The sequence below is a fragment of the Brucella sp. NBRC 12950 genome, from assembly GCF_030268145.1.
Taxonomy (GTDB): Bacteria; Pseudomonadota; Alphaproteobacteria; order Rhizobiales; family Rhizobiaceae; genus Brucella.
Window position 1 is genome coordinate 1 of record NZ_BSQC01000008.1, and the last position, 115,343, is coordinate 115,343.

The following is a 115,343-nucleotide window of genomic DNA, read 5'->3' on the forward strand; positions in this document are numbered from 1 at the left end:
CGTCGATACCGAGAACAACACTGTTGCCCAGATCGAAGTTGTAGCCAGCATACAGGCCGCCGAGGAAACCATCTGGCTTGACGTTGCCGAGGTCGAAGCCATCAGTGTCGAAGCGCGACTTGCCCCAGCCATAACCAATCTGGCCACCAATATATGCACCGTTCCAGGTAAAGGTCGGAGCGACGATAACCGGAGCTGGTTCTTCGGCGATGATAGCGTCAGCTGCCTTTGCGCCAGTTGCAGCAAGCAGAGCAACAGTTGATGCGAGAAGAAGAGACTTGAGCTTCATAATAAACCTCCAATGGAGAACGGGGAGTTCTAAAATCTGTTGAATTTAATATAAGCCATTGCTCACAAGAGTCTGTAGCAAGAAGGCCACAGTCGCTTAATTGTCGCAAAAGTTGCGCACATAAACGTGATTGCTATGAAAAGCTGCGTATTAAGGTTATCAAAATCTTACGGCTTCGCAACTGTGTTTAAAGTCGTGATATCTGATTATCGGCTGCAGCATTCCAGGGTGCAGAGAATAGAATGGGTGGGGCTATGGGTGCAGGGCAGCGGATCCATTGGGTCGATATAGCCAAGGGCATATGCATCATCTTCGTTGTCATGATGCATTCAACGCTGGGCGTTGAAAAGGCTGCAGCGGAGCAGGGCTGGATGCATTACGTCGTTGCATTCGCTAAGCCGTTCAGAATGCCCGACTTTTTCATGATATCCGGTTTGTTTCTGAGCCTCGTCATCGACAGACCATGGATGCGCTATCTTGACCGCAAGGTCGTGCATTTCCTTTATTTCTATGTTCTTTGGCTCTCGATCCAGTTTGCATTCAAGGCACCAGCTATTGCGAGTGAGGCGGGGGCTTCCGGCGTCATCGAAGCCTATCTGATGGCTTTCATCGAGCCGTTCGGAACGCTTTGGTTCATTTATATTCTGCCAGTGTTCTTCATCGCAACGCGTCTGTTAAAGCGGGTCCCTATCGGCGTGACATTTGCAATTCTGGCGGTCTTGGAGATTTTACCAATTCACACTGGCTGGGTGATGATTGACGAGTTTTGCTCTCGATTTGTCTATTTTTTTGCGGGCTATGCTTTCGCACCTTGGATTTTTCGCATTGCCGACTGGCTGCGTCAGCGCCCCCTCGTGGGCGTAGTTGGGCTGCTGATCTGGGCGCTCATAGAATATAAGCTGGTCTTCATGCCTGTGCCGCAAAGTCTCGCATCGCTTATCACACCTGCTGGTGATCTTTTGAACGGGCGAGGAGCGGTCAGTGATCTTCCCATTGTTTCGCTCCTGCTTGGCTTGATAGGAGCGCTGGCGATTATTTCGATTTCATCGCTTCTAAGCCTGCTTTCCGATCAAAACTGGCTGCATCGTGGATTGAGCTGGCTCGGAGCGCATTCAATTGTCGTTTATCTGGCCTTCTTCTTGCCCATGGCGATTGCGCGCACTGTTCTTCTGAAGATCGGCTTTCTTGATGTGGGAACCGTTTCGCTGCTGACAACGGCAAGCGGTGTGATTGGCCCGGTTATTCTTTATGGGCTCATTCAATGGACTGGCTACGGTCAGTTCCTGTTCCGGCGTCCGGCGTGGGCTTATATTGATCACGCCCGGCAGAAGAAAACAGCGGCTCAAGCGCATCCCGAAAAGTGTGAAACGGCTTTCGGGCAGGATGCGCGTTAAAGAAAGTGGCATGAGAAAGCTATCTCTCATGCCACTATCTGATGCTTTATGAGTGAGCGAAGATATCCTGCTCTGGCCAGCCCATCAGATCGAGTTCGGCCCGCGTTGGCAGGAATTTGAAACAGGCTTCAGCCTGCTTTGCACGCCCATCGCGTTCCAGACGCTTTTCAAAGACGGCTTTTAATCGATGCAGATAAAGCACGTCAGAGGCTGCATAATCCAGTTGAGCCTGCGAAAGCACTTCCGCCGCCCAGTCGGATGATTGTTGCTGCTTGGAAATCGAAACATCGAGAAGCTCGTTGCAGATTTCTTTCAGACCATGGCGATCCGTATAGGTGCGTGTCAGTTTCGACGCGATCTTTGTGCAGAAAACCGGCTGCGGCATGGTGCCGAACGTATGTGCCAATACCGCCAGATCGAAGCGTCCATAGTGAAAGATCTTGGTGATCGAGCGATCTTTCAGAAGCTTGACCAGATTAGGTGCCTTCTTCTGACCAGCTTCAATCTGGATCACGTCTGCCGTGCCGTCACCGGGTGAAATCTGAACCACGCAAAGTCTGTCGCGATGCGGATTAAGACCGAGCGTTTCAGTGTCGATAGCAACAGCATCAACCTGATAATTATCTAGATTGGGCAGGTCGTGCTTGTGAAAACGGATGGTCATTTGGTCTTCCTTATTTGGCGGCTTTCGCCGCCATAAGCATCTGTCTTACTTGGCAGCGATAGCCGCCATAATTCTTGCCCAAGAGCGCTGGCCCTTATGGAAAGAATTCAGCTCATATTTTTCGTTCGGCGAATGAATACGGTCATCTTCAAGACCAAAGCCAACGAGCAGGGATTCCATGCCGAGGAACTTGTCGAAGTCACCGACAATCGGGATCGATCCGCCCATGGCGATCAGCACTGCTGGCTTCGGCCATTCATCGGAAAGCGCATCCTTGGCTTTGGAAACCAGTGGCGAGTCATAAGGCAGCTGAATGGCTGGCGAACCACCATGCGGGTGGAACTCGACCGAGCAATCGGCTGGCAGACGTTCTTGCACGAAAGCGCGGAACGCTTCGCGGATTTTCACCGGATCCTGCTTGTGGACGAGACGGAACGAAACCTTGGCCGAAGCTTCTGCCGCGATGACCGTCTTGAAACCTTCGCCGGTATAGCCGCCGGTGATGCCGTTGACTTCCGCAGTTGGGCGCGCCCAGGTCAGTTCGAGAACGCTGCGGCCTTTTTCGCCCGAAGGGACAGAAAGACCAATTGGGCCAAGGAAGTTTTCAGCCGTGCGGCCAAGGCTTTCCCATGACTGCAAAATCTGCGATGGCGTTTCTTCTACGCCTTCATAGAAACCAGGCACCGTGACACGGCCGTTTTCATCATGCAGATCAGCAAGGATTTTTGCGAGAATATGGATCGGGTTGGCAGCAGCGCCGCCAAAGAAGCCCGAATGCAGATCGCGGTCAGCGGCTTTGATGACGATTTCCTCGCCAACCAGACCGCGAAGGCCGACGCTGATTGCTGGCGTTTCTTCGTTCCACATGGCGGTGTCGCAGACCAGTGCCACGTCGGCCTTTAACTCTTCTTTGTGAGCGTCAAGGAACGGCTTGAGCGAAGGCGAACCGGATTCTTCTTCGCCTTCAAACAGCAAGGTCACTTTGACAGGCAGGTTGCCGTTGACGGCCTTATAGGCGCGGCAGGCTTCAACAAAGGTCATCAACTGACCTTTGTCGTCGGATGTGCCACGACCGGTCAGGATTTTGCGACCATTGCCGACATCTTTGATGGCTGGCTCAAACGGATCGTTTTCCCAAAGGTTGAGCGGATCAACCGGCTGCACATCATAATGGCCGTAAAAGAGCACATGCGGCGCATCAGCCGTAGCGCCTTCGTGATGAGCAACGACCATCGGGTGGCCCGGCGTGTCGCGTACACTCGCATCAAAACCAATGGACTTGAGGTCCTCGACCAGCCATTCGGCAGCCTTACGGCAATCGGCCTTGTAAGCCGGATCGGTCGAAATCGACTTGATACGCAGAAGATCGAACAGATGATCGATGCTTTTGTCGAGATTTGTGTCGAGATAATTGAGGACTTTATCGAGTGATTGCGCGGACATGGATACTTCCTGACGAGTCGTAAAACTGATCGCACACTACAACCAGCAACCCGAAGAAGAAACCCAATTTGAACGCAAAACTGAGAGCTGAAAATGAATTGGCCGTTGTGGTGAGGGGGTTACCACAACGGCCATATCACTACACTCAAAAGCTACAGCCCGGAGAGGGGAATGAGGCTGTAGCCAACAACCGGTATCCAACGGGGGACGGGTCAGAAAACCGGCGACCGACGTACTGTCGATGAGTGAGATTTGGCCCTTCAACTGTGGCTATTCAAGGGCATTAAAGATTACAAATTCGTAACATAAACGTTACCTTGTCGTGTGTAATCCGTTATCCGTATTAATCGGAAATTGCGTGAGGATGGAGGCACTTATGACCAAGATTACGATGCTCAGCAAGAAGGACTGGGAGAAGACGCCGGGCAAGTGGCACGGCGAGTTTGAAGGCAATGTGTTCGGTGCAGGCGCTTCGGTCATGTTCTATGCGACAGAAGAGGCAGGACGAGGACCAAGACTGCATCGCCATCCCTATGATGAGATTTTTATCGTCCGCAAAGGCCGGGCTCTATTTACGGTTGGCGAAGAGCAATTCGAGGCCGATGAAGGCAGTGTCATGTTTGGCGGAGCCAATATTCCGCACAAATATGTGAATGTCGGTCCCGGTCTGCTGGAGATGATAGACATTCATGTGTCAGGCACCTTCATTCAGGAAGATTTGGAATAGCGTCGTGCAAGAAAACCGGCTTGTCAGCAATCCAACGGTGGACACTTGTTTCTCCTGACACAAGGCCGGTTTTCATTACGCTTGGTTTCCTTTAATTCTAAGCCATGAAAAAAGGCGATCATCTCTTCCTCGTTGACGGCTCGGGCTATATTTTCCGCGCCTATCATGCCCTGCCACCGCTGACCCGTAAGACGGACGGCTTGCCGGTCGGGGCCGTGTCTGGTTTCTGCAACATGCTGTGGAAGCTGTTGAAGGATGCGCGCAGCACCGATGTCGGTGTGGTGCCAACGCATTTTGCGGTCATTTTCGATTATTCGTCGCAGACCTTCCGCAAGGAAATCTACCCCGAATATAAGGCCAACCGCACCGCGCCGCCGGAAGACCTGATCCCGCAATTCGGCCTGATCCGTCAGGCAACGCGTGCCTTCAATCTGCCTTGCATCGAAAAGGAAGGTTTTGAGGCCGACGATCTGATCGCGACCTATGCCCGTATTGCTGAGAAAGCAGGCGGCGATGTTACAATCATTTCGTCCGACAAAGACCTCATGCAGCTCGTCACACCGAGCGTGTCCATGTATGACAGCATGAAGGACAAGCAGATTTCGATCCCGGAAGTGATCGAAAAATGGGGTGTCCCGCCTGAAAAAATGATCGACCTGCAATCGCTGACTGGCGACAGCACCGATAATGTTCCGGGCATTCCGGGCATCGGCCCAAAGACCGCTGCGCAATTGCTGGAAGAGTTTGGCGATCTTGATACGCTGCTCGCACGCGCTTCTGAGATCAAGCAGAACAAACGCCGCGAAAACATCATCGCCTTTGCCGATCAAACCAAGATTGCGCGTGAGCTTGTCACGCTCAAGACTGATGTGCCGCTCGATGTCGATCTCAGTGGTCTCGTGCTTGAACCACAGAACGGACCGAAGCTCATTGGCTTCCTGAAAGCCATGGAGTTTACAACACTCACCCGTCGCGTGGCTGAAGCAACGGATACGGATGCGTCGGCTGTCGAGCCGTGCCATATCGAAACCGAGTGGGGTTCTGAGGCACATGGTCCGGATGTCGATGTACCGGCAAAATCAGAAGCCAAGCCGTCTGAAAACTCTTCCGCCCCCGCTGCGGTTGAGACGCAAGATGCAAGTGGCTACACGCCGAAAGCACTGGCTGAAAGCCGAGCAGCGACGGCGCTTGCACAGAAGATCGACACCACGGCCTATACCTGCATTGGCGATCTTCCGACGCTGAATAAGTGGCTCGCAGAGGCTGTCGAGACTGGCCTTGTCGCTTTCGATACAGAAACCAATTCGCTTGATCCTATGCAGGCCGAACTCATTGGTTTCTCATTGGCTTTGGCTCCGGGCAGGGCTGCCTATATCCCGCTCCAGCACAAATCCGGGGCAGGTGATCTGCTTGGTGGCGGCATGGTCGAGGGGCAAATTCCTTTAGACGCAGCGCTTAATGCTTTGAAGGCCGTTCTTGAGGACAAATCCGTTCTCAAAATCGCACAGAACATGAAATATGATTGGCTGGTCATGCGCCGTCACGGCATCAACACCGTGTCTTTTGATGATACGATGCTGATTTCCTATGTGTTGGATGCGGGCACCGGCGGTCATGGCATGGACCCGTTGTCCGAGCGTTGGCTGGGTCATACGCCAATCGCTTATAAGGATGTGGCGGGCAGCGGCAAAAGCGCTGTTACCTTTGATATGGTCGATATTGATCGTGCGACAGCCTATGCTGCAGAAGACGCTGATGTCACGCTGCGTCTATGGCAGGTGTTGAAGCCGCGTCTTGCCGCAGAAGGATTGGCCTCGGTTTATGAGCGCCTTGAACGTCCGTTGGTCGATGTGCTTGCCCGCATGGAAGAGCGCGGCATCTCGGTTGACCGTCAGGTTCTCTCGCGCTTGTCGGGTGATCTCGCGCAGTCCGCCGCACGTTTTGAAGATGAAATCTACGAGCTGGCCGGTGAGAAATTCAACATCGGATCGCCCAAGCAGCTTGGAGATATTCTTTTTGGCAAGATGGGTTTGCCGGGTGCATCCAAGACGAAAACCGGTCAATGGTCGACCTCTGCGCAAGTTCTGGAAGATCTGGCTGCTGAAGGTCTGCCTTTGCCGCGCAAGATTGTTGACTGGCGCCAGCTGACGAAGCTTAAATCCACCTACACGGATGCGCTGCCGGGTTATATTCACCCGCAGACAAAGCGCGTGCATACGTCTTATGCAATGGCGTCCACCTCGACTGGACGCCTGTCTTCGTCTGAGCCGAACCTGCAGAATATTCCGGTTCGTACAGCCGAAGGCCGCAAGATCAGAACGGCTTTTATTGCAGAACCTGGCAACAAGCTTATCTCTGCCGATTACAGCCAGATCGAATTGCGAGTGCTGGCACATGTCGCTGATATTCCGCAGCTGAAACAAGCTTTTGCCGATGGCATTGATATTCATGCCATGACCGCTTCTGAAATGTTCGGTGTGCCGGTTGAAGGTATGCCGTCCGAAGTGCGCCGCCGTGCCAAGGCGATCAATTTCGGTATCATCTACGGCATTTCGGCTTTTGGTCTTGCCAACCAGCTTTCCATTCCGCGTGAAGAAGCAGGGCAATATATCCGTACCTATTTCGAACGCTTCCCCGGCATCAAAGACTATATGGAAGCGACCAAGGCTTTCGCGCGCGAACATGGCTATGTCGAAACGATTTTCGGCCGTCGGGCGCACTATCCTGATATTAGGGCTTCCAATCCGCAGGTGCGCGCCTTCAATGAACGTGCGGCAATCAATGCACCTATTCAGGGTTCGGCTGCCGATGTCATTCGCCGCGCCATGATCCGTATGGAAAATGCACTGGCAGATGAGAAGCTTGCAGCCCGTATGCTGTTGCAAGTCCACGATGAATTGATCTTTGAAGTACCGGAAGATGAGGTCGAAAAGACAATTCCTGTCGTGCGCCATGTTATGGAAAATGCGGCCATGCCTGCAGTGGCGCTTTCTGTGCCATTACAGGTGGATGCAAGGGCTGCACATAACTGGGATGAGGCGCATTAAACGCGCATTCCAAAAGTGTGAAACGATTTTTGGGTCAAATGCGCATCAAAAAAGACTAGAGCGCCGTTCCGGTTTGATCGGATCGAATTGCGCTCTAGAGTCTCACCCTGTTGACCTGAGAGGCGCAAGCCTATAGGTAAGCGCTAATTATGGTGCTTCGTTAGTCGTCAGGAGAGTTGTGGACAGATAGGTTCACGACCGTTGGGTATGCGGCTTGAGAAGCTTTTTTCGTGAAAGTTATTCATGTCCCTGCCTGATACAATCGCTCCGGCTCTTTCCGGAGCATTAGCCGCTCGTGGTTACACTACACTCACTGCTGTTCAGGAAGCCGTTCTGGCTCCAGAAACGCTGGATGCCGATCTTCTCGTTTCCGCACAGACCGGATCGGGCAAGACGGTAGCGTTTGGCCTTGCTATGGCCAACACGCTTCTCGAAGGTGAACTGCGCTTTAGCCGTCCAGAAGCACCTCTTGCCATGATTATTGCACCTACGCGTGAACTGGCATTGCAGGTTCGTCGCGAACTGGAATGGCTTTATGCAGACACCGGCGCAACCATCGCATCCTGCGTTGGTGGCATGGATATCCGTTCTGAGCGCCGTGTGCTTGAACGCGGATCGCACATCGTTGTCGGCACCCCAGGTCGCCTTCGCGACCATATCACACGCAATGCGCTTGATATGTCGCAACTGCGCGTCGTCGTGCTCGATGAAGCGGACGAAATGCTCGACATGGGCTTCCGTGAAGACCTTGAATTTATTCTCGGTGAAGCACCGGAAGATCGTCGTACATTGATGTTCTCGGCAACGGTGCCTAAGCCAATTGCCCAGCTTGCCAAGCGCTTCCAGAATGACGCTCTGCGTCTGACTGTTCAGAGCGAAACCAGCCAGCACGCTGACATCGACTATGTCGCTATGCCGGTGCCGCCACATGAGCGCGACCACGCGATCATCAACGCGCTGCTCTATTACGATTCACAGAATTCGATCATCTTCTGCTCGACCCGCGAAGCGGTAAAGCACATGGCAAGCCGCCTTTCCAATCGCGGTTTTGCGGTTGTGGCGCTGTCGGGTGAACTGAGCCAGGCAGAACGCAACAATGCATTGCAGGCAATGCGTGATGGCCGTGCCCGTGTTTGCGTTGCTACCGACGTTGCTGCACGCGGTATCGATCTGCCGAACCTTGATCTGGTTATCCATGCCGATCTTCCGAATAACCCGGAAACCATGCTGCATCGTTCGGGCCGTACCGGTCGTGCAGGCCGTAAGGGCACCTGTGTTTTGGTTGTTCCGTTCTCGCGTCGCCGCACTGCAGAACGTCTTCTGCATATGGCCAAGCTTGATGCGCAGACCATTTCTGCACCAAGCATCGCTGCTGTTCAGGCGAAGACCAATGAACGCATTTTGAATGCAGACGTTTTCAGCCAGCCGGTTGAAGAAGAATATCAGGATCTGCTGAAAGCTCTCACCGAGCGTTACACGCCGGAACAGATCGCAGCTGCGTTTTTGAACCGCGAAGTCGCTTCCTATCCGGCAGCAGAAGAAGTTTCCGATGCACCTGTGCATCCGGTTGGCGGCAAGAAGCCACGCGAACGTTCTGACCGTGGTGATCGCGGCGACCGCTTTGAACGCAGTGATCGCCGTGAACGTGGCGAACCAGGTGAACGCTTTGATCGTAATTCGTCGTTTGATGGCGTGTGGTTCTCCGTTTCCGCCGGTCGCAAGCATCGCGCCGATCCAAAATGGCTTCTGCCGCTCATCTGCAAGGCAGGTGACGTATCGAAGCGTGATGTCGGTTCGATCAAGATTTTCGACAACGAAACCCGTTTCGAAATCACAGCAGCCAAGGCTGATGAGTTCCGCCGCTCGGTCGAAGAACGCGGCACTGGCGAAAAGGGTCTTGTGATCCGTAACGCTGTTGCAGGCGCTGGTGGCGATGCTTCTCCACGCGAAGGCAAGGGCAACTTCAAGCCACGCGGCGACAAGTTCAAGAGCGATTTCCGTGATGGTCCGCGCGATGGCAACCGTGATAATGCCCGTGACGGCGCAAAGGGCAGCTGGTCGAAGCCGAAGGGCGACTTCAAGAAAGATGGTTTCAAGAAGGACGGCAAGAAGTTTGGTGACGGCGGCTTCAGCAAGAAACGTCGCGGCGAATAAACGCGCCAACTAGTCAGAAATTCTTTGGAAGGGCCGGGTTGCAAGCAACTACGGCCCTTTCTCTTATGTGATCGGTGGTATGTGATAAACGACCGAGCGATACTTTGGATTTTCCCGCCGCTCAGCGATATGTCCACCAAGCGCCTCGGCAATCCGCCTGCTGGGAAGGTTCTCTTCCGCAACCGGATATTCGAAATACTCGACCGGGACGTTTTTGCTTGCCCATGTGGCTACTGCTCCAACAAATTCCCGGCCAAATCCGTTTCCATGAACTTCGCTTCGGAGCCATATTCCAAGCTCCGGCTTGCCTGATTTCATCGCGTGCAGGCCGACGATTCCAAGAAACCTGCCATTAGCTCGGTCTCGCGCCACCAGATGAAGCTCTGAGCGCTCCTCAATAGCGGGCAGCCAAGCCCGCCATATTTCTGCAAAGTCAGCTGCAGTTGATGGCGGCTCCCACGACATAAACGGCGTAATCTCGGGAGAGATACAGGAAAACACTTCGCTCGCATCACTTGGCTGAAACGGCACGATGATCGCACGAGCGGACAAGATACGAATGTCTGACACTGGGTTGTCTGTCCTGCAGTGGTGGTTTGTCAGAGTTGAACGTCATAACCAGACTGGGGGGATGGCGGTCAGCCACTTTTATATACTTTAAGAAAAAGCCCCGGAAATCCGGGGCTTTTCTGTTAGATCGTATCCCGAAAAGTGCGAAGCGGTTTTCGGAACAAGACGCGCGTAAAAACAAATGGATAGAGCATTTCGATTGACTCAATCAAAACGGGAAATGCTCTAAACGTCCAGATTGGCGACGCTCAGTGCGTTTTCCTGAATGAACTCGCGGCGCGGTTCCACTTCATCACCCATCAGACGTGAGAACAGCGAATCCGCGTCGGTCGCGTCATTGACCTTAACTTGCAGCAGCGAACGCACATTCGGATCGAGCGTGGTTTCCCAAAGCTGTTCGGCGTTCATTTCGCCCAAGCCTTTGTAACGCTGCAGCGTCAGACCCTTGCGGCCTGTTGCGAAAATCGCATCAAGCAGCGCCATCGGTCCGGAAAGCGTTTCGACCTTGTCCTTGCGGCGCAGAACCGGCGGTTCAGCGAAAACTTCCGTCAGGCGCGATGCCACACGGTCGATCTGGCGCGCATCGGCCGAGCCGAGCAGGGCCATGTCGAGTATGGCAACGTCCTTCACGCCACGCACCATGCGCTCGAAGCGATAGCCGCCGTCTTCCGTCACATGGGAGGTCCAGCCACGCTCGGTTTCTTCCGAGATCATGTCGAGACGCTTGGCAACGATATCGGCGGAAGCCTGCGACGCAGCGTCGTTGGCGGTCGCATTCGGGTTGAGCAGGCCTGCAATCGCAGCCTGTTCAACAACGCGACGATCGTAGCGCGTATGAAGGCCGGAAAGAAGCTGACGCAGCGTGCGTGCATCGTCGACGACCGACCGAAGGTCAGGACCGGCGCGCACTTCACCGCTGCCCATTTCAAGGGCAGCTTCTTCAAGACCGGTTTCGATAAGGAAGTCTTCGAAAGCAGCTTCGTTCTTGATGTATTGCGAGGACTTGCCGCGCGATACCTTATAGAGCGGCGGCTGCGCGATATAGATATGGCCGCGTTCAATCAGTTCCGGCATCTGACGGAAGAAGAAGGTCAACAGCAGCGTACGAATATGCGCGCCATCGACGTCAGCATCCGTCATGATGATGATCTTATGGTAGCGCAGCTTGTCAGGATTGAAGCCGTGTGACTCATCCTTGCCGATCGACGTGCCAAGAGCCGTGATCAGTGTTCCGACCTGATCGGATGAGATCATGCGGTCAAAGCGGACGCGTTCCACGTTGAGGATCTTACCGCGCAGCGGCAGAATAGCCTGGTTCTGGCGCGAACGACCGCTTTTGGCCGAGCCACCTGCAGAGTCACCCTCGACGATGAAGATTTCTGATTTCGCCGGATCGCGTTCCTGACAGTCAGCCAACTTGCCGGGAAGCGACGTCACGCTCAGATTGCTCTTGCGGGTGATATCGCGTGCCTTGCGGGCTGCTTCGCGGGCTGCGGCTGCCTGAATGACCTTTTCGACAATGGTCTTGCCGCCAGCAGGATGTTCTTCCAGCCAGGTCGAAAGCGCTTCATTGACGAGGCTTTCAACGACAGGGCGGACTTCCGAGGAAACCAGCTTGTCCTTGGTCTGCGACGAGAACTTTGGATCAGGAACCTTGACCGAGAGAACAGCAGTCAGACCTTCGCGGCAATCATCGCCGGTCAGGCTGACCTTTTCCTTCTTGGTCATGCCGGATGCATCGGCATAGCCCGTCACCTGACGCGTTAGCGCGCCACGGAAACCGGCCAGATGCGTGCCACCATCGCGCTGTGGAATGTTGTTGGTGAAGCAAAGCACTTTTTCGTGGTAGGAATCGTTCCACCACATCGCGACTTCAACGGTCATACCGTCTTTTTCGCTCTTGATATAAATCGGTGTTTCCAGAAGCGACTTCTTGCTCTGGTCGATATATTTTACGAACTCAACGACACCACCATCATAGTGGAGTTCCTGTTCGCGAATATCGGCATGGCGACGGTCTGTAAGCTTGATGCGGACGCCTGAATTCAGGAACGCCAGTTCGCGCAGGCGACGTTCCAGCGTGTCGTAATCAAATTCGACCATAGAGAAAGTTTCAGGCGAAGGCAGGAAGCTGACTTCTGTGCCCGTATCGCTGCCTGCATCGCCGGTTATAACCAGCGGAGCGTCGGCCACGCCGTGCGTGAAGGCCATTTCATGGATTTTGCCAGCGCGACGGATCTTCAGCTTCAGCCAGATCGACAACGCGTTCACAACCGACACGCCCACGCCGTGCAGACCACCGGAAACCTTATAGGAGTTCTGGTCGAACTTACCGCCGGCATGGAGCTGGGTCATGATGACCTCAGCCGCCGAGACGCCTTCTTCCTTGTGGATGTCGGTCGGGATGCCACGACCATTATCGGTCACGGTGCAGGAGCCGTCGGCGTTAAGCGTAACGGTGACAAGCGTTGCATGTCCGGCCAGCGCTTCGTCGATGGCATTGTCCACGACTTCGTAGACCATATGATGCAGGCCCGAGCCGTCATCCGTGTCACCGATATACATGCCCGGACGCTTGCGAACTGCGTCGAGGCCTTTCAGAACACGAATGGAATCCGCGCCATATTCGGCGGCGGCTGCGGAATTCATCTCTGGTGTCTCGCTCATGAAAATCTTTCGAAAATGCGCCGCGAAGGCAACCTTAAAGTCTGCCGCAATTGCAGCAATAAAAACCCTGTCGAATCACACGACAAACATGGCTTTAATATAGGCGTTAACGGCGATTTTTCCAAATTTTGGCGCCAAATTTACCGGGGATTCAGCTCTTTTGGCACCAGTTGAAGAATTGGGGTGGCGTGCAATCTCTGGAACCGCCACAATTGAAGCCTATATCTTGTTTGACGGGGGTGTTCTCGATCAAAAGGAGCACTTGATGGAAACCACAATTGCCATGAAAGATGCAGCTCAACCCTTTGTGCCTCCTGCGCCGCGCCCGCGCGAAAAGCCGGTTGGACGCTTCGAGATGATGCGTGTGGTTTACAAGAACCCGCTCGAATTGTGGGGCGAGCCTTCCTATAACGAGCGCTGGGTTTCTGTAAGCTGGCTTGGCATTAAAACCATCATTGCCAATGATCCGGGCCTTATCCGTCATGTGTTGGTCGATAATGCCGCCAATTATCCCATGTCTGCCATTCGTCAGCGCGTGCTGCGCCCCATTTTGCGTGATGGATTGCTGACCGCTGAAGGCCAAGTCTGGAAGCGTTCACGCAAGGCGATGGCGCCGGTTTTCACTCCTCGTCATATCGGCGGCTTTGCGAGCGCCATGCGAAACCGGTCGCTGCAGTTTGTCGAGCGATACAAGACCAATGGCATCATCACCGATGTCGCCCACGACATGACGCTGCTCACCTATGACATTCTGGCTGAAACGCTGTTCTCTGGCGAAATTGCCGGTGATCCCAATGATTTTGCGCATCAGATCGACAAGCTTTTTGAAACCATGGGTCGCGTCGATCCATTTGATCTTCTTGGCTTGCCCGAATGGCTTCCGCGCTTCACGCGCCTTCGCGGCAACCAGTCTCTCGGCTTCTTCCGCGAACTGGTGTCAAACACGATTGCTCTGCGCAAGAAACGGATGGAGAAGGGCGAAGACGTCCCCAACGATTTCCTGACCCTGCTTTTGCGCGCCGAAGGGCCGGATGGTTTGAGCCGTGCCGAGATTGAAGATAACATCATCACCTTCATCGGTGCGGGGCATGAAACAACGGCCCGTGCGCTCGGCTGGACGCTCTATCTGCTTGCCAAGGCACCGCAGGAACGCGAGCGTGTTGAAGCTGAGATCGATGCGTTCTTTGCTGATGGCGGCAATGACCTGCCGCCGCAGGAATGGCTGGCAAAACTGCCGTTCACGCGTGCAGCTTTTGAGGAGGCGATGCGGCTTTATCCGCCAGCACCGTCAATCAATCGCGAGGCCGCGACGGATGATACCTATGGCGATCTGAAAATTGCCAAGGGAACGGCTGTTCTGGTCATGCCTTGGGTGATTCATCGTCACAGGCTTTATTGGGATCAGCCGGATGCCTTCATGCCAGAACGCTTCTGGCCCGAAAATCGCGACAAGCTCGACCGCTTCCAGTATCTGCCATTTGGTGCCGGTCCGCGTGTCTGCATCGGTGCGAGCTTCGCGTTACAGGAAGCGGTGATTGCACTTGCAACCTTGCTTGATGGCCGTCGCTTCGACGTGTTGGAAACCACAAAGCCATGGCCTGTGCAGAAACTCACCACCCAGCCGCAGGGCGGTCTGCCGATGAAGGTTGTCAGGCGCTAATTAGTTGGTGCACCAATGGCGATCCGGGCAAGATGCGGATATTCGGGGTCGGCCAGATTGCTGATGCTTTCAAGGTCTTCGGGGCTGTACCATGCAAGCTCAGAATGTTCATCGCAGACATTGCGCGGCTCGCCACCGTCCCACGCTGTGACCTGAAAAATATGGCAGATGGAATCGCCATAGAGATCAGGCTTTTTCTCATCGATTGCGCCGATCTCACGAAACTTGATCGGGCGAATGCCGAGTTCTTCACCCATTTCCCGCACCAGCGCATCTTCAAGTGTTTCACCACGCTCGACATGCCCACCGGGCGTGTCCCAATGATTGGGCCACGCCTTTTTCCATGGTGAGCGCAGTCCCATCAGAACTTTTTTGTCACCGCTCACCAGCAAAGCGCCGACGGTGACAACTTTCTTTTTCTTGGCCATGGCGTTCCTGTTATAGCGCTATCTGTGAACTCAGACTACTGGCTAAATCACAAACGCACATCACCATTTTTTAGTGAGTAGGGCTTTTACTGAGCAAGGCGTTCTGAATGCCATTTGAGATGGTCATCCATGAAGGTCGAGATGAAGAAATAGGAATGGTCATAGCCTTCACGCATATTGAGCGTGAGCGGGATGCCAGCTTTATGGCACGCCTCATCCAGCAACCAAGGACATAATCCTTCTTCAAGGAACACATCGGCTTCTCCCTGATCGACCAGAAATTCTGGAAAGCGGTAGCCGTCTTCAATGAGCTGCGTCGCATCATAGGCACGCCATGCGCGTTCTTCTGTGCCCAGATATTTTTCCAGTGCAGGCTTCGACCAGTCGGCTGTTGAAGGCTGCACAATCGGTGCGAAAGCCGATGCCGATTTGAAGCGGTCGGGATTTTTGAGCGCAATCGTAAGTGCGCCATGTCCGCCCATCGAATGGCCGGTGATGCCCTGACGCGACATATCAAGCGGAAACTCAGCTGTCACCAGATCAGTCAGTTCCTTAGTGATGTAGTTATACATCTGATAGTTTTTGGCAAATGGTTCCTGTGTAGCATCGACATAGAAGCCAGCACCTTTGCCGAATTTCCAGTTATCCGGTTCATCCGGCACGTCATCACCGCGTGGGCTTGTATCCGGGCAAATAACGGCAATTCCTAATTCTGATGCCATTTGCCGATATTCGCCTTTATCCATCACATTCTGATGAGTGCAGGTGAGGCCGGAAAGATACCAGAGTACCGGTACACGACCATCTTTTGCCTGTGGTGGCAGGAAAACGGCAAAGGTCATATCGCACTGGTTGGTCTCGCTCTTATGGCGATAGACGCCCTGCGTTCCACCAAAGCATTTTGCAGTCGAAATCGTTTCCATGAGAGTTCCTGATTTTTATCCGCTTCCGAGTGCGACCACGACATTCACTGTCGCTGCAACAAGGACCGTATTGAAAAAGAATGACACGACGCTGTGCAGAAGCGTTACTTTTCGCATCGCGGTGGTCGTGACATTGGTATCGGACGTCTGTGCCGTCATGCCGATGATGAAGGCGTAATAGGCGAAATCCCAGCCGGAGGGCTGTGGTGTTTCTGGAAAATTGAAGCCGCCTCTATATCTGCTGGCATGGGCTGAATCGTCGCCTGCGGGTTCGCGTGGCTGCCAATACATGTGTGCGTAATGGATCGCCGTCATCATGTGGATTGTAAACCAGCCGAGGGGCACAGCCGCAAGCGTCATGACGAGCGAAAACAGGTCGGCTTTGGGTTGCTGGTTTATCAGGATGAACAGCGACACCACAGCCACAACAACGGTGGCAAATGTCACCAGAAAGATGATCCAGATCGGCTCATCCGCCGTTGCCGCATGTTTTCTGAGATAGGGCGCGGTGAGTTTGGGTAAAGCCGCAAGCGCCAGAACGAGATACAGCACAAAGAAGCAGTTTGCCCCGATGACCGGGGCAAGCGAGCTTTTAAGAAGCCATGCGATAATGAAGGTTGCAGCGCCACCAATGGCTGCCAGATAAAAGGACATATGGCGGCGCAGCAGAAACATCAGGCCGCACTTTCCTGTGGTGCCAGCCGCATATCGACATGCGGAATGCCATCTTCGAGATATTCTTCCGAAATCGCGACAAAGCCGAACGAGCCATAGAATTTCTGCAAATGGCTCTGTCCGCCAAGCTCAATGGCAGTGCCTTGAAAGCGTGTCTGAGCAAAGGCGACAGCCTCTTTCATGAGACGCTGACCAAGCTTGTAACCACGATAATCCGCTGCCACGACAACGCGACCGATCTTCACCGGCTTACCATCCTTCTCTGGTGGTAGAACCCGCAGACTTGCTGCAAGTTCTTCACCATCGAGAATGCGTAGGTGAAATGCGTCATAATCCTTGCCGTCGATTTCGGGGTAAGGGCAATTCTGCTCCACCACGAAAACATCCACGCGCAGCTTCAGCATCGCATAAAGCGCGCGGGGGGTCAGGTTGTCGATTTCATCCCAATGGGAGGTAAAAAGCTTCTCACTCATCAGTAGACAATCACCGAGCGGATCGACTTGCCTTCATGCATCAGATCGAAAGCCGTGTTGATTTCATCAAGCGGCATGGTGTGGGTGATGAGGCTGTCGATGTCGATCTTGCCTTCCATGTACCAATCGACGATTTTTGGCACATCGGTACGACCGCGCGCACCGCCAAAGGCTGTCCCCTTCCAGACGCGTCCGGTGACGAGCTGGAATGGACGTGTGGCGATTTCCTTGCCGGCTTCAGCGACGCCAATGATGATCGATTCACCCCAGCCGCGATGGCAGCATTCCAGCGCCTGACGCATGACATCGGTGTTGCCGGTGGCATCGAATGAATAATCAGCGCCGCCATCAGTCAGATCCTGAATGGCCTGCACAACCTTGTCATTGCCGATTTCGCGCGGGTTGACGAAGTCGGTCATGCCGAATTTCTTCGCCATTTCCACCTTGGATGGATTGATGTCGACGCCGATGATCTTGTCGGCACCAACCATGCGTGCGCCCTGAATGACATTGAGGCCAATGCCGCCAAGACCAAACACAACAACATTGGAGCCCGGACGAACCTTAGCCGTGTAAATAACTGCGCCAATGCCGGTGGTTACGCCGCAGCCGACATAGCAGATCTTGTCGAAAGGTGCGTCTTCGCGGACCTTGGCGACTGCGATTTCCGGCAGAACGGTGAAGTTCGAGAAGGTCGAGCAACCCATATAATGGAACACTTCGCCGCCATCGCACGAAAAGCGAGAGGTTTTGTCAGGCATCAGGCCCTGACCCTGTGTTGAGCGGATCGAAGTGCAGAGGTTTGAACGCTGCGACAGGCAGGTTTTGCACTGGCGGCATTCCGGCGTGTAAAGCGGGATCACATGATCACCGGGCTTGACCGACGTAACACCTGCGCCCACTTCGCGCACAATGCCCGCACCTTCATGGCCGAGAATGGCCGGGAATTTGCCTTCTGAATCAAGGCCGGAAAGCGTGTAGGCATCGGTGTGGCAAACGCCGGTCGCCATGATTTCGACCAGCACTTCGCCAGCGCGTGGACCGCCAATTTCAACGGTTTCGATGGTGAGCGGCTTTTTTGCCTCCCAGGCAACGGCTGCGCGTGACTTCATGACGATATTCCCTTCAATTTCAGTGTTCGGGTATGCGCCTATTTCAGATAGGTGCGCAAAATCCGCATGATTTCGTCGATCTCTGCATCGGGATCTGCCACAGCATCGCGCGCTATCGTCTCACGAGCCTGGCCGAATGTCTCGCGAAAATGGCTTTCCAGCACTTCCGCCATTAATCCATTGGCAGCCCCGCGCAACGCCGCAATCTGCTGCAAGAGTGCAGCACATTCCGTGCCTGCTTCCACCGCGCGCTCCAAGCCTTCGGCCTGGCCTTTGATACGGCGCAGGCGCGTCAAAGCGCGCTTTTTGTCTTCCGGTGAATGCGGCATGGAATCTCCCGATTTTCACGAAGCCTATATACTATAGGGGAGTATGTCAATTGCTCCGGAAATGCCTTTTGCGAGAATGGTTTTCTCCGCAATTGGCATGGCCCGGATTTTAAGCCTCAAGCTTGAGATGCAACAGCGGATAGGGGCGTCCCTGATCATCGGTTTCCGAGCGACCTGTCTCAACAAAACCGACATGGCGATAAAAGCCCACGCCTTGCGTGTTCTGCTCATTCACATCGACGGTCAGAGTGCCCCGCTTTTTGGCGTGCGCAATCATATGCTTGCCAATACCCTTGCCGCGCTGGTCGGGGGAAATAAACAGGCTGTCGATATTGTTATCGGTCATGCCCATGAAGCCGACCGGCTTGCCGTCATCCTCAATGACATCGACTTCCACATTCGGCAGATATTGCTCACCGACCAGTTTTTCGATTTCAGCGAAATCTTCGTGGCTTAGAAAGTCATGTGTTGCCAGCACGCTTGCGCGCCAGATAGCGGTGAGGGCGGGGGCATCCGCCGGTTTAGATTTTCGGATATGGATCATCATCGTTCCTTGTGTGATAAGCACCAAAGCAACGCCTTTATAATACGGAATTTCATTTGACGAGTCTGCCCGATCTTCCCGTCACCCGCATTCTGCCGCAGCTTGACGTCGCATTTGCCACCCATGCAAGCGCGGTTTTGGTTGCTCCTCCCGGCGCGGGTAAGACGACGCTGGTGCCACTGCATTTTTTAAATGCAAGCTGGCGCGGTGACGGCATGATTGTGCTGCTCGAACCGCGTCGCTTAGCAACGCGTGCAGCGGCGCGCCGCATGGCGCAGTTGCTCGGTGAAGAGCCGGGCGAAACAGTCGGCTATCGTATGCGCCTTGAAAGCAAGGTCTCGGCGAAGACCAAAATCCTTGTCGTCACTGAGGGCGTTTTTGCACGCATGATCCTTGATGACCCGGACCTAAAAGGCATAGCGGCGGTTCTGTTCGATGAGTTTCACGAACGCAGCCTTGATGCCGATTTTGGTCTGGCGCTGGCGCTCGATGTGCAGGCCGCTTTGCGCGAGGATCTCAGAATCCTTGTCATGTCGGCAACGCTTGACGGTGCGCGGGTGGCGTCACTTTTGGGCGATGCACCCATCATTGAGAGCGAAGGCCGGGCTTTTCCCGTCGATATTCGCCACCGCGACCGAAAGCCTGACGAACGCATTGAAGATGCGATGGTGAAAGCCATTCGCGAAGCGCTGGCCGACGAAACGGGCAGCATTCTTGCCTTTCTTCCCGGTCAGGGCGAGATCGAACGCACGGCAGGAACTCTGGAAAAGTTTCTGCCTGCCAATATCATTCTGGCCCCGCTTTATGGCGCGATGGAAGGCCGTGATCAGGATGCGGCAATCAAGCCAGCTCCCGCAGGACATCGCAAGGTAGTGCTGGCGACATCGATTGCCGAAACCTCCATCACAATCGACGGCGTTCGGGTGGTGATTGATTCTGGCCTTGCCCGCCTGCCAAAATACGAACCCGCCACCGGCCTGACCCGCCTTGAAACCGTGCGTACTTCGCGTGCGAGTGCTGATCAGCGCGCTGGTCGTGCTGGTCGTACCGAACCGGGCATCGCCATCCGCCTTTGGCATCAAGGGCAAACGGCGTCACTCCCTGCTTTCTCTCCGCCAGAAATTCTGGAGGCAGATCTTTCCGGCCTCGTGCTTGATGCGGCTGCTTGGGGCGTGACCGATCCGGCAACGCTTTCGCTGCTCGACAAGCCGCCGCTACCGGCGCTCAAAGAAGCCAAAGCATTGCTTAGCCGGCTTGGTGCGCTTGATGAGGCTGGACGTCTGACCGCAGACGGCGAGGCCATGCGCTCGCTGGCACTCCCTGCACGCCTTGCACATATGGTGGCGGAAGCGGGCAAACGCGGCGAGGCTTTGCGGGCGGCGGAACTCGCCATGCTTTTGACCGAGCGTGGCCTTGGCGGCAATGAAACCGACCTCGACACGCGCATGTCGCGGTTCCGCAATGACCGTTCTGATCGCGCCCAGCGCGCCAAAGGACTGGCGAAACGTCTGGCTGCTAATGTGCCTAACAAAGGCGAGGCGGCAGGTTCAAGTGTTGGCCGGATGTTGATCGACGCCTATCCAGACCGTATCGCCAAAGCACGCGGCCAGACCGGACAGTTCCTGCTGGCCAATGGCCGTGGCGGTGAGGTCGATCCCGCTATCAGCCTCAGCCGTGCGCAATGGCTGGTGGTGGCCGATATGTTGGGCAAGGCAGGTCGCGCACGCGTTCTTTCTGCGGCTGAAGTTTCAGAAATTGAAATCCGTGCTGCACTCGGCACGAAGATCGAAAGCGGACGACAGGTCGTCTATGATGCAGAAAAGAACGCACTACGTGCGCGTGAAGCCGTTCGCATTGGCGCTATTGCCTTGTCGGAAAAGCCGCTTGCCGCCCCTTCCGGCGTGAGTGCCGATGAAGGCGTGATCGCTGCCGTGCGTGAGCACGGACTGCAAGTCCTGCCGTGGGGCAAAGAGGCCGAAATTCTACGTCGTCGTTTAGGTTGGCTTTATCGCGGTCTCGGCGATCCGTGGCCTTCGATGGATGACGACAATCTCATTGAGCGTCTTGATGACTGGTTGCTGCCTTTCCTCACAGGCGAAGCACAGCTCGATCGCATCCCGGCACATGTGTTGAAAAACGGCCTTATGAGCCTTGTGCCGTTCGATCTGCAACGCCTCGTCGATCAACTGGCGCCGACGCATTTTGAAGTTCCGACCGGCTCGAATATCCCGATCCGCTATGACACGGAGGAGCCGGTTCTCGCCGTGCGCGTGCAGGAGCTGTTCGGCCTTGGCATTCATCCGGCCATTGCCAATGGCAAAGTACCGCTTTTGCTTGAATTGCTTTCCCCCGCCCACCGCCCGATCCAGATCACGCGTGATCTGCCGGGCTTCTGGCAGGGTTCATGGGCCGATGTGCGTTCCGATATGCGTGGCCGCTATCCGCGCCATGTCTGGCCGGAAGACCCAGCCAATGCAGAAGCCACCCGCAGGGCCAAGCCACGCGGCACCTGATGCCGATCAGGAATGCAGAACGACGTGGACCTCATCCTGATCGCGGATGTTGAGATTTTCACGGATGCGCTTGTCCGAGATCAGCTCAATGCAGTCGTGCATATGCGATCCGATACGCCGGAAAATCCATACATTCATGGAACGGGAATGCGCATAAAGCGTCGCCCGCCATGCCTGGCCAATGCCGCGGCGTGGCTTGAAGAATTTGCGGCGCAGACTGTTGTTCAAAATTTCGTGCTGCGGGATAGTGATGCTCGGTGGAACGAGGCCGCGATCCAGCGCCTTTAGCTGCTTGCGACGGCTTTGCAGAATGGATGGGTATTCCATGATCTGCACATTCAGCGAGCCGGATGCAAAGTGATCCGGCCAGTCCTTTGGTGAATTATCCAGATGTTGTTTTCCAGGAATGACGAGCTCGGAATGTTTTCCAAGCCCGGACGATATCTTCCCCCTGAAGACAATCACGCGGCGCCCTCCATCGCTTTGCAGACAGTCCTGTTATAATTCCTTCACAAAATCGACACAATTGCTGATTGGCAGGTTTTTGCCCATGAGGGAAAACTTGGAAATCCCCCACATAATAGGGCGTCGCGTGTAGTGCACGCCAAAGCCTGCGACTGGATGACACAGTTCTGCTTGCGTGAATATGCGCCTTGCCGCATAAGGGGCGGATAGGGGTGATCATGCACGCAGAATTCGACAATCGGGCTTCAAATCTTTCGCGAAAGCCGCGCCTGACCACGTTGGTGCGTCTGCGCTGGCTGGCAATTGCTGGGCAAACCGCGACGGTCATGTTCGTGGCGCTCTATCTGCAGTTCAATTTTGCAGTCGGTATCTGTTTTGCGCTGATTGCATGTTCCGCATGGCTCAATCTCTATCTGGCATTTCGCTTCCCCACCAATCACCGCTTAAGCCCGACTGCGGCAAGTATCGTGCTGGCGTTTGATATTCTGCAACTGGCAGGATTGCTTTATCTGACGGGTGGCGTTCAGAACCCCTTCGTTATCCTGATGATTGCTCCAGTCATCATTTCAGCAACGTCGCTTTCCGTGCGCCATACGCTGGCGCTCGCATTGCTGGTTGTGCTCAGCACCTCCGTGTTGATGCTCTATTACAGGCCTCTGCCTTGGTATCCGGGCGAACATCTCGATTTGCCGATTTTGTTTGTCTCAGGCATCTGGTGCGCGATCATCGCTGCACTGGGCTTTACCGGTGTCTATGCCTATCGCATTGCGGAAGAAACACGCCAGCTGGGCGATGCCCTTGCTGCCACCGAACTCATCCTGCAACGCGAGCAGCACCTGACCGCGCTTGATGGGCTGGCCGCCGCCGCCGCGCACGAACTCGGTACGCCCCTTGCCACCATCACTTTGGTCGTCAAGGAAATGCAGCGTACCTACGCCAAAAAGCCGGACAGCGATCCGGGTCTTGCTGAAGATATTGCCCTGCTGCAATCGCAGGCTGCGCGCTGCCGTGAAATCCTCCAGCGGCTCACCAGCCTCTCTTCCGAAAACGAAGAGCATATGTCGAGGCTGCCTTTCTCATCGCTGATTGAGGAAGTGATCGAGCCGCATCGTGATTTCGGCATTTTGCTTGAAGTGGAAAAGCAGGAAGGTCCGAAGCCTGAGCCAGTGGTGCGTCGCAATCCGGGTCTTCTTTATGGTCTCGGCAATCTGGTGGAGAATGCTGTCGACTTTGCGCGCGATAAGGTCAGCGTCACTTGGGGCTGGACTGAAAACACCGTCAGCGTGACCATTCAGGATGACGGTGAAGGGTTCAAACCAGAAATTCTGGACCGAATCGGTGAGCCCTATATGACCAGTCGTGACAGCGCACATAACGGTGGCGGTGGTCTCGGGTTGGGATTTTTTATCGCAAAAACACTGCTGGAACGCTCTGGAGCGCAGATTAGCTTTAAAAATCGCAAGAATCCGGGGCAGGGTGCAGAAGTAAAAGTCACATGGCCTCGTTCCGCTTTCATTGTAAGCTGATGAATATATTGCACAATTAATCTTGGGTTGAAGTGCTGTCGCTTTACGCACGGCGCTTCAATTTCATCAAATTTTCGTGCGTGCGATTAGAAATTGCATTTAATCACAATGCTTTACGCTCTGTTGCAATTTAAATTTTGCTGAGATTGCTTCAATAATTCAATGGCTATTTGACTTTTTGCCGCAGGGATATCAATAAGGAAACAAAAATACAGGCAGGAAGAATCCCGATGGACGACTTGAAGCAGGAAGACACCGAAGCCATAGGCAACGATCCGACCCTCCTTCTGGTTGATGACGATAAGCCGTTCTTGCAGCGCCTTGCACGCGCAATGGAAGGAAGGGGCTTTCAAGTGACCACGGCTGAATCAGTCGAGGAAGGCATCGCTGCCGCAAAAGCTTCCGCACCCGCTTATGCCGTTGTCGATATGCGCCTTGGCGATGGAAATGGCCTCGACGTCATTGAAGCCATCCGCACCCGCCGCACCGATACGCGTGCGATTGTGCTCACCGGCTATGGCAACATCGCTACCGCGGTGAATGCTGTGAAGCTTGGCGCGATTGATTATCTTTCCAAGCCAGCTGATGCTGATGAGGTTTTTGCGGCTCTGACCCGTCGTCCGGGCGAAAAGGTTGCACCGCCGGAAAATCCGATGTCCGCTGATCGTGTTCGCTGGGAGCATATTCAGCGCGTTTACGAGATGTGCGAGCGCAATGTTTCCGAAACGGCGCGTCGTCTCAACATGCATCGCCGTACTTTGCAGCGCATTCTGGCCAAGCGCGCGCCGCGCTAAAACCAAGCCTCACAAGCATTTTAGGCTTTAATCTATATCGGTCTCGGGTACATCGAGACCTGCAAGCTCCGCAATCGTCAGACGAGCAGCACCTGCTCTTGCAAAACGCAGCATCAGCGCTTTGCGTGTAGCGCCTGAGAGCTTGTGTTCTGGTGCATCGCGCAGAATTTCCGCGCCATAACCATCCGATAAAATGAAGCCGCAATCTTCCGGAAAGATTTCGCGTGGCACGGATGGATGCGTTGCAAAAAACAGCCGATCGCAAAACGCGCGATAGTCTGGCCATTTCCGATCAGCCTTCCAGTCTTCGATTGAAGATTTGATCTCCACGATCCAGATTTCGCTCTTGCGGCTGACGGCGATCAGATCGGCGCGCCGACCAGATGCCAATGGCAGCTCCGGCAAAGTCGCCAGCCCCATTTCCAGGAATAGACGCTGAACACCACGACGCACGAGCATCGCGTTTTCGGATTGTCGTCCGTCAGAAAGTGGGTGTGTTTTGTTGGGAATCACGATCGGCATTTACGCATTTTGCGCCCTCAAATCGCGTTGAGCAATCGAAGAACGCTGATTTCCGGCGGCATTCGAGTGGCGAAAATTTGGAAAAGATGGCAAGAAAATGGCTAAAACAGGATTTTTCAATTTACGGTTAACGGCTGGTTAACAATACTGACGCAACTTTGCACATGAATGAGCGATTCGCTCCTGATGATGGAAAATCTCAATCTGGGGGAAATTCATGAAGTCTCGTGTTTTGAAGCTGGCCGCAGCACTTCTTCTTGGTGGTGCACTTGCGGGCTGCTCCACGGTGGGTGGCACTTTTTATACTGCGTCCTATTCGTCGATCAGTGATGCTGGCTATACTATTCCAGCCATCCCGAACGAAAAGATCCCACAGCAATATCGCCGCCAGATCGTGAAGTATCAGACCGATGAAGCTCCGGGCACGATCATTGTCGAGACGCGCGAGAAGTTCCTTTATCTGGTGCAGCCAGACGGCAAGGCCATGCGTTATGGCATTGGTGTGGGCCGTGAAGGCTTCGGCTGGTCGGGAACGGCGCGTGTTGCCATGAAACGCGAATGGCCAACCTGGACCCCTCCATCGGCTATGATCAAGCGCCAGCCTGAACTGGCAAAATACCGCAATGGTATGGAACCGGGCCTTAGAAACCCGCTTGGTGCGCGCGCGCTTTATCTCTTCAACAAGGGCGGCGATACCGGCTACCGCATCCATGGCACGCCAGAATGGTGGTCGATCGGTAAAGCCATGTCTTCAGGCTGCGTTCGCATGATGAATCAGGACATCATCGATCTTTATGAGCGCGCAGAGCAGGGCGCAAAGGTTATCGTGAGGCAGTAATACCAAGGCGCGAAGATGCTGACGCATCACGCCTTGAAAAAGTTCAATCGCCACTCGGGCTTAACCAAAACTCCACAAACAAAAAGGCCGCTGAAAAGCGGCCTTTTTGTTAGGAATTATAACAGCTTAGATTTGCTCGACCTGCTGAACTTCCGGCACGAAATGGCGCAGAAGATTCTGGATGCCGTGCTTGAGTGTCGCTGTCGACGAAGGGCAGCCCGAGCAGGCGCCTTTCATGTGCAGGAACACGGTGCCGTTTTCAAAACCGCGGAAGGTGATGTCGCCACCGTCCTGAGCAACTGCAGGGCGCACGCGGGTTTCGATCAGTTCCTTGATGGTTTCAACGATCTCGACATCGGCTTCATCGAAGAATTCTTCTTCGCCATGATCGTCACCGGCATTGACGGCAGCGTTGCCAGTCATTGCTGGCGCACCGGACATGAAATGTTCCATGATCGTGCCGAGGATTGCCGGCTTCAAGTGCTGCCACTCGCCATCTTCCTTGGTAACGGTGATGAAATCATAGCCGAAGAAAACGCCGGTCACGCCAGGAACTGCAAAGAGCTTGGCAGCAAGCTGCGATGTATTGCCAGCACTTGCCGCATCGCGGAAATCCGCTGTGCCTTCAGGCATCACGACCTTGCCGGGCAGAAACTTCAGGGTCGCCGGGTTTGGCGTCGTCTCGGTCTGGATGAACATATCAGTTCTCCGCTTTCAATATCAGAAGCTTTTCGTAAGCATGGATGCGCATTAAGGCAAGCCTCATCTCAAAGGGCGCATGCGCGTTACGATCAATATAGGGTGATTATGTCACCGCATCAATGTCTTCATCCGAAAGACCAGCTGGAATGACGGTGACGGGAATCTGGAATTGGGCGCGATTGGCCAGAGACTGCACGAGAGGGCCGGGGCCTTCGTTACCTGATCCTGCGGCCAGCACCAGAATTGCAATGTCCTGATCTTCTTCGATGAGGTTCGGCAGCTCGTCGGAGATGCGACCTTCACGGATGATCAGCTCAGGCTCGATGCCCTGTTCTTCGCGCACTTTGGCGGCAAATTTTTCCAGCGTCGAACGCGCGCGCTCTTCAGCTTCGGCGCGCATGATTTCACCCACGCCCAGGATTTGCTGAAAATCTGAATTGTCGATGACGAAAAGCATGACAAGCGCGCCGTTTGAGTTTTTCGCGCGGCGCGCAGCATAGGCAACGGCACGCCCGCATTCGGGCGTCTCGTCAATCACGGCAAGAAACTTGCGGCGGTGGCCGGCTTCCCGGCTAAGTCGTTTTGATACCATGGCGATAATGTGGCATTGCAAGGCGCCGCCCGCAAGCAGGCAGCGCCAGAATATTACAAGCGGTTATTATCAGTTCTGCAGCCAGCCGATGATGTCCCGAACATTGCGCATGTTTGCTTCAGCAATCACGCTCGCACGTTCTCCGCCATCTTTCAGAACGCTGTCGATATAGGCTGGATCAGCCACCAGACGACGCATTTCATGGGTGATTGGCGATAGTTTCGCAACGGCCAGATCGGCAAGTGCTGCCTTGAATTCGGAGAACTGACGCCCACCAAATTCGCCCAGAATATCCTGCTTCGATTTCGATGAAAGCGCTGCATAGATGCCGACGAGGTTATCTGCTTCCGGGCGACCGCTCAGACCATCCAGTTCCGAAGGCAGACCGTCGGAATCGGTCTTGGCCTTACGGATCTTCTTGTTGATGGTTTCTTCATCATCAATCAGGTTGATGCGCGACAGATCCGACGGGTCGGATTTTGACATTTTCTTGGTGCCGTCACGCAGCGACATGATGCGCATGGCCGGACCCGAAATCATCGGTTCGGTCAGCGGGAAGAAGCCTGAAACCTGTTCGTCACCAACCTGCATGTCCACACCGATGCCGAGTGAAGCAATGCGGTCGGAATAGTCGTTGTTGAACTTCTGCGCGATGTCGCGGGTGAGTTCCAGATGCTGCTTCTGGTCTTCGCCAACAGGCACATGGGTTGCGCGATAAAGCAGAATGTCGGCAGCCATCAGGCTTGGATAAGCGAAGAGACCAAGCGACGCATTTTCACGGTCCTTGCCAGCCTTGTCCTTGAACTGCGTCATGCGGCTCATCCAACCGATGCGCGCCACACAGTTGAACACCCATGCCAGTTCGGCGTGCTGCATCACGCGGCTCTGGTTGAAGACGATGCTTCGCTTAGGGTCGATACCGGAGGAGAGGAAGGCGGCCGTCACTTCACGGGTTGACTGGATCAACTCGGCTGGATCGGGCGAGACGGTCAAGGCATGCATGTCTACCACACAGTAGATGCATTCCTGCGTCTCCTGAACCTCTACCCACCGCTTGATGGCACCAAGATAATTACCAAGGTGAAGGTTTCCGGTCGGTTGAACGCCGGAGAAGACAAGCGGTTTGAACGTGCTCATGATGTAATCCTGATGTTGGCCTTCGCCGGTGGAGAGCGAAGGTGTTTTTAATGGACGTCTTTTCGCAGAGGCATAGCGGCCTTTCAAGAGTGAATTATACTTCGCTCTCAGGCTCTTTCTTCACAGCGCCACGCTTGATGTTGCGGCGGATCATGCCGGTATTTGCACCACCCAGACCAAAAGCCAGCCCGAAATAGACGACCATTGCTGCCACAACCATGGCCGTGACGGTTCCAGCACGCACGCCAAAGGACGATGCCGATGAAAGCTCGTGAGCAAAATAGCCGATAGCAAAATGAATGCCGATGGCCATGACACCGGCTGCAATCAGCAGACGCGGAATACGGGTGAGCAAAGGAATATCGTTGCCCCAATGACCGCGCTTCACAAGAGTTGCAAAAAGCAACGCTGCATTGACCCAGCCAGCGGTGATTTCTGCAATTGCAATACCGCTTGGTCCCATGCGCTGAAACAGTGTTATGGCCAATGAGACATTCACAACCACGGAAATTGCAGCGAAAATCATCGGTGTGCGGGTGTCTTCGCGCGCGAAGAAACCCGGAATGAAGGCTTTGATCAGCACGAAAGCTGGCAGGCCGATGCCATATATCGCCAGAATGTTTGAAACCACGAGTGTTGACTCGGCACTGAACTGACCGCGTTCAAAAAGAAGCCGCACAATCGGTTCCGACATCACCAGAAGGGCCGCTGCTGCAGGAAGCGTGAGGAACAGCGTGAACTCGACCGAGCGGTTTTGCAGGTTTGAGGCTTCCTTCATATGCCCACCGCGCAGTGCGCGCGACAATTCCGGCAGAAGCACGGTTGCAACAGCAATACCCACGACGCCAAGTGGCAGCTGGTAGATGCGGTCGGCATAAACGAGCGAGGAAACCGCGCCCTCCATGCCCGATGCGATGTTGGTGTTGATCAGCAGGTTGATCTGCGTGATGCCGCCGGTGATCGCCGCAGGCAGCGCCAGTATCAGCAAGCGCTTGACATTGGTGGTAAGACGCGGACGGCGAAAGCCGATTTTGATGCCTGCATTGCGCACGGCGATCCAGACGATTGCCAGTTGCACAAGACCCGCAGCCATCACACCCCAGGATAGCCCATAACCAACAGCCAGCGCGTCATAACCCTTCCACCATGCAAAGGCCAGAACGCCGATCAGGATGATGTTGAGAAAGATCGGTGCGATGGCTGCCGCAAAATAGCGATGCAGCGAATTCAGCATCCCGCCCATCATGGCCGCAAGCGACATACAGGCCAGATAGGGGAACATGATGATCGCGAGCCGCACCGTATTGTCGAACTTCACCGGATCGTCGGTAAAGCCCGGCGCAATGACCGTACGCACGATAAACGGCATGGAGAGTTCCATCGCGATGGTGATGAAAAGCAGCACAGTGAAAAGAACGCCAAACACCTCTTCAGAAAAGCGACGAGCGCCTTCCATACCGTTCTTTTCAATTTCCTTGGCGAAAAGTGGAACGAAGGCTGCGTTGAACGCGCCTTCGGCAAACAATCTGCGGAACGTGTTCGGGAAACGGAAAGCGGCATTGAACGCATCGGCAACCGGGCCGGTGCCAAGTGCCGCCGCCATGAACATTTCGCGCGTGAAGCCGAAAATGCGGCTCATCAGCGTTCCAGACGCAACGGTTGCGAACTTTTTGACCAAACTCATTTACTGAAAAACCTATGCTGCTGCGCGACCGTTGGTTTTGGCGCCGTTTTCACCACCCAGCACAGCAAGAAGCTTACGCCTGATATTGCCCTGTCGGGTTGCATTTGAAATCTTGTGTCCTACCAGATCGGTAACATAAAAACTGTCGATCACCTTCTCGCCGAAGGTGGTGATATGCGCCGAAGCAATATCCAGCGAAAGGTCAGAAATAAGGCCCGTCAGTTCAGACAAAAGGCCAGGCCGGTCAAGACCTTCCACTTCGATCACCGTAAACTTGTCGGAAAGAGCGTTGTTGATCTCGACACGCGGCTCGACTTTGAAAGCCTTTGCACCGCGCTTGGGCTTTGTCCGCTTGGCAAGTACATCCGGCAGATGCGCTTTGCCCGACAGCACGTCTTCGATCACCTTGCCCACGCGTTCTGCACGGCGGCGTTCGTCTTCATCTGTGTCGAATTCGCGGCTGATCAGGATCGTATCGAGCGCACGCCCGTCGCCGGTGGTGAAAATCTGCGCATCGACAATATTGCCGCCAGCCGCAGCACAAGCGCCTGTAATGATCGACAACAGGCGCGGATGATCGGGCGCAAGCACGGTGATTTCCGTCACTGCTTCAAATGTATGCGGCTTTGCAAGCGTCGCCAGCGCGCGGCCATTCTGGTCGGCATCGCGGATGAAATGTGCATGACGCACCTGATCGTCAAGGCTGACGGTGAGGAAGTAATTGGTGTAGTGCAGGCCGAGATAGGCTTCGCGTTCTGCTTCCGGCCAATCGGCAAGCTTTTCGGCAAGGGCTGCGCGTGCCTGCCGGTCGCGATCGGCGCGTGGCAGTTTGGAGAAGCCGCCTGTGAGAACCAGCTCGGTTTCATAGAAAAGCGTGCGCAGCAGCTGGCCTTTCCAGCCGTTCCACACGCCGGGACCGACGCCCTTGATATCGCAGACCGTCAGGATCAGCAGAAGCTTCAGCCGCTCCATCGTCTGCACGGTATCGGCGAAATCGACGATGGTTTTGCGGTCGTTGAGATCGCGTGACTGTGCAACCATGCTCATGGTCAGGTGTTCGCGCACCAGCCATTCGACGGTTTCGGTTTCCGACGGCGAAAGGCCGAAACGCGGGCAAAGTTTTTTGGCAATGCGTGCACCGGCAACCGAATGATCTTCGGGCCGCCCCTTGGCGATATCGTGCAAAAGCATCGCCACATAAAGCAAATTGCGATCACGTTTGATGGTGGTGATCAGATGGTTTGAAAGCGGGTGCTCGTTTTCCAGTTCACCATGCTCAATCTCGGAAAGCACGGCAATGCAACGCAGCAGATGCTCATCCACCGTGTAGTGATGATACATGTTGAACTGCATCATGGCGACGATTTTGCCGAAATCCGGGATGAATTTACCGAGCACGCCGGATTCATTCATGCGGCGTAAAATGAGTTCCGGATTGCGGGGCGAGGTCAGCACTTCCAGAAACAGCCTGTTGGCTTCCGGGTTCTCGCGCAGTTCCGAATTGATGAGCTTCAGCGAGCGGGTGAGCTGCTGCATGGCATCGGGATGAAATTCCAGCCCGAGCTTGTCGGCAAGGTGGAAGATGCGGATGATATTGACCGGATCGCGTTTGAACACATCTGCATCGGCAATGTTGATGCGATGGTTTTCGGAAACGAAATCATTACTTCCGGCAAGCTTGCGCTTGCGGCGCGAGAAGGTGAGGAAGATGCGGTTGAAACCCGGCACATGCTTTGCCTGTTCCTCTTCCAGCGCCGCACAGAGAATGCGCGTCAGATCGCCGACGTCCTTGGCGACGAGGAAGTAGTGCTTCATGAAGCGTTCGACATAGTTCTGGCCGGGATGCGCCGTATAACCCAGACGCTGTGCAATTTCCGGCTGAATGTCGAAGGAAAGGCGCTCTTCTGCCTTCAGCGTTGCAAAATGCATATGGCAGCGCACGGCCCAGAGAAAATCTTCGGCCTTGTTGAAAAGCTTGAGTTCTGCACGAGACAGAACGCCGAGCTTGATCAGCTCTTCCTTGCTTTTGACGCGATAAAAATATTTGGCAATCCAGAACAGCGTATGCAGATCGCGCTGGCCGCCTTTGCCTTCCTTGACGTTTGGCTCAACCAGATAGCGAGTTTCGCCCGCCTTCTTGTGGCGATTGTCACGCTCGGCAAGTTTGGCCTGAATGAATTCAGGCCCTGTATCCTTGACCACTTCTTCGTCAAAACGTGTGACGAGAGAGCTGAACAGATCGCGATTGCCGATGATAAAACGCGCATCCAGAATGGCGGTGCGGATTGTCATATCTTCACGCGAAAGACGAATGCATTCGTCGATATTGCGGGTGGAATGGCCCACTTTCAGCCCCATATCCCAGAGCATGTAGAGCATATATTCGGCGACCTGCTCACCCCATGGCGTCTGCTTATAGGGCAGCAGAAACAGCAGATCGATATCTGAACCCGGGGCCAGTCCGCCGCGACCATAGCCACCGACAGCGACGATTGCCATGTTCTCGGCTTTGGATGGATTGAGCGCTGGATAGGCTTTGGTGCTGGCGAATTCGAACAATGCGCTGATCAGCGTATCCATCAGATAAGACAGGCGCCGCGCACAAAGCGAGCCGCCGCCATCTTTCATAAGCATGTTTTCCGCAACGCCGCGACCGCGCACGAGCGCATCTTTCAACGCATGCAAAACCACCTTGCGAACAGGCAGGCTTGTGTAGCTTTCATCGGCTGAATCCGCGAGCTCGTTGATCTTGCGACGGAGTGTTTCTGGATTGACGATTTCTTCGAGCTTCAGGTCGTGTGCGCTCATGCGGCTTGTATGTCCGGAGTGTTGGGAGAGAACTGACGGAACTATCCTATAGCCGGTTTTAGATATGGTGAACATTGAAAAGAAAAGGCCGGGCAATGCCCGGCCTTTATCACGTTGTCATGCGTCTTTTCAGTTGCCAGCGTTGTAAGCCGCAATAGCAGCCATATTGACGATGTCGGTATCTTTTGCGCCAATGCTGACAATCTGTGCTGGCTTGTCGAGGCCAACCAGCAGCGGACCGATGATCGTTGCACCGCCCAGCTCCTGAAGCATATTGGCTGCGATCGATGCCGAGTGATTGTCGGGCGTAACGATGACATTGGCCGGGCCCGACAGACGGATGAACGGATAACGCTCCATCAGCTTCGGGTTCAGCGCTACGTCAGCACTCATTTCGCCGTCAAACTCGAAATCGACGTGACGCGTGTTGAGAATGCGCACGGCTTCCTGAATACGCGTTGCGCTTTCGCCGCCCATATGGCCGAAGGTCGAAAATGCGGTGAGTGCAACACGCGGCACATAGCCCATGCGGCGTGCCATGCCAGCGGCTTCAACAGCGATATCGGCAAGTTCTTCGGCGGTTGGCTTTTCATGGACTGCTGTATCGGCGATGAACACGGTGCGGCCACGGCAAAGCGCAATGGAAACACCAACCAGACGATGGCCCGGCTTCGAATCGATCACGCGGCGCACATCTTCTAGGCCGGTCGCATAGTTACGGGTGATCCCCGTTACCATGCCGTCAGCGTCGCCAAGGGCAACCATGCAGGCCGCAAAATGATTGCGGTCATTGTTGATCAGGCGATGGCAATCGCGCGTCAGATAGCCTTTGCGCTGAAGCTTCTCATAGAGGTAGTCGGCATAGGCCGAGTTGCGGCTCGACAGACGCGCATTGATAACTTCAATGCCCGGACGGTTAAGATCGAGGCCGGCTTCCTTGGCGGTTTCTGCAACACGCTCTTCGCGGCCAACCAGAATGGCAGTGCCAAGACCCTGATTGACGTAGGAGACAGCGGCGCGCATGACCTGTTCTTCTTCGCCTTCGGCAAAGACGATGCGCTTTGGCTGACGACGCACGCGCTCATAGATGCCGCGCAGTGTGGAGGCAATCGGATCGCGACGGGCGAGCAGTTCCTGCTTGTAGCCCTCAATGTCTTCAATCACACGTCCGGCAACACCGGTTTCAATTGCAGCTTTTGCAACAGCTGCCGAAACGGTTGCCAGGAGGCGCGGATCGAACGGCACCGGAATGATATATTGCGGACCAAAACGCGGGCGGCTGCCCTGATAGGCGGCAACCACATCATCCGGCACGTCTTCGCGTGCCAGTTCCGCGATTGCATAGACGGCTGCAATCTTCATCTCGTCATTGATCGTCGTGGCACGAACATCGAGTGCGCCACGGAAAATATACGGGAAGCCGAGAACGTTGTTGACCTGGTTCGGATAGTCCGAACGGCCGGTTGCAACGATTGCATCGCTGCGTACTTCGGCGACATCTTCCGGCGTGACTTCCGGGTCCGGATTGGCCATTGCAAAGATGATCGGATTTGGCGCCATCGAACGCACCATTTCCTTGGTCAGCGCGCCCTTTGCCGAAACGCCGAAGAAGATGTCGGCATCTTTCATCGCGTCTTCGAGCGTGCGCTTGGAAGTCTTGATGGCATGAGCCAACTTCCACTGGTTCATGCCTTCTTCACGGCCATGATAGACGACGCCCTTGGTATCGCAGAGCGTGACATTTTCAGATGGGAAGCCGATAGCCTTGATCAGTTCGATACAGGCAATGCCCGCCGAGCCTGCGCCATTACAGACGAGCTTGGTATTCTTGATGTCGCGGCCGGTCAGTTGCAGCGCGTTGATCATGCCGGCTGCGGCGATAATTGCCGTGCCATGCTGGTCATCGTGGAAAACCGGAATATCCATCACTTCGCGCAAGCGCTGTTCGATGATGAAGCAATCCGGTGCCTTGATGTCTTCGAGATTGATGCCGCCGAAGGATGGGCCGAGATAGCGCACAGCATTGATGAATTCATCAATGTTTGTGGTATCGACTTCCAAATCGATGGAATCCACGTCCGCAAACCGCTTGAAGAGGACTGCCTTGCCTTCCATGACAGGCTTGGAGGCCAGCGCGCCGAGATTGCCGAGACCCAGAATGGCGGTGCCGTTGGAAATGACCGCAACCAGATTGCCCTTGGCCGTATAATCATAGGCGGTGGCAGGGTTTTCTGCGATTGCCTTAACCGGCACGGCGACGCCTGGCGAATAGGCCAGCGACAGGTCGCGCTGTGTGGTCATTGGCTTGGTGGGATTGATTTCCAGCTTGCCTGGGCGGCCCTGAGCGTGAAAGTCGAGCGCTTCCTTCTCACTGGCTGTGGGTGTGCGTTCTGGCGTGTTGCCCTTCGGCGTCGAGACTGGCATGTTCCCTCCGGTTTCTTCTGCGGGACGAATTCGATAGCGTCAGTCTGTGGGAGTGTAAACAGCGCATTTTGGAATAGATATTCATCCGAAAAAGCATGATATCGATATTATTATGTCTTTAAATGGATTTAAATCGCAATAAATGAAGGTTTAGCATGGAAGCGAAGGTCGAAGAGAAACAGTTGGAAGCGGGGGAAAATACCACGCAGGAAACCGCTGTTCGCCTCACGCCCATGATGGAACAGTATATTGAGATCAAAGCCGCGAATGTTGATTCGCTGCTTTTCTATCGTATGGGCGACTTTTACGAGCTGTTCTTCGACGATGCGGTAGAAGCTTCCAGAGCGCTGGGCATCACGCTCACCAAGCGTGGCAAGCATCTGGGCGAAGATATTCCGATGTGCGGTGTGCCGGTTCATGCCTCCGATGATTATCTGCAGAGGCTGATCGCCAAAGGTTATCGCGTTGCAGTTTGCGAGCAGATCGAAGACCCCGCGGAAGCCAAGAAGCGTGGCTCCAAATCGGTGGTCCGCCGTGATGTGATCCGGCTTGTAACCCCCGGCACAATCACCGAAGAAAAGCTGCTCGATCCGTCGGAAGCCAATTATCTGATGGCGCTTGGCCGCACCAAAGGCGACGGCGCGCTGGCGCTCGCATGGATTGATATTTCGACAGGCACGTTCCGCGTGTCAGAAACAACTGAAGACCGGCTCTTTGCCGATGTTGCACGCATTGATCCGCGCGAATTGGTCGTCGCTGACACGGCGTTTCACGATGCCGATCTGCGTCCGACTTTTGATCTGATCGGCAAGTCTGTCATTCCGCAGCCAGCAACCCTGTTTGACAGTGCGGCGGCTGAGAACCGTATCCAGCGCTATTTCAATGTGGCGACACTGGATGGTTTCGGACAGTTCAGCCGTTCCGAGCTTTCCGCTATTTCCGGTGCGATTGCCTATATCGAAAAGACGCAGATTGCCGAGCGTCCGCCGTTGATGCGGCCTGAACGGGAGCAGGAAGGCGGTACGATTTTCATCGATCCCGCCACCCGCGCAAGCCTCGAACTCGCTCGCACTATGTCGGGCAATCGTGAAGGCAGTCTGCTCAAGGCCATCGACCGCACGGTAACGGGTGGCGGTGCACGGCTTCTGGCAGAACGTTTGACGGCACCCTTGACCGATCCCAAGGCGATTGCGCTGCGCCTTGATGCCGTTTCGTGGTTTCTGAGCGAGCAAGCGCTTTGCGAAGGGCTTCGACTGGAGCTTAAAGGCGTGCCGGATATGCCGCGTGCCTTGTCGCGTCTGGCTGTGGGCCGTGGTGGTCCGCGTGATCTTGGTGCCTTGCAGCGGGGTTTTGAGGCCGCAAACGGAATTGGCTCGCTTCTCGAAGGCGCACTTCTGCCTGATGAGCTGGCTCAGGCACGCGAAGCGATTGAGACCTTGCCTGTCAGCTTTGCTGCCCATATCGACCGCGCACTTGCCGAGGAAATGCCGCTTTTGAAGCGCGACGGCGGCTTCGTGCGTCAGGGCTATAATACCGAGCTTGATGAAATGCGCGCGCTGCGTGATCAGTCGCGCCGTGTCATTGCCGGGCTTCAGGCCGATTACATCGAGGAAACCGGCATTAAAACGCTGAAAATCAAGCACAACAATGTGCTTGGTTATTTCATTGAAGTCACAGCCAATAATTCCGGCACCATGACCGATACGGTTGAAGCGAAGGGCCGCTTCATCCATCGTCAGACCATGGCCAATGCCATGCGTTTCACCACCACGGAACTGGCAGAGCTGGAAAGCAAGATCGCCAATGCAGCCGACCGTGCGCTCTCCATTGAGCTGGCAATCTTTGAAGAACTGACTGCGGAAGCGGTCAGCCATGCCGATAGTATTCGTGCGGCGGCCGTAGCCCTTTCGGTATTCGACGTTTCGGCTTCGCTGGCAGTTCTTGCCGAAGAGCAGGGCTACTGCCGTCCGCTGGTTGATGACAGCCTGTCTTTCAACATCGTCGCTGGTCGTCATCCGGTGGTTGAGCAGGCATTGCGTCGGCAGGCGGCCAATCCGTTTGTGGCCAATGATTGTGATCTTTCACCGCAAAAGGACGGTGGAAATGGTGCGATCTGGTTGCTGACTGGCCCGAATATGGGCGGTAAATCGACCTTCTTGCGCCAAAATGCGCTGATCGCGATCATGGCGCAGATAGGTTCGTTTGTGCCTGCAGGTTCCGCACAAATCGGCGTTGTGGACAGGCTGTTCAGCCGCGTTGGTGCGTCGGACGATCTGGCTCGGGGCCGTTCGACCTTCATGGTGGAAATGGTTGAAACTGCCGCCATTCTTAATCAGGCGGGTGAGCGTTCGCTGGTCATTCTCGATGAAATTGGTCGTGGCACGGCAACCTTTGACGGGCTTTCGATTGCCTGGGCGGCAGTGGAATATCTGCATGAGAAGAACCGCTGTCGCGCACTCTTTGCGACCCACTTCCATGAAATGACGGCACTCTCTGAAAAGCTCGATCGGCTGTTCAACGTCACCATGCGGGTCAAGGAATGGGACAATGATGTCGTCTTCCTGCATGAAGTGGCAAAGGGTGCGGCTGATCGCTCATATGGCGTGCAGGTTGCGCGCCTTGCAGGTCTACCGGAAGCTGTCGTTAATCGCGCGCGCGATGTGCTGCATCAGCTGGAAGCCGGTGAAACATCTGGTAAGGCCGACAAGTTGATTGATGATTTGCCGTTGTTCTCCGTTGTGTTGCAACAGGAAAAGCCCAAGCCACAGGCTGCCGCAAAGGATAGCGAATTGGCAAAGGCTGTGGCAGCGATCAGCCCCGATGAGCTGACGCCGCGTGAAGCGCTTGAACTGGTTTATAAGCTGAAGGAATTGGCTGGCAGGGCGTGAAATTAGAAAAGGCGAAGCTGAGCTTCGCCTTTTCTTTTATACAAACCTGTTAGCGTCCGCGCCGTAATACGTAATGTAGCGGCTGGAAATGCGCTCAATCGGCAGGATGATGAAAACATCGGTCGTGCCGAAAGCTTCATCGATCACTGCGCCATCACCAATCATGGCACCAAGACGCAAGTAACCCTTCACCAGTGGCGGCATTGAGAACAACGCAACCTTGGTGTTGATCGCTTCCTTCGGCATCAAATCCATAGGCTGATAGCGATGTGGCAGCGCGCGCACATCCCAGTCAGGCGTTGCACGGCAGTTCTGATGCAGGAACGACAGTCCCAGCGCATGTGCGGCTGGCACAGCACCATGGAACGATGCACAGCCAAACATCACGTCAATCGAATGACGACGGCAATAAGCCCATGCACCCTGCCACAACAGCTCGACCGTGCGCTTGGAGCGATATTCAGCCTTCACACAGGAACGGCCAAGCTCAAGAAGTCTGAGGTTTGGGCGTGAAAGTGCGAGACGCTGCACATCATATTCGTCTGCTGAATAGAAACCGAGTGCCTTTTCGGCCTGATCACTACGCATCAAGCGATAGGTGCCGACGATCTGCTGATGTTCAGGCACGGGCAATGCGGTATCATAAACAAGAAGATGGTCGCAGATGGCGTCGAAACGGTCGGCGTCTCTTAATTCAACTTCTTCGATGGTTTCCTTGCGGGCGCCCATTTCTTCGAAGAAGACGCGAAAGCGCAATTCCTGCGCCGCTTCGATTGCGTCGCGGGAGTTTGCTAGTCTTACTTCCAGCGATCCGATGCGTCCCAGAATGATAGGGTCGCTTCCAGATGCGAAAAGCGATGGTTGTGCTTCTATGCCCGACATGATCGTATCATCAATGATTTGCTGGTCCATTCCAAGCAGTACTGACATGATGATTCGCTCCTGATCCTGTTGTTCACGCAATCCTGAACGGTGTGCTTGCTGGTATTTCAGCAAATGCTAACCGTTTCCGCTTTTTCCACGGCCTGGTTGCGTGGACATGACGTCCATTCTAACCGAAGCAGTACAGATTCAGTGCTACGCGACGATGACAGAACCGTGTCACCAATGTGTCAATTCAGGCTGTCGAACCTTATCCCCTTAAAATCGCTTTTAAATTCTCGGCTACAAATTATGCGAAAGGCCGAAACTGTTCAAGCCGCCTATCGGCGAGCAGGAAATAGGGACGGCTTCGACGCGCATCCCAATAATGATTGGCGATTTAGCGCGCCGCCTTCTTCTCGCGCCGCCAGCCAAGAAACTCTTCCAGAATGATTAGCGCCGCTCCGATGGTGATGAACGTGTCGGCGAGATTGAAGACCGCAAACGACCATGTCGGCAGGTGGAAAAGGATATAATCGACCACATAGCCATGCATCACGCGATCAATCAGATTGCCGATAGCGCCACCCACGACAAGTGCAAAACCATAGCGGGCGAAAACGCGATTGGCCGGATTGGTCCACCAGAGGTACAGCACGAAAAGAATGACGGCAGCGGTGATTGCGACCAGTCCCCAATCGTGCAGCCATGCCAACATCGAAAAAGCGATGCCTTCATTATGCGTGCGGAAGAGTGCCAGGAAGGGCAACAGATCAATCTGCTGCCCGTAGCCCATGCGGGTTTCGACCAGATATTTAACGCCCTGATCGATCAGGACTGCGATAATGACAACGAGAAACGACGACAAAACCGCATGACGCTTCATCCGCTGGACCTTTCATCGAGAGTGAGTGCCTCGCGGCGGATTTCATAAAGCATGACACCGGTGGCAATCGCCAGATTAAGCGAATCTGCACGGCCTGCCTGCGGGATGCGTGCGAGCTTGTCGCAGCTTTCAGCAAGCGTTTCCGGCAGACCCTGCTGCTCATTGCCCATCATCAGAATAACCGGCTTTTTGGCGTAAGGGATCGTGCGATAATCGACAGCGCCTTTGAGATGCGTGCCAACGAGAAGACCCGAAAAGCCTTTGCGCCAGTTCAGAAACTCGGTTTCCGTTGTCTTATAGAGCGGCATCGAGAAGACCGAGCCCATGGTGGCGCGCACAGTTTCCAGCGAATAAGGATCGGTGGTGTCGCCAATCAGGATGATACCCTTCGCACCAACTGCATCGGCGGTGCGGATAACAGTGCCGAGATTGCCGGGATCACGCACACGATCAAGCGCTATGTAAACATCGTTGCCTTTTGGCTTGAGGTTTGCAAGCTGCTGATATTGCTGCTCGAAAACGCCGACCACCATCTGCGGATTATCGCGGCGGGTGATCGCAGCCATGATCTTTTCGGTCACTTCCAGCACCAGTCCGCCCTTGGCGAAAGTGCGTGCTGCAACCTGCTCGACCATCTTGTTGCCTTTGCCGGATTTGGCAAATACCAGTGTCTTGATGCGCCAATCCTGTTCAAAGGCATCGATGACAAGCTTCAGGCCTTCTGCAAGAAATACACCTTGCTGATCGCGGAATTTTTTCAGCGCCAGCGAGCGCAGGTCTTTGACAATCGGATTTGTGAGGCTGGTGACTTCCTTCACCTGGCCCACGCGTGATCCGGTCTGATTATTGCCGCTTCTGGAGAAATCGTCGTTTCGGCTCATTTTGCTACCCAGCGGCTGAACATGGATGTGGAAAGTGCGCGTTGGCTCGCACGTTCGCGAAGAATAAGTTCGCCCGATTCGACTGTGCCGCCAAGACCTGTGAAACGGTCGCGCACCAGCTCGTGAATGGCGAAGAAGGAAGCGCGGATCGAATAGGCGGTCAGAATGACGGCCAGCGCGTTTGGCGTGAGAATGGAACGACAGGTATCGACCATTGCAGGCAGATGTTCGAACAACTGCCAGACTTCGCCGTTCGGACCACGACCATAGGCTGGCGGATCAAGCAGGATGATGTCGTAGAAGCTGCCGCGGCGTTCTTCGCGCTGCACAAACTTCATAGCATCTTCGCAGATCCAGCGGATCGGCTTGTCGGAAAGATCGGCCATCTCCTGATTTTCGCGTGCCCAGACGATCGCCTTTTTGGAAGCGTCAACATGGGTGACTTCGGCACCTGCGCGTGCTGCAACGAGCGATGCAACGCCGGTATAACCAAACAGATTGAGCACTTTCACCGTGCGGCCCGACTTGGCGGCATCGCGGATCAGATTGTCCATATAGGACCAGTGCGCGGCCTGTTCCGGGAATACGCCAACATGGCGAAACGAGGTGAAGCGGCCATGAAACGATATGCCGTCATGCCGCATAGGCCATGTTTCACCCAGAGTTTCACCAAGCGGCAGTTTCGGGAATGCCCAGCGTCCCATGCCTTCTTCATCGGTGTTGCCGGTAAAGACGGCATCGGCCTTGTCCCATTCGCTTTTCGGCAGGCTTGGGAGCCAGATCGCCTGACCTTCCGGGCGTACAATGCGATAAGGACCATATTGCTCAAGCTTGAGGCCATCACCGCTGTCGAGCAATGCATAATCGTCGGACGGTTCTGTTTCGAGGATGACGGGTGCGCGTTCACCCGGGCGCTCGCCCTGATAAGCTTTGATCTCGCGCTGAGGCGCTGCGATGTGCTTTTCTTCAGCAGGCTTTGGTGTGGCTTTTGCAAATTGCGGACGCGGCTTCTTGAAGAACGAAGCCTTGTTGTCCGGCTTGCTCTCATGTTTGGCAGCTGAGCGCGGTTCGTCGTGCTTTGCGCGACCAAAACCGCGCTGCTCTTTACCGCCCGTTGGCTTTTTGCCTTTTCCTTTTGGCGCCTTCACCCGAAACTCCGTGATTTATTTTGGGTTTAGGTAGGGCAAATGACGCCAGAACGAAAGTGAAAAAGAAAAACGGTCGCTATCAGACGTTGGAAACCGTGTTGGCCACATGGCGCTTTTCGGCAGATTCCGCACGTTCGAGAAGCTGTGAGGCTTCTTTTTTGTAGCGTCGCTCGCGACGGCGATGCTTGCCCTGCGTAAGCCAGGTGACGGCAGCGCCGATCAAAGCACCGAGGATAAGCGCACCAAACAGCCAGATAAACAGCGGAGCCTGATAGGTCAGTGCTGGATTTCCGGGGTTGAACGGATCAATTGTCAGGCCAATCGTTTCGCGATTGGCCACCGAAAGGGCGATTAGAATGACCGCCAACGGCACCAGAATAACAATCGTTATGACGCGCTTTGCCACCATGATGGATCAGATGGCGCCGTTGAGGCGGTCACGCAGTTCCTTGCCAGTCTTGAAGAATGGCACCCACTTTTCTTCAACATCCACCGTATCGCCGGTACGTGGATTGCGGCCGCTGCGGGCCGGGCGATTTTTTACCGAGAAAGCGCCAAAGCCGCGCAATTCGACGCGGTTGCCATCAGCAAGGGCATTGGTGATCTCTTCAAAAACCGCGCCGACGATGTTTTCGACATCGCGCTGGAAAAGATGCGGATTACGGCTGGCGATAACCTGAACGAGTTCCGATTTGATCACGGCTTTAAACCCCTGTGTTTCTCTTGTCCGGTGAAAGGACTCATTTATTTGCCGGAGTGACACCCGGCGTTCCGTCAACGTGCCAAACCGAAAGAAGTCCGTCAAGGAAGATACGGTCTTTGGCAATTTCCTTTAACATACCATTGGCTTCCTGTGGCACGCCAAGTAGGCGCGCACCGGCATGAATTATCAGATCACGCAGCGAAAAACCGGTGTCATTGCTGACTGCTTTCCATTCAAGCTTGGGCAAATCCTTGGATACGCCCTTGCTGGTGAGCCACGCAACAGCCTCTTCCTCGCCGCCAAGTCCGTCAATCAGTTTCTTGTCCAGTGCCTGACGGCCGGTAAAGACCGCGCCATTGGCCAGGGCCAGCGCTTCCTCATGCGTGAAAGAGCGGCGTTCCTGAACAATTCCGACAAACCAGTCATAAGAATCCATGATCATATTGCGGATCATGTTTTTGGCTTCATCGCTTGCAGGGCTGAAATAATTCGGTTCTGCCTTGAGTGGCGAAGATTTGATCGTCTCGACCTTCACGCCAATTGTATCAAGAAGCTTTGAAAGGTCGGGATATTGGAACAGCACGCCGATTGACCCGACGATGGAGGTCTGGCGCGCAATAATGTGGTCGGACGCGCTGGCAATCATGTAGCCAGCCGATGCTGCAAGCGTACCAACCTGCGTTACAACAGGCTTCTTCTTGGCGATTTTGCGCACGGCTTCATAGATTGATTCGCCGCCAACGGTGGTGCCGCCCGGTGAATCGAGAATAAGGATCACGCCTTTGACAGCATCGTCATCGGCAATCTTGTTGAGGCGCTTGATAAGCTCTTCATTCTCAAAAATCGTGCCTTCGATGCGAACCTTTGCAACGTGAGGTGTCGCAAAATTAGGGCCGCGCATGGAGTAGGACGCAATGGCGGCAATGAGTACTGCCAGCAGAAGCAGAAATGCGATGCGCCATACGGTCAGCTTTCTACGCAGCTTGCGTCTTTCGATCAGTGCCTCGGCGTCCTGAGCCATACTCATCCATCCATAATTCAAGCGAAGTGCTGTCGATGTTTTTACTATCTATGTCCCGCAATAGGCAAAGCGACAAGGTCTATCAATAATTTTGTCGCAAGGAGTTTGCTCGCCGGAGAGCGCTGCTGTAATATAAGCTTATTATATGTTAACAATGAAGTGATCGGCTTTTTACCATTGTTAAGAGGCCTGTAAACGCCAGTTTTGCTGCAGTTCCGCAATGTTCATGTCATTTTTGCATGGCAGGTGCGGTGTTTTGTGCCGTGTATTAGTCTTGAGTGACAGGCTAATGCACCCCAAATAAACCGTATTGATCTAAGATAGCGTCGGGTGAAAAATTCATTCTCGATGTTTCTGTAAACAGTTGAGCAATAAAGCGGCACTAAAAGCTGCGTTAACAGATTGAGTAATCGAAAAAGACCATGAGCGCCGACACACCACATATCCATGTTTCGCAGGGAGCTGCCACAACAGCACCGAGTGGCGGTGGCATGCATTTTGGAGCGTCTGAAAAGGCAGCTTCGCTGTTTAAGGCTGCCCAGCGTCATTCGATCCGCGTACGCGTGCTCAAAACCGCTCTGCCGGTTGCGGCCATTGCGCTTGCGGCTGTTTTCTCATGGTACACGTTTCTCGCAACGCCCGCTGCACCTGTGAAGGTGGAAGTGAACAATGGCGGGGAGAGCGGTAAGCTCGTCATGAGCAATCCACAGCTCAACGGTTATACCAAGGATAATCGTCCTTATTCCATGATTGCGGCCAAGGCCATTCAGGATGCCAAGAATAGCGGCGCAATCGCGCTGGAAGGCATTTCTGCGGAGTTGCCGGTGGGCGATAATGGCAACGCAAAAGTCGAAGCTGCTTCTGGCGTTTACGATAATGCGAACGGTCGTTTGCAACTTGATAAGGATTTTACTGTTACGACAAATGAAGGCCTGCATGCTGTCATGCGATCCGCTGATGTTAATCTCAAAAGCGGTCAGGTGACGACAGACAAGCCGGTTGAAATTCGTAATGGTAGTACGCAGATTAGTGCCGACACCATGCAGATCAAAGAGAGCGGCAAAGTCGTGATCTTTGAAAACAAGGTGCGTGTTGTCATTGACGGCGGTGCAGTTTCGGGCAACAACACGCCTTAAAGTATGTCGCGGAAAAGTGGGAACCGGTTTTCCGACAACGACATACTGGAGGTAAAGACCGATGGCATGTCGCGGAAAAGCGGGAACTGGTTTTACGTCAGGGCGTGTTGAAGGCAAAAATTTAAAGAGTCTGCGCTTAGCAGATATCGTTTAACGCAGGTTTCTGCGGGTTCTGGTTTCTTTTCTGCGCAGTCAGATATTTCTATCTGGCTGCGTTAAGTTTAAGATCGGGGCTGATTAATTATAGCTTGAGGTGCTGGCCTGAAAGGTTGATACGCTTTTAGGACAGGTTTATGCGTCGAGCAGGGATTTGATACGCTCGGCCTGATTCCAGGGAATGGGATTTGTAGGGGAGTTCGAGAATGATGGAACGCGAGACCGGCAACATGAACAAGAGCATGAAGACCCGCACATTGCGGATGGGATTTGCAGCTTTGGCGCTGGGCCTTGTTGTTGCGCCGGTTTCTGCTCTGGCTCAGGAAGGCCAGCAGGTGCCGTTTGGCAGCCTCCAGCTTTCCGGCGGCAAGAGCCCAATCAAGATCGATGCTGACAAGCTCGAAATGCTCGACAAGGAAGGCAAAGCCATTTTTACCGGCAATGTTTCGGTGGTTCAGGGCGATGCACTTCTTAAGTCCGGCAAAATGATCGTCTTCTATAACAAAGACTCGCAGGGTCAAGCTGGCCAGCCAGCTGGCGGCACCGCTGGTCTGAGCGGTTCAGGCATTGATCGTCTTGAAATCAGCGGCAAGGTTTACCTCAAGTCGGGCACGCAGGTCGCCACTGGCGACACTGGCACTTATGACGGCAAGAGCCAGGTCATGGTGCTTCAGGGCCAGAAAGTCGTGCTGACCGATGGCGACAATGTTGCGACTGGCTGCAAGCTGACGGCCAATATGGGTACGGGCAAGGCTTTCCTTGAAAGCTGCAAGGGCCAGAGCAAGGGTCGTGTATCGATCATCATGGCTCCCAAGGATCAACAGCAGGGCGGTGGCGCGCCCAAGTCCAACTAACCGGAGCGCGCGTGGGATTGTTCTGGAACAAGAAAGCCGACGAGCAGCAGGCCATTTCTGAAAATGCAGCCGCTACTGAGGGTGCGGATGGTGTGATGCCATCTCAGCCTGGCAAGACGACACGTCTCAAAGGGACGCTGGTCGCTCGTGGACTTTGCAAGAGCTATCGCGGGCGACAGGTCGTCAACGGTGTGTCTTTTGGCGTACGCGCTGGTGAAGCGGTTGGCATTCTCGGCCCTAACGGTGCCGGTAAGACCACATGCTTCTATATGGTGACAGGTCTTGTGCCGGCTGATGCTGGTGCCATTGAAATCGACGGTTACGATGTGACGTCGATGCCGATGTATCGACGTTCGCGTCTTGGGATTGGCTATCTACCGCAGGAAGCATCGATTTTCCGCGGCCTGTCGGTCGAAAACAATATCAAGGCCGTGCTGGAAGTGGTCGAGAAGGACCGCAAGAAGCGCGCGACGGAGCTCGACGCTCTGCTCGAAGAGTTTCATATTTCGCATTTGCGCAAGGCACCTGCCATTTCCCTGTCGGGTGGTGAACGTCGTCGTCTGGAAATTGCGCGCGCCCTTGCTTCACGTCCGAATTTCATGTTGCTCGACGAACCTTTCGCTGGTGTTGACCCGATTGCGGTGTCGGACATCCAGCAGCTCGTGCGTCACCTGACCAGCCGTGGCATCGGCGTGCTCATCACGGACCACAATGTCCGTGAAACGCTTGGTCTTATTGATCGCGCCTATATTATCCATGCCGGTCAGGTGCTGACGCATGGTCGTCCTGCTGAAATCGTCGCCAACCCCGACGTGCGCAGGCTCTATCTCGGTGATCAGTTCACGCTGTAAATTACAGTTCCGGTATTGTTTGCCGGAACATATTCTCATTTTCGAGTGAAGCTTGCTGCGCTGCTTTTGCAAAGCGCGGCATTGTTGCGACTATTTTCCCCTTTTGTCCGAAAAACGCACATTCTGAATTGACAAGCAAGGTTCATACCAGTTTTGATAATTGGAACGCCTTGGTCGAAAACAATTCATATAAAGGCGACTTTGCTAGCGGCTACAGCATAATTCCTCAAACTTGAATCAGTTTGAGGTAAATTGTGCTGTAAATATAAAGTGCTAGAACGAGCTTTGCGCGCCCAAAAGGGCGAGCGGCGCTCTAACAGGCTGGCACGGGCAAAAACGGGGAAATAAAACAACGAATGGCACTCTCGCCGAAGCTAGATTTTCGTCAATCGCAATCGCTGGTGATGACTCCGCAGTTGATGCAGTCCATCAAGTTGTTGCAGATGACGCATATCGAGCTGGAGCAGTTCATCGATCTGGAGATCGAGAAAAATCCGCTGCTGGACAGAATTGAGGCAGCGAATGATGATTTTGCAGACGCCGAACCTCCTCGGGACAGCGATGACGGAGCTTCGGCGGAAACCTCATCCGATGAAGACTGGTTCAAGACCGATACGGTTGATGACGCGCAAAATCTCTCGTCGACCTTTGACAGTTCGCTCGAAAACATCTTCCCCGATGACCCCGGTCGGAGTGACGACGCGGGCAGTACACTCGACCCGCAATGGAAAACGACCGGTGGCGAAAGCTTCGGCGCTGGCGGCAGCTACGACATTGATCAGGTCACAGCGAGCCGCCCTTCGTTAAGCACCCATGTAGCCGAACAGATCGCCTTGTCTTTCGCCACTGCTGCTGATCGTTTCATCGCAACCGCACTTGCCGATGCTTTGGATGAAAGCGGCTATCTGCGTGCCGACACTTCACTGCTTGCGCAAAATCTCGGCGTTGAAACCGCCCATGTCGAGCGCGTGCTTCACGAGATGCAAAGCTTTGATCCTGCGGGGATTTTCGCGCGTGATCTGCGTGAATGCCTGGCGATCCAGCTGCGCCTTAAGGACCGGTTTGATCCGGCCATGGAGGCGCTGATCAATAACCTTGAACTGCTTGCGCGGCGAGATTTTGCAACGCTGAAAAAACTCTGCGGCGTCGATCAGGCTGATCTCCTGGATATGCTTGGCGAGATCCGGGCGCTTGATCCCAAGCCCGGCACACAGTTTGAAGTGTCGGTCGCAGATGTCATCGTTCCTGATGTACTGGTATCACGATCAAGCGACGATGGCTGGGCGATTGAACTCAACCCCGAAGCAATGCCGCGTCTGATCGTCAACAATGAATATTATGCGGAAGTCAGCACCTCGGTAAAAGCTGAGGAGAAGACCTTCCTGTCCGATTGCATGCAGTCGGCCAGCTGGTTGGTACGCAGCCTCGATCAGCGCGCTCGCACGATCCTGAAAGTGACACAGGAAATTATTCGCCAGCAGGACGGCTTTCTGCGCCACGGCGTGACTCATCTCAAGCCTTTGAACCTGCGTATCGTCGCAGATGCTGTGGGGATGCATGAATCCACCATCAGCCGTGTCACCGCAAACAAATTCATGGCGACACCGCGTGGCGTGTTTGAATTGCGTTATTTCTTCACCGCTTCCATCGCGTCGTCGGAAGGTGGTGATGCGCATTCATCTGAAAGTGTGCGCCATCGCATCCGTCAGATGATTGATGCCGAGAAGCCCGATGACGTGTTGTCTGATGATGCCATCGTTGATGCCTTGAAAAAGGACGGTGTGGATATCGCGCGAAGAACAGTCGCGAAATATCGTGAATCGATGAATATTGCTTCATCAGTTCAGCGCAGACGCGAAAAGAAAGCCAGATCGTCTGCAGGTTGAAAAAGACTATCCGTAAGATTGCCGCCACGCATTACAAGAATGCCAATCTGAATTAACGTGATGAAACTGTTCTGAATTTTAGTGAATTCTAATTCGCGAAGACAGGGTAATTCATTTTCGACTGGAGGGGGATGAGCAACGCGCGAGGATCGGGCTGGTAAAAGCTGCGATTGACAATTTACGTTTCAGTCAATAGAAGCCCCGCTCGCATTGCGATATGCACCCGTAAAGACCGTTAACCGGTGTCCGATTGTTTAAACGAAAGGCAAGGTAATATTTCGGGAAACGCTTCGGCGTTTTCAGCGTTACATAAGAGAACGATGTGCAGCGATCCTTCCGGCATGTGGTTGAAAACATATGACGGAAAATTATTCGACTGGCCGCGTGGATGGCAATGATCGGGAATGGGGCTTTGGCGCTTTTTCAGACTGCAGGAAACGGGGCTAAAATAAGCACAGGACGAAAAGCAGATTTGATGCTGGTTCGCTTTGCGCTTCGCTCGCCTTATGGTTAGACTACGTCCTGTTGTGTAACGCAAATGAGGTGTACCAAATGACTCTGCGTGTATCTGGAAAGCATATGGACGTCGGTGAAGCTTTCACGACCCGGATTATTGATCGGGTTAACGAAGCGGTCGGCAAATATTTTGATCATGGCTTTTCCGGGCAGGTAACGGTCACCAAGTCCGGGTCGCGATTCAGCGCGGATTGTACCTTGCATCTTGATAGCGGTGCCACTTTGCAGAGCACCGGAGATGCGCAGGATCCGCAACTGGCTTTCGATGCGGCTGCAGACAAGATTGAAACACGCTTGCGTCGTTACAAGCGCCGTTTGAAATCGCGTCCTGCGACCGCACCAAATGCGATCTATGATGATGTGGCATATCGTGTTATGGCACCGCTGCCGGAAGAAGAGGAGGACCTTCCGGTTGATTACGCACCGACTATCGTTGCGGAATCGTCTGTTGCCCTTCGCACCCTCTCGGTAGCGTCGGCGGTTGTGGAACTTGACCTGATCGAAAACCCGGTCCTGGTATTCCGCAATGCAGGCAATGATGAAGTGAATATCGTGTACCGTCGTGCGGACGGCAATATCGGCTGGGTGGACCCATCGACGGTTACCCGCCAGGCCGCTCCCCGCGCTTGACGGCAAACCTGAAGCGCACGCAGTTTTCCGCTGTCGTGCGCTTCCCTAAACCGGGCCTTCGATGGCCTGATTGAAGAAGGAACGGAGAGAATGGATCTTAGTGATCTGATTCAGCCAGGGGCGATTATCCCTGCGCTGAAAGCCAGCTCCAAAAAGCAGCTTTTGCAGATTTTGTCTGAAAAGGCCGCGGAACTGACCGGTCTCCCTGAGCGTGAAGTTTTCGAAACAATTCTCCAGCGTGAACGCCTCGGTTCGACCGGGGTTGGTAATGGCGTAGCCATTCCTCACGGCAAGCTGGCAAGCATTGACAAGATTGCAGGAATTTTTGCGCGCCTTGAAACGCCAGTGGATTTTGAAGCACTGGACGATCAGCCCGTCGATCTCGTCTTCTTGCTCCTTGCACCGGAAAATGCTGGCGCCGATCACCTGAAAGCATTGTCGCGTATTGCGCGCATGTTGCGCGATGCAGATACCGTTGCCAAGCTGCGCGGCACCCATGATGCCCAGGCACTTTATTCATTCCTGACAGCACAGCCTGCGACCAACGCTGCCTGATACTGTCCCGTTTAAGCAAGCAAGGCCGCCATTCTTTAGAGAACGGCGGCCTTTGTGTGTTCTGGTATCCAGCGAACTAGAAGTTTATCCCTCAAACTTTCGATTTTCACGCTCAAGCAAAGCGTTTAATCAAAGTCAGCAACCCTGACAGGTTGTCGATATTATTGTCTCATCTGATAAAGGCGTGTGGTACTGGCAAAGCTCTTTGTGGCAAAGTCTGCTGGTTTCCAGTGTTCTTAGATGTCTCAGAAGCTTATTCAATTTGAATGCTGGAACCTGCGTATGAAGTTTCGTATTGGTCACCCTTCTGATGCCCCTATCTTGGCAGCTATCTCAATAGAGGTCTGGTTGGGGACTTATATCAGGCGAGGGGTAAACACCTTTTTTGCTGATTATGTGTTGAACGAATTTACGTCTGACAAGTTTTCAAAGCTGTTCGATGACCCCAATGAACATATCGTCGTGTCAGAGAACGCAGATGGCATTGATGGTTTTATCCGGATGAGCAGTGGGAAAGCAGGCCCTGTTACCGGTTGTTCCGCTATGGAGATTTCCACGCTGTACGTTCAGCCACGTCACCACGGCAAAGGGATAGGAAAATTATTATTAGAGCAAGGACTGAAATACGCGCGAGATGCTGGCAGTCCATCGGTCTGGCTGACGACAAATTCTGAGAATAGCCCCACGATAGCATTTTATATTAAGCATGGCTTTGAAAAAGTGGGAACAACGAACTTTCACATTCAGGAGCAAGCCTACCTGAACGATGTACTGAGGCGTATGACTGCTAGCTAAAAATGCATCAAAGGCAGGCAGAAATATTGCTCCCTGGTGCTGTCGACCCATGTGAATGAGCCGACAACATGAGAGATGCAGTTACTAATGTAGCATTACGGTGCGCAATTCGTGTTCATGCGCGCCCTGCAACGCGGTGGCGCGTACATCGGAAAGAACGATGGGTTCGCCGGTGGCTCCAAACAGCGCCCAGAGTTCAAGACCTGGAGCGATTGGGGGAAGGGCAGGGAAGCTGCGGGTAAGATCGTCGGAACGAATCTTTCGCACGTAAGCCAGTTCACCTTCACCCAGATGAGCGAATTCATGTTCAGTGAGAATGTGTCTGTCCATGGTCTTAGCCTCCAATTTCGCAGCACATCATTTGCGATCATACTGCTTAAGAGCTTAACAATTCCATTATAGCGATTTCAGCATGAACCCAGTCTGAACCGGGATCATTCCTTCACTGCTATATTTATACGTTTGATAAGGCGTTCTGGTTCAGGTCTGTCGAGATCAATAGCAAGCAGGCCATTTTTCAGATCACAACCGACGACCCGCATCCCATCTGCCAGAACAAAGACGCGCTGAAACTGACGGGCAGCAATGCCACGGTGCAGAAACTCGCGTTCGGTATCGTCGCTCTGGCGTCCACGGATCACGAGCTGATTGTCTTCAGTCATGACCTCAAGATCGTCACTGGCGAAGCCTGCTACCGCAAGCGTAATGCGCAACCGTTCAGATCCCGTCTCGCCACGCAGACGTTCAATGTTATAGGGCGGGTAGCCGTCGCCGGATTTGGCAATCCGTTCCAGCGTCTTTTCCATTGTGTCGAAGCCCAGCAATAGAGGGCTCGAAAACGGAGTCATTCTTGTCATTGCATCAGTCCTTGGTAAGAAGCGACCGTTATGGAAAGCACCCTTTCGGCGTATCTTTCACTTAACTGATATGGCTTGTGAAAAGCCGGACTTCAAGGGCCGAAAGTGGATTCCCCTCAAAGCATCCTAAAACTGATGCCTTGGAAGCAAAAGCCGTCAACATATGTGGAAAACTGTGTGCCGATGTCAGCGTCGCGCTTCGCTTAACGCATTGCCGAAAGCCGTGGCGAAGCTCTCACGATCATCGGGATTGAGAAAACCACCGACGAGAACACTGTTCTGACGACTTTCAACATGCATCGTCGTGATGCCGATATCCGGTTTTCTGGCGACATTAAATCGTGTCCAGAACGGATGAAACAGATGGCTGGTCATTTTGCCGGAGGCTTCGTATTTTCGGATGGAGAGTTCTGATCGTGAAACGGATATTTCCTCGCGTGCCTTGGCTGCGTGGTAGTTCCAGCGAAAAGCCAGATAGATTGCCAGCACATCAAGGCCAAAAAAGCCGATGATCGGCCATGCGCCTATTGACCAGAACAATATGCAGACAAACAGCCAGCAGCAGATCATGGCGCCCATCAACACACGAAAACCCGTTCGCCCCAATGAACGATAAGGCGTCAGCAGAGCTTCAAAAATTGGGGTATCAAATCTGTCTGGATTTGCGCCGTCTGGATGCTGCATGCACATTTGCTCCGGGCTGCGTCAAGCTGTGAACTGTTTTCCGCGGATGGAGCCAAGTATAGAGACAAAATGGAAAACGCCAAAATCAAATCGCCCGTGAATGACGCAGCGACAACTCAGGTTCGTCGTCCGCGCCGGGTTGCAGGCACGCTTTACACGGCTGATGAAATCCACGAGATTTTCCGCCGCTTTTCCATTTTGCGCCCCGAACCAAAGGGTGAACTCGAGCATGTGAATGCCTTCACGCTGCTCGTCGCCGTCGTCTTGTCGGCACAGGCAACAGACGTGGGAGTGAACAAGGCTACCCGTGCGCTTTTTGCGATTGCCGACACGCCGCAAAAAATGCTGGCGCTGGGCGAAGACACGGTTGGCAATTATATCCGCACCATCGGTCTTTGGCGCAACAAGGCGAAAAACGTCATTCTATTGTCCGAAGCGCTCATTCGCGATTATGGTGGTGAAGTCCCGGATGTTCGTGACGAGTTGGTGAAGTTGCCGGGCGTTGGCCGAAAGACCGCCAATGTGGTGTTGAGCATGGCTTTTGGCCACTCAACCATGGCTGTGGACACGCATATCCTGCGCATCGGCAATCGGATTGGTCTTGCACCAGCCAAGACGCCGGATGCGATAGAAGCTATTCTGATGCGGGTTATTCCGAAAGAATATCTGTTTCACGCGCATCACTGGCTGATCCTGCACGGGCGTTACACCTGTAAGGCGCGCAAGCCTGAATGCGAGAATTGCGTGATCGCTGATATCTGCAAATATCCCGGCAAGACCTGTGACGTACCCGCAGCGCTCATCCCGTTACCGCCGCAGTTTTAAATTTCTCGCTGCGAAATTGCCTTGTGCAGATGAATCATCATCGCAGCCGCAAACAGTGGCGTCAGCAGATTGACGATTGGGATCGCGAGAAATCCCGCAATGACCAGACCCGCGAGGAAAACTGTCACCCCATATTGCGAGCGTAGTGCCTTGGCCTCGCTCTCGGACCGATAACGCATCGCAGCAAATTCAAAGAATTCCCGCCCCAGCAAATAGGCGTTGATCACAAAAAAGGCGATCAGATTGATGCCGGGTACGAAGAGCAGAAAAAGTGCTGCGATATTACCGAGAATGACCACGCCCAGAAACTTGAGCGACACCACGACGGAACGGCCCAGCGGCAGGGGCGTGCCTGCGGGCTCACCGGGATAGTCCTCACGTTCAACGACGTCCGCGACATCATCAAGGAAGATACCGGCTACAAGTGCGGTGACAGGTGCAATCATTAAAGCGAGAACGAGCGCCAATCCCAAACCTGCAACAATGGCTGCAGCAATGCCGAGCCAGCCAGCCCATTCGGGCATTCCGGGCAGCAGTTGCGCCATCCACGGCCAGGCTAAAGTAAAAAATAATTGACGAATACCGGCCCAAAGCCCGACCAGCAACAAGAGCGTCAAACCCAGTGTTTTCCACAAAACCGAACGAAACTCCGGCGTTGGAAGGCGTTTAAGGGCTTTTATTGCCGCTTCAATGATCATTCAGGCCCACTTTCGGTGATCTTATGCGATCAAAATAGGAAGGCCGATGGATCGGTACAATATGCGCTACCCACAGGAGGCAGGCTTAACAGGGTGGTCAAAGCACTTGCAAAAGGCTAAACCGGCCCCACATGACTGCCGCCGTACCGTTGCCTGAATGCCTTGTACAGAGGCGGGCAGCAGACAAAAAGGGGAGCCCCAGATCAGCTCATGGCTACATTCGACGTTCTTTGCATTGGCAACGCCATTGTCGATATTATCTCGCGCACGGAAGATGCATTCCTTGAAACAAATGGCATCATCAAAGGCGCCATGAACCTGATTGATGGCGACCGGGCAGAACTGCTCTATGGCCGTATTAAAGGTCAGGTCACGGAAATGTCGGGTGGTAGTGCTGGTAATACCGCTGCAGGCGTTGCGAGCCTCGGTGGGCGTTCCGCCTTTTTTGGTAAGGTTGCAACAGACCATCTTGGCCGGGTTTTTTCCCATGATATTCGCGCACAGGGCGTAGCATTCGATACGCGCGCACTGGAAAAAGGTTCACCGACCGCCCGTTCCATGATTTTCGTAACTGCGGATGGCGAGCGTTCGATGAATACCTATCTGGGTGCCTGCGTCGAGCTTGGGCCGGAAGATGTCGAAACCTCCAAAGTTGCCGATGCCCGCGTTACCTATTTCGAAGGTTACCTGTGGGATCCGCCACGCGCCAAGGAAGCCATTGTTCTGGCTTCCAAGATTGCGCATGAGCACGGCCGTCAGGTTGCCATGACCCTGTCCGACCCATTCTGCGTTGATCGCTATCGCGATGAGTTTCTTGATCTTATGCGCAGCCGCACGGTCGATATCGTTTTCGCCAATGAAGATGAAGCCAAGTCGCTCTATCAGACCAAGTCGCTTGATGAAGCTGTTGAAGCCATCCGCAAGGATTGCCCGCTGGCAGTCCTCACACGCTCGGAAAAGGGCGCGATCGTCATCACTGCCGATCAGACGCTGCATGTGCCAGCAATTGAGATCGAAGAGCTGATCGATACCACAGGTGCGGGTGATCTTTATGCCGCCGGTTTCCTTTATGGCTACACCAAGGACCGTTCGCTTGAAGATTGCGCACGCTTAGGCTCGCTTGCAGCCGGTATGATTATTCAGCAGATGGGACCACGTCCGCTGGTCGATCTGAAGGCTGTAGCGACGCAGGCCAAGCTTATTTGATTAGAGCAATCCCAGTAAAAGTGCAAAGCTGCTTTTCTGGGATAGTGCTATAAAAACAAAGAGATATATCGGTTTCAATGTTGAGTGTGACCTGGAGCCGCTCTACTGATCAATCCGGACAATCCGGTCGCGCTTGAGTTCTTCCTCTGTGCGACCGGGACGGCTTTTATAGACCGGTAAATTCCAGCCGAAATAAAGCGCACCGCCGCGCACGATAAAGGCTGTGAGTGCGGCAGCAAGCGCTGCAAAAATCGGATCAATCCCCAAGCGTTCCAGCACCACATAAAGACATGCACCGGCAAGAGCTGCGCTGACGTAGATTTCGCGCCGCATAAGCACGGATGGCTCGCCTGCCACCATGTCGCGCAAAATGCCGCCAAGCGTTGCCGTAAAAATGCCGGTGACGATGGCAACGGATGGCCCAAAGCCGAGTGCCAAGCCTTTGGCCGCACCCACAACCGTATAGGCTGACAAGCCGATGGCATCGAACCACAGCAAAAGCCGGTAGCGTGATTCGACCAGATGTGCGGTGAAATAGACGATGATGGCGGCAGACGTTCCTGCCAGCAGATAAAACGGCTCAACTACCCAGAAAACCGGTGCGCCCAGTACCAGATCGCGCATCGTACCGCCGCCGATGCCAGTCACGTTGGCGAGAAAGATGAAGCCGATAATATCGAGCTGACGGCGTGAGGCGGCGAGAGCGCCGGTGGCAGCGAAGACGAAAACCCCTGCAAAGTTTGCAAAATCAAAGATCGTCACGCACGGCCTCCCAGCTGATAGTGTGTCGATAGTCCAATGGATAGCGGCAAAAAGAAAGAGCGGCGATGAACACGCCGCTCTTTCTCTTTGTTTTTATCGCATTATCCCACGCAAAACCGCTTCGCGCTTTTGCTGGACATGCTAATCAAGCATTGCCTTCAGGTGCCGTCTCGGCGGCAGCCTTTGGACCGCCCTTGGAAACGCCAACCATCGCCGGGCGCAGCACGCGGTCACCGATGGCGTATCCGGCCTGCATGACCTGCACGACCGTATTGGCTGGCAGATCAGGGTTAGGCACTTCAAAAATAGCCTGATGGAAGTTCGGGTCGAACTTTTCGCCTTCAGGGTTAAGCTTGGTCACGCCGTGACGCTCCAAAGCCTGAAGCATGGCGCGTTCGGTCATTTCCACACCTTCGGCAAGCGACTTGAGGTTGGCGTCGCTTTCCAGCGCGTCGGCAGGAATGGCTTCGTGTGCGCGGCTCAGATTGTCGGAAACCGAGAGCATGTCGCGGGCAAAATTGGTTACAGCATAGGTGCGTGCGTCCTGCACGTCGCGCTGTGTGCGCTTGCGCAGGTTTTCCATCTCTGCAACGAGACGCAGCATCTGATCTTTCAGTTCTGCATTGTCGGCTTCAAGTGCTGCAATGGTGTTTGCAGCCAAGCTCTCGGTGTCAACAGCTTCTTCTTCGACCTCGGCGCGTGCCTCAGCCTTGCGGCTTTTCAGAAAATCGTCGGCAGCACGCTTCAGCGCATCACGATCACGAGGATTGTTGATATCGCGCTGCTCAAGATCGGGGTTTTCGGGTGTATTCTTTTCATCAGCCATAATGCTTCTTCCGTCTTGAATAGTGTTTGGGCCGGATATCGAGTTTCGCGGCGTTAAAATCAAGGTCTAATTTCTTAGCCTTGGCAAGTCTGACACTTCATATCAGAAATTAGCGTAGCAATCGGGAGACAATCTGCGCGGTGTAGTCGACCATCGGCACGATGCGGGCATAGTTGAGCCGGGTTGGCCCAATGACGCCCAGAGCACCAACAACACGCTGTTCGCTGTCACGATAAGGGGCGACCACCAGCGATGAACCGGAGAGCGAGAACAGCTTGTTCTCCGAGCCGATGAAAATCCGCACGCCAGAACCCGATTCAGCCAGATCGAGGAGCTGGATCATGCCGTCCTTGGTTTCGAGGTCGTCGAACAGGTGGCGCAGGCGTTCAATATCTTCCTGTGCATGAATGTTCTCAAGCAGGTTGGCACGACCGCGCACGATGAGGCGTGCAGGCTGGTCAGAACCCGCACCGCTCCACACAGCCAGTCCCTGTGCAACAAGTTCCTGCGAGAGCTGATCGAGTTCCTGTCTAGTTTCTTCCGACAGCTTTTCCAGCTCCGATTTCGCTTCCGACAGTGTGTGGCCATGAATATGCGCATTGAGAAAGTTGGAAGCCTCCACCAGCTGCGAAGCGGAGATTCCAGCAGGCAGGTTCACAACGCGATTCTCGACATCGCCATTCTGCATCACCAGAACGGCAAGGGCGCGGGTCGGTTCAAGACGCACGAATTCGATATGTTTAAGCGCGCCTTCGGCCTTGGTTGCAAGCACAAGGCCAGCACCACGCGAAAGGCCCGAAAGAACCTGACTGGCTTCTGTCAGCACGCTCTCGACCGAATTGTTCATGCCTGCCGAACGCACCTGTGCCTCAATGGAGGAGCGTTCATCGGGCGGCAGGTCGCCCACTTCCATGAAAGCATCGACAAAGAAGCGCAGACCGATCTGGGTTGGCAGACGCCCGGCGGAAATATGCGGTGCATAGATGAGTCCAAGATGCTCAAGGTCGCTCATCACATTGCGAATGGTGGCCGGCGAAAGACTATGCGGCAGCAGGCGCGACAGGTTGCGCGACCCGACCGGATCGCCATCATTGAGGTAGCTGTCGACGATCAGCCGGAAAATATCGCGCGACCGCTGGTCGAGTGCATTAAGCAGCTGATGTTCCGGTGACTTGATCATGGTCTCAATGCGAACCCTTTGAATTGCAGACTATAAATATAAGCGAGCAACCCGATGCGTCAAAGGGTTTGGGTTTACAGTTTCACCTCTCTCAACACCTCTGTTGTAAGATACTGCGAAATTCCTTTTCATTCGAGCGCGACAAGCCTAAAAAGCCGCAACGAAAAACGAATTGAGGAAATACGATGCGTCCATCCAAGCGCGCTGCTGATGAAATGCGTGCCGTCTCTTTTGAGCGCGGCGTCTCCAAACATGCGGAAGGCTCGTGCCTCGTCAAGTTCGGCGACACCCACGTTCTATGCACGGCAAGCCTTGAAGAAAAGGTGCCGGGCTGGATGCGCAATTCAGGCAAGGGCTGGGTCACTGCAGAATATGGCATGTTGCCACGTTCGACCGGCGACCGTATGCGCCGTGAAGCAGCCGCTGGAAAGCAGGGTGGTCGTACGCAGGAAATCCAGCGTCTAATCGGTCGTTCGCTGCGCGCAGTGGTCGATCTTCAGGCGCTTGGCGAATTCCAGATCACGGTTGACTGTGATGTCATTCAGGCGGATGGCGGCACCCGTACAGCTGCGATCACCGGCGGTTGGGTTGCCCTTTATGATTGCCTGCGCTGGATGGAAGCACGCCAGATGATCCGCTTTGAGAAGGTGCTCAAAGATCATATTGCAGCTATTTCCTGCGGCATCCACGACGGTCAGCCTGTGCTTGATCTCGATTATGTCGAGGATTCGGCGGCTGAAACCGACAGCAATTTCGTGATGACCGGCAAGGGCGGCATTGTCGAAATTCAGGGTACTGCTGAAGGCGCGCCATTCTCGGAAGAAGAGTTTGCAGCGCTCATGAAGCTTGCGCGCGGCGGCATTAATCAGCTCGTCGAGTTGCAGAAGGCAGCACTTGCCTGATAGTTAAGGCCATCTCCATGAAAGAGGTGGCCGAAAATGCAGGCATCCCGCATTCTTGAAACCGCGCTCTATGTCCGTGATGTTGCTGAGGCGATTGCGTTTTATCGCGACATCATCGGGCTTGAGCCGGTGGGCAAGGTCAGTGAACGCAATGCATTCTTCCGCTGTGGCGACGGTATTTTACTGTTGTTTAAGGCGGAAGAAACTTTGAAGCCACCCGCGCCAGGATCGCTGCCTGTGCCACCGCATGGGACGATCGGTGCAGGGCATGTCTGTTTTGCAGCCACACGTCATGAGATTGACGACTGGTGCAGCTATCTCGAAAAGCACGGGATTGCTATCGAGTCTGATTTCGAATGGCCCAATGGTGCACGTTCGATTTATTTTCGCGATCCCTCCGGCAATTCGCTGGAATTCGCCGAGCCGAAACTTTGGAATTAAGCATGATCCCAAAAAGTGGAATCCGGTTTTTGGATAAGATCATGCGTAAAAAGGTAGAACTGAAATGCGGGTGCTTGAAAAAGGCAAACTGATCGTTGCATCGCACAATGCAGGCAAATTGCGCGAATTCGATGGGCTGATCGCCCCATTTGGCTTCGAGGTCAGTTCTGTTGCGGCTCTCGGCCTGCCGGAGCCGGAAGAAACCGGAACGACGTTTGAGCAGAATGCCTATATCAAGGCACTGGCCGCAGCCGAAGCCACAGGTTTGCCTTCTCTGTCTGACGATTCCGGCATGATGGTTGACGCGCTTGATGGCAATCCCGGCGTTTACACTGCTGACTGGGCGGAGACCGAAGACGGCACGCGCGATTTCAATATGGCGATGCAGAAGGTTGAAGATCTTCTGCAGGAAAAGGGTGCTCTCACCCCTGCCGAGCGTAAGGCGCGCTTTGTTTCGGTTATCTGCCTTGCATGGCCGGATGGTGAGGCACAATATTATCGCGGTGAAGTGGAAGGCACACTGATCTGGCCTCCGCGCGGCGATATTGGCTTCGGTTATGATCCGGTATTCAAGCCGGAAGGCTATGAAAAGACCTTCGGCGAAATGACTGCTGACGAGAAGCACGGCTGGACGCCGGGCGACGCGTCTGCGCTTTCGCATCGTGCGCGTGCCTTCAAGCTGTTTGCGGAAAAGGCGCTCGGTGTTGTTTCGGATACGCTCGAATGAACCATCATTTTTCTCCACCTGACGCTTCAGCGAATATTCTACCAATTGCGCGCGCAGATGGAGAAACGGCGTTTGGCGTTTATTTGCACTGGCCGTTCTGTCTGGCAAAATGCCCGTATTGCGACTTTAACAGCCATGTACGCCATCAGCCGGTTGACCAGCCACGCTTTGCGGAAGCTTTCAACCGTGAGATGGACACTTTGCGCGCCCGCACAGGTCCGCGCACCGTCACCAGCATCTTTTTGGGCGGCGGTACGCCGTCGCTGATGCAACCCTCGACGGTTGGGAGCCTGCTTGATGGTATTGCGTCGCGCTGGACTGTCGCGCCCGATATTGAAGTGACACTGGAAGCCAATCCGACAAGCGTGGAAGCTGATCGTTTCCGCGGCTATCGAGCAGCGGGCGTCAATCGCGTTTCGCTTGGCATCCAGGCGCTGAACGATCCTGATCTGCGCCGTCTTGGGCGAATGCATTCGGTTGAAGAAGCCAAGGCCGCAATCCGGCTTGCGCGTGAAATTTTCCCGCGTCTGTCTTTCGATCTCATCTATGCGCGACCAAATCAGACGATTGAAGCCTGGCGTGAAGAGCTGAAAGAAGCCATTGGCCTTGCTGCCGATCATCTCTCGCTCTATCAGCTGACAATCGAAGAAGGCACACAGTTCTATAATCTCTGGAAGGCGGGCAAGCTCACCACACCGGACCCGGATCATGCTGCCGCTCTTTATGAAGAAACGCAAAAGATCACAGCGGAGCACGGTCTGCCTGCCTATGAGATTTCAAACCATGCGGTGCCGGGACGTGAATCCCAGCATAATCTGGTTTATTGGCGTTATGGGCAATATGTCGGTATCGGCCCCGGCGCGCATGGACGTTTTGTCGAAAACGGCTTGCGCACCGTTACAATGACCGAAAAGCATCCGGAAACATGGCTGGAAAAAGTGGCAAGCCACGGTCACGGTATTATCGAGGAAGAACATCTCGATGGCGAACCGCAGGGCGATGAGTTTCTGATGATGGGATTGCGGTTGCGCGAAGGCATTGATCTTGCTCGTTATCAGCGTCTGACCGGCCATGATATCGATCGCAAGCGCCTTGAACGGCTGGTCGCATCGGGCATGATCGAAAAGATGGATGGAAGCTTCATCCGTGCAACGCCGGATGGCGCGCTGGTGCTTGATGCGCTCGTGGCTGATCTGGCGGCTTAGCGCATGTCGCGGGAAAGTGGGAACCGGTTTCCCGATAACGACATGCGTAAATAAGGACAGGTAATGAGTGAATTTTTGGACGAGCAGAAACGCGAATTTGTTGTCGGTGGCACCGCCCAGCGTGCGCGTCCAATCGAACCTGCGCTCTATATCGTCTCGACCCCGATTGGCAATCTCGGCGACATGACGCTACGCGGGCTGGAAGTGCTTGCGAGTGCCGACATTGTGGCCTGTGAAGATACCCGCGTGACCCGCGTGTTGCTCGATCGCTATGGTATTTCGCGCCGCCCGATCAGCTATCACGAACATAATGCTGCTGAGGCAGGCGCAAAGCTGATCGCAGCCCTTGAAAGCGGCAAGAGTGTTGCGCTCGTTTCAGATGCAGGCACGCCGCTTGTGTCCGATCCGGGCTTCCGCCTTGTTGGCGAGGCCCGTGAGGCAGGCATTCGTGTGGTGCCGGTGCCTGGTGCTTCCGCTCTCCTTGCGGCACTTGCTGCTTCCGGACTTCCGACTGATGCATTCATGTTTTGCGGCTTTTTGCCAGTCAAACACGGCCAGAAGACATCCAAGCTCGAGAGCCTCAAGAATATCGAAGCAACGCTTGTGTTCTATGAATCGCCCAACCGCACGGCGACAACGCTCGCCGATATGGCGGAGGTTTTTGGCGATGGTCGTGAAGCAGCCCTTTGCCGTGAGCTGACCAAAGCCTATGAAACCATCGTGACTGCACCTCTGGGTGAGTTGAAGCAGCAATTTGATGGTGAAGATCGTATTCGCGGAGAAGTCGTGTTGCTTGTTGGTCCGCCAACAGGGGAAGCCGGTCCGCAGAGCGAAGAAGATATCGACAAGCTATTGCTGTCATTATCGCAGGAATTACCGCCATCAAAAGCTGCCGGTGAGGCAGCAAAGATGACGGGCGGGCAGAAATCAGTGCTGTATCAGCGTCTGATGCAGTTGAAGGCGCAGGACTGATGAGTGAGTTCCGCGAGAAAAAGCGTGTTGCTTTCTTTCGCGGACACAGCGCCGAGCGGCTGGCCGCGTTTGCGCTTATGCTCAAAGGTTTTCGCATCGTGGCACGCCGCTACCGCACGCGGCTTGGCGAAATCGATTTGATCGCCCGGCGCGGCAATCTTGTTCTCATTGTTGAAGTCAAAGCACGGGCAAGCGTTGAAGCAGCGCAACTTGCCGTCACGCCGCAGGCTATGCGCCGTATCGAGGCGGCGGCGGATATGTGGTTGCAACGGCAAAAGGATTACGCACAATTATCGCTGCGCTTTGACCTAGTGGCTGTTCTGCCCCGTCGCTGGCCAAAGCACTTGCCAGCATTTTTTACGTCGGGCAATTATCACTAACCACGCATCGGCCCAAAAATCGAAATCGATTTTTGGAAAGCTCGATGCGCATTTTTAGTGTTTGAGCGTCCTTTGTGCGTCCAATAGGACGCACGGAGCTCAAATGCTAATCCTACAAAAATTATAGGATATAATTTGAGGCAAACAGGAATTAAAATCCTCATAATGCCTTTTCAGAGAAAAAGTGATGCTCCGCGCGATTTGCGCACGCAAGCCCGTTTCTTATAAAATTTCGCCAGTCCGGGAATAATGCCAGCAGTCTTAAAAAGGATACTGCTGTGGCTCTCGCGTCCCAACGACTTCTTGCTGATTTTCCTGCCTTCTTCCGTGTTTCGGAAGAGGTGGTGGTTATTGTTGGCGGCGGCGAAGAAGCGCTCAACAAAGCGCGGCTCGTGGCCCAGACGTCCGCTCGTTTGCGCATTATTGCGCGAGAGCTTGAACCAGCCTTGGCGAGCTTCATCGAAAGCCACAGTTCGGAACATGTTTCTCAAGCTTTTAGCGCCGATCTTCTTGAAGGTGCGAAGCTGGTTTTTGTCGCCACGGGTGATGAAGATCAGGATCGCGCCATTGCAGCATCGGCCAAAGCGCAGAAAATTCCAGTAAACGTTGTCGACCGTCCTGCGCTCTGTGATTTTCTGACCCCTGCCATCGTGAACCGCGCGCCGATTGCAATTGCGATTGGCACGGAAGGCTCGGCCCCTGTGCTGGCGCAGATGGTGCGTGCGCGCATTGATGCGGCCTTCTCGCCACGCCTTGGTGAGCTTGCGCATTATGCCGAAAGTTGGCGTCCGCTGGTCGAAAAGCTTTTGCCAAAAGGTCTGGCGCGCCGCAGTTTCTGGCGTGGGTTTTTCTCCGGCTCCGTATCGCGTGCTGTTGAAAACGGTGATCGCGAAGAAGCATACAAAGCTGCAAATGAATTAATCGAGCAAAGAGAACATGCTGCCGGTTATGTCTGGCTCGTTGGTGCTGGTCCGGGTGCAGAGGATCTGCTGACCCTGCGCGCACATCGCGTTCTGATGGAAGCTGACGTGATTGTGCATGACGCACTGGTGTCGGAAGGCGTGATTGCCATGGGGCGTCGCGATGCGGAGCGTCTTTCGGTCGGCAAGCGCAAGGGATGCCATTCCAAGAGCCAGAACGAGATCAATGATCTGCTCGTCAGCCTTGGTCGCGAGGGCAAGCGTGTGGTGCGTCTGAAAGCGGGCGATCCGCTGGTCTTTGGCCGTGCGGGCGAAGAAATGGCAGCATTGCGTTCAGCTGGTATCGGCTTTGAAATCGTGCCGGGCATCACGTCCGCTTTCGCTGCTGCTGCCGATATGGAACTGCCGCTCACCTTGCGTGGTGTGGCCTCCTCGCTGGTATTCACGACGGGCCACGACATGGCAGGCGATGTGCTGCCGGGCTGGGCCAAGCTTGCCGTCTCCGGGGCAACGATTGCTGTCTATATGGGCTCAAGCGTTGCAGCCTCGGTTGCCAGCCGTTTGATCTCTGCCGGTCTGCATGAAGATACGGCTGTCGCGGTTGTTGAGAATGCCAGCCGCAAGGATAAGCGGCTGTTTCATGGAACATTGAAAGATCTGCCATCGCTGGAACAGCGCAAAGAGCTTGCTGGTCCGGTCATGGTCATCATCGGCGATGCTGTTGCAGGCGCCGCTATCGACAAAGCGCAGGCGCTGGCGGTTAGACCCGTTGCAGTCGCTGCTTAAATCAGGAGTCGGAAAAATGGTTGTAAAAGTTCTCACTGCAAACCGGCTCATCGATGGACAGGCTGTGTGGCTTGGCGCTGACGGATCATGGCAGGAAACCATCGATGGTGCGTTGGTTGCCCGTCACGCAGAAGCCGTCAGCGCACTTGAAGAAGCTGGCAAGGTGGCAGCAAAAGCCAATCTGGTTGTCGACGTGAATGTCATCGATGTCGAAGAGCGCGACGAAGGGCTTTATCCCATTCGCCTCCGCGAACGTATCCGACTCTCCGGGCCCACCATCATTACGCTTGGTCAACCGCCCCTGAAAAAAGCCTCCTGATCTGAATATCGGAAGTAAATATGTATCGTTATGATGAATTTGACCGCGACTTTGTTGCGGCCCGCGTTGCACAGTTCAAGGATCAGGTTGGGCGTCGCCTTTCTGGCGAATTGACGGAAGACCAGTTCAAGCCTTTGCGGCTGATGAACGGCCTTTATCTGCAATTACATGCCTATATGCTGCGTGTTGCGATCCCTTATGGCACATTGTCGAGCCGCCAGCTTCGCAGGCTTGGCTCCATTGCGCGGGATTATGACCGTGGCTTCGCGCATTTCACGACGCGCCAGAACATCCAGTACAACTGGCCAGCACTGAAAGACGTGCCGCAAATTCTCGAAGAGCTTGCGGGAGTCGAAATGCATGCAATCCAGACGTCGGGAAATTGTATTCGCAATGTGACGGCTGATCATTTTGCCGGCGCTGCGCATGATGAAGTAGCCGATCCGCGCCCGCTGGCAGAAATTCTGCGTCAGTGGTCGTCGCTGCATCCGGAGTTTTCCTATCTCCCACGCAAGTTCAAGATTGCGATTGTCGGTTCCGAGCATGATCGTGCGGCCATTCAGGTGCACGACATTGGCCTGCAGCTGAAGAAGAACGAAGCAGGCGAACTCGGTCTCGCCGTCTATATCGGTGGTGGTCAGGGGCGCACGCCGATGATTGCCAAGAAAATCCGCGATTTTCTGCCGCTTGAGGACATGCTGACCTATGTGACGGCTATCGTCCGCGTCTATAATCTCTATGGACGCCGCGATAACAAATACAAGGCACGCATCAAAATCCTCGTTCATGAAACTGGTGTTGAGCCGCTGGTGCAAGAGATTGATGCTGAGTGGGAACAGATCCGTTACGGTGATCTGAAACTGCCGCAGTGCGATATCGATGCGATTGAAAGTTATTTCCGGATGCCGGATCTGCCGCAGCGTCCCGAAGGCTGGGAAATCTTGGCGGTCACGCAGAAATCCGACGCTGATTTTGCGGCATGGACCAAGCGCAATGTTACGCCACACAAGAACCCGGATTATGCCGTTGTCACGATTTCGCTGAAACCCATCGGCGGTATCCCGGGCGATGCAAGTGCGGAGCAGATGGAACTGGTGGCGGATATTGCCGAGACTTATTCTTTCGATGAAATCCGCGTCAGCCATGAGCAGAATCTGGTTCTGCCGCATGTAGCCAAGGCCGATCTTCCAGCAGTCTATGATCTGCTTCAATCAGATGGTCTGGTTACGGCCAATGCCGGTCTGATTACCGACATCATCGCATGTCCCGGCCTTGACTATTGCGCGCTTGCCAATGCGCGTTCGATCCCGGTTGCGCAGCGCATTTCTGAGCGTTTCGGCGATCAGCAGCGCCAGCTTGAAATCGGCGATCTCAAGATCAAGATTTCCGGCTGCATCAATGCCTGCGGTCATCATCATGTTGGCCATATCGGTATTCTGGGCGTCGAGAAAAAGGGCGAAGAGCTTTACCAGATCACGCTTGGTGGTTCGGGTGACGAGCATTCGTCGATTGGCGACATCACCGGACGCGGATTTTCTTCCGAAGAAGTGGTCGATGCGATTGAAACCGTGGTCGATACCTATCTCGGTTTGCGCGCAAACAACGAAGAGACTTTCCTTGCTGCCTATCGTCGGGTTGGCATGGAGCCGTTCAAACGTGCGCTTTATGGAGAAGTGAGCCGTGCGGCCTGACCTTGATCTCAATTCAGATCTGAGTGCAGATCAGAGGGCAGAGGCGCAAGCCCGTCTTTTGGAGGGAAGCCATGGGGCTTCCTCTCCGCAAGAGGTGATTGCGCTCAGCACGCGCGAACTCTTTGATGGGGGAATTGCAGTCGTTTCATCATTCGGTGCTGAATCGGCTGTGCTGCTGCACATGATTTCCGAGATCGATCCGGCAACGCCGGTTCTGTTTCTCGACACGGGCAAGCATTTCCGCGCAACGCTCGATTATCGGCATGATCTCGTGGATCGGTTGGGACTTCTCGATGTGCAGGATATCTTGCCGCTTGAGGAAAACGTGAAAGCCGATGACCCGTTTGGCGCTTTGTCGATGACAGACAAGGACCGCTGTTGCTTCATTCGCAAAGTGGAACCGATGGCGCGTGCTGTCGCCCCCTACCGTGCGTGGATGACCGGCCGGAAGCAGTTTCAGGCTTCGACCCGCAATGCTTTGCCGGTTTTTGAATCGGTCGGCCCGCGTATTCGCATCAATCCGCTAGCGCATATGAGTGCGGAAGATTTGCGTGCCTATGCGCGTGTGCACGATCTCCCCGTCCACCCGCTGACAGAGCAGGGCTATCGGTCAATCGGCTGTATGCCCTGCACACGACCGGTCGGCGATGACGAAGATCAGCGAGCCGGACGTTGGGCCGGATCGGAAAAGACCGAATGCGGCATCCATCTGACGGGCCTTGCCGATAGCCTAAAGCGCATACCGAAAAGTGTGTAGCGGTTTCCGGCTAAGATGCGTGTGAGAAAAGTAATATAGGGGTTTGGGACCAGAAATGAGTGAGACAACACCTGAAACGAAGCTCTGGTCTGAGCAAGGCTTTCGTGAAGACGACTATATTTTTGCGGACGATCTGGAAAGTGCGGGGGATGCGCCCGCAATCATCATCCCTTTGGCCGTCTGGCTGGGACTTGATGAGGAGAAACGCCGCTCTTCCAATCGCCGTATCGGTGTGTCGGTAACACCGGGTGAGAAGATCGAGCCACTGCTTGATCATCTCTCAGGCTTGCCGGTCATTGCCTTAGAGTTTCCGGCGTTCAACGATGGCCGCTCTTATTCAAAAGCCGAAGTTCTGCGTCGTGCAGGTTTTGAGGGCGAATTACGCGCAACGGGCGATGTGCTGATCGATCAGGCGGCTCTTATGCTGCGCACTGGTTTTGACAGCCTTCAGGTGACAAACAAGGTCGCTCAAAGCCGCCTTGGTGAGCAGCGTCTTGTGGATACGCCCGGTTATTATCAGCCCGGCCGTGGTTCGGTGCAGCAGGAAGGTGGGTTTGCCTGGCGTCGGGTAAAGGCGGGCTAATTCTTAGCAATCACCTTTTTGTGGTTTTGCTTGTTCGCTTGATGGGGTAGATACGCGTCAAAGCATTTCCAGCAAAAGTGCGAAGCGGTTTTGCGTCGGATAATGCGTCACAAAAAAATATGGAGCGGTCAAAGGTTCATGTTGACCCGAACCGCTCTGGATTTGGAGACGAGACGTGATCCGCCACATTGTTTTCTTCAGCGTCAAGCCAGATCAGGACATCGATGTCGTCCGCAAGGGCTTGGAGCAGTTGGGCACCATTCCTTATTCCGACGTGTTTGAAGTTCTGCCGAATTCCAAGGTCGACCCGATGGGCAACGCGATTGATCTTGTTGTCTATGCGGAGTTCAAGGATGAAGAAGCGCTTTTCGCTTACAAAAATCATCCGACCTATGACGCATCCACGCAATATGTGCGCCCTATGCGTGAGCTGCGCTTCTCCGCTGATGTCGTGACCGACAAGGGCTGATTATTCAGCCTCTGGTCGTGCCTGCAAAGGCAGACCGCCGAACAAATCCGGCTCTAGCGATGTTCTCGCGCGTTCGATGTTGAGCAGGCGTAGCTTGGTCGCCGTGCCACCCGCGGCCGAAAAACCGCCAACCTTGCCATTGGAGCCCAAAACCCGATGGCAGGGGACAATGATCGGAAACGGATTTTTGCCAAGCGCATAGCCCACTGCCTGCGAAAGACTGACATCCCCAAGCCTGCGCGCGATTGCGCCATAAGTGATGGTCTCGCCCGCTTTCAACTCGAGAAGGATTTCATAGACCTGTCTGTTGAGGTCTGGCACCGAATCAAGCGCCAGCGGTGTTTGCGAGAAATCCGGATCGCCGCCATCAAGCAGCACGCGAACCTTGTCTATCGCTTCGCTGACATAGGTGGGTGGGTTCAATGCTTCCGTGTCCGAAAAGCGTGACTGAAGCCGATAGCGCGTTTCGTTTTCGTCGGCATCACCAATCTCCACGCCGATAATTTTACCGGCATGCCAGGCGATCCCGCAGGGGCCAATAGTTGTGTCGAAAGTGCTGATGCCGGTCGAATCCATGAGCGGTAATATAGCACCATCTTCGCGGCTTTGCGGCAACGACTCTGTGATCAGTCGCAACAATTGCAGCGAAATGGTTGAAGAACGGCGAAAATAGTGATTGTGTGAGAACAACCCGCCATGGAACATGACAGCTGGTCATGTCTTCAAATGGCCAAATGATTGAGAGATATCTTCCGTCGCGTATTTGATGTGATCGGAACGAGGAAATTTAGATGGACGATTACGAACGCTATGCCACAGGGCTGATGATCGTTTTTGGTGCGCTGATTGTCGGTGCGCTGATGGCGGCCAATCTTTACCACGGCGACAAGCCCGGTTTCCTTTTCGCGCTGGGTGCGGCGGTGGTGGGCTGGTTCTCTGCTTTTGCCGTGCTTTTCGATAAGCCTCGCGTTTATGGCGTGATGATCGCTGTAGCCATCGGCCTGGTCGCAGCTTCGATTGGCGCTTTCGTAACCTGATTTTCACGACATATCGTTATGAAAAAGCCCCGGATTTCCGGGGCTTTATTATTTTATTGCATGTCTTCATCCCAAAATCGGTATCACCGTTTGGGAGACATGCTTTAAATATAGGGCGAATAGCACTGGCGACGTGGGCCGTAATTGGGCTGGAACGTATTGTCGTAAGCCCGATATGACCGATAACGGTTATAGCACCAGCGTACATGTGCATTGCCACCACCGCGATATACCGGGGCAGGGCGATAACGTGGTGGGTGATGACGATAGCGTGGTGGTGGCCCCCAATTCCGGTAGTGCGGCCTGTAGTGCCTATAGCCATCGCGATATCGTGGATGATGGTGACGCCAGCCACGTCTGTCTCCACGATAGTCGTAATATTGAACATTTTCGACCGGTGCCTGTGCACCATGGCTGACGGCGGGGGCTATCAGTGCCGTCGGTTGCGCTGCATTGGCGCTAGCGGTTATGGCAGGTACGCCTATGCCAAGTGACAGACACGCTGCGACGAAGGAAGATGCAAATCTCTTCATTGGTTTCTCCCTAATAAAGTGGCTTTGTTATCAACGTCCCTAAGGCGATTTTGATCCCGCATTGTGGCGGGTAGGTGGCTGGGAAAGCTCACTTTTTCTTCGCGCTGGCAACAGTTGGGTGAAGGCGCGAACAGCGATCGAAATTACTCTATCAGAATTGACATAAAGATATGTTTATGTCATTAAGCGGGTCTTGTGCGCTACGCGTTCGCTAAGAGCGATCAAACGTGCGCTCAATAAGGCAATCTGCGCATCGCATTATCAGAAAATCCTTTGCGGATTTCGGGCGGTGCTGTAGCGATGAAGCGTATTGGAGTGCATCCCGAGAAGTGTGAAACGGTTTTCGGAACAAGATGTGCGTTGAACAAATAGATAGAGCTTTTCCAACGACCCAAAATAAACTGGGAATGCTCTATAATACAGGCGGTAATCCCCTATGACGTCTTCCCTCGATAATCTTTTTGGTTCAACGGCAGCAAAGCCGGACGGTTCGGAAGTGCTTGCAGCACTGACCAAAGCCGCAAGTGAGCGCATTCTGATTCTCGACGGGGCCATGGGTACGCAGATCCAGGGCCTGGGCTTTCACGAAGAGCATTTTCGCGGCGAGCGTTTCGGTTCATGCGATTGCCAGCTTCAGGGCAACAACGACCTTCTCACACTGACCCAGCCAAAGGCGATTGAAGAAATTCATTATGCCTATGCTATGGCCGGTGCTGACATTCTGGAAACCAACACATTCTCATCGACGACCATCGCGCAGGCCGATTACGGTATGGAAGATGCCGTCTATGAGCTGAACCGTGATGGCGCGCGCCTAGCCCGTCGCGCAGCAATCCGTGCGCAGCAGAAAGATGGTCGCCGCCGCTTTGTTGCAGGTGCGTTGGGGCCAACAAACCGTACCGCTTCACTGTCGCCGGATGTCAACAATCCCGGTTATCGTGCCGTCACTTTTGACGATCTGCGTATTGCCTATGCCGATCAGATCCGCGGGCTGATCGATGGTGGCTCCGACATTATTCTCATTGAGACGATCTTCGATACGCTGAACGCCAAGGCAGCTGTCTTTGCGGCTGAAGAAGTGTTCATTGAGAAGGGCGTGCATCTGCCGGTGATGATTTCCGGCACGATCACCGATCTTTCAGGCCGCACGCTTTCTGGTCAGACGCCAACGGCGTTCTGGTATTCACTGCGCCATGCCAAGCCTTTCACCATCGGGCTTAATTGCGCACTCGGTGCCAATGCAATGCGCGAACATCTCGCCGAAATCGCTGGCATTGCCGATACATTTGTCTGCGCCTATCCGAATGCTGGCCTGCCAAACGAGTTCGGCCAGTATGACGAAAGCCCGGAAGCTATGGCAGCCCAAATTGAGCACTTTGCACGCGAAGGCCTCGTCAATGTGGTGGGCGGTTGCTGTGGTTCGACGCCGGAGCATATCCGTGCAATAGCCGCTGCTGTCGCCAAGCATCCACCGCGCAAGCCGGTCAAGGTGCCGCCGCTGATGCGTCTGTCGGGCCTCGAGCCATTCACGCTGACCAAGGATATTCCTTTCGTCAATGTCGGCGAGCGGACGAACGTTACCGGCTCCGCCCGTTTCCGTAAGCTCATTAAGGCTGGCGATTATTCGACTGCGCTTGATGTGGCGCGTGATCAGGTGGAAAACGGCGCACAGATCATCGACATCAACATGGATGAAGGTCTGATCGACAGCCAGAAGATCATGGTTGAATATCTCAACCTGATCGCGGCAGAGCCGGATATCGCGCGCGTTCCGGTGATGATCGACAGCTCCAAATGGGAAGTGATCGAAGCTGGCCTGAAATGCGTTCAGGGCAAGCCGATCGTCAACTCGATTTCGCTCAAAGAAGGCGAAGAAGCCTTCCTGCATCATGCGCGTCTGGTGCGTGCCTATGGTGCTGCAGTTGTCATCATGGCATTTGACGAAACGGGACAGGCCGACACGGAAGAGCGCAAGGTCGAAATCTGTACCCGCGCTTACAAGATTCTGACCGAGCAGGTTGGCTTCCCGCCGGAAGACATCATCTTCGATCCGAATGTCTTTGCGGTCGCGACCGGCATTGACGAGCATAATAATTACGGTGTCGATTTCATCGAAGCGACGCGCAAGATCACCGAAACACTGCCGCACGTCCATATTTCGGGCGGGGTATCAAACCTGTCCTTCTCGTTCCGCGGTAATGAGCCGGTGCGCGAAGCGATGCACGCTGTCTTCCTTTATCATGCCATTCAGGTTGGCATGGATATGGGTATCGTCAATGCCGGCCAGCTGGCGGTCTATGACACGATTGATCCAGAACTGCGTGAAGCCTGCGAAGATGTGGTGCTGAACCGTCGCGATGATGCGACCGAACGGCTGCTCGAAATTGCAGAACGTTTCCGTGACAGCGGTACCAAGGAAGCCAAGGCGCAGGATTTGAGCTGGCGCGAATGGCCGGTTGAAAAGCGGCTTTCTCATGCGCTCGTCAACGGCATTACTGAATATATTGAAGCAGATACCGAAGAAGCGCGTCAGGCGGCTGCGCGTCCGCTGCATGTCATCGAAGGCCCGCTGATGGCTGGTATGAATGTGGTGGGCGATCTGTTTGGCTCAGGCAAAATGTTCTTGCCGCAGGTGGTCAAGTCTGCCCGCGTGATGAAGCAGGCTGTTGCTGTGCTTCTGCCTTACATGGAAGAAGAAAAGCGCCTGAATGGCGGTGAAGGTCGCCAGAGTGCCGGTAAGGTACTGATGGCCACTGTGAAGGGCGACGTGCACGACATCGGCAAGAACATTGTCGGCGTGGTTCTCGCCTGTAACAATTACGAGATCATCGATCTTGGCGTGATGGTGCCAACACAGAAAATTCTCCATACGGCTCGCGCTGAAAATGTCGATGTGATTGGTCTTTCAGGACTTATCACACCATCGCTGGACGAGATGGTGCATGTGGCGGCTGAAATGGAGCGCGAAGGCTTCAACGTGCCGCTGCTGATCGGTGGCGCTACGACCAGCCGTGTGCATACTGCGGTGAAAATCCATCCGCGTTATGAGCAGGGACAGGCGGTCTACGTGATCGATGCCAGCCGTGCGGTGGGTGTTGTTTCCAATCTGTTGTCGCCTGAAAACAAGGGCGCTTATGTCGAGGGCATCCGTGAGGAATATGCCAAGGTTGCGGCAGCTCACGCCCGCAATGAGGCAGAAAAGAAGCGTCTGCCACTGGCTCGTGCGCGAGAAAACGCCCACAAGCTCGACTGGGACGCCTACACACCGCCAAAGCCGACATTCCTTGGCACCAAAACATTCGAGAACTACGATCTCGCAGAGATTGCGCGCTATATCGACTGGACGCCATTCTTCCAGACATGGGAGATGAAGGGCCGTTACCCGGCTATTCTCGAAGATGAGAAGCAGGGTGAGGCAGCGCGTCAGCTCTGGGCGGATGCGCAGGCTATGCTCGCAAAGATCATTGACGAGAAGTGGTTTGCACCGCGTGGCATAATCGGTTTCTGGCCTGCCAATACGGTGGGCGACGATATTCGTCTCTTTACCGATGAAAGCCGCAAGGAAGAACTCGCAACCTTCTTCACGCTGCGTCAGCAATTGTCAAAACGTGATGGTCGTCCGAATGTCGCTATGTCCGATTTTGTTGCGCCAGCCGATAGCGGCAAGCAGGACTATGTCGGTGGCTTCGTCGTCACGGCGGGTATCGAGGAAGTGGCAATTGCCGAACGTTTCGAGCGGGCCAATGACGATTACTCGTCCATTCTCGTGAAGGCACTGGCTGACCGCTTCGCAGAAGCCTTCGCCGAACTGATGCATCAGCGCGTTCGCAACGAGTTCTGGGGCTATGCGCCGGGTGAAGATCTGTCGAATGATGATCTGATCCACGAGCGTTATGCGGGTATCCGTCCGGCACCGGGTTATCCGGCGCAGCCTGACCACACCGAAAAGAAGACCTTGTTCGAGCTGCTGGATGCCACAGCGCAAACCGGCGTCGAACTGACGGAAAGCTATTCCATGTGGCCGGGTTCGTCCGTGTCGGGCCTCTATATCGGCCATCCGGAAAGCTATTATTTCGGCGTTGCCAAGGTCGAGCGTGATCAGGTCGAAGATTACGCGAACCGCAAGGGCATGAGCGTTGAGGAGGTCGAGCGCTGGCTTGGGCCGATCCTCAACTACATTCCCGGTCAGGCACCGGAGCCGGTTGAAGCTGCTGCATAAATTGTTGCTAAATTACGCTCATATAAAAGCCCCGCATTGCGGGGCTTTTATACTTAATTTACTAAAATTATATTCAATATGAATAAGTATGTGTTTTGTAAAAAGGCCGGATTATCCTGAAATCATTATCGGTGGATGCCCCTGGAATCATGTGTTATGTAATACAGGTGGCTCACGGTTTGGTGGTCGATGATTTGAATTCCCGGATTCCGGCGCCATAGAATCCTTCAAAGTTTATATTTGTTTTTCTGGCAATGTACTGATGCCGGATTGTGCCTGATTGCTGCGTTTTTCAGAGTAAATATTGCTTCATAGGAACAATGTTGGGATTTATGCAATGAAATGGGAAGATTTATACGAAAGAATACAAATATCCGACAACGCAGATAATTCATTTGAACACGTTTGTTCTTATGCGGAAGCAATCGGGTTTCAGTATGTTTCCTACGTTATGTGTGTGCCCTCATTGAACAGTGTCGCGCGGTGGTTGCGTTTTGAAACATTGCCGGAAGGCTGGCGGGAGCATTATGCCACAAAAAAATATGCCGAAATCGACCCAATTCTCAAGCGCGGGATGAACAGCATAGATCCGCTCGTTTGGTCGGCACGACAGTTTGCCGATGCTCCGCAAATATGGGCGGACGCACAAGGCTTTGGCTTGAGGGCAGGTATTTCTCAGCCGTGCTGGGCCGCGCAGGGCGTCTTTGGCGTACTCACATTCCTTCGCGATAAACCAGCTTTGTCAGATGGCGAAGTTTCGATGCTGCGTCGGCAGATGCAGATTGTAACCAACCTTCTGCATCTTGCTATGTACGAGCATCTTGATGTTCCGAGCATCAATTGTGTGGCAGAGGTCAATCTCACAGCGCGTGAACGCGAAATCCTGCGCTGGACCAGCGAAGGTAAGACTGCCGAGATCATTGGCACAATTCTCAATATCTCGACCCGGACTGTGAATTTCCATATCAGCAACGTCCTCACCAAACTCGTTGCGGTCAACAAGGTGCAGGCCGTCGCCAAGGCGCGTACTTTTGGCCTCCTGTAGCGCTGATCATTTCTTCGACGGTATGGTTCGAAGGATGCTCCAGCCCTTTTTAGACAAAAGTTTTACCCCTGCAAATTTATCTTAATACCACAATTTTAGTAGTATTTTCCGTAACTTGGGCGAAAATCGGGCTTTTCGATTTGGCGCAAGTTTCTTCCTCCATCTGGCTTAAAACAGGCAAGTTTTCGCTCAAGCGTTTCGCAATACGCGATAGCATACTTTTCCTTTTGCCCTGCCTTTCATGACAATGCGCGTCATAGCAAACCAGCGATTTAGCCAGTTGAGCTGGCCTCCCGGAGATATCGACGTGCATCATGCATCCCTGAACAAGAACCTGACGCATCTTCAGCGTCTGGAAGCAGAAGCAATTCATATTTTCCGCGAAGTTGCCGCGACCTTCTCCAACCCGGTTATGCTGTATTCAGTGGGCAAGGATTCGTCCGTCATGCTGCATCTGGCGATGAAGGCGTTTTACCCGGCTCCTCCGCCATTTCCGTTCCTGCATGTCGATACAACCTGGAAATTCCGCGAGATGATCGAGTTTCGCGATGAGCAAGCCCGCGAAAAGGGCTTTGAGCTGCTGGTTCATATCAATGAAGACGGTGTGCGCGATGGGGTTGGTCCATTCACGCATGGCTCAAACGTCCATACCCATGTCATGAAGACAGTGGGTTTGCGGCAGGCGCTTGATAAATACAAGTTTGATGCCGCCTTTGGCGGTGCGCGTCGCGACGAGGAAAAATCCCGCGCCAAGGAGCGCATTTTTTCATTCCGAAACGCGCAGCACGGCTGGGACCCGAAGAACCAGCGTCCGGAAATGTGGAAGGTTTATAATACCCGCGTTTCTGCCGGTGAATCGATCCGCGTGTTCCCGCTTTCCAACTGGACCGAACTCGATATCTGGCAGTATATCCTGCAGGAAAATATCCCGATTGTGCCGCTTTATTTTGCCGCTCCCCGCCCGGTGGTGGAGCGCGACGGCATGTTGATCAAACTCGATGATGACCGCATGACGCTTCGTCCCGGTGAGAAGGTGGAAGAACGACTGGTGCGCTTCCGCACACTGGGCTGCTATCCGCTGACGGGTGCCATTGAATCAAGCGCCACAAATCTCTCCGATATTGTCGAAGAAATGCTGATCGCCCGAACCTCCGAGCGGCAGGGCCGTGCCATTGACCGTGATGAAGCGGGCTCAATGGAAAAGAAGAAGCGTGAGGGCTATTTCTGATGAACGCCGTATTGAAGCCCTCTGTAACAAGTGCAGCCGTCAGCGATTTTCTCGCCGATCAGGAACGCAAGACGCTGCTCCGCTTTCTCACCTGCGGTTCGGTCGATGATGGTAAGTCCACGCTGATCGGGCGGCTTCTCTATGACACAAAGCTGATCTTTGAGGATCAGCTGGCGACGCTGAAAAACGACAGCCGCAAATTCGGAACCACGGATGACGATTTTGACTTCGCGCTGCTGGTCGACGGTCTGGAAGCCGAACGCGAGCAGGGCATCACTATTGATGTGGCCTATCGCTTCTTCTCAACCCCACGCCGCAAGTTCATCGTGGCCGACACGCCGGGCCATGCGCAATATACGCGCAACATGGCGACAGGTGCTTCGACGGCCGATCTTGCGGTGGTGCTAATCGACGCGCGGCAGGGCGTGCTGACACAGACCCGCCGCCATAGCTTCATCGCTTCGCTGTTGGGCATCCGGCACATTGTCGTGGCCGTCAACAAGATCGATCTGGTTGATTTCTCAAAAGATGCTTTTGATCGTATTGTTGCCGATTATATGAGTTTCGCCAAAGATTTGGGCTTTGCCAGCATTCAGGCAATCCCGCTGTCGGCACGCTTCGGCGATAATGTCAGTAGCCCCTCATCGCGCATCGGCTGGTATGAAGGCCCCTATCTGCTGGAACATCTGGAAACAGTGCGTCTTGAAGCGGATAGTATCGGCAAGCCGTTCCGCCTCCCGGTGCAATATGTGAACCGGCCAAACCTCGATTTCCGTGGTTTTGCAGGCACGGTTGCATCAGGCTCGATTGCCGAGGGCGATACGGTCGTGGTTGCAAAGTCGGGCAAGCAATCGAAGGTTAAGCGCATCGCTACCTATGATGGCGATTTGGCTCGCGCAACCGAAGGGCAGGCGGTGACGCTGGTTCTCGAAGACGAGATCGAGGTCTCTCGTGGTAACATGCTGGTGGGTGCAGAGGCGCGCCCGGAAGTGGCGGATCGTTTCAGCGCCAACATCGTCTGGTTCGGTGAAGAGGCCTTGCAGCCGGGGCGCTCCTATCTGCTGCGCACCGAAACCGACCAGACGCCGGTGACGATCAGCGAGATTAAATACCGCACTGACGTCAGTACATTTGCGCGGGAAGAAGCGACACGACTTGACCTCAATGAAGTTGGTCTCTGCCATCTTCAGACAGCGGATCAGATCGTTTTCGATCCCTATTCGGACAATCGCGTGACGGGTGCTTTCGTGCTGATTGATCGGCTCACCAATGCAACGGTGGGTGCTGGCATGATCGATCAGGCACTGCGTCAGGCAACGAATGTGCATTTGCAGGCTTTCGATCTCGACAAACAGGCGCGGGCTGCGCAGAAATTCCAGAAACCGGCTGTGCTTTGGTTCACAGGTTTGTCCGCCTCGGGGAAATCCACCATCGCCAATCGGCTTGAACAGCGGCTTCATGCGCTTGGCAAGCACACCTATCTGCTGGATGGCGATAATGTCCGTCATGGCCTTAACAGCGATCTTGGTTTCTCTGATGAAGACCGGGCCGAGAATATCCGCCGCGTTGGCGAGGTAGCGGGTCTTATGGCCGATGCCGGGCTGATTGCGCTGGTCTCGTTCATTTCGCCGTTCCGTTCCGAACGCGACCGCGTGCGGTCGCGTCTGCCGGAGAGTGAATTCATCGAAATCTTCGTCGATACGCCGATTGAGGAATGCATGGCGCGTGATCCAAAGGGGCTTTATGCGCAGGCTCTACGTGGTGAGATCAAGGCTTTCACAGGCATAGACTCACCCTATGAAGCACCGCTTTCGCCGGAGCTGCATCTCAACACCGCAGGTCGCGACATTGACGAACTCGTCGCAGAAGTGGAAAAGTATCTGGCCGAGCGTGGTGTTATCGGCAGCTTTGGCAGTGATTCCTGGTCGATTTGAGAAATGACAACAGCAGCCTTCCCTAAAGCCGATCCGAACGGCAAAGCTTTGCTGAGCCTTCTCGAGGATGCAGCCCTTGAGGCTGGTCGCGTCATTATCAAACATTACACGGATGGTTGTGCGGTCCATTCCAAGAAGGATCAGTCGCCGGTAACGGAAGCGGATCAGGCGGCAGAAGCGATTATCCTGTCTGCTCTTGCATCGGTTGCACCAAGCATTCCGGTGGTGGCCGAGGAAGAAGCGGCCGCAGGCCGTCTGCCTGCACGTCTGGGCCGGAAATTCTTTCTGATCGATCCGCTTGATGGTACGCGCGAGTTTCTGCTGCGTAATGGCGATTTCACGGTGAATATCGCACTTATTGAGGATGGAGTGCCGGTGCTAGGCCTTGTCTATGCGCCTGTGCGCAACCTGCTTTATGTGGGGAGCCGCGAGGGTGCACAGGAAGCGGTAACATCTGCCGACCATCAGATTATAAGCAGGCGCCCGATTGCCGCTCGCATCGCGCCATCTGAAAAGGTTGTGGTGTGCAGTCGGTCCCATCTGACATCTGAAACCGAGGAGTTCCTGAAACTCAATCACAGTGGCAAATGCGTGTCTGTAGGTTCATCGCTCAAATTCTGCATGATCGCACGCGGGGAGGCGGATCTCTACCCACGCTTTGGCCCGACAATGGAGTGGGATACGGCAGCAGGTGACGCAGTTCTGCGTGCAGCCGGTGGCATGACGACGACTTTCGACGGAAAGCCAATGATCTATGGCGCACGTTCTGACGGAACTGTGAAAGGCTTTTCCAACCCGGATTTCGTTGCCTTCGGTGCTGGGGAAGCACCTGTTTTTGCCTGAAATAAGACTGCTTTCGCATCGATAAGCCAGCTAAACACACGATCTTACAAAATAGCTTAAAAAAAGCCGCTTGATCCCCTTGCGGCTTGAAAACAGCGGCGCTATAAGCCGCTCACAGCCAGACCACAGAGTCTCGGTTTTGATGGTCACGGAGCGTAGCGCAGCCTGGTAGCGCACCTGATTTGGGATCAGGGGGTCGGAGGTTCGAATCCTCTCGCTCCGACCATTTTCTCCCTTAGAATAATTGCTTAAATGGATTTGTCGAAGACGGACATTCGCATGAATTGGCCGTCATATTCTGCAATTTCGACCAGCCGTTGCCTGTCGAGAATTTCGACCTTGTAAGATCGAAACATCACCAAACCTTCCTCTCGAAGCTCGCGCATCATCCGATTAAGGTGAATTGGCGTCAGGCCCAGTGCGTCTGCAAGCTGATACTGGGTCAGTGGGCAATAAAACGAGTCTGCATCACCCATTCCGCATGATTTAACGCGGTCAGACAGCTCCAGTAAAAGATGTGCAGTACGGACAAAAGCACTTCGGCAGCCAATATTTGTCAGATGTTCAATGAGCATGGAGCGTTGTCGTGAAAGCAGCTCAATGAAAATCATGCTCAGGCGCGGGATTTGCCAGATTGTTTCTTCGAGAGATGACAGTGGTATTTCATAAAGCGACATCGGGGTAATCGATTTGATCGTGTTGTAGCTGTAACCGTCGCCGGTTCTCAGTCCCACGAAATCGCACCGCATGGGAAAGTCTATAATTTGACGTTCCCCGCTCGACAGGTCTCGATAAACACAGCCCCATCCCGAACGAACCAGATGGATACTCCTGATGCTGGCTCCCTGCTCAATAATCACTGCATCGGCGGGATAGCTACTCTCGGAAAGAACGAGAGATTGTAGGGACTGTTTTTCCTGCGCGTTTAATTTGGCCAGAATTGGAGGGGATTCCAATAAACTAACCAGGCCGTCGATCATCAGGGCGGTGGTGTTCTGATTACCACTATGCATTCGCTGCCTATGCCCAACGAAAGTTATAGACTCTATAACCTTCTGTTCCCGAAGTCGTTCTTATGGCGAGTACATTTTTTTATAAAGTGCTAACATAAGTTAATGACACGTTTATTTGATGATAGCAATATTTAGACCAGTGTTCATCGGGATTAGCAATAAAATTCCTAATAAACGAGCGCAGTTTTTGGCATGACTAGTGTTTTGTGTTGAATACAAACCTGAGTAACAGGGGATACTAAGCAATGTTGGAAATGAGAGAACGGTACTCATGGGCATCACCTAGCGGTGTGAGCGATGGATCTGCCATTGTCGCAAATGAACGGATGCAGGGCGGAGAATATGCAGCCGGATTGCCTTTGCAGGATGAGCCTCATCTTATGCTTGTCTGTAAAAGCAATCTGGAGCGAGAGTGTATCTTTAACGGGCTCATGATGAATGGGCTTAAACTGCCCGTTGTAAGCTTCGCGTCAGTCGATAGAAACATGCCGCTGAATGGCGCTATTGTTGTGCTCATGCATATCGGTTCCAAGCGTTTGGCAGATCCCTTCTTCTCGGATGAAGTGGAAGCGGCAATCAAGGCCTGGGCTCCGATCCCGTTGGTATTGCTGGCAGAGCGGGAGGAGTGGTCGCAGGTTTTGCGCGCGATGGAGATCGGTGCGCGTGGCTATATTCCAACATCAGTCGATATCAAGATCTGCGTTGAAGCCATTCATTTGGCACTTGCGGGTGGGATGTATGTGCCAGCGTCCATGCTGATGAAACCTCCTTCGGAGGACATGAGCGACGATGTACTGGGCGAACTGTTGACCATGCGCGAGATCGAAGTGGTTCATGCGATCCGGGTGGGGAAGTCGAACAAGATCATCGCTTTTGAACTTGGCATGAGCGAAGGCACAGTCAAAGCCCATGTTCATAATATTATGAGAAAGATAGGTGCAGCAAATCGCACCGAAGTCGCTTGTAAGCTTCACAAGATGTACGGCAATAAGTTCAGCGGAGAATAACGTAATCAGCATGCATATATGTGATTTTTGGGATCTATGAAGCGTCGGACTGACATGATCAGCCGGCGCTTTATAGTTTTCAGGGCGCATAAAATTCACAGCCTGCGGCATATTCAGAAGAAAGGGTAGGGGCAGATTTTCACCTGCCCCTACAGAATGAGAGCGGGTATCCTTTGAGGGGACTCTCATTCTTTTCTGAGCGGAAGGACGCGGCGTAACGGTCTTCCGCTGCTGTCATTTGAGTTGGTTGAATAGTCTGTCGAGCCTTTGGAACGATGGTTTTCGCTCAACAGATATGTGATCCAACTCCATTCAGGGGCGAAGGCTAATGCTGCCGGACGACCCACCAGAGGTGGTGCCAAAGGCGGTGCCCGCTGAGCTGCCACCGAAAAACCCGGTTCCCGACTGCGCCATGGCCGCAGTCTGACCGCCGGAGCCGGAAGTGAAATAGCCCGAACCAATACCGGCGCTTGCGCCGTAATGGCCCATCTTGCCGCCAAGCCCGACGACTGTGCCTTTTCCTTCCGCCCAGCCTGTTGTTGCAGCCTGTCCTGCCGCAGTCGAACCTGCACCAAACGCGAAGCCGCCAGTTACGGCAGAACCTGCGCCACTGGCGCCCCCAAAACTACCATTCCAGTTGACCGTTTGTGCTGCAGCAGGCAAGGCGCCAGCCGCGAGAAGTGCAATAGATGCGATGATGATTTTCTTCACGATGAACTCCTCCTGTTCTGACAAAATCGGGTCAAACCCCTTCTGCCAGGCATATCCCGACGATATACCCCGCTACCCATTCGGTGACGGGTCATTGCATATGAGTAAAAGGCTGTATCGGCGATGTGTGTTCGCGTGGAGCAATCATTGGTTCGTGAATAAGCATCGGTTCAAAAAAGCTTCAAACCGATGCTTTAAGTCGCTCCAGATCTACATAATCGGTCCCGGACAATGCCAGGCCCGGCTATTGCCTTCTGTTGTACGCAGAACGCATCCTTTGGCGCGCAGTTGATCGGAACTCAAGCCAAGTGCCTTTGCCGAGTAAGTACGCTTGCGGCTGGCAATTGGTGGTGATGCCGTCGTTCCGGTTGAGCTTGCGGGGATTGCCGCTGGCTCTTCGTTGGAAACAGACGCCAAAAGCGATGCCTGCCGTGTTTGTCGTTGTACCGATGCTGAACGGGCTGCAGCGCCCTGTGATGGACAGTAAACGCCCGTCGCATTCAGGGATGCTCTGACCTCTTTGTTGAGGCAGATCAGGTCCAGTGCGGCAGCATTTTGCCCCATTCCGAGAAGTGCTGCCGCATAGGCCCGCCGGTTGCATTCACGCATTTCATATGTTGTGCCAAAGCCCAGGCCCCAGCCTGTTGCGCCGACGCCGGCACTTGTTGAGCCTGCGCAGGAATGTACACCCGCTGCAACAAGTCCCGGCGCGAAGGCAGGTACCGTCGTTTTAATCTTACTTGGCGAGTCGGAGCCGCCTCCAACGGCGATGGCGGTAGCACCGGCCTGCGATGACGAGTTTGTATTGTTGTCCACATTCACAGTTTGAGCGAACGCACCCCCTCCGAAGAGGATAAATGCGCCAGATAAGCAAAGGATACCCAGTTTAGACATAGCCAACCCCTTCGACTTTTATTTCATTTCACATGCTTTGATTATGATAAGGGCGCCATTATCATTTATTTTGTTATTGCCATTTTGCGTGCAAAAAGGATTATTTCTATATTATTGAAAAATAAGATTCTTGAAATATAAATATTGCATGACCTTTTACGTACAATGTGTAAGGTTTTTGTTGTTGATAATCTATATTGTTATCGTTTGTGTATTTCGATCTTTGAAACCATTTCCTTAGTTTTGCTTCTAAACCAAAGTTTATGGCGTCTTGCTCAAGTTGAAGACTCTCGGGCGTTAAATGTGAGATGGTGCAGCGCGCAATCCGGAAACTATGATGAAAATTGCTACATTGGATCAGCGCTTCTGGCTGTTTTGTCATCAAGCGGTTGCTTTCTCTTGCAAAACAGCGAAATTACGAAATTGTTGTTAGAATAATTCCATTGCCGGGAACAAAATGCAGCTTACCCCTCGTCACAACGCAATTCTGGATATCGCCCGCCGACAGGGGCAGGTTCTCGTCGATGATCTTGCGAGCGCGTTCGATGTAACGCCGCAGACTGTGCGCAAGGATCTCAACGATCTTTGCAAGGCGCGTCTGTTGCGCCGTATTCATGGCGGGGCGCTCTATCCGTCCGGTGTCGAGAACATGGAATATGAGGCGCGCCGCCGCATTGCTGCGCATGAAAAGGAACTGATCGGTCGGGCTGCGGCTGAAATGATCCCTGACGGTGCATCGCTGTTCATCAATATAGGCACGACAACAGAGGCCGTCAGTCATGCGTTGATCGACCACAATAATCTGATGGTCATCACCAACAACATCAATGTAGCCAATACTTTGCGTGTCTATCCGGAGATCGAGGTCGTCATCGCTGGCGGTGTGGTACGCGCGTCTGATGGCGGTATCGTGGGTGAGGCCGCCGTCGATTTCATCCGGCAGTTCAAGGTCGATTACGCAATCATCGGTGCATCGGCGATGGATGAGGATGGTGCGCTGCTCGATTTCGATTTCCGCGAAGTGAAGGTGGCACAGGCGATCATCGCAAATGCGCGCCACGTCATTCTCGTTACCGACTCAACCAAACTTGAACGGACCGCTCCTGTCCGTCTTGGCCATATCTCACAGGTTCATACCTTTATTACCGACCGCTGCCCATCGCAGCAATTGCGGGAATTATGCCGCGAAAACGAGGTCGAACTGATTGAGACGGCTGAGGACGAACCGAACGAAAAGAAAGAATCATAGTTTCGTTTCATTTTCGTTTCACTTTCGTATGAAATGACTTATATTCGCTTTGGTGGTTGGAGAGGTCTTCAGGTTTAGCCATGGCGCAGCATAAAATTTTTGATATTTTCGTAATCGGTGGCGGCATCAATGGATGCGGCATTGCAAGAGACGCGGTTGGCCGTGGCTTTTCGGTCGGTCTTGCCGAGATGAACGATCTGGCAAGCGGCACCTCGTCGCGTGCCACTAAGCTTATACATGGCGGATTGCGCTATCTGGAGCATTACGAATTTCGCCTGGTGCGCGAAGCGCTGATGGAACGCGAGGTACTTTGGGCCAATGCCCCGCATCTGATTCATCCGATGCGCTTTGTGCTTCCCTTTCACAAGGGTGGCGTGCGCCCTGCCTGGTTACTGCGCCTTGGCCTGTTCCTTTATGACCATCTCGGTGGCCGCAAGAAGCTGCCAGCCACGCGTACGCTCGATATGCGCACCGATCCTTCGAGCGCACCGCTCAAGCCACTTTTCACAAAGGCTTTCGAATATTCGGATTGCTGGGTGGACGATGCGCGCTTTACTGCGCTGACGGCACGAGATGCTGCTGATCGTGGCGCGATGATCCGCACCCGCACCAAGGTTATCTCTGCCCGCCGTGACCATGAAGCATGGACGGTAACGCTCGAAAACATCGATACAGGTCTGCGCGAAGAGTTTCGCTCGCGTCTCCTGGTCAATGCGGCCGGCCCATGGGCTGATAAAGTGCTGGAGGGCGTCGAAGGCGATCGTCAGTTGCATAATGTGCGTCTGGTGCAAGGCAGCCATATCGTGGTGCGCAAAAAGTTCTCCGATCCGCGCTCCTATTTCTTCCAGAACAATGACGGGCGCATCATCTTCGCTATTCCTTACGAAGATGATTTTACGCTGATTGGCACCACCGACCAGGATTACAAGGGTGATCCCGCCAAGGTTGCGATTAGCGACAAGGAAACCGATTATCTCTGCGCCGCGGCAAGCGAATATTTCCGCGAGCCGGTGCGGATTGAAGATATTGTCTGGACCTATTCTGGCGTGCGTCCGCTCTATGATGACGGTGCAAGCAAGGCGCAGGAAGCAACCCGCGATTATGTGCTCAAAGAAGATGCGCCGCAGGGAGCTGCACCGCTCATCAATGTGTTTGGTGGTAAGCTGACCACCGCGCGCAGGCTGGCCGAGCATATGCTTGAGAAGATCGAGCATCACTTGGGCAAAAAAGGTGCTCCTTGGACCCATGCCGCGTCTCTGCCAGGTGGTGATTTTGAGGCAACGGCTTTTGATCAGGAACTGGAAAAGCTGAAAGCTGATTATCCGTTCTTGCCACACCTCCATGCCCGTCGCCTGTTTAAGCTCTATGGAACACGCGCACGTATTTTGCTGGGTAAATCCAAATCTTTGGAGGAGCTTGGACGACATTTGGGTGCTGATCTTTATGAGGCGGAAGTACGCTATCTCATGGAGCACGAATGGGCGCATACGGCGGAAGATATTCTCTGGCGCCGAACCAAGCTTGGCCTGCGCATGAATGCGATTGAAGTCTCTTCGCTTGAGACTTTCGTCCAACCTGCCAAAGTCGCGTAACGGCTCGCTTGCAACCGGTCCGATAAAAAGTCATTATCTTTCCAGTGGGCCGTTTCCAGCCTTTCTGGGAGGAAAACATGGGTGCGCCGCAAGACCGGATACACGCAGATCGTATCCATTCCGAGATTGAGACGGGAGGAGCCGCCCGCTCAGCGCTGGTTGCTTCATGGCGCCGTTCTGCACGTCTTTATGGACTGGATCCCGCAGAAACAGGCTCTGTTCAAACGCTCTCTGATCATGAACTGCGAACCGCCCGCCAGCGTATGGAACGGGTGGTTAGCATTGCACAAGCCAGCATGGATCGCCTCTATATGGCGGTTGGGGGTGTTGGTTGTTGCGTGCTTTTGGCCGACAGCGAAGGCGTACCAGTCGAGCGTCGGGGGGCAGCAGGTGATGACGACACGTTTTACGATTGGGGTCTGTGGACGGGTGCCGTATGGAGCGAAGCGGTTGAAGGCACCAATGGCATCGGCACCTGCATTGCCGAGCAACGTGCGCTGACCATCCATCGCGACCAGCATTTTCATACACGCAATATTGGGCTTTCCTGCACAGTCGCGCCCATTCATGACCATCAGGGCCGCTTGATGGCGGCACTCGATGTCTCGTCTTGCCGCAGCGATCTGACCGAGGCCTTTGTACAGCTGATTTCGGTCGCGGTGATTGATGCCGCGCGCCGCATTGAGGCTGAGAATTTCCGGCAGGCATTTCCTGATGCGCGTATCGTATTGGCACCAAGTGCCGACCGTACCGGCGGAGCGCTGATTGCTGTCGACAAGGACGACCTTGTGATTGGTGCCACGCGTGCTGCACGCCTTTCGCTCGATCTGACTGATGAAGCACTTCTGACAGCCTTGCCTGCGGCTGATCTTCTCGGCTGGAACGCTGATCCGCGTGAGGATATGGCGGAGTCCGAGAGAGGCGTTATTCTGCGCGCCATTGCGCGCGTGGACGGCAATGTTTCGTCCGCTGCCAAGCTGCTGGGCATCAGCCGGGCCACGCTCCACCGCAAGCTCAATCGCCTCAAGATCATCCGGCCTAATTAAATATATCTCCCGAATTAGGGGCTAATTTTTGGGAAAAGACACGCGCTGCAAGCGGGCTTAAACTGGGTGGTGCGATAAATCTGAATTCGGTTTTGCAAACTGTCTCATTATTGAGACACATTGATACTGCATACTATCAAGCGCTGGATGACTCCTCCCAAGAGCCGCGCCAAATTATGTTTGAAACGCCGTAGGAGCGGCGTTGTCTTTTGGGAGGAATGTCATGAACAAAGTTGAATTTCATCGCTCCGTAAAGCCGGAGTTTGCCAAACGTTATGGCAATTTCATTGGCGGCAAATGGGTTGAACCCAAGTCTGGCCGCTATTTCGACAACACATCGCCGGTCAATGGTCAGGTACTCTGCGAAGTCGCGCGTTCCGATGCGGCTGATGTCGATGCAGCACTTGATGCAGCCCATGCAGCGAAAGAAGCATGGGGCAAAACCAGTCCGGCAGAACGCGCTGTGATCCTCAACAAGATCGCAGACCGCATTGAAGAAAACCTGCCAAAGCTTGCTGCTGCTGAAACATGGGACAATGGCAAGCCAATCCGCGAAACAACTCATGCCGACCTGCCGCTGGCAATCGACCATTTCCGCTACTTTGCGGGTGCAATCCGCGCGCAGGAAGGTGGCATTTCCGAAATCGATCACGACACGGTTGCCTATCACTTCCACGAACCGCTCGGCGTTGTCGGCCAGATCATTCCTTGGAACTTCCCGCTGCTGATGGCTGTGTGGAAGCTGGCACCAGCACTTGCCGCTGGTAACTGCGTGGTGCTGAAGCCTGCAGAACAGACACCTGCTTCCATTCTTGTTCTGATGGAAGTGATTGGCGATCTTTTGCCAGCAGGCGTCATCAACGTGGTCAATGGCTTTGGTCTTGAAGCAGGCAAGCCGCTGGCGTCGAGCCCGCGCATTGCCAAGATCGCCTTTACTGGTGAAACGACGACGGGTCGTCTCATCATGCAATATGCCAGCCAGAACCTTATTCCAGTCACACTGGAACTGGGCGGCAAGTCGCCAAATATCTTCTTCTCCGATGTGACGGCCGAAGATGACGATTTCTTCGACAAGGCTATCGAAGGCTTCGTCATGTTTGCGCTTAATCAGGGCGAAGTCTGTACCTGCCCGAGCCGTGCACTGGTCCATGAAAAGATATACGACAAGTTCATGGAACGCGCATTGAAGCGCGTTGAGGCTATCGTTCAGGGCGATCCGCTTGATCCGGCAACCATGATCGGTGCGCAGGCATCCAGCGAGCAGCTCGAAAAAATTCTGAGCTATATCGATATCGGCAAGCAGGAAGGCGCGGAAGTGCTGACGGGCGGTGGGCGCAATGAGCTGGCCGGTGATCTGGCAGGCGGCTATTACGTCAAGCCGACTGTGTTCAAGGGCACCAACAAGATGCGGATTTTCCAGGAGGAAATCTTCGGTCCTGTTGTTTCGGTTACGACGTTTGAGGACGATGCCGAAGCGCTCTCGATTGCCAATGACACGCTTTATGGTCTGGGTGCCGGTGTGTGGACGCGTGACGGCACGCGCGCCTACCGCTTCGGTCGCGCCATTCAGGCCGGTCGTGTCTGGACCAATTGCTACCACGCCTATCCGGCCCATGCGGCGTTCGGTGGCTATAAGCAGTCGGGTATCGGTCGTGAAAACCACCTCAAGATGCTCGACCATTACCAGCAGACCAAGAACATGCTGGTGAGCTACAGCCCGAAGAAGCTCGGCTTCTTCTAAAAAACAGGGTGGTCCGTGGCTTTCGAGCCTCGGACTGCCGCTTTCCTTGCAGTTTCATCGATACAGTACGACCTCCATCGCACTTCCGATCAGAGGTCGTTCCCCCGCTGTTTCCTCCCAGGAAAGGGTCGGGTCGGCAGGACTTCGCGCCTGCCAATCCGGCCCATTACAGCGCATCCCAAAAAGTGCGAAGCGGTTTTTGGGTAAGATGCGCGCAGGAAAAGTGCCGCATCCCAAAAAGTGTGCGAAGCGGTTTTTGGGCTAGATGCGCGTAAAACAGAAGGATGTTTTCGTAATGGCTAAAACAATGAAGGCTGCCGTGGTTCGCGAATTCGGCAAACCACTGACCATCGACGAAGTGCCGATTCCGGTGCCGGGTGATGGCCAGATTCAGGTAGCAATTCAAGCTTCTGGCGTATGTCACACCGATCTCCACGCCGCCGAAGGCGACTGGCCGGTAAAACCCAATCCTCCATTCATCCCGGGTCATGAAGGCGTCGGTTTCGTTTCGGCAGTCGGTCGCGGCGTCAAGCATGTGAAAGAAGGCGACCGCGTTGGCATTCCTTGGCTCTACACGGCTTGCGGTCATTGCGTGCATTGCCTTGGTGGCTGGGAAACGCTTTGTGAAGAGCAGCAGAACACCGGCTATTCGGTGAATGGCGGCTTTGCCGATTTTGTAGTGGCTGATCCGAATTTCGTTGGCCACCTGCCAAAAAACATCGAGTTCAATGAAATTGCGCCCGTCCTTTGCGCAGGCGTGACGGTCTATAAGGGACTTAAGGTCACGGACACTAAACCGGGTGACTGGGTGGTGATTTCCGGCATCGGCGGCCTCGGTCATATGGCTGTGCAATATGCCAAGGCCATGGGGCTGAATGTTGCTGCCGTCGATATTGACGACAAGAAACTCGATCTCGCCCGCAAGCTTGGTGCGACAGTCACGGTCAATGCCAAGACCCATAATGATCCGGCAGCCTATATCAAGAAGGAAACTGACGGTGGCGCGCAGGGCGTGCTGGTGACGGCTGTGTCGCCGAAAGCCTTTGAACAGGCGATCGGCATGGCAGCACGCGGCGGGACGATTGCGCTGAACGGTCTTCCGGCTGGCGAGTTTCCGCTGTCGATCTTCAACATGGTGCTGAACGGCGTGACCGTGCGCGGTTCGATTGTCGGCACGCGTCTTGATCTGCAGGAGTCTCTTGATTTCGCAGCGGACGGCAAAGTTAAAGCAACGATCCGCACCGACAAGATCGACAATATCAATGCCATCTTTGACGAAATGCGCGCAGGCCAGATCGAAGGCCGTGTCGTGATGGACCTGACGCAGTAATCGGTTCATACTGTCATCAGAGCCGCCGTAGCAATACGGCGGTGTTGGCAATGGGAGGAGGAACCATGCCGCAAGTCGCTCAACAAGAGCAGGTTACTGCTACCGATGCAGCGCTGGAGCTGATCGCAGAATTGCAGGACGAGTACGGCCCGATTATGTTTCACCAGTCTGGCGGCTGCTGTGATGGCTCATCGCCGATGTGCTATCCGCAAGGAGATCTGCTGCTTTCGGATGCGGATGTGAAGCTGGGTGAAATCGGCGGCGCACCGTTCTATATCAGCGGTTCTCAGTATGAGGCCTGGAAACATACCGAACTCATCATCGATGTCGTGCCGGGGCGCGGCGGTATGTTCTCGCTCGATAATGGCCGCGAGAAGCGCTTTCTTACCCGTTCCAAGATATGTTCCATTTGAAGCATGTTTCCCAAAAGTGGATGCCGGTTTTGGGGATAAAGATAAGCGTAAGAACAATAGCTAAAGCACATCGCGCTTTAGAGCTTTGCGCTTTAGAGCAAAGCAGCTAGTAAATTATGCATATCACTGGGGAGAGAGTGCATAACGGCCATGGCCGCATCCAATAAGAGAGCGACGATCCATGATGTGGCGCGCCTGGCGGGCGTGTCGATCAAGACAGTTTCACGCGTTTACAATGACGAGCCGAATGTCCGCGATACGATCCGTGAGCGGGTGAAAGAGGCTGGTGCTGAATTGCGCTATCGCCCTAATGCCGCGGCGCGCAATCTGGTCGAGCGCCGCTCGCATCTCATCGGATTATTCTTTGAAAATCCAAGCCACAGCTACGTCACGGAATTGCAGGTTGGGGCGCTGGATCGTCTGCGCGGCACGCGTTATCGACTGCTGATATTTCCAGTCGAGAACCGTGCGGATATTCGCGGATCGCTGATCGAAACGGCCCATGCTTCCGGCCTTGATGGCATTATCGTAACACCGCCCATGTCGGATGATCCCGAGATTCTGCAGGAGCTGATTGCGTCAGCCATGCCTTTTGCGCGTGTGGCGGGTGATTTCAATGTGCATCCGACTGACAGCGTTGCCATCGACGATGAGGCGGCCACACTCGATCTGATGAAGTATCTGCTCGATATGGGGCATCGCCGGATTGCGATTGTGATCGGCGATCTGACCCACCGCTCGGCGCAGCAGCGTCTGGCAGGCTATCGCCGTATGCTTGATGAAGCGGGGATTGATCACAATCCCGATTATGAATTTGAAGGCGGCTTCAGCTTTTCAAGCGGTCTGGCTGCAGGCAGAAAACTGCTATCGCTGCAAAACAGGCCGACTGCCATTTTTGCGTCGAATGACGACATGGCGGCTGCTGTTCTGCAGATTGCCTATGATTACAAGATTGATGTGCCGGCCGAACTAACGGTTGTTGGCTTCGATGACAGTGCGATTGCCAGCATGGTGTCGCCGCAGATTACGACGGTGCGTCAGCCAATCCGCGAAATGACGCGTGATGCCGTGGATATGCTGCTCCACCAGATTGATACCAACAACACATCGCCGTCGCGCCATATCGAATATAAGCTGATTATCCGCCAGTCTTCGGGCAAGGTGTCTTCGGGCAAGGTGGCGGAATAAAGCATGTCTCCCAAAAGCGGGAACCCTGTTTTGAGTTAAAGACATGGGTAAAAACATAAGTTTAAGACGGGGCCGGTATTTCCGGCCCCGTTTTATTTCTTACGATGGAAGAACGTCTTCCAGTCCCTTGGTCAGTTCCAAGGCCTGACGTTCGAACATGCGGCGATAGATGCCGCCCGGTTTGCGGATGAGCGCATCGTGATCACCTTCTTCAAGGATTTTGCCCTTGTCGAAGACCAGCAAGCGGTCAAGCGCACGAACCGTTGAAAGCCGGTGCGCAATGACAAGCGTTGTACGACCGATCATCAGCCGTTCCATTGCCTGCTGGATCAGCACTTCCGATTCTGAATCAAGGCTCGATGTTGCCTCGTCCAGAATTAGGATTGGCGCATCTGCCAGAAATGCGCGGGCAATCGCCACACGCTGACGTTCACCACCCGAAAGCTTCACACCGCGTTCACCAACGAGCGTTGCATAACCCTTCGGCAGACGCATGATGAAGTCATGCGCACTGGCAAGCATGGCTGCATGCTCGATCTCTGCCTGTGTCGCGCCGGGGCGAGCATAGGCGATGTTTTCGGCCAGCGTCCGGTGAAACAGGATTGGTTCCTGCTGCACAATAGCAATCTGCGATCTGAGTGAAGCCTGTGTGACTTCGGCAATGTTCTGTCCATCAATCTTGATGGCGCCGCCACTCACATCGTAGAGACGCTGGATGAGCTTGATGAAAGTCGTCTTGCCCGAACCCGAATGACCGACCAGACCAACCCGTTCACCGGCTTTAATCCTGACCGAGAAGTCGCGATAGAGAGCCGTGTCGTGACTGCCATAATGGAAGGTGACGTTCTCAAACGTGATCTCGCCATTTCCGATCTTGATCGCGTTTGCACCCGGCCTGTCGGCAATGCCGTAAGGCTCGGCTTCGATCTGAACCAACTCTTCCATATCGTTTACCGAACGCTGCAGGTTGCGGATATGCATACCCACATCACGCAGATAGCCCTGCAACATGAAGAATGCCGTCAGAACGAAGGTGATATCACCTGCCGTTGCCTTGCCCTGGCTCCAGAGATAGAGCGCAAAAGCAATGACCACGCCACGCATCACCAGCAGGTTTACACCCTGAATAAAGCCGTTCAGCGTGCCGATCAGCCATGTGCGGCGCGTACGCGAGCGCCACTTGGTGACGACCTTGGCAAGACGTCCATCTTCACGACCTTCCGCACCGAATGCCTTGACAACTGCGTTGCACGAAATGGCATCGGCCAAAGCGCCGCCCATACGTGTGTCCCAGCTGTTGGCAAGCGTTGCAGCAGGCGCAACAAAGCCCAGCGAAATCACAATCGTGCAGACGATGAAAAGCACCGAGCCGATTGCAACCAGCAGGCCCATCATCGGCCAGTACCATGCGAGAAGTGCTACTGAGCCGAAAAGCATGAGGATAGACGGCAATAACGCAATCAGCAGCGTGTCATTGAGCAGGTCAAGCGCCCACATGCCGCGCGAAACCTTACGCACGGTCGATCCGGCAAAAGCATTTGCATGCCAGTCGGTCGAAAACCGCTGTAGCTTGCGAAACGAACTGGCTGCCATGTCACTCATGATCTTCAGCGTGAAGTCGGTGATGACATAGAAGGTCAGCTGACGCGTGATCAGCGCCAGTGCGCCCAGCGCAAGCAGGATAATCAGCGCGCGAATGGCAGCATCCCATGCGCCATCCTGACCGATCGAAAGCGCATCGACCAGCCGCCCTGAATAGAGTGGTGTGAGGACGTCTGCGGCCGTTGCAAGCAGCATGCTGATAATAATCAGCGTCAGCCGCAGAGGCTGACTTCGCCAGTGGCTGAAGGTGTAGCCGAGGACATTGCGGAAAGCAGGTCCCCGGAAATTGATACGAAACCGAGTCATATGAATAATACCAGGCCGCGCGAAGACGGATTCTGGTTCCTTTAAAATCATTTTCATTAAAAGCACGAAGCGGTTTTGCGTCGAACGATGTTTGAAAACGAAGACAAAACAAACAGCTGCTGAGAGCTGCGGCAAATTTGGAAGTTGTTAGTAATATGCCCTTTTAGGGAGGGCGATCAGGCCTTAGCCTGCAACACGGGCCAAAGACCTAAAGCTTGGATGCGCCCGCGTTAACACCGGGCACCGACGGAAATGGATAGACACGCATCTCATACCTCTTGCCAGTGTTTCAGATGGCTGCACAATAAATGAGCAAATCTATTTGCCAAGTGGCAAAATGCAGAAGTTTTATTTCAATCTATTGAGTGTGGCAAAAATGCTGCCTTACAGCTTTCGCGGCCATGCGGCGAGTTTGCGCGAAAAATGCGAGATGGTTGCATGTAAAAGCATGGTGAAGGCCGCCAGCACAAACAGGCTTGCGAACATCAGATCGACCTTGGCGCGACCATTGGCGAGCAGCATCAGATAACCAAGACCTTTTGATGCACCGACCCATTCGCCCACTACAGCCCCAATTGGTGCATAGACGGCAGCAAGACTTAACCCCGAAGCAAGCGACGGGAAAGCTGCGGGAATGCGCACACGAAAAAGAATTTGCATGGGCTTGGCGCCAAGGTTTTCGGCGGCATTAATCAGCGTCTGATCCATCCTTTGCATCCCATCCAGAAAGGTGGAAACGACCGGAAAGAAGATCATCAGAATGGTGACTGCAATTTTCGATGCCGGTCCATAGCCGAGCCAGAGTGTTAAGATCGGAGCGAGTGCAAATATCGGAATCGCCTGACTGAACACCATCACCGGCATGACAAGCCGTTGTGCGAGCGGCGACATCATCAGCCCTATGGCCGTGAGAACGCCAATGGCAGAGCCGAGAAACAGCCCGCCCAGCACCTCGCCAAATGTCACGACTGCATTATCGGCGATCAACTGTGCATTGGTGATGAGTGATTGCACGACGTCGAGCGGGCCGGGCAGGATGAAGCGCGGCATCTGCCAGATGCTCACCACAGCCTGCCAAAGTGCCAGCACAGCAAACGCCGACAGAAACCCGTCGGCGATGCGTTTTTTGCGCGAGCGAGGAGCGATGCTCGTCATGCTCCTTTGAGACCCCCAGAAATACCCATTGACCAGAAGTTCGCTTCAAGCCTGCTTGCCGTTGCAAAAATCTGGCAGAGCTTTGGCCAGCGCGGGCTGCTCTCGAAATCCGGACCGATGCGGTCTTTTGCAGCTTGATCAAAAAGCTTGCCAACCGTATGGCACATCTCCTGATAATCAGCGCCCGCATAGGTGTCGATCCACTCCTGATAGGGTGTGCCTATATGGGCAGTGGCTGCGAGATTAACCCCGATTTCGCCATAGCCATGCGCGCAGGGAACCAGTGCGGTCAGCAGGTCGAGGAAATCGCCTGCCTGCCCGCAATCGAGTACGTAGCGCGTATAGGCGAGGTTTTCCGGCTCTTCTTTTGTGTTGTAAAGATCGTCTTCGGTTATGCCTTCGCGTGCGCAGATTCCGACATGCAGCGGCAGTTCTGTGACCGCCAGCCCATGCATGATTTCGGCGCAGAGCCGCGTTTCCTGCAAGCTGCCTGCCTTCACGACACCCAGCGCAAAGGCGCGGGCATAGTGATGCAGATAAACGTAGTCCTGCCTGAGATAATGCAGGAATGCCGATTTCGGCAGCGTGCCATCGCCCAGTCCGCGGACAAATTCATGATCGATATAGGGGGTCCAGTCATCAAGCGTTGCGGCACGCAGGCGGGTGAACAATTCGGATGAATAAAGCGTGTCACTCATGACTTGTCACCTCCCGCGTTGACGTCGATTGCAAATTTCTCGACAGGCAGGATCGAAGGCACGAGACCGTTATCCTTGAGATAGGTTTCGTAGCGGCTCCAGCGTCCATAATCGAGGCTTGCGGGTGAGCGCGAGAAACGGGCAACCGTGTCTTTCCAGGCGCGCTGATTCAGCTCGTCTTTGAGTTCAGAACTATAAGACGCGAACAGGTCGTAGCTTTGCTCTGGATGATTGACGATATATTGCGCGGCTTTTTCGGTGGCTGCTAGAAAGCGCGAAATCCGTTCTTTTTCGTTCGCATCCAGCTTGTTTGAGTTGGCGACATAAACCAGCTCGTCATAGACCGGCACGCCTTCCTCCTCGACGAAGAAGCATTTGCCCGCAACCCCTTCAACCGCCATCTGGTTGAGCTCAACATTGCGATAGGCACCAATCACCGCATCAACCTGTTTCGACATCAGCGATGGTGCGAGCGAGAAGTTCACATTGATGAGTTCGACATCTGAAAGCTTTATGTCGTGGTTTTTGAGAATGGTGCCAAGCACCGTTTCTTCAACACCAGCGACAGAGAAGCCGATCTTCTTGCCTTTGAGATCGGCACTTGAATTGACTGAACCATCGTCTCGCACCATCAGGCAGTTGAGCGGGGAATCGACCAGAGTGCCGACGCGGATCAGCGGAATATCGGCATGAACATCGAGATGCACCTGCTGTTGATATGAAATTGCCAGATCAGCCTGTCCAGCCGCAACCATTTTGGGTGGTACAGATGCGTCGGCAGGGGCGATGATTTCCACATCAAGACCCGCATCCTTGAAGTAACCGAGCTTGTCGGCCACGATGATCGGCCCATGATCGGGGTTCACATACCAATCAAGTATGAGTTTGAATTTATCATTCGCATGAGCTGCCTGAGCTGACATCAGGGCGAACGAAGCCGTGGCGCTGAAAAGCGCAGCAAAAATCAGTTTTTTCATGTTTCCTCCGGTTAGAGCGCATCCCGAAAAGTGTGAAGCGGTTTTCGGACAAGATGCGCGTTAAAGCGAATATTAGGTCTACTTTACATAGGGGCGTGTAACTTCGATCCATTGCCGCACGCGGGCTTCGGGATCGGGGTTGAGAGTGATGTCGGTGACGACGGATACAATGTCAGCTCCGGCTTTAAAGACGCCCGGCGCGCGCTCCACATTCATGCCGCCAATGCCAACGAGCGGAATATCACCAAGGGTGGCTTTCCATTGGCTGACGCGGTCCAATCCCTGTTCATGCCATTTCATCTTTTTGAGAATGGTCGGATAGACAGGGCCGAGCGCGATATAGGCTGGCTTTAGCGCTAATGCACGATCAAGTTCAGCCTCATCATGGCTGGATACACCGAGCTTCACACCGCTCTCGCGGATTGCATCGAGATCGGCTTCATCAAGGTCTTCCTGACCGAGATGTATGAAGTCGCAGCCTTCCTCAATCGCCAGTTTCCAGTAGTCATTGACGATGAGCTGGCAATCATATCGCGCGCAAATTTCGCGGGCTGCGCGGATTTCTGCGCGCAGTTCAGCGTCGTTCTTATCCTTGATGCGCAGCTGCACGAGTTTGATGCCAAGCGGCACCATGCGCTCACACCAGCTAGCGCTGTCAAAGATCGGGTAGAACGGATCAAGGGCCATTACAAAAATGCCTTTCCGAGTAATGGAGTGGAGGGGGCAGCCATGTCGCGGGCTTCAATCGGATCGGCTTCATAGGCGATGCGCCCAGCCTCAACAGCGAGCGCAAAAGCGCGGGCGATAGCGGCTGGATCGCCTGCTTTGGCAACCGCAGTGTTGATCAGCACGGCATCAAAGCCAAGTTCCATGGCGGCTGCAGCGTGCGATGGGACGCCAATACCGGCATCCACGACCAGTGGAATATCGGGGAAATGCGCACGCATGGTTTTAAGTGCATAAGGATTGTTGAGGCCGCGACCTGAACCAATCGGCGCGCCCCATGGCATCAACACCTTGCAGCCTGCCTCAATCAGTTTCTCCGCAACCACAAGATCGTCATTCATATAGGGAAAGACCTCAAAGCCTTCATCGCAGAGAATACGGGCTGCTTCGACCAGCCCGAAAGGATCAGGCTGCAAGGTGTCGTGATCGCCGATGACTTCAAGCTTGATCCAGTTGGTGCCGAAAACGTCACGCGCCATTTTTGCTGTGGTGACTGCTTCGCGTGCGGTATGGCAACCGGCAGTATTGGGCAAAACCGAAACACCCAGATCCTTGATCAGTGTCCAGAAATCCTGACCGGCACGCATATTCCCGCTCTCGCGCCGCAGCGAAACCGTCACGATTCCCGACTTTGACGAGCGGACGCTGTCAGCAAGAATAGAGGGTGATGGATATTGCGCCGTTCCCAATAGTAGGCGGCTTTCAAATGTTTTCCCGTAAAATTCCAGCATCTTAGCCTCCCTGCATCGGCGCGAGCACTTCGATGCGATCGCCTTCGCCGATCAGCGTTTCCTCGCGTTCATCGCCTGCAATGAATTCGCCATTGAGCGCGGTTGCCACCACGGCCTCATCAAGTTCGATTTCTGCAAGCAGAGCCAAAAGATTGGCGCTTTTGGTCTCAAAGACCTCGCCATTTAAAACGATGGTCATGCCAGGTTCTCCAGAAGTTCAGGTTGTTGTTCGGCCTCGGTTGCTGCCGCAACCGCCATGCGTGCAACCGCAGGGGAGAGCAGAAAGCCGTGCCGGTAAAGCCCGTTGACATACATTGTTTGGCCACGCCCTGTTCGAACTTGTCGCACACGTGGCAGATTGTCGGGGAAGGCGGGGCGGGCGTCGACGCCGGTTTCCAGAATTTCCGCTTCGCCAAATGCCGGATGCAGCGCATAGGCGGCGCTTAACATTTCCAGCGTCGAGCGAACGCTAATGCCGCCTCTCTCATCGCTTTCGATCATAGTTGCGCCGATCATATGAATGCCGTCACCGCGTGGCACGATGTAGAGCGGAATGCGCGGATGCAGCAGGCGCACAGGGCGCGAAAGATTGATGTCGCGGGAGCGAACCACCAGCATTTCGCCCTTCACACCGCGCAGATCCTGCAATTGATCGCGTGCTGCCAGACCGCGCGCATCGACGGTAATATCCGTGTCGATTTTTACATCTTTCGCATCTTGCCCGAGATGAAAGACCACGCCTTTCTTTTGCAGGTTTTCGGCAAGCTCGATCAGTGTATTGCGCGGATTGAGGTGGCCTTCCTCAGCAAAGAAAAGCCCCTGCCGGAAACGGCCTGCAAGGTCCGGCTCCAGTGCATCGATCTGTTCGGAATCAATTGTGTCGAAGGCTTGCGTGCGGCGGGCGAAGCGGCGCAGTTCAGTCGTATCGCGTGTGTGGGAAATGACAAGCGTGCCCTTGCGGTGGACTGTTGAAACATGCCGTTCCCACCAGCTAATCGCTTCTTGCCCCAGCCTTACGACGGGCTCTTCCGCACTCTCGCCTTCGCACCACGGGGCCAACATTCCGCCCGCAAACCACGAACAGCTGTCGGAGCCGATTGCGGTGCTTTTGGCAATGACAGTGACGGCGTGGCCTTGGTCACTAAATTCTGCTGCGCAGGCAAGGCCTGCAACACCCGCGCCGATGATGGTGACGCGCATTATGCAATCTCCCACAAAGCGTGGAAATGATGCACGGGGCCGTGCCCGCTTCCGACCTGCAATGTGTTAGCGGACCGGATGGCCGCTTGCAGATAGGTATGCGCTTCACGAAGGGCTTTTTCCAGCGAAAGCCCCTTGCCGAGACCCGCTGCAATTGCTGACGAAAGCGTGCAGCCAGTCCCATGGGTGTTCTGCGTGTAGATACGCGGCGCTTCCAGCTGGATCATCGGCAGATTGGCACGGATGAGAAGGTCGGTGCAGATGTCGCCCTCAGCGTGCCCGCCTTTCATCAGCACGGCCTTCGCGCCGAGCTTGAGCAAAGCGCGTCCTTGTTCTTCCGCCTCATTATTATTTCGCGCGATGGCACAGTCGAGCAGGCAGGCAGCTTCCGGCCGGTTTGGTGTTAGAAGGCATGCAAGCGGGATCAGTTTTTCGCGCAATGTCGAGATTGCGGCTTCGCTTAAAAGCCTGTCGCCGGACTTCGCCACCATCACCGGATCAAGAACCACCGGGCCAGAGAAATGCCCAAGGCCTTTGGCTATTGCCTGAATGGTTTTCGGCACCGACACCATGCCGATCTTGACCGAAGCCACATTGAGATCGCTGAAGACCGCATCAATCTGTGCCGCAACGATTTCAGCCGGAACATCGTGGACTGCTGTGACCGTTAATGTGTTCTGAGCGGTGATCGCTGTAATGACGCTCGCGCCATAGACATTGAGTGCTGAAAAGGTCTTTAAATCGGCCTGAATGCCAGCACCGCCACCGCTGTCGGAGCCAGCAATAGTCACGCAAATAGGCGCGGATGCACCATTGCTGTTGCTTGCTTTTGTTCGGGAGAGGCTTTGTCTTAAGTCCATCATGTCGTCTCTCATTCCGAACGGAAAATTGAGACGTCATGAACGGGTTTTGGGGCTTTGCCCCACGGAGGATGAAATCCTCCTTGTTCGCGACGCGCCAAACTCCGTTCCCTACGCAGGTATTACCCGGATCAGGTTCAATGGGTTAACGCGGTCAGCGTCTCTCAGCCTTTTGTGTCGCAAGGTCGGATGGAAAACCGTTTAGCGCTTTTCCTGATCTTGCTTCGAAGGCACCCCAACGAATTTTGTGTCTTAAGCATAGGCCGGAACAGCAGGGCGGTCAAGAGACTGTAAAACGACAAATTGCAGGCGCTAAATTAGGGATTTTGATAATTTGTATATAATTTGTTAAAATTCTAGACTGTAAGCTATCCACCGGATTGCATCGTCCTGCTCTGATTCTCCGGGTTAACTCTCGCATGAGAGCGGAAAACATCCAGTCAGGATTTGTCTGATGAGGGACCAATGATGAGGAAGCGGGAAGCCGGTGAGGCTCACTCGGGTGATGCGATGGTGCGCACATCCGACGAGGATTTCCGTATTCTTTTTACAACTCATCCGACACCCATGTGGGTCTATGATCCTGAAACGCTAGCATTCATTGTCATGAATGAAGCGGCCCATGCGCTTTACGGCTATTCGGCAGACGAAATCCCCGGCATGACAGTGCTTGATATCCGTCCGCAGACCGAGCGGGAGCGGATGTTTGCAGCCGTGCGCGACAGAAGCGATCTTGAGCGTCCCGAACGCTGGCAGCATCTCAAAGCCAACGGCGAAACCATCGAGGTTCTCACTTACGGACGCCAGGTCGTCTTCGACGGCAAGCAGGTCATTCTGGCAATCGTTCAAGACATGACCGAACTGGCAGAGGCGACCCGGCAGGCAAGTCATGTGCAGTCTCTGCTTGATGGACTGGTCAACAACATGCCGCTTGGTGTTTTCGTCAAGGATATGCAGGACGAAGGCCGATATGTTCTCTACAATCAGGCAGCGTCCACGATCAGCGGTCACAATATCGACCATGTAGTTGGCTCGATCGATGCCGAAATTTTCCCAAGCGAGGAAGCAAAGCTTCTGACGCAGCAGGATCGGCTGGCAATGCGCCGCGGCGATGTGTTGACGATTGAGCGGGATATTCGTTGCGCTGACGGCACACCGCGCCGGATGCGGATCATCAAACGTCCCATTCCACCTGTTGAAGGCGATAAATCGCGTTACCTGATCGGGCTTGTCGAAGATATTACTGAGCGACGCGAGACTGAACAGCGCATGACGCATATCGCCATGCACGACAGTCTGACGGATCTGCCGAACCGTGCCTATTTCTCGCAATATATTGAAAATATTCTGAAAAAGGGCGACAGTGCTCCGGCGTTTGCGCTGTTCTATCTCGACATCGACCACTTCAAGACCATTAATGACAGCAGGGGGCACCAGATAGGTGATCTGCTGCTCAATCAGGTGGCGACGCGTCTTAAGAACATCACGACTTGCGATCAGTTTCTCGCGCGACTTGGTGGCGATGAGTTTGCCATCATCTATCGCAGCGATGCGATTTCGCAGATTGCCATGTTTGCGGACCGCCTTCTTTCAGCCTTTCAGGACCCGTTTGATCTCGGTGATACAACGGAATTCGTGTCTTGCAGTCTTGGCATCGCTCAGGCGCCTCTGCATGGTGAAGATACCGACGTGCTGATGCGCAATGCTGATTTGGCGCTTTATGCCGCCAAGGCGGATGGTCGGCGAACGTTCCGCTTCTACCAACATTCGCTGCGACTGGCTGTTGAGAAACGCCATGCGATGACAACTGATCTGCGGGTGGCCTTGGCCGCGAAGCAGTTCGAGCTGCATTACCAACCGATCTTCAATCTGGAATCGGGTCGTATATCCGGGTTTGAGGCCCTGCTGCGCTGGCGTCATCCATCCCTGGGCATGGTCTCGCCGGTTGAGTTCATTCCGATTGCAGAAGAAGCCGGGCTTATCGGCCCCATCGGCGATTGGGTGCTGAGACAGGCTTGTTGTCAGGCAGCTTCCTGGCCGGATGAGATCAAGGTTTCGGTCAATCTTTCTCCGGTGCAGTTCAATCAGACAACGCTGCTCGATTCTGTCACGGAAGCGCTTGAGGAGGCAGCCCTGTCTCCGGACCGTCTCGAACTTGAAATTACGGAATCCGTATTCCTGCAAAACAGCAAACACAATATCGAACTGCTGTTTGAGTTGCGCCGCCTGGGCGTGCGGATTGCCATGGATGATTTCGGCACTGGCTATTCATCGCTCAGCTATCTGCGCTCGTTCCCGTTCGACAAGATCAAGGTTGACCGCAGTTTTGTATCGGGCATCGAAGTCGATACCCGTGATCTTGCGATCATTCAGGCGGTCGCCACGCTGGGCGCTGGTTTCCGGATTGTAACGACTGCTGAAGGCGTGGAAACCACGCAGCAGCTTGAATGCCTGCGCAAGCAGAATTTCGGCGAGGTGCAGGGCTTCCTGATGGGGCGTCCAATGCCTGCAGCTGAGGTGCCAGAATTCATCCAGACCCGCTGCGGATCAATCCTCGCTGCAATGCAGCCGCAGAACGAAATGGCCATCTGAAAATCATTTATGAATAAGGCTTGACCTTCCAACGGTGGGAAGGGTTACTTATGATGCAACTCAGTATCTAGCCCTTTAAAAAGGGGCTGCAGCATCGGCTCAAAAATCGGCAACGATCTTCGGAAAGCACGATGCGCAGAAGAAGGGATTGCCATGAACAAGCCAGTCAAATCCGAAAACACAAGTTTCGCCATTCCAGTCGAGGGCATGAGCTGTGCCTCCTGCGTGTCTTCCGTTGAGAAGGCTGTCGCGAAAGTGCCGGGCGTTGACAAGGTGTCTGTCAATCTTGCGACCGAGCGCGCCGATGTGACCTTCAAGGCCGCACCCGACATGCCAGCAGTCATCGATGCGATCCGCAAGGCAGGCTATGACGTGCCGTCGGGAAGTGCCGATCTCGCCATTGAAGGCATGAGCTGTGCTTCCTGTGTGAGCAAGGTTGAAAAGGCATTGAATGCCGTACCGGGCGTAACCCGCGCCAGCGTTAATCTCGCGACCGAACGCGCTCATGTCGAATTGGCTGGCCAGGTGCCGCTTGGTGATCTTATTAAGGCGGTTGAAACCGCGGGCTATGAAGCGCGTTCTCTTGAAGAGGCACGCAGCGATGCCAAGCAGGAAACGCAATCCGACAAGCGCGATGCGGAAGCGCTTGAGCTGAAAAAGAACGTCATCCTTGCTGCGGTTCTGACTCTGCCGGTTTTCATTCTTGAAATGGGATCGCATATCATTCCAGCGGTGCACATGTTCGTCATGGACACGATTGGAATGCAGAACAGCTGGTATTTCCAGTTTGTGCTGACAACACTTGTCCTCTTCGGCTCGGGTATGCGCTTTTTCAAGAAAGGCATTCCGGCCCTTCTGCGTGCCGCACCCGACATGAACTCGCTGGTGGTTGTCGGAACAGCCGCCGCATGGGGCTTTTCGGTCGTTGCAACCTTCTGGCCGGATATTCTGCCGGCAGGAACAGTCAACGTCTATTTCGAGGCCGCTGCTGTCATTGTCACGCTGATCCTGATTGGCCGTTATCTGGAAGCTCGTGCCAAGGGCCGAACCTCGGCTGCGATCAGCCGTCTCGTTGGCTTGCAGGCCAAGTCGGCCCGCGTGCTCCGCAATGGCGATGCGATCGATGTGCCGCTTGAAGATGTGCGCGTTGGCGATATCGTTCAGGTGCGTCCGGGCGAGAAAGTTCCCGTCGATGGCGAGGTGATCGAAGGCTCGTCCTTTGTGGATGAATCGATGATTACCGGCGAACCCGTACCCGTTGCCAAGGAAGAGGGCGCGGAAGTCGTCGGCGGCACGATTAACAAAACCGGCGCCTTCACATTCCGTGCAACCAAGGTTGGCCGCGATATGGTCATCTCGCAGATCGTGCGGATGGTCGAGGACGCGCAGGCTGACAAGCTGCCCATTCAGGCCAAGGTCGATAAGGTCACTGGCTGGTTCGTGCCTGCGGTTATGGCTGCCGCGGTCCTTACTTTCATTGCATGGCTGGTTATTGGCGGCACAGCCATGATGGGCTACGCGCTGGTCAATGCTATTGCGGTTGTCATTATCGCCTGCCCATGTGCCATGGGGCTTGCAACGCCGACCTCGATCATGGTGGGCACGGGTCGCGCTGCAGAATTTGGCGTTCTGTTCCGTCGTGGTGACGCGCTGCAAACCCTGCGTGATGCATCGGTGATTGCGGTCGACAAAACCGGCACGCTGACACAAGGTAAGCCGGCTTTGGCGCATTTCGCTGTTGTCGATGGCATCGATAAGGATGAAGCCCTGGCGCTGGTTGCAGCGGTGGAAGCACGTTCCGAACATCCAATTGCTGATGCGATTGTGACGGCTGCAAAGGAAAAGGGACTGAAGCTTGCCGATGTTTCGGCCTTTGAGTCCGTTCCCGGTTTCGGGCTTAAGGCCAGCGTTTCGGGTCGTGAAGTTGCCATTGGTGCTGATCGCTATATGGCGAAGCTCGGTCTGGATGTAGCGGTGTTTGCGGATGATGCGAGCCGTCTTGGCGATGAAGGCCAGACCCCGCTTTATGCAGCAATCGACGGCAAGCTCGCTGCAATCATCACGGTTGCCGACCCGATGAAGGAAACCACGCCTGCAGCTATTGCTGCCATGCATGAGCAGGGCCTCAAAGTCGCGATGATTACCGGCGACAACCGCCGCACTGCTCAGGCGATTGCCAAGCGTCTTGGCATTGATGAAGTGGTTGCGGAAGTGCTGCCGGACGGCAAGGTCGAAGCTTTGAAGCGCCTTTCGGCTGGGGGAAAGCGTATTGCCTTTGTGGGTGACGGCATCAATGATGCACCAGCTTTGGCTTCCGCAGATGTGGGTATTGCGATTGGCACAGGCACGGATATTGCGATTGAAAGCGCTGATGTTGTGCTGATGTCAGGTGATCTGCGTGGCGTGGTCAATGCGATTGCAATCTCAAAGGCCACAATCCGCAACATCAGCGAAAACCTGTTCTGGGCTTTTGCCTATAACGTGGCGTTGATTCCGGTTGCCGCTGGTATTCTTTATCCGTTTACCGGCACGCTTCTTTCGCCGGTGCTGGCAGCAGGTGCGATGGCGCTTTCGAGCATCTTCGTGCTGAGCAATGCTTTGCGCCTGCGCAGTTTCAAAAGCCCGATGGCCTGATTATTGGGTTATCCTGTCGGCAGTCTTCTCGCTGCCGACAGGCGATATTGCTTTTAAACATTTGCCACTGGATTTTTTATTTTGCCGCCTATGTGGATGAGCAGGCACGCCGTGTTGCGCAGCAATCAATTTGCTGCGACACTTCTACCAATATGAGGCCTACCCAAATCAGAAATGCATCGAATTCGGTTTAATCCGTGCATCTTTGTTTCAAGTAACAGTCATGCACGGCGGGACTGCAGTCACTACTTGAAGGGGGTAATGTCTTGCTTGTTTCTCTGACGTCTATTCTGTTTTTACTGATTGGTCTTGCGCTCGGCGCAGCCGGTATCTACCTCGCCACATTGGGTGGCAGCTGGGCCTTCATAGCAATTGCTGTAGGCTTTCTGCTGACCGGCTTCTTTCTTCTCAAACGAAGCTCTCTGGCGCTCTGGATTTACGCGCTGGTCATCCTTGGAGCGCTCGGCTGGGCGGTTTATGAAGTTGGCTTCGATTGGTGGCGGCTTGGCTCAACCGGCGGCATCATTGTTCTGCTTGGCCTTTGGCTGCTTACGCCATGGGTCAGAAAGCCGCTGAATGGCGGTGGCTTGCCACTCACGATAGCGACGCTCGCAGCACTTGTTGTTGCCGGCTATTCGATGACACAGGACCCAACCAGCATCAACGGCAACCTGCCGATGGAAAAGGTTGCCGCAACGCCTGATCTCGGTGGCAATGTGCCTGATGGTGAATGGCACCAATATGGGCGCACACCTTACGGACAGCGCTACTCGCCGCTTGCACAGATAACGCCTGAAAATGTCTCCAAACTTCAGGTCGCCTGGCAATACCAGACCGGCGATGTCAAGCAGCCGGAAGATGTGGGTGAAACCACCTATCAGGTGACGCCACTCAAAATCGGCGACTCGCTCTTCCTTTGCACGCCGCATAACTGGGCTATCGCCCTTGATGCAGCGACCGGCAAGGAAAAGTGGAAGTTCGATCCGAAGGTCGGCTTCAACACCGATCGTCAGCACCAGACCTGCCGTGGCGTGAGCTACTGGAAGGATTCGACCGCAACTGCTGGTGCGAAATGTTCAGAACGCGTTTATCTGCCGACGTCTGACGCTCGTCTGATCGCGCTGGATACGCAAAGCGGCGAGATCTGCACCGATTTCGCCAATGGCGGTACGCTCGATCTCAGCCACGGCATGAAATATAATCCGGCAGGTTACTACTACTCAACCTCGCCACCGGCGGTCGTGGGTGACAAGATCATTGTCGGCGGTGCAGTCAATGATAATTACTCGACTGAAGAACAGTCGGGCGTCATTCGCGCCTTCGATATCCGCAGCGGAGAACTGCTCTGGAACTGGGATTCGGGAAATCCCGATGTCACCACACCTCTGCCGGAAGGCCAGCACTATACGACCAATTCTCCGAACAGCTGGTCGGTATCGAGTGTTGATGAAAAGCTTGGTCTGATCTTCATTCCACTTGGCAATCAGGTGCCGGATCAGCTCGGCATGGGCCGCAGCGAAAATGTCGAAAAGTATTCGTCGTCCATCGTGGCGCTGGATGTGAACACAGGGCAGGTGAAGTGGGTTCGCCAGACTGTCCACCACGATCTGTGGGACATGGACGTGCCAGCACAGCCGGTCCTGCTTGATATCAACGGCGTTCCCGCGCTGGTTGGTCCGACCAAGCAGGGCGATCTCTATGTACTCGACCGCCGCACTGGCGAGCCGATCATCCCGATCAGTGAGATGGCGGCACCGACGGGTGCAATCCCGGAAGATCACACATCACCAACGCAACCGATCTCTGATCTGACATTCAGCCCGCCACCGCTCAAGGAAAGCGATATGTGGGGCGTGACATTGTTCGATCAGCTCGCTTGCCGCATTGCGTTCCACAAGCATTTCTATGAGGGACGTTACACGCCGCCGTCGCTCAAAGGCACGATTGTCTATCCGGGCAATTTTGGTGTCTTCAACTGGGGCAGCGTGGCGGTCGATCCTGAGCGTCAGGTGATGTTCGGTATGCCGACCTATCTCGCTTTCACCTCGCGCCTTGTGCCGCGTGCGGATATTCCGCCGCGCGGTCAGGACGAGAAGGGCAGTGAACAGGGTCTGAACCGCAATGATGGCGCGCCTTACGGCGTGTTCATGGGGCCATTCCTGAGCCCGCTGGGCATTCCGTGTCAGTCGCCGCCATGGGGCTATGTCGCGGGTGTCGATCTGCGCACAGGCAAGACTGTCTATAAGCACCGCAATGGTACGATCCGCGATATGGCACCGGTTCCGCTGCCATTCAAGGTGGGCGTGCCGGGCATTGGTGGTCCGATGATTACCGCTGGTGGCGTAGCCTTCCTGGGTGCTGCGGTGGATGATTATCTCCGCGCCTATAATCTAACCAATGGTGAAGTTCTGTGGGAAGCGCGTCTGCCTGCAGGCGGCCAGTCCACACCAATGACCTACACCGTCGGTGATCAGCAATTCGTGCTGATGGTCGCGGGCGGTCATGGTTCGGTCGGCACCAAGCCGGGCGACTATGTGATTGCCTATACGCTGCCGAAATAAAGTGCGTCTTTCGGACCGAGATGCGCGTAATACCAAAACTCCATGAGTATGACTCATGGAGTTTTGGTTAAGCCCGAGTGGCAATTGAACTTTTTCAAGGCGTGATGCGTCAGCATCTTGAGCCGCCTTGGTATAAAAGTAATCGACAGCGCACATCAAACAGAAACGCCGGGAAATTCCCGGCGTTTTGCTTTTATGCTCTTATCTCTCAAAGGCGCCCGTCAGATTTTTCCGTGCAACAATTCGCCTTTGCGCGGGGCTGGGCGAACGGCCTTCGGTGCGCTGTGGCTGGCAAGCTCATGGATGATCGGGCAATCGGGCCGGTTGTCGCCATGGCAATTATGGGCGAGGTGACGCAGCGTATCAGCCATGTTCTGCAACTGCTTCATCTTGGCTTCGAGGTCTTCGACATGCTGCAATGCGACCTTCTTCACATCGGAAGACGCACGGTTGCGGTCGCGCCAGAGGGCAAGCAGTTCCTTGATCTGTTCGACCTGAAATCCAAGATCACGACTTGATCGGATGAAACGCAGCGTTTCGACATCATTTTGCGTATAGACGCGATAGCCCGAGCTGGTTCTGTCGGCAGCCTCGATAAGCCCGATGGTTTCATAATGGCGGATCATTTTCGCCGATATGCCCGATGCTTTGGCGGCTTGCCCGATATTCATCCCATTCCTCGCTGTTTCCTGATTTTACAGGATATAGGAACGGTGAGGCGCTATTCAAAGAGCCTTTTGGGTAAGTATTATACGATTGTCAGGCTTAAAAATTGTGATCGCTAGAGTTTCCCTCCTGTCAGATAGCTGACGGGAGGGGCCGTCTCGAAATATATAATCAGGCAGAGAAATAATTCTGCGTGCCGTGCGCCTCGATAGCCTGTGCAAGGCGTTCCAGCGCATGAACATAGGCTGCCGAGCGAACAGTTACCTTGTGCTGCTTGGCATGGTTCCAGATGGCGCGGCCTTCACGTTCCATGATGGTCTTCAGGCGCTCATGGATTTCTTCAAGCGTCCAGTAATAGCCCTGGCGGTTCTGAACCCATTCAAAATAGGAAACCGTCACGCCGCCGGCATTGGCCAGAATATCCGGCAGAACGATAACGCCCTTTTGCTCGAGAATTTTGTCGGCTTCTGGCGTCACAGGACCGTTTGCCAGCTCAACAATCAACTTGCTCTTGATGGAAGCGGCGTTGTCGACATGGATCATGTTTTCCATGGCGCTTGGCGCAAGCACATCGCAATCAACTGCAAGAAGTTCATCAGCGCTGATCGCTTCATGACCGTTGCTGCCAGCGGTGGAAACAACCGACTTGCCCTGATCCTTGGCTTTCAACAACAGGTCAAGATCAAGACCGTTTGCGCAATAAACAGCACCCGACGAATCCGAAACGGCAACGATCTTATGGCCGTCGCTGGCCATCAGTTTTGCAAAGAACTGACCGGCATTGCCGAAGCCCTGAACGGTGACGCGAAGCTGCGACGCAAGGCCGAGATCATGCGCCAGATGGCGAACGAGATAGAAGCCGCCGCGTGCGGTCGCATCATTACGGCCCAGCGAACCGCCGAGCGCCAGTGGTTTGCCGGTGATAACCGCAGGCGAAGACTGGCCGACGATCTGCGAATATTCGTCTGCCATCCAGCCCATAATCATGGAGTTGGTATAGACGTCCGGTGCCGGAATATCGCGGTCCGGGCCGATAATGCCGGAGAAAGCCTGAATATAGGCACGCGAAAGGCGCTCAAGTTCTGCCTTGGAAAGCTTGCGAGGGTCGACCTGGATTGCACCCTTGCCGCCGCCGTAAGGCAGGTTCATAACGGCGCACTTGAAGGTCATCCAGAAAGCGAGTGTTTCGACTTCTTCAGCCGTTGATTCGGGATGGTAGCGAATGCCGCCCTTGGTTGGTCCGCGGGTGTCGTCATAACGGCAGCGCCATGCAAGAAAGGATTTGCGCGAACCGTCATCCATACGGATCATCAAGCGCACTTTCATCGTTTCACGGGCGTATTTCAGCTTCTCGATAACATCCGGATCGATATTGATGTGGCTTGCAGCCTCGTCCAGACGAACGAGTGCGCTTTCGAGTAGATTCTCCTTAGTCATCAAATCACCTTTCTTGCTTTTATCCCTCTTTAAAGAGGCGTTTATGAACGCTTGAGTAGCGCTTCACGCAATAAAAGAAAAGAGAAAAGGACAACAATATTGTCCTATTATGATAAAAACTATTTGGAAGCTTTCTAATATTATTAGTTACTAATATTAAGGACTTGGCGGTTCCATCTGGTTGTCGTCTCGGACAACCAGAAATCTGCCAAACCCAAGCTTGACCAATCAGGCGCTGGTCAGCTCTGCTTTAAAAATCCGCGCTCAACACCTTCCGCGATAATCCGCTGTGCAGCTTCCCAAAGCGTGTCTGATGCGTGGGAAATCGGTGACTTCCGGTCAAGCACCACAGGCGCAGTTACGCCCGGCGTATGCCAGGTGCCGCCCCTTGTGAAGAAGTTGTGCAGGAGTGGCTGCAGCCGATCCATCGCGCGGGCAAACTGCGCTTCTGCTGTTTTGCGTGCCTCGAACTCATCCCAAAGGGCGCGGAATTCCAGCGCCTGATCTTCGGGCAGAATGCCGAATATCCGGGTGGCTGCCTGCATTTCACGCTCTTCCTGGTCGAGCGCACCTGCATCGTCATAGATAAAGGTGTCGCCTGCATCGATCTCAACGATGTCATGGATGATCAGCATCTTGAGCACACGCAGCAGATCAACGTTCTCATTTGCATGTTCCTGTAAAACCATTGCCATCAGCACCAGCTCCCAGGTGTGTTCGGCATCGTTTTCGCGGCGCGACGCATCCAGGAGCGGTGTCCGACGAATGACCTGCTTCAGCTTTTCGACTTCAAGAATGAACTGGAACTGTTGCCGCAATCTGGCATTCGGCACGAGACTCGCGAATTCGTTTTCAGGCAGGTCGAGCGGCTTGAGCGGCAGTGTGTCGGTCATTGGCAATCCAGTCGTAGCGTTGGTCGAAACAATCAAATGCCCGGCTACTACTGGCTTGCTGCCGATTGAATTGCAACGCCTAATCATCCATGAAACATCATGTCGCGAAATGGTGCCGATGTCGTATTTATGACGTCTTTTGACGCAAGCCTGCTGTCGATATCGTCCGCGACCCAATACAAATATCTACAGAGGTTTTTCATGCGCCACATGGGAGCGTGAACCGTAAGACTGGTGGTTTGTATATGTCCCGCTTTTCGTTAGCTTCTATCGTTGGCAACGCGCTTTCCGGTAACAAGAACTGGAAGCCGCAATGGCCGAATGCCGAACCCAAGGCCGAATATGATGTGATCATTGTCGGCGCTGGCGGGCATGGTCTGGGTGCCGCCTATTATCTAGCCAAGGAGCATGGCATAACCAATGTTGCGGTCATCGAAAAAGGCTGGCTTGGCGGCGGCAATACCGGGCGCAACACCACCATTATTCGCTCCAACTATCTCTATGATGAGAGCGCGCATCTCTACGAACATGCGATGAAGCTTTGGGAAGGCTTGAGCCAAGACCTCAACTACAATGTTATGTTCTCGCAACGCGGCGTGATGATGCTGGCGCATACGGTGCATGATGTGCAGAGCTTCAAGCGTCACATCCATGCCAATCGTCTCAATGGTATCGACAACGAATGGCTGACCAAAGAACAGGCGAAGGAATATTGCCCACCGCTCGATATTTCGGCCAATGCGCGTTATCCGGTTGTTGGTGCGACCTTGCAGCGGCGCGGCGGCGTTGCCCGTCACGATGCAGTTGCATGGGGCTATGCCCGCGGTGCGACGGAGCGCGGCGTTGATATCATCCAGAATTGCCCGGTTACGGCCATTCGCCGCGATGCTTCGGGTCGCGTGACCGGTGTTGATACGCCACGCGGTTTCATCAAGGCGAAGAAAGTGGCCGTTTCTGCCGCTGGTAGCACCTCCATTGTTATGGATACGGCAGGCGTTCGTATGCCGCTCGAAAGCTACCCGCTGCAGGCACTTGTTTCCGAGCCGGTTAAGCCGATCTTCCCTTGCGTGGTCATGTCCAACACGGTTCATGCCTATATCAGCCAGTCTGACAAGGGCGAGCTGGTGATCGGTTCCGGCACCGACCAGTATGTGTCCTACAGCCAGCGCGGCGGCCTGCCGCTGATTGAGCATACGCTTGCGGCGATCTGCGAAGTTTTCCCGATCTTCACCCGTATGCGGATGCTGCGCAAATGGGGCGGTATCGTTGACGTCACACCGGATCGTTCGCCGATCATTGGCAAGACGCCGGTGCCGGGCCTGTTTGTGAATTGCGGCTGGGGCACGGGTGGCTTCAAGGCGACACCGGGTTCGGCGCATGTCTTTGCGCATACAATTGCCTGCGACGAACCACACTGGATCAACGCGCCGTTCACGCTTGAACGCTTCACCACCGGTCGCCTGATCGATGAAGCGGCTGCGGCCGCCGTAGCTCACTAAGGAAATAGGGGAAACACAAAATGCTTCTTATCCGTTGCCCTTATTGCGAGATGGAACGTCCAGAGCTTGAATTCGCCTATGCGGGCGAAGCGCATATTGCGCGTCCAGCCGACCCATCGACGCTTTCTGACGATGAATGGCGTGATTTCCTGTTCACGCGCTCCAATCCACGCGGCACGCATTATGAACGCTGGCGGCATATCAATGGCTGCGGTCGCTTCTTCAATGCGGTGCGCGATACGGTGAGCGACAAGTTCGTCACCACCTACAAGGCCGGTGAAACCCGTCCTGCTTTGGCAGAAACTCCGGCTGCGGAGACGAAATAATGACCGATATGCGCATTCATAACAAAGGCCGTGTCAACAAGGCCAAGTCCGTGCGGTTCAGCTTCAACGGCAAGACCTATTCCGGTTTTGAAGGTGATACGCTGGCTTCCGCACTGCTTGCTAATGGCGAACATCTGGCCGGTCGATCATTTAAATATCACCGCCCGCGCGGCATTCTTTCGGCTGGTTCCGAAGAGCCGAATGCGCTGATGGGCGTCTCGCGTGGGCCGGGTCGCTATGAGCCGAACACGCGCGCCACGGTTCTCGAACTCTATGACGGCCTCAAGGCCGAAAGCCAGAACCATTGGCCATCATTGAAGCACGATGTCGGCGCGATCAATGATGCGCTCTACATGTTCTTCTCGGCAGGCTTTTACTACAAGACCTTCATGTGGCCGAAAAGCTTCTGGAACAAGGTCTATGAGCCTTTCATCCGTGGCGCTGCCGGTCTTGGCAAATCACCATCCGAACCAGACCCGGACACCTATGCCAGCCGCTATGCTTTCTGCGACGTTCTGATCGCTGGCGGTGGACCTGCCGGTCTGGCGGCTGCTTTAGAGGCGGCAAAGAGCGGCGCAAAGGTTATTCTCGTTGACGAGCAGGCCGAATTTGGCGGCTCGCTTCTGTCGGAGCCAGAGCCGGTCATCAATGGCCGCGCAAGCTGGGATTGGCTGGATGAGACCATCGCGGCCCTTAAAGCCAATCCGAATGTCACGCTTTTGCCGCGCACAACTGCCATTGGCTATTACCATCAGAACATGGTCGGCCTTTGCGAGCGCCTGACCGATCATCAGGCCAAGCCCGCCACCAATGCGCCGCGTGAACGCATGTGGCGCGTGCGTGCAAAGCAAGTGGTGCTGGCGCAGGGCGCAATCGAAAAGCCGCTGGTCTTTGCAGGCAATGACCGTCCCGGCGTGATGCTGGCTTCCGCTGCGCGCACCTATCTCAATCGCTATGGCGTTAAGGTCGGTAATCAGGCTGTCGTCGTCACTTCGCATGACAGCGCATGGCTTGCGGCTTTTGATCTAGCGGTCGCAGGCGTGAAAATTCCAGCCATCATCGATGTGCGTTCAAATGTTGCCGACAGCCTCATCAATCGTGCAAAAATGCTCGGCATTGAAACACTGACCGGCTGGACTGTTACAGACACCGGCGGGCGCCATCGCGTGTCGTCCGTGCGGGCTAACCCGGTTTCTAACGGCTCGGTCGGTGCTGCGCGCACGATTGCGTGCGATGTTGTTTTGATGTCTGGCGGCTGGAATCCGAGCGTGCATCTTTTCTCGCACACGAAAGGCTCCCTCGTCTGGGATGAGGCACGCCAGATTTATCTGCCGGGCGAACGCACCGAGGAAAGCCGCTGCGCCGGTGCAGGTAATGGCAATTTCGATTTGCAGGCCGCATTGCGTGAGGGTGCGCAAGCGGGTGCTGTTGCGGCCTCGGATGCCGGGCATAAGGCTAAGGCGTCTGAATATGCGGTTGCCGGTGATTTCGTCTGTGATGGTGTGAGTGTTCGCGAACTGCCAACGGATCGCGATCCGGGCAAAGCCAAGGCTTTTGTCGACTTCCAGAACGATGTGACCGCCAAGGATATTCGTCTGGCCGTGCGCGAGGGTTTCCATTCCATCGAGCACGTCAAGCGTTATACCACGAATGGCATGGCGACCGATCAGGGCAAGACCTCGAATATCAACGGTCTGGCCGTTGCCGCCGACGCACTCAAGCGTCCAACGCCGCAGGTTGGTCTCACCACTTTCCGTCCGCCTTATACGCCGACGACCTTTGGCGCTTTCTGCGGTTACAATCGCGGCAAACTGTTTGATGTCACGCGCAAGACGCCAATTGATAGCTGGGCTGAACAGCATGGCGCAGCTTTCGAGCCGGTCTCGCTGTGGCGTCGCGCATGGTACTTCCCAAAAACTGGCGAAGACATGCATCAGGCTGTGGCGCGTGAATGCAAGGCAACCCGCCAGTCGCTTGGTATGTTCGATGCGTCCACACTTGGCAAGATCGAAGTGGTCGGCCCGGATGCCGCCGAATTCATGAACCGCATGTACACCAATCCATGGACAAAGCTTGGTGTCGGGCGCTGCCGTTATGGTCTGCTGCTTGGCGAAGATGGCTTCATCCGCGATGACGGTGTTGTCGGTCGTCTGACGCAGGATCGCTTCCATGTGACGACCACAACCGGCGGTGCCGCGCGTGTTCTCAATATGATGGAAGACTATCTCCAGACCGAGTGGCCGGACCTGAAAGTGCGGCTTACTTCAACCACGGAACAATGGGCCGTGGTGGCAATCAACGGCCCGAATGCGCGCAAGCTCATCGAGCCAATGGTTGAAGGCTTGGATATTTCCGATGAAGCTTTCCCGCATATGTCGGTTGCGGAATGCAAATTCCTGGGCGTTCCAGCGCGTCTGTTCCGCATGAGCTTCACCGGCGAGCTAGGCTATGAAATCAACGTGCCCGCCCGTTACGGTCTGTCGCTGTGGAAGGCGCTTTATGAGGCCGGTCAGCAATATGATATCACGCCTTACGGCACCGAAACCATGCACGTTCTGCGCGCGGAAAAAGGCTATATCATTGTCGGTCAGGATACGGACGGCACCGTAACGCCGGATGATGCAAGCCTCGGCTGGGCCGTCGGCAAGCAGAAGCCGGATTTCGTTGGCAAGCGTTCGCTGGCCCGTCCGGATATGCTCAAATCAGATCGCAAGCATCTTGTGGGTCTTTTGACCAACGATCCGAAGCTGGTGCTGGAAGAAGGTGCGCAGATTGTCGTTGATCCAAAACAGGCGCTGCCTATGACCATGCTCGGTCATGTCACTTCGTCCTATTGGAGCGAGGCGCTTGGCCGGTCTATCGCGATGGCCGTGGTATCAGGTGGTAACGATCGTATGGGCGAAACGCTTTATATGCCGATGCCTGATGGCAGCGTACACGAAGCGGTTGTTTCGGGCATGGTCTTCTACGACCCCGAAGGCAAGAAGTTGAACGGATAAGGATTGAACCATGCTTGTTGAGACAAAACCTTATTCGAACCGCAAGGTCGTCATTCCCGGTCGTCTGGAAATCCACGCAGCCGATGACGCTGCCCGCTTTGTCCTGCGCATTGCTCCGGAAAAACTGGCCTTGGCTGAAAAGGCACTGGGTGCAAAATTCCCGGCCAAAATCGGTGGCCTTACGCGCAGTGGCGATATTGCGGTTGCCTGCATCGGACCGGATGAATGGTATATCTGGGCAGATGAAAGCAAGGCGGACGCCATTACACAGGCTTTTGCCAAGTTTTATGAAACCGAACCGCACAGCCTGACGGAAGTCAGTCATCGCGAAACTGGCATCGACATTTCCGGCCCCCAAGCCGAATGGCTGTTGAATGCCGCTTCCCCGCTTGAGCTC

Annotated in this window: 103 protein-coding genes, 1 tRNA gene and 1 riboswitch (1 of these 105 running past the window's edge); of the genes, 53 read left to right on the forward strand and 51 right to left on the reverse strand. The window is 54.4% G+C overall.

Translation table 11 applies throughout. The features are described from left to right. Positions 1 to 289, reverse strand: a 289-nt coding sequence (locus QSJ70_RS14250) for an autotransporter outer membrane beta-barrel domain-containing protein (protein ID WP_285537333.1), incomplete at its 3' end; no start/stop codon positions are given. A 242-nt stretch (positions 290 to 531) separates the two neighbouring features. On the opposite strand from QSJ70_RS14250, the gene QSJ70_RS14255 reads away from it, so the two are divergent. Further along, positions 532 to 1,683 (forward strand): acyltransferase family protein, encoded by a 1,152-nt coding sequence (locus tag QSJ70_RS14255; protein WP_285537335.1) that lies wholly within the window; start codon positions 532 to 534, stop codon positions 1,681 to 1,683. 46 nt (positions 1,684 to 1,729) lie between these two features. On the opposite strand, the gene QSJ70_RS14260 is transcribed toward QSJ70_RS14255, so the two are convergent. Together QSJ70_RS14260 and QSJ70_RS14265 are read right to left on the reverse strand one after the other, a co-directional pair. Continuing rightward, positions 1,730 to 2,347 carry a ribonuclease D gene (locus QSJ70_RS14260; RefSeq protein WP_007873166.1) on the reverse strand — a complete coding sequence of 206 codons (618 nt, stop codon included), beginning with the start codon at positions 2,345 to 2,347 and terminating at the stop codon, positions 1,730 to 1,732. Between the two features lie 45 nt (positions 2,348 to 2,392). After that, a complete protein-coding gene (locus QSJ70_RS14265; protein WP_285537337.1) occupies positions 2,393 to 3,790 on the reverse strand; it encodes a dipeptidase in 1,398 nt (465 codons plus the stop codon). 376 nt (positions 3,791 to 4,166) lie between these two features. On the opposite strand from QSJ70_RS14265, the gene QSJ70_RS14270 reads away from it, so the two are divergent. The 3 genes from QSJ70_RS14270 to QSJ70_RS14280 all read left to right on the forward strand — a co-directional run bounded on the left by QSJ70_RS14270 (position 4,167) and on the right by QSJ70_RS14280 (position 9,718). Next, positions 4,167 to 4,517 (forward strand): cupin domain-containing protein, encoded by a 351-nt coding sequence (locus QSJ70_RS14270; RefSeq protein ID WP_285537339.1) that lies wholly within the window; start codon positions 4,167 to 4,169, stop codon positions 4,515 to 4,517. Positions 4,518 to 4,621: 104 nt separating this feature from the next. Next, a complete protein-coding gene (gene polA, locus QSJ70_RS14275) occupies positions 4,622 to 7,564 on the forward strand; it encodes a DNA polymerase I (protein WP_285537341.1) in 2,943 nt (980 codons plus the stop codon). Positions 7,565 to 7,807: 243 nt separating this feature from the next. After that, positions 7,808 to 9,718, forward strand: a complete 1,911-nt coding sequence (locus QSJ70_RS14280) for a DEAD/DEAH box helicase (protein ID WP_064320054.1) — start codon at positions 7,808 to 7,810, stop codon at positions 9,716 to 9,718. Positions 9,719 to 9,781: 63 nt separating this feature from the next. Here QSJ70_RS14280 and QSJ70_RS14285 read toward each other — a convergent pair whose 3' ends face one another. Together QSJ70_RS14285 and gyrB are read right to left on the reverse strand one after the other, a co-directional pair. Beyond that, positions 9,782 to 10,288 (reverse strand): GNAT family N-acetyltransferase, encoded by a 507-nt coding sequence (locus QSJ70_RS14285; protein ID WP_285537343.1) that lies wholly within the window; start codon positions 10,286 to 10,288, stop codon positions 9,782 to 9,784. 225 nt (positions 10,289 to 10,513) lie between these two features. Continuing rightward, positions 10,514 to 12,955, reverse strand: coding sequence for a DNA topoisomerase (ATP-hydrolyzing) subunit B (gyrB, locus tag QSJ70_RS14290; protein ID WP_105518067.1), 2,442 nt, complete (start codon positions 12,953 to 12,955; stop codon positions 10,514 to 10,516). A gap of 283 nt (positions 12,956 to 13,238) precedes the next feature. Here gyrB and QSJ70_RS14295 point away from each other — a divergent pair, with 283 nt between their 5' ends. Beyond that, entirely contained in the window at positions 13,239 to 14,615 is a 1,377-nt protein-coding gene (locus QSJ70_RS14295; RefSeq protein WP_502871684.1) for a cytochrome P450, read from the forward strand. Here the strand turns inward: QSJ70_RS14295 and QSJ70_RS14300 are convergent. The 7 genes from QSJ70_RS14300 to QSJ70_RS14330 all read right to left on the reverse strand — a co-directional run bounded on the left by QSJ70_RS14300 (position 14,612) and on the right by QSJ70_RS14330 (position 19,123). Beyond that, a complete protein-coding gene (locus QSJ70_RS14300; RefSeq protein ID WP_112804610.1) occupies positions 14,612 to 15,043 on the reverse strand; it encodes an NUDIX hydrolase in 432 nt (143 codons plus the stop codon). The two genes, QSJ70_RS14295 and QSJ70_RS14300, sit on opposite strands and share 4 nt — an antisense overlap. 86 nt (positions 15,044 to 15,129) lie before the next feature. Then, positions 15,130 to 15,966 (reverse strand): S-formylglutathione hydrolase, encoded by an 837-nt coding sequence (fghA, locus tag QSJ70_RS14305; protein ID WP_285537348.1) that lies wholly within the window; start codon positions 15,964 to 15,966, stop codon positions 15,130 to 15,132. Positions 15,967 to 15,981: 15 nt separating this feature from the next. Beyond that, positions 15,982 to 16,641 (reverse strand): DUF1345 domain-containing protein, encoded by a 660-nt coding sequence (locus tag QSJ70_RS14310; protein WP_285537351.1) that lies wholly within the window; start codon positions 16,639 to 16,641, stop codon positions 15,982 to 15,984. Further along, positions 16,641 to 17,114 (reverse strand): GNAT family N-acetyltransferase, encoded by a 474-nt coding sequence (locus tag QSJ70_RS14315; RefSeq protein WP_285537352.1) that lies wholly within the window; start codon positions 17,112 to 17,114, stop codon positions 16,641 to 16,643. Before QSJ70_RS14315 ends, QSJ70_RS14310 begins: the two co-directional genes overlap by 1 nt. Next, positions 17,114 to 18,226, reverse strand: a complete 1,113-nt coding sequence (locus tag QSJ70_RS14320) for an S-(hydroxymethyl)glutathione dehydrogenase/class III alcohol dehydrogenase (RefSeq protein ID WP_285537354.1) — start codon at positions 18,224 to 18,226, stop codon at positions 17,114 to 17,116. The genes QSJ70_RS14315 and QSJ70_RS14320 overlap by 1 nt, the downstream gene beginning before the upstream one ends. 38 nt (positions 18,227 to 18,264) lie before the next feature. Beyond that, a complete protein-coding gene (locus QSJ70_RS14325; RefSeq protein WP_007873209.1) occupies positions 18,265 to 18,555 on the reverse strand; it encodes a metal/formaldehyde-sensitive transcriptional repressor in 291 nt (96 codons plus the stop codon). 109 nt (positions 18,556 to 18,664) lie between these two features. Beyond that, on the reverse strand, positions 18,665 to 19,123 hold the full coding sequence (locus tag QSJ70_RS14330; RefSeq protein WP_235822325.1) for an acetyltransferase: 459 nt from the start codon (positions 19,121 to 19,123) through the stop codon (positions 18,665 to 18,667). Positions 19,124 to 19,155: 32 nt separating this feature from the next. Between QSJ70_RS14330 and hrpB the strand changes: the two genes are divergently transcribed. Beyond that, on the forward strand, positions 19,156 to 21,612 hold the full coding sequence (gene hrpB, locus QSJ70_RS14335) for an ATP-dependent helicase HrpB (protein ID WP_285537359.1): 2,457 nt from the start codon (positions 19,156 to 19,158) through the stop codon (positions 21,610 to 21,612). Positions 21,613 to 21,618: 6 nt separating this feature from the next. On the opposite strand, the gene QSJ70_RS14340 is transcribed toward hrpB, so the two are convergent. Continuing rightward, positions 21,619 to 22,077 carry a DUF120 domain-containing protein gene (locus tag QSJ70_RS14340; RefSeq protein WP_064320063.1) on the reverse strand — a complete coding sequence of 153 codons (459 nt, stop codon included), beginning with the start codon at positions 22,075 to 22,077 and terminating at the stop codon, positions 21,619 to 21,621. Between the two features lie 218 nt (positions 22,078 to 22,295). Between QSJ70_RS14340 and QSJ70_RS14345 the strand changes: the two genes are divergently transcribed. Next, the gene (locus tag QSJ70_RS14345; protein ID WP_285537361.1) at positions 22,296 to 23,603 is read left to right on the forward strand and encodes an ActS/PrrB/RegB family redox-sensitive histidine kinase; all 1,308 of its coding nucleotides are present in this window, start codon (positions 22,296 to 22,298) and stop codon (positions 23,601 to 23,603) included. A gap of 230 nt (positions 23,604 to 23,833) precedes the next feature. Continuing rightward, positions 23,834 to 24,397, forward strand: a complete 564-nt coding sequence (regA, locus tag QSJ70_RS14350) for a global response regulator transcription factor RegA (protein WP_007873219.1) — start codon at positions 23,834 to 23,836, stop codon at positions 24,395 to 24,397. Between the two features lie 27 nt (positions 24,398 to 24,424). Here the strand turns inward: regA and QSJ70_RS14355 are convergent, their stop codons facing one another. After that, positions 24,425 to 24,919, reverse strand: coding sequence for an MmcB family DNA repair protein (locus tag QSJ70_RS14355; protein ID WP_007873222.1), 495 nt, complete (start codon positions 24,917 to 24,919; stop codon positions 24,425 to 24,427). 217 nt (positions 24,920 to 25,136) lie between these two features. On the opposite strand from QSJ70_RS14355, the gene QSJ70_RS14360 reads away from it, so the two are divergent. Continuing rightward, entirely contained in the window at positions 25,137 to 25,757 is a 621-nt protein-coding gene (locus QSJ70_RS14360; RefSeq protein WP_007873225.1) for a L,D-transpeptidase, read from the forward strand. A 126-nt stretch (positions 25,758 to 25,883) separates the two neighbouring features. Here QSJ70_RS14360 and QSJ70_RS14365 read toward each other — a convergent pair whose 3' ends face one another. From QSJ70_RS14365 to QSJ70_RS14390, 6 genes are all read right to left on the reverse strand, one after another. Further along, a complete protein-coding gene (locus QSJ70_RS14365; RefSeq protein ID WP_285537364.1) occupies positions 25,884 to 26,456 on the reverse strand; it encodes a NifU family protein in 573 nt (190 codons plus the stop codon). 106 nt (positions 26,457 to 26,562) lie between these two features. Further along, positions 26,563 to 27,051, reverse strand: coding sequence for a universal stress protein (locus tag QSJ70_RS14370; RefSeq protein ID WP_007873229.1), 489 nt, complete (start codon positions 27,049 to 27,051; stop codon positions 26,563 to 26,565). 69 nt (positions 27,052 to 27,120) lie between these two features. Next, the gene (gene trpS, locus QSJ70_RS14375; RefSeq protein WP_285537366.1) at positions 27,121 to 28,188 is read right to left on the reverse strand and encodes a tryptophan--tRNA ligase; all 1,068 of its coding nucleotides are present in this window, start codon (positions 28,186 to 28,188) and stop codon (positions 27,121 to 27,123) included. Between the two features lie 94 nt (positions 28,189 to 28,282). Further along, on the reverse strand, positions 28,283 to 29,872 hold the full coding sequence (gene murJ, locus QSJ70_RS14380) for a murein biosynthesis integral membrane protein MurJ (protein WP_007873233.1): 1,590 nt from the start codon (positions 29,870 to 29,872) through the stop codon (positions 28,283 to 28,285). Between the two features lie 12 nt (positions 29,873 to 29,884). Continuing rightward, positions 29,885 to 32,680, reverse strand: coding sequence for a [protein-PII] uridylyltransferase (locus QSJ70_RS14385; protein WP_105518075.1), 2,796 nt, complete (start codon positions 32,678 to 32,680; stop codon positions 29,885 to 29,887). Positions 32,681 to 32,809: 129 nt separating this feature from the next. Beyond that, positions 32,810 to 35,104 (reverse strand): NADP-dependent malic enzyme, encoded by a 2,295-nt coding sequence (locus tag QSJ70_RS14390; RefSeq protein ID WP_285537369.1) that lies wholly within the window; start codon positions 35,102 to 35,104, stop codon positions 32,810 to 32,812. 155 nt (positions 35,105 to 35,259) lie between these two features. Between QSJ70_RS14390 and mutS the strand changes: the two genes are divergently transcribed. Further along, complete coding sequence (gene mutS, locus QSJ70_RS14395) at positions 35,260 to 37,992, forward strand: DNA mismatch repair protein MutS (protein ID WP_285537371.1); 2,733 nt, start codon at positions 35,260 to 35,262, stop codon at positions 37,990 to 37,992. 36 nt (positions 37,993 to 38,028) lie between these two features. On the opposite strand, the gene olsB is transcribed toward mutS, so the two are convergent. The 7 genes from olsB to sppA all read right to left on the reverse strand — a co-directional run bounded on the left by olsB (position 38,029) and on the right by sppA (position 43,492). After that, the gene (olsB, locus tag QSJ70_RS14400) at positions 38,029 to 38,922 is read right to left on the reverse strand and encodes a l-ornithine N(alpha)-acyltransferase (RefSeq protein ID WP_285537373.1); all 894 of its coding nucleotides are present in this window, start codon (positions 38,920 to 38,922) and stop codon (positions 38,029 to 38,031) included. A gap of 331 nt (positions 38,923 to 39,253) precedes the next feature. Beyond that, positions 39,254 to 39,739 carry a signal peptidase II gene (gene lspA, locus QSJ70_RS14405; protein WP_007873245.1) on the reverse strand — a complete coding sequence of 162 codons (486 nt, stop codon included), beginning with the start codon at positions 39,737 to 39,739 and terminating at the stop codon, positions 39,254 to 39,256. Then, positions 39,736 to 40,620 carry a TrmH family RNA methyltransferase gene (locus tag QSJ70_RS14410; RefSeq protein WP_064320067.1) on the reverse strand — a complete coding sequence of 295 codons (885 nt, stop codon included), beginning with the start codon at positions 40,618 to 40,620 and terminating at the stop codon, positions 39,736 to 39,738. The genes lspA and QSJ70_RS14410 overlap by 4 nt, the downstream gene beginning before the upstream one ends. Continuing rightward, positions 40,617 to 41,768, reverse strand: a complete 1,152-nt coding sequence (locus QSJ70_RS14415) for an RsmD family RNA methyltransferase (protein ID WP_285537380.1) — start codon at positions 41,766 to 41,768, stop codon at positions 40,617 to 40,619. The genes QSJ70_RS14410 and QSJ70_RS14415 overlap by 4 nt, the downstream gene beginning before the upstream one ends. Positions 41,769 to 41,847: 79 nt before the next feature. Then, positions 41,848 to 42,177, reverse strand: coding sequence for a lipopolysaccharide assembly protein LapA domain-containing protein (locus tag QSJ70_RS14420; RefSeq protein WP_007873251.1), 330 nt, complete (start codon positions 42,175 to 42,177; stop codon positions 41,848 to 41,850). Between the two features lie 6 nt (positions 42,178 to 42,183). Next, the gene (locus QSJ70_RS14425; protein WP_007873253.1) at positions 42,184 to 42,468 is read right to left on the reverse strand and encodes an integration host factor subunit beta; all 285 of its coding nucleotides are present in this window, start codon (positions 42,466 to 42,468) and stop codon (positions 42,184 to 42,186) included. A gap of 40 nt (positions 42,469 to 42,508) precedes the next feature. Beyond that, positions 42,509 to 43,492 (reverse strand): signal peptide peptidase SppA, encoded by a 984-nt coding sequence (sppA, locus tag QSJ70_RS14430; RefSeq protein WP_007873254.1) that lies wholly within the window; start codon positions 43,490 to 43,492, stop codon positions 42,509 to 42,511. 422 nt (positions 43,493 to 43,914) lie between these two features. Here sppA and lptC point away from each other — a divergent pair, with 422 nt between their 5' ends. The 7 genes from lptC to QSJ70_RS14465 all read left to right on the forward strand — a co-directional run bounded on the left by lptC (position 43,915) and on the right by QSJ70_RS14465 (position 50,871). Further along, entirely contained in the window at positions 43,915 to 44,628 is a 714-nt protein-coding gene (gene lptC, locus QSJ70_RS14435) for an LPS export ABC transporter periplasmic protein LptC (RefSeq protein WP_039859444.1), read from the forward strand. A gap of 365 nt (positions 44,629 to 44,993) precedes the next feature. Further along, positions 44,994 to 45,638, forward strand: coding sequence for an LptA/OstA family protein (locus QSJ70_RS14440; protein WP_285537695.1), 645 nt, complete (start codon positions 44,994 to 44,996; stop codon positions 45,636 to 45,638). Positions 45,639 to 45,649: 11 nt separating this feature from the next. Then, positions 45,650 to 46,489, forward strand: a complete 840-nt coding sequence (lptB, locus tag QSJ70_RS14445) for an LPS export ABC transporter ATP-binding protein (protein ID WP_007873267.1) — start codon at positions 45,650 to 45,652, stop codon at positions 46,487 to 46,489. Positions 46,490 to 46,845: 356 nt separating this feature from the next. Beyond that, complete coding sequence (gene rpoN / locus QSJ70_RS14450) at positions 46,846 to 48,375, forward strand: RNA polymerase factor sigma-54 (protein WP_194779124.1); 1,530 nt, start codon at positions 46,846 to 46,848, stop codon at positions 48,373 to 48,375. 552 nt (positions 48,376 to 48,927) lie between these two features. After that, positions 48,928 to 49,521, forward strand: coding sequence for a ribosome hibernation-promoting factor, HPF/YfiA family (gene hpf, locus QSJ70_RS14455; protein WP_007873278.1), 594 nt, complete (start codon positions 48,928 to 48,930; stop codon positions 49,519 to 49,521). Between the two features lie 90 nt (positions 49,522 to 49,611). Then, positions 49,612 to 50,076, forward strand: coding sequence for a PTS IIA-like nitrogen regulatory protein PtsN (gene ptsN, locus QSJ70_RS14460; protein WP_007873280.1), 465 nt, complete (start codon positions 49,612 to 49,614; stop codon positions 50,074 to 50,076). A gap of 282 nt (positions 50,077 to 50,358) precedes the next feature. Next, positions 50,359 to 50,871: a GNAT family N-acetyltransferase gene (locus QSJ70_RS14465; RefSeq protein ID WP_285537387.1), complete on the forward strand. Its 513-nt coding sequence runs from the start codon at positions 50,359 to 50,361 to the stop codon at positions 50,869 to 50,871. Positions 50,872 to 50,955: 84 nt separating this feature from the next. Here QSJ70_RS14465 and QSJ70_RS14470 read toward each other — a convergent pair whose 3' ends face one another. The 3 genes from QSJ70_RS14470 to QSJ70_RS14480 form a co-directional block, all read right to left on the reverse strand. Next, positions 50,956 to 51,201, reverse strand: coding sequence for a BQ00720 family protein (locus tag QSJ70_RS14470; RefSeq protein WP_007873282.1), 246 nt, complete (start codon positions 51,199 to 51,201; stop codon positions 50,956 to 50,958). Positions 51,202 to 51,305: 104 nt separating this feature from the next. Next, entirely contained in the window at positions 51,306 to 51,728 is a 423-nt protein-coding gene (locus QSJ70_RS14475) for an Hsp20 family protein (RefSeq protein WP_007873293.1), read from the reverse strand. Positions 51,729 to 51,914: 186 nt separating this feature from the next. Further along, positions 51,915 to 52,412, reverse strand: coding sequence for a DUF2244 domain-containing protein (locus tag QSJ70_RS14480; protein ID WP_064320071.1), 498 nt, complete (start codon positions 52,410 to 52,412; stop codon positions 51,915 to 51,917). Between the two features lie 69 nt (positions 52,413 to 52,481). Here QSJ70_RS14480 and nth point away from each other — a divergent pair, with 69 nt between their 5' ends. Further along, positions 52,482 to 53,237 carry an endonuclease III gene (gene nth, locus QSJ70_RS14485; protein ID WP_285537391.1) on the forward strand — a complete coding sequence of 252 codons (756 nt, stop codon included), beginning with the start codon at positions 52,482 to 52,484 and terminating at the stop codon, positions 53,235 to 53,237. Here nth and QSJ70_RS14490 read toward each other — a convergent pair. Further along, positions 53,234 to 53,935, reverse strand: a complete 702-nt coding sequence (locus tag QSJ70_RS14490; RefSeq protein ID WP_285537393.1) for a sulfate transporter family protein — start codon at positions 53,933 to 53,935, stop codon at positions 53,234 to 53,236. The two genes, nth and QSJ70_RS14490, sit on opposite strands and share 4 nt — an antisense overlap. A gap of 210 nt (positions 53,936 to 54,145) precedes the next feature. Here QSJ70_RS14490 and QSJ70_RS14495 point away from each other — a divergent pair, with 210 nt between their 5' ends. Next, entirely contained in the window at positions 54,146 to 55,141 is a 996-nt protein-coding gene (locus QSJ70_RS14495; protein WP_285537395.1) for an adenosine kinase, read from the forward strand. Between the two features lie 102 nt (positions 55,142 to 55,243). On the opposite strand, the gene QSJ70_RS14500 is transcribed toward QSJ70_RS14495, so the two are convergent. The 3 genes from QSJ70_RS14500 to hrcA form a co-directional block, all read right to left on the reverse strand. Further along, positions 55,244 to 55,903, reverse strand: coding sequence for a trimeric intracellular cation channel family protein (locus QSJ70_RS14500; RefSeq protein ID WP_007873306.1), 660 nt, complete (start codon positions 55,901 to 55,903; stop codon positions 55,244 to 55,246). Between the two features lie 145 nt (positions 55,904 to 56,048). Then, positions 56,049 to 56,729 (reverse strand): nucleotide exchange factor GrpE, encoded by a 681-nt coding sequence (gene grpE, locus QSJ70_RS14505; RefSeq protein ID WP_007873307.1) that lies wholly within the window; start codon positions 56,727 to 56,729, stop codon positions 56,049 to 56,051. 109 nt (positions 56,730 to 56,838) lie between these two features. After that, positions 56,839 to 57,909 carry a heat-inducible transcriptional repressor HrcA gene (gene hrcA / locus QSJ70_RS14510; RefSeq protein ID WP_007873309.1) on the reverse strand — a complete coding sequence of 357 codons (1,071 nt, stop codon included), beginning with the start codon at positions 57,907 to 57,909 and terminating at the stop codon, positions 56,839 to 56,841. A 185-nt stretch (positions 57,910 to 58,094) separates the two neighbouring features. On the opposite strand from hrcA, the gene rph reads away from it, so the two are divergent. The 12 genes from rph (at position 58,095) to QSJ70_RS14570 (ending at position 68,061) form a co-directional block, all read left to right on the forward strand. After that, complete coding sequence (gene rph / locus QSJ70_RS14515) at positions 58,095 to 58,811, forward strand: ribonuclease PH (RefSeq protein ID WP_094506207.1); 717 nt, start codon at positions 58,095 to 58,097, stop codon at positions 58,809 to 58,811. Positions 58,812 to 58,847: 36 nt separating this feature from the next. Then, positions 58,848 to 59,252 carry a VOC family protein gene (locus QSJ70_RS14520; protein ID WP_285537405.1) on the forward strand — a complete coding sequence of 135 codons (405 nt, stop codon included), beginning with the start codon at positions 58,848 to 58,850 and terminating at the stop codon, positions 59,250 to 59,252. Between the two features lie 64 nt (positions 59,253 to 59,316). Next, on the forward strand, positions 59,317 to 59,979 hold the full coding sequence (gene rdgB / locus QSJ70_RS14525; RefSeq protein ID WP_285537407.1) for an RdgB/HAM1 family non-canonical purine NTP pyrophosphatase: 663 nt from the start codon (positions 59,317 to 59,319) through the stop codon (positions 59,977 to 59,979). Continuing rightward, positions 59,976 to 61,184: a radical SAM family heme chaperone HemW gene (hemW, locus tag QSJ70_RS14530; protein WP_079211420.1), complete on the forward strand. Its 1,209-nt coding sequence runs from the start codon at positions 59,976 to 59,978 to the stop codon at positions 61,182 to 61,184. Before rdgB ends, hemW begins: the two co-directional genes overlap by 4 nt. Before the next feature lie 63 nt (positions 61,185 to 61,247). Beyond that, entirely contained in the window at positions 61,248 to 62,156 is a 909-nt protein-coding gene (rsmI, locus tag QSJ70_RS14535; protein WP_007873317.1) for a 16S rRNA (cytidine(1402)-2'-O)-methyltransferase, read from the forward strand. Beyond that, positions 62,156 to 62,536: a YraN family protein gene (locus tag QSJ70_RS14540; RefSeq protein ID WP_285537411.1), complete on the forward strand. Its 381-nt coding sequence runs from the start codon at positions 62,156 to 62,158 to the stop codon at positions 62,534 to 62,536. The genes rsmI and QSJ70_RS14540 overlap by 1 nt, the downstream gene beginning before the upstream one ends. A gap of 278 nt (positions 62,537 to 62,814) precedes the next feature. Continuing rightward, positions 62,815 to 64,242 carry a siroheme synthase CysG gene (cysG, locus tag QSJ70_RS14545; protein ID WP_285537413.1) on the forward strand — a complete coding sequence of 476 codons (1,428 nt, stop codon included), beginning with the start codon at positions 62,815 to 62,817 and terminating at the stop codon, positions 64,240 to 64,242. A gap of 16 nt (positions 64,243 to 64,258) precedes the next feature. Continuing rightward, positions 64,259 to 64,561, forward strand: coding sequence for a DUF2849 domain-containing protein (locus tag QSJ70_RS14550; protein WP_064320082.1), 303 nt, complete (start codon positions 64,259 to 64,261; stop codon positions 64,559 to 64,561). 20 nt (positions 64,562 to 64,581) lie between these two features. Continuing rightward, the gene (locus tag QSJ70_RS14555) at positions 64,582 to 66,252 is read left to right on the forward strand and encodes a nitrite/sulfite reductase (RefSeq protein WP_285537416.1); all 1,671 of its coding nucleotides are present in this window, start codon (positions 64,582 to 64,584) and stop codon (positions 66,250 to 66,252) included. Then, positions 66,242 to 67,009, forward strand: coding sequence for a phosphoadenylyl-sulfate reductase (locus QSJ70_RS14560; protein ID WP_502871683.1), 768 nt, complete (start codon positions 66,242 to 66,244; stop codon positions 67,007 to 67,009). Before QSJ70_RS14555 ends, QSJ70_RS14560 begins: the two co-directional genes overlap by 11 nt. A 55-nt stretch (positions 67,010 to 67,064) precedes the next feature. After that, entirely contained in the window at positions 67,065 to 67,592 is a 528-nt protein-coding gene (locus QSJ70_RS14565) for a DUF934 domain-containing protein (protein WP_285537418.1), read from the forward strand. Positions 67,593 to 67,767: 175 nt separating this feature from the next. Continuing rightward, the gene (locus QSJ70_RS14570) at positions 67,768 to 68,061 is read left to right on the forward strand and encodes a Dabb family protein (RefSeq protein WP_007873331.1); all 294 of its coding nucleotides are present in this window, start codon (positions 67,768 to 67,770) and stop codon (positions 68,059 to 68,061) included. On the opposite strand, the gene QSJ70_RS14575 is transcribed toward QSJ70_RS14570, so the two are convergent. Beyond that, the gene (locus tag QSJ70_RS14575; protein ID WP_285537699.1) at positions 68,062 to 68,637 is read right to left on the reverse strand and encodes a methylated-DNA--[protein]-cysteine S-methyltransferase; all 576 of its coding nucleotides are present in this window, start codon (positions 68,635 to 68,637) and stop codon (positions 68,062 to 68,064) included. 215 nt (positions 68,638 to 68,852) lie between these two features. Here QSJ70_RS14575 and QSJ70_RS14580 point away from each other — a divergent pair, with 215 nt between their 5' ends. Next, a complete protein-coding gene (locus tag QSJ70_RS14580; protein ID WP_007873334.1) occupies positions 68,853 to 69,098 on the forward strand; it encodes a hypothetical protein in 246 nt (81 codons plus the stop codon). 104 nt (positions 69,099 to 69,202) lie between these two features. Here QSJ70_RS14580 and QSJ70_RS14585 read toward each other — a convergent pair whose 3' ends face one another. Continuing rightward, complete coding sequence (locus QSJ70_RS14585; protein WP_285537421.1) at positions 69,203 to 69,631, reverse strand: BA14K family protein; 429 nt, start codon at positions 69,629 to 69,631, stop codon at positions 69,203 to 69,205. A 436-nt stretch (positions 69,632 to 70,067) separates the two neighbouring features. Here QSJ70_RS14585 and metH point away from each other — a divergent pair, with 436 nt between their 5' ends. The 6 genes from metH to QSJ70_RS14615 all read left to right on the forward strand — a co-directional run bounded on the left by metH (position 70,068) and on the right by QSJ70_RS14615 (position 79,126). After that, positions 70,068 to 73,850 carry a methionine synthase gene (gene metH, locus QSJ70_RS14590; RefSeq protein WP_285537423.1) on the forward strand — a complete coding sequence of 1,261 codons (3,783 nt, stop codon included), beginning with the start codon at positions 70,068 to 70,070 and terminating at the stop codon, positions 73,848 to 73,850. Between the two features lie 337 nt (positions 73,851 to 74,187). Beyond that, a complete protein-coding gene (locus QSJ70_RS14595; protein WP_285537424.1) occupies positions 74,188 to 74,895 on the forward strand; it encodes a LuxR family transcriptional regulator in 708 nt (235 codons plus the stop codon). A 307-nt stretch (positions 74,896 to 75,202) separates the two neighbouring features. Continuing rightward, positions 75,203 to 76,123, forward strand: a complete 921-nt coding sequence (cysD, locus tag QSJ70_RS14600) for a sulfate adenylyltransferase subunit CysD (RefSeq protein WP_285537425.1) — start codon at positions 75,203 to 75,205, stop codon at positions 76,121 to 76,123. Then, positions 76,123 to 78,057, forward strand: coding sequence for a sulfate adenylyltransferase subunit CysN (cysN, locus tag QSJ70_RS14605; RefSeq protein WP_285537427.1), 1,935 nt, complete (start codon positions 76,123 to 76,125; stop codon positions 78,055 to 78,057). Before cysD ends, cysN begins: the two co-directional genes overlap by 1 nt. A gap of 3 nt (positions 78,058 to 78,060) precedes the next feature. Further along, positions 78,061 to 78,900: a 3'(2'),5'-bisphosphate nucleotidase CysQ gene (cysQ, locus tag QSJ70_RS14610; RefSeq protein WP_285537429.1), complete on the forward strand. Its 840-nt coding sequence runs from the start codon at positions 78,061 to 78,063 to the stop codon at positions 78,898 to 78,900. A 149-nt stretch (positions 78,901 to 79,049) separates the two neighbouring features. After that, positions 79,050 to 79,126, forward strand: a tRNA-Pro gene (locus tag QSJ70_RS14615). 22 nt (positions 79,127 to 79,148) lie between these two features. Here QSJ70_RS14615 and QSJ70_RS14620 read toward each other — a convergent pair. After that, positions 79,149 to 79,913, reverse strand: coding sequence for a Crp/Fnr family transcriptional regulator (locus QSJ70_RS14620; RefSeq protein WP_064320089.1), 765 nt, complete (start codon positions 79,911 to 79,913; stop codon positions 79,149 to 79,151). A 245-nt stretch (positions 79,914 to 80,158) separates the two neighbouring features. On the opposite strand from QSJ70_RS14620, the gene QSJ70_RS14625 reads away from it, so the two are divergent. Further along, the gene (locus tag QSJ70_RS14625; protein WP_079211432.1) at positions 80,159 to 80,920 is read left to right on the forward strand and encodes a helix-turn-helix transcriptional regulator; all 762 of its coding nucleotides are present in this window, start codon (positions 80,159 to 80,161) and stop codon (positions 80,918 to 80,920) included. 312 nt (positions 80,921 to 81,232) lie between these two features. Here QSJ70_RS14625 and QSJ70_RS14630 read toward each other — a convergent pair whose 3' ends face one another. Together QSJ70_RS14630 and QSJ70_RS14635 are read right to left on the reverse strand one after the other, a co-directional pair. Beyond that, positions 81,233 to 81,631: a hypothetical protein gene (locus tag QSJ70_RS14630; protein WP_007873357.1), complete on the reverse strand. Its 399-nt coding sequence runs from the start codon at positions 81,629 to 81,631 to the stop codon at positions 81,233 to 81,235. Between the two features lie 210 nt (positions 81,632 to 81,841). Continuing rightward, entirely contained in the window at positions 81,842 to 82,525 is a 684-nt protein-coding gene (locus tag QSJ70_RS14635) for a hypothetical protein (RefSeq protein ID WP_215775961.1), read from the reverse strand. A 457-nt stretch (positions 82,526 to 82,982) separates the two neighbouring features. Between QSJ70_RS14635 and QSJ70_RS14640 the strand changes: the two genes are divergently transcribed. The 7 genes from QSJ70_RS14640 to QSJ70_RS14670 all read left to right on the forward strand — a co-directional run bounded on the left by QSJ70_RS14640 (position 82,983) and on the right by QSJ70_RS14670 (position 91,084). After that, entirely contained in the window at positions 82,983 to 83,774 is a 792-nt protein-coding gene (locus QSJ70_RS14640; protein ID WP_007873360.1) for a DeoR/GlpR family DNA-binding transcription regulator, read from the forward strand. An 80-nt stretch (positions 83,775 to 83,854) separates the two neighbouring features. After that, a complete protein-coding gene (glpD, locus tag QSJ70_RS14645; RefSeq protein WP_285537433.1) occupies positions 83,855 to 85,366 on the forward strand; it encodes a glycerol-3-phosphate dehydrogenase in 1,512 nt (503 codons plus the stop codon). Between the two features lie 77 nt (positions 85,367 to 85,443). Beyond that, positions 85,444 to 86,412, forward strand: a complete 969-nt coding sequence (locus QSJ70_RS14650; protein WP_007873364.1) for a GAF domain-containing protein — start codon at positions 85,444 to 85,446, stop codon at positions 86,410 to 86,412. Between the two features lie 223 nt (positions 86,413 to 86,635). After that, on the forward strand, positions 86,636 to 88,153 hold the full coding sequence (adh, locus tag QSJ70_RS14655; protein ID WP_285537436.1) for an aldehyde dehydrogenase: 1,518 nt from the start codon (positions 86,636 to 86,638) through the stop codon (positions 88,151 to 88,153). A 295-nt stretch (positions 88,154 to 88,448) separates the two neighbouring features. After that, complete coding sequence (gene adhP, locus QSJ70_RS14660; protein WP_007873366.1) at positions 88,449 to 89,483, forward strand: alcohol dehydrogenase AdhP; 1,035 nt, start codon at positions 88,449 to 88,451, stop codon at positions 89,481 to 89,483. A 65-nt stretch (positions 89,484 to 89,548) separates the two neighbouring features. Beyond that, on the forward strand, positions 89,549 to 89,896 hold the full coding sequence (locus QSJ70_RS14665) for a DUF779 domain-containing protein (RefSeq protein WP_007873367.1): 348 nt from the start codon (positions 89,549 to 89,551) through the stop codon (positions 89,894 to 89,896). Positions 89,897 to 90,046: 150 nt separating this feature from the next. Further along, on the forward strand, positions 90,047 to 91,084 hold the full coding sequence (locus QSJ70_RS14670) for a LacI family DNA-binding transcriptional regulator (RefSeq protein WP_112804636.1): 1,038 nt from the start codon (positions 90,047 to 90,049) through the stop codon (positions 91,082 to 91,084). Between the two features lie 99 nt (positions 91,085 to 91,183). Here QSJ70_RS14670 and QSJ70_RS14675 read toward each other — a convergent pair whose 3' ends face one another. The 9 genes from QSJ70_RS14675 to thiD all read right to left on the reverse strand — a co-directional run bounded on the left by QSJ70_RS14675 (position 91,184) and on the right by thiD (position 99,339). Continuing rightward, positions 91,184 to 92,992, reverse strand: a complete 1,809-nt coding sequence (locus QSJ70_RS14675) for an ABC transporter ATP-binding protein (protein ID WP_285537440.1) — start codon at positions 92,990 to 92,992, stop codon at positions 91,184 to 91,186. A 384-nt stretch (positions 92,993 to 93,376) separates the two neighbouring features. Then, the gene (locus tag QSJ70_RS14680) at positions 93,377 to 94,147 is read right to left on the reverse strand and encodes an ABC transporter permease (protein ID WP_285537441.1); all 771 of its coding nucleotides are present in this window, start codon (positions 94,145 to 94,147) and stop codon (positions 93,377 to 93,379) included. Continuing rightward, the gene (gene tenA / locus QSJ70_RS14685) at positions 94,144 to 94,845 is read right to left on the reverse strand and encodes a thiaminase II (RefSeq protein WP_285537442.1); all 702 of its coding nucleotides are present in this window, start codon (positions 94,843 to 94,845) and stop codon (positions 94,144 to 94,146) included. Before tenA ends, QSJ70_RS14680 begins: the two co-directional genes overlap by 4 nt. Then, a complete protein-coding gene (locus QSJ70_RS14690) occupies positions 94,842 to 95,822 on the reverse strand; it encodes an ABC transporter substrate-binding protein (RefSeq protein WP_285537443.1) in 981 nt (326 codons plus the stop codon). Before QSJ70_RS14690 ends, tenA begins: the two co-directional genes overlap by 4 nt. A gap of 78 nt (positions 95,823 to 95,900) precedes the next feature. Beyond that, complete coding sequence (locus tag QSJ70_RS14695) at positions 95,901 to 96,509, reverse strand: thiamine phosphate synthase (RefSeq protein ID WP_285537444.1); 609 nt, start codon at positions 96,507 to 96,509, stop codon at positions 95,901 to 95,903. Beyond that, entirely contained in the window at positions 96,509 to 97,279 is a 771-nt protein-coding gene (locus QSJ70_RS14700) for a thiazole synthase (protein ID WP_285537446.1), read from the reverse strand. The genes QSJ70_RS14695 and QSJ70_RS14700 overlap by 1 nt, the downstream gene beginning before the upstream one ends. 1 nt (position 97,280) lies before the next feature. Continuing rightward, positions 97,281 to 97,478, reverse strand: coding sequence for a sulfur carrier protein ThiS (thiS, locus tag QSJ70_RS14705; protein WP_113487427.1), 198 nt, complete (start codon positions 97,476 to 97,478; stop codon positions 97,281 to 97,283). After that, entirely contained in the window at positions 97,475 to 98,479 is a 1,005-nt protein-coding gene (gene thiO / locus QSJ70_RS14710; RefSeq protein ID WP_285537450.1) for a glycine oxidase ThiO, read from the reverse strand. Before thiO ends, thiS begins: the two co-directional genes overlap by 4 nt. Then, the gene (thiD, locus tag QSJ70_RS14715) at positions 98,479 to 99,339 is read right to left on the reverse strand and encodes a bifunctional hydroxymethylpyrimidine kinase/phosphomethylpyrimidine kinase (RefSeq protein ID WP_285537701.1); all 861 of its coding nucleotides are present in this window, start codon (positions 99,337 to 99,339) and stop codon (positions 98,479 to 98,481) included. The genes thiO and thiD overlap by 1 nt, the downstream gene beginning before the upstream one ends. Before the next feature lie 91 nt (positions 99,340 to 99,430). Then, a riboswitch (TPP riboswitch) is annotated at positions 99,431 to 99,587 on the reverse strand. A gap of 220 nt (positions 99,588 to 99,807) precedes the next feature. Here thiD and QSJ70_RS14720 point away from each other — a divergent pair. The 3 genes from QSJ70_RS14720 (at position 99,808) to QSJ70_RS14730 (ending at position 107,126) form a co-directional block, all read left to right on the forward strand. Continuing rightward, positions 99,808 to 101,931: a putative bifunctional diguanylate cyclase/phosphodiesterase gene (locus QSJ70_RS14720; protein ID WP_408913761.1), complete on the forward strand. Its 2,124-nt coding sequence runs from the start codon at positions 99,808 to 99,810 to the stop codon at positions 101,929 to 101,931. Positions 101,932 to 102,084: 153 nt separating this feature from the next. Next, positions 102,085 to 104,565, forward strand: coding sequence for a heavy metal translocating P-type ATPase (locus QSJ70_RS14725; RefSeq protein ID WP_285537452.1), 2,481 nt, complete (start codon positions 102,085 to 102,087; stop codon positions 104,563 to 104,565). Between the two features lie 266 nt (positions 104,566 to 104,831). Further along, complete coding sequence (locus QSJ70_RS14730; RefSeq protein ID WP_285537455.1) at positions 104,832 to 107,126, forward strand: glucose/quinate/shikimate family membrane-bound PQQ-dependent dehydrogenase; 2,295 nt, start codon at positions 104,832 to 104,834, stop codon at positions 107,124 to 107,126. Positions 107,127 to 107,347: 221 nt separating this feature from the next. Here the strand turns inward: QSJ70_RS14730 and cueR are convergent, their stop codons facing one another. The 3 genes from cueR to QSJ70_RS14745 form a co-directional block, all read right to left on the reverse strand. After that, positions 107,348 to 107,797: a Cu(I)-responsive transcriptional regulator gene (gene cueR, locus QSJ70_RS14735; protein ID WP_007873386.1), complete on the reverse strand. Its 450-nt coding sequence runs from the start codon at positions 107,795 to 107,797 to the stop codon at positions 107,348 to 107,350. A 166-nt stretch (positions 107,798 to 107,963) separates the two neighbouring features. Further along, positions 107,964 to 109,229, reverse strand: a complete 1,266-nt coding sequence (locus QSJ70_RS14740; RefSeq protein ID WP_007873387.1) for a Glu/Leu/Phe/Val family dehydrogenase — start codon at positions 109,227 to 109,229, stop codon at positions 107,964 to 107,966. Positions 109,230 to 109,468: 239 nt separating this feature from the next. Then, complete coding sequence (locus QSJ70_RS14745) at positions 109,469 to 110,122, reverse strand: HD domain-containing protein (RefSeq protein ID WP_285537457.1); 654 nt, start codon at positions 110,120 to 110,122, stop codon at positions 109,469 to 109,471. A 245-nt stretch (positions 110,123 to 110,367) separates the two neighbouring features. On the opposite strand from QSJ70_RS14745, the gene QSJ70_RS14750 reads away from it, so the two are divergent. The 4 genes in view from QSJ70_RS14750 to QSJ70_RS14765 are tightly spaced (at most 20 nt apart) and all read left to right on the forward strand, a layout consistent with a single transcriptional unit that may run on beyond the window. Then, positions 110,368 to 111,621, forward strand: a complete 1,254-nt coding sequence (locus QSJ70_RS14750) for a sarcosine oxidase subunit beta family protein (RefSeq protein ID WP_285537459.1) — start codon at positions 110,368 to 110,370, stop codon at positions 111,619 to 111,621. 20 nt (positions 111,622 to 111,641) lie between these two features. After that, complete coding sequence (locus tag QSJ70_RS14755) at positions 111,642 to 111,947, forward strand: sarcosine oxidase subunit delta (RefSeq protein WP_194779152.1); 306 nt, start codon at positions 111,642 to 111,644, stop codon at positions 111,945 to 111,947. Then, positions 111,947 to 114,946 (forward strand): sarcosine oxidase subunit alpha, encoded by a 3,000-nt coding sequence (locus tag QSJ70_RS14760; protein WP_285537462.1) that lies wholly within the window; start codon positions 111,947 to 111,949, stop codon positions 114,944 to 114,946. The genes QSJ70_RS14755 and QSJ70_RS14760 overlap by 1 nt, the downstream gene beginning before the upstream one ends. 10 nt (positions 114,947 to 114,956) lie before the next feature. Next, positions 114,957 to 115,343, forward strand: partial view of a sarcosine oxidase subunit gamma gene (locus tag QSJ70_RS14765; protein WP_194779154.1) — the 5' portion only. 168 nt of this gene lie beyond the right edge of the window; the window shows 387 of its 555 coding nt (coding positions 1-387); it begins with the start codon at positions 114,957 to 114,959; its stop codon lies beyond the right edge, outside the window.

Bases quoted from the DNA above. Each gene is read 5' to 3' on its own strand.
- QSJ70_RS14255 (WP_285537335.1), top strand. From the start codon at position 532: ATGGGTGGGGCTATGGGTGCAGGGCAGCGGATCCATTGGGTCGATATA.
- QSJ70_RS14260 (WP_007873166.1), bottom strand. From the start codon at position 2,347: ATGACCATCCGTTTTCACAAGCACGACCTGCCCAATCTAGATAATTAT.
- QSJ70_RS14265 (WP_285537337.1), bottom strand. From the start codon at position 3,790: ATGTCCGCGCAATCACTCGATAAAGTCCTCAATTATCTCGACACAAAT.
- QSJ70_RS14270 (WP_285537339.1), top strand. From the start codon at position 4,167: ATGACCAAGATTACGATGCTCAGCAAGAAGGACTGGGAGAAGACGCCG.
- polA (WP_285537341.1), top strand. From the start codon at position 4,622: ATGAAAAAAGGCGATCATCTCTTCCTCGTTGACGGCTCGGGCTATATT.
- QSJ70_RS14280 (WP_064320054.1), top strand. From the start codon at position 7,808: ATGTCCCTGCCTGATACAATCGCTCCGGCTCTTTCCGGAGCATTAGCC.
- gyrB (WP_105518067.1), bottom strand. From the start codon at position 12,955: ATGAGCGAGACACCAGAGATGAATTCCGCAGCCGCCGCCGAATATGGC.
- QSJ70_RS14295 (WP_502871684.1), top strand. From the start codon at position 13,239: ATGAAAGATGCAGCTCAACCCTTTGTGCCTCCTGCGCCGCGCCCGCGC.
- QSJ70_RS14300 (WP_112804610.1), bottom strand. From the start codon at position 15,043: ATGGCCAAGAAAAAGAAAGTTGTCACCGTCGGCGCTTTGCTGGTGAGC.
- fghA (WP_285537348.1), bottom strand. From the start codon at position 15,966: ATGGAAACGATTTCGACTGCAAAATGCTTTGGTGGAACGCAGGGCGTC.
- QSJ70_RS14310 (WP_285537351.1), bottom strand. From the start codon at position 16,641: ATGTTTCTGCTGCGCCGCCATATGTCCTTTTATCTGGCAGCCATTGGT.
- QSJ70_RS14315 (WP_285537352.1), bottom strand. From the start codon at position 17,114: ATGAGTGAGAAGCTTTTTACCTCCCATTGGGATGAAATCGACAACCTG.
- QSJ70_RS14320 (WP_285537354.1), bottom strand. From the start codon at position 18,226: ATGAAGTCACGCGCAGCCGTTGCCTGGGAGGCAAAAAAGCCGCTCACC.
- QSJ70_RS14325 (WP_007873209.1), bottom strand. From the start codon at position 18,555: ATGCCGCATTCACCGGAAGACAAAAAGCGCGCTTTGACGCGCCTGCGC.
- QSJ70_RS14345 (WP_285537361.1), top strand. From the start codon at position 22,296: ATGCACGCAGAATTCGACAATCGGGCTTCAAATCTTTCGCGAAAGCCG.
- regA (WP_007873219.1), top strand. From the start codon at position 23,834: ATGGACGACTTGAAGCAGGAAGACACCGAAGCCATAGGCAACGATCCG.
- QSJ70_RS14355 (WP_007873222.1), bottom strand. From the start codon at position 24,919: ATGCCGATCGTGATTCCCAACAAAACACACCCACTTTCTGACGGACGA.
- QSJ70_RS14360 (WP_007873225.1), top strand. From the start codon at position 25,137: ATGAAGTCTCGTGTTTTGAAGCTGGCCGCAGCACTTCTTCTTGGTGGT.
- QSJ70_RS14365 (WP_285537364.1), bottom strand. From the start codon at position 26,456: ATGTTCATCCAGACCGAGACGACGCCAAACCCGGCGACCCTGAAGTTT.
- QSJ70_RS14370 (WP_007873229.1), bottom strand. From the start codon at position 27,051: ATGGTATCAAAACGACTTAGCCGGGAAGCCGGCCACCGCCGCAAGTTT.
- trpS (WP_285537366.1), bottom strand. From the start codon at position 28,188: ATGAGCACGTTCAAACCGCTTGTCTTCTCCGGCGTTCAACCGACCGGA.
- murJ (WP_007873233.1), bottom strand. From the start codon at position 29,872: ATGAGTTTGGTCAAAAAGTTCGCAACCGTTGCGTCTGGAACGCTGATG.
- QSJ70_RS14385 (WP_105518075.1), bottom strand. From the start codon at position 32,680: ATGAGCGCACACGACCTGAAGCTCGAAGAAATCGTCAATCCAGAAACA.
- QSJ70_RS14390 (WP_285537369.1), bottom strand. From the start codon at position 35,104: ATGCCAGTCTCGACGCCGAAGGGCAACACGCCAGAACGCACACCCACA.
- mutS (WP_285537371.1), top strand. From the start codon at position 35,260: ATGGAAGCGAAGGTCGAAGAGAAACAGTTGGAAGCGGGGGAAAATACC.
- olsB (WP_285537373.1), bottom strand. From the start codon at position 38,922: ATGTCAGTACTGCTTGGAATGGACCAGCAAATCATTGATGATACGATC.
- lspA (WP_007873245.1), bottom strand. From the start codon at position 39,739: ATGAAGCGTCATGCGGTTTTGTCGTCGTTTCTCGTTGTCATTATCGCA.
- QSJ70_RS14410 (WP_064320067.1), bottom strand. From the start codon at position 40,620: ATGAGCCGAAACGACGATTTCTCCAGAAGCGGCAATAATCAGACCGGA.
- QSJ70_RS14420 (WP_007873251.1), bottom strand. From the start codon at position 42,177: ATGGTGGCAAAGCGCGTCATAACGATTGTTATTCTGGTGCCGTTGGCG.
- sppA (WP_007873254.1), bottom strand. From the start codon at position 43,492: ATGGCTCAGGACGCCGAGGCACTGATCGAAAGACGCAAGCTGCGTAGA.
- lptC (WP_039859444.1), top strand. From the start codon at position 43,915: ATGAGCGCCGACACACCACATATCCATGTTTCGCAGGGAGCTGCCACA.
- QSJ70_RS14440 (WP_285537695.1), top strand. From the start codon at position 44,994: ATGGAACGCGAGACCGGCAACATGAACAAGAGCATGAAGACCCGCACA.
- rpoN (WP_194779124.1), top strand. From the start codon at position 46,846: ATGGCACTCTCGCCGAAGCTAGATTTTCGTCAATCGCAATCGCTGGTG.
- hpf (WP_007873278.1), top strand. From the start codon at position 48,928: ATGACTCTGCGTGTATCTGGAAAGCATATGGACGTCGGTGAAGCTTTC.
- ptsN (WP_007873280.1), top strand. From the start codon at position 49,612: ATGGATCTTAGTGATCTGATTCAGCCAGGGGCGATTATCCCTGCGCTG.
- QSJ70_RS14465 (WP_285537387.1), top strand. From the start codon at position 50,359: ATGAAGTTTCGTATTGGTCACCCTTCTGATGCCCCTATCTTGGCAGCT.
- QSJ70_RS14470 (WP_007873282.1), bottom strand. From the start codon at position 51,201: ATGGACAGACACATTCTCACTGAACATGAATTCGCTCATCTGGGTGAA.
- QSJ70_RS14475 (WP_007873293.1), bottom strand. From the start codon at position 51,728: ATGACAAGAATGACTCCGTTTTCGAGCCCTCTATTGCTGGGCTTCGAC.
- QSJ70_RS14480 (WP_064320071.1), bottom strand. From the start codon at position 52,412: ATGCAGCATCCAGACGGCGCAAATCCAGACAGATTTGATACCCCAATT.
- nth (WP_285537391.1), top strand. From the start codon at position 52,482: ATGGAAAACGCCAAAATCAAATCGCCCGTGAATGACGCAGCGACAACT.
- QSJ70_RS14490 (WP_285537393.1), bottom strand. From the start codon at position 53,935: ATGATCATTGAAGCGGCAATAAAAGCCCTTAAACGCCTTCCAACGCCG.
- QSJ70_RS14495 (WP_285537395.1), top strand. From the start codon at position 54,146: ATGGCTACATTCGACGTTCTTTGCATTGGCAACGCCATTGTCGATATT.
- grpE (WP_007873307.1), bottom strand. From the start codon at position 56,729: ATGGCTGATGAAAAGAATACACCCGAAAACCCCGATCTTGAGCAGCGC.
- hrcA (WP_007873309.1), bottom strand. From the start codon at position 57,909: ATGATCAAGTCACCGGAACATCAGCTGCTTAATGCACTCGACCAGCGG.
- rph (WP_094506207.1), top strand. From the start codon at position 58,095: ATGCGTCCATCCAAGCGCGCTGCTGATGAAATGCGTGCCGTCTCTTTT.
- QSJ70_RS14520 (WP_285537405.1), top strand. From the start codon at position 58,848: ATGCAGGCATCCCGCATTCTTGAAACCGCGCTCTATGTCCGTGATGTT.
- rdgB (WP_285537407.1), top strand. From the start codon at position 59,317: ATGCGGGTGCTTGAAAAAGGCAAACTGATCGTTGCATCGCACAATGCA.
- hemW (WP_079211420.1), top strand. From the start codon at position 59,976: ATGAACCATCATTTTTCTCCACCTGACGCTTCAGCGAATATTCTACCA.
- rsmI (WP_007873317.1), top strand. From the start codon at position 61,248: ATGAGTGAATTTTTGGACGAGCAGAAACGCGAATTTGTTGTCGGTGGC.
- QSJ70_RS14540 (WP_285537411.1), top strand. From the start codon at position 62,156: ATGAGTGAGTTCCGCGAGAAAAAGCGTGTTGCTTTCTTTCGCGGACAC.
- QSJ70_RS14550 (WP_064320082.1), top strand. From the start codon at position 64,259: ATGGTTGTAAAAGTTCTCACTGCAAACCGGCTCATCGATGGACAGGCT.
- QSJ70_RS14555 (WP_285537416.1), top strand. From the start codon at position 64,582: ATGTATCGTTATGATGAATTTGACCGCGACTTTGTTGCGGCCCGCGTT.
- QSJ70_RS14565 (WP_285537418.1), top strand. From the start codon at position 67,065: ATGAGTGAGACAACACCTGAAACGAAGCTCTGGTCTGAGCAAGGCTTT.
- QSJ70_RS14575 (WP_285537699.1), bottom strand. From the start codon at position 68,637: ATGGATTCGACCGGCATCAGCACTTTCGACACAACTATTGGCCCCTGC.
- QSJ70_RS14580 (WP_007873334.1), top strand. From the start codon at position 68,853: ATGGACGATTACGAACGCTATGCCACAGGGCTGATGATCGTTTTTGGT.
- QSJ70_RS14585 (WP_285537421.1), bottom strand. From the start codon at position 69,631: ATGAAGAGATTTGCATCTTCCTTCGTCGCAGCGTGTCTGTCACTTGGC.
- metH (WP_285537423.1), top strand. From the start codon at position 70,068: ATGACGTCTTCCCTCGATAATCTTTTTGGTTCAACGGCAGCAAAGCCG.
- QSJ70_RS14595 (WP_285537424.1), top strand. From the start codon at position 74,188: ATGAAATGGGAAGATTTATACGAAAGAATACAAATATCCGACAACGCA.
- cysN (WP_285537427.1), top strand. From the start codon at position 76,123: ATGAACGCCGTATTGAAGCCCTCTGTAACAAGTGCAGCCGTCAGCGAT.
- cysQ (WP_285537429.1), top strand. From the start codon at position 78,061: ATGACAACAGCAGCCTTCCCTAAAGCCGATCCGAACGGCAAAGCTTTG.
- QSJ70_RS14620 (WP_064320089.1), bottom strand. From the start codon at position 79,913: ATGCATAGTGGTAATCAGAACACCACCGCCCTGATGATCGACGGCCTG.
- QSJ70_RS14625 (WP_079211432.1), top strand. From the start codon at position 80,159: ATGTTGGAAATGAGAGAACGGTACTCATGGGCATCACCTAGCGGTGTG.
- QSJ70_RS14635 (WP_215775961.1), bottom strand. From the start codon at position 82,525: ATGTCTAAACTGGGTATCCTTTGCTTATCTGGCGCATTTATCCTCTTC.
- QSJ70_RS14640 (WP_007873360.1), top strand. From the start codon at position 82,983: ATGCAGCTTACCCCTCGTCACAACGCAATTCTGGATATCGCCCGCCGA.
- glpD (WP_285537433.1), top strand. From the start codon at position 83,855: ATGGCGCAGCATAAAATTTTTGATATTTTCGTAATCGGTGGCGGCATC.
- QSJ70_RS14650 (WP_007873364.1), top strand. From the start codon at position 85,444: ATGGGTGCGCCGCAAGACCGGATACACGCAGATCGTATCCATTCCGAG.
- adh (WP_285537436.1), top strand. From the start codon at position 86,636: ATGAACAAAGTTGAATTTCATCGCTCCGTAAAGCCGGAGTTTGCCAAA.
- adhP (WP_007873366.1), top strand. From the start codon at position 88,449: ATGGCTAAAACAATGAAGGCTGCCGTGGTTCGCGAATTCGGCAAACCA.
- QSJ70_RS14665 (WP_007873367.1), top strand. From the start codon at position 89,549: ATGCCGCAAGTCGCTCAACAAGAGCAGGTTACTGCTACCGATGCAGCG.
- QSJ70_RS14670 (WP_112804636.1), top strand. From the start codon at position 90,047: ATGGCCGCATCCAATAAGAGAGCGACGATCCATGATGTGGCGCGCCTG.
- QSJ70_RS14675 (WP_285537440.1), bottom strand. From the start codon at position 92,992: ATGACTCGGTTTCGTATCAATTTCCGGGGACCTGCTTTCCGCAATGTC.
- QSJ70_RS14680 (WP_285537441.1), bottom strand. From the start codon at position 94,147: ATGACGAGCATCGCTCCTCGCTCGCGCAAAAAACGCATCGCCGACGGG.
- tenA (WP_285537442.1), bottom strand. From the start codon at position 94,845: ATGAGTGACACGCTTTATTCATCCGAATTGTTCACCCGCCTGCGTGCC.
- QSJ70_RS14690 (WP_285537443.1), bottom strand. From the start codon at position 95,822: ATGAAAAAACTGATTTTTGCTGCGCTTTTCAGCGCCACGGCTTCGTTC.
- QSJ70_RS14695 (WP_285537444.1), bottom strand. From the start codon at position 96,509: ATGGCCCTTGATCCGTTCTACCCGATCTTTGACAGCGCTAGCTGGTGT.
- QSJ70_RS14700 (WP_285537446.1), bottom strand. From the start codon at position 97,279: ATGCTGGAATTTTACGGGAAAACATTTGAAAGCCGCCTACTATTGGGA.
- thiS (WP_113487427.1), bottom strand. From the start codon at position 97,478: ATGACCATCGTTTTAAATGGCGAGGTCTTTGAGACCAAAAGCGCCAAT.
- thiO (WP_285537450.1), bottom strand. From the start codon at position 98,479: ATGCGCGTCACCATCATCGGCGCGGGTGTTGCAGGCCTTGCCTGCGCA.
- thiD (WP_285537701.1), bottom strand. From the start codon at position 99,339: ATGGACTTAAGACAAAGCCTCTCCCGAACAAAAGCAAGCAACAGCAAT.
- QSJ70_RS14720 (WP_408913761.1), top strand. From the start codon at position 99,808: ATGAGGAAGCGGGAAGCCGGTGAGGCTCACTCGGGTGATGCGATGGTG.
- QSJ70_RS14725 (WP_285537452.1), top strand. From the start codon at position 102,085: ATGAACAAGCCAGTCAAATCCGAAAACACAAGTTTCGCCATTCCAGTC.
- cueR (WP_007873386.1), bottom strand. From the start codon at position 107,797: ATGAATATCGGGCAAGCCGCCAAAGCATCGGGCATATCGGCGAAAATG.
- QSJ70_RS14740 (WP_007873387.1), bottom strand. From the start codon at position 109,229: ATGACTAAGGAGAATCTACTCGAAAGCGCACTCGTTCGTCTGGACGAG.
- QSJ70_RS14745 (WP_285537457.1), bottom strand. From the start codon at position 110,122: ATGACCGACACACTGCCGCTCAAGCCGCTCGACCTGCCTGAAAACGAA.
- QSJ70_RS14750 (WP_285537459.1), top strand. From the start codon at position 110,368: ATGTCCCGCTTTTCGTTAGCTTCTATCGTTGGCAACGCGCTTTCCGGT.
- QSJ70_RS14755 (WP_194779152.1), top strand. From the start codon at position 111,642: ATGCTTCTTATCCGTTGCCCTTATTGCGAGATGGAACGTCCAGAGCTT.
- QSJ70_RS14760 (WP_285537462.1), top strand. From the start codon at position 111,947: ATGACCGATATGCGCATTCATAACAAAGGCCGTGTCAACAAGGCCAAG.